Source organism: Mesorhizobium sp. M6A.T.Cr.TU.014.01.1.1 (assembly GCF_004022765.1).
Taxonomy (GTDB): domain Bacteria; phylum Pseudomonadota; class Alphaproteobacteria; order Rhizobiales; family Rhizobiaceae; genus Mesorhizobium; species Mesorhizobium mediterraneum.
Genome location: NZ_RZPG01000009.1, coordinates 98,342 through 209,011 on the forward strand (window position 1 = coordinate 98,342; position 110,670 = coordinate 209,011).

The 110,670-nt window shown below is 63.0% G+C and carries 121 protein-coding genes, 1 tRNA gene and 2 pseudogenes (1 of these 124 running past the window's edge); 95 read left to right on the forward strand and 29 right to left on the reverse strand.

Translation table 11 applies throughout. The features are described from left to right. The first annotated feature begins 58 nt into the window (after positions 1-58). The gene (locus EN885_RS12350; RefSeq protein ID WP_128243072.1) at positions 59-1,489 is read left to right on the forward strand and encodes a LuxR C-terminal-related transcriptional regulator; all 1,431 of its coding nucleotides are present in this window, start codon (positions 59-61) and stop codon (positions 1,487-1,489) included. A 340-nt stretch (positions 1,490-1,829) separates the two neighbouring features. Continuing rightward, complete coding sequence (locus EN885_RS12355; protein ID WP_128243071.1) at positions 1,830-3,269, forward strand: LuxR C-terminal-related transcriptional regulator; 1,440 nt, start codon at positions 1,830-1,832, stop codon at positions 3,267-3,269. A 4-nt stretch (positions 3,270-3,273) separates the two neighbouring features. Here EN885_RS12355 and EN885_RS12360 read toward each other — a convergent pair whose 3' ends face one another. Together EN885_RS12360 and EN885_RS12365 are read right to left on the reverse strand one after the other, a co-directional pair. Continuing rightward, positions 3,274-4,281, reverse strand: coding sequence for an aldo/keto reductase (locus EN885_RS12360; protein ID WP_128243070.1), 1,008 nt, complete (start codon positions 4,279-4,281; stop codon positions 3,274-3,276). 125 nt (positions 4,282-4,406) lie between these two features. Beyond that, a complete protein-coding gene (locus tag EN885_RS12365) occupies positions 4,407-5,372 on the reverse strand; it encodes a LysR family transcriptional regulator (protein WP_127293622.1) in 966 nt (321 codons plus the stop codon). A gap of 136 nt (positions 5,373-5,508) precedes the next feature. Here EN885_RS12365 and EN885_RS12370 point away from each other — a divergent pair, with 136 nt between their 5' ends. From EN885_RS12370 to EN885_RS12450, 17 genes are all read left to right on the forward strand, one after another. Further along, positions 5,509-6,942, forward strand: coding sequence for an amidase (locus EN885_RS12370; protein ID WP_128243069.1), 1,434 nt, complete (start codon positions 5,509-5,511; stop codon positions 6,940-6,942). A 55-nt stretch (positions 6,943-6,997) separates the two neighbouring features. After that, complete coding sequence (locus EN885_RS12375) at positions 6,998-8,293, forward strand: ABC transporter substrate-binding protein (protein WP_126105706.1); 1,296 nt, start codon at positions 6,998-7,000, stop codon at positions 8,291-8,293. A 90-nt stretch (positions 8,294-8,383) separates the two neighbouring features. After that, positions 8,384-9,202, forward strand: a complete 819-nt coding sequence (locus tag EN885_RS12380; protein WP_128243068.1) for an ABC transporter ATP-binding protein — start codon at positions 8,384-8,386, stop codon at positions 9,200-9,202. Beyond that, on the forward strand, positions 9,199-9,927 hold the full coding sequence (locus EN885_RS12385) for an ABC transporter ATP-binding protein (protein ID WP_095482747.1): 729 nt from the start codon (positions 9,199-9,201) through the stop codon (positions 9,925-9,927). The genes EN885_RS12380 and EN885_RS12385 overlap by 4 nt, the downstream gene beginning before the upstream one ends. Positions 9,928-9,931: 4 nt before the next feature. Further along, positions 9,932-10,819: a branched-chain amino acid ABC transporter permease gene (locus tag EN885_RS12390; RefSeq protein ID WP_128243067.1), complete on the forward strand. Its 888-nt coding sequence runs from the start codon at positions 9,932-9,934 to the stop codon at positions 10,817-10,819. Positions 10,820-10,826: 7 nt separating this feature from the next. After that, positions 10,827-11,909 (forward strand): branched-chain amino acid ABC transporter permease, encoded by a 1,083-nt coding sequence (locus EN885_RS12395; RefSeq protein WP_128243066.1) that lies wholly within the window; start codon positions 10,827-10,829, stop codon positions 11,907-11,909. 10 nt (positions 11,910-11,919) lie between these two features. After that, entirely contained in the window at positions 11,920-13,503 is a 1,584-nt protein-coding gene (locus tag EN885_RS12400) for a GMC family oxidoreductase N-terminal domain-containing protein (protein ID WP_128243065.1), read from the forward strand. 10 nt (positions 13,504-13,513) lie between these two features. After that, positions 13,514-14,614 (forward strand): class II histone deacetylase, encoded by a 1,101-nt coding sequence (locus EN885_RS12405; protein WP_128243064.1) that lies wholly within the window; start codon positions 13,514-13,516, stop codon positions 14,612-14,614. A 200-nt stretch (positions 14,615-14,814) separates the two neighbouring features. Continuing rightward, positions 14,815-15,039, forward strand: a complete 225-nt coding sequence (locus EN885_RS12410) for a hypothetical protein (protein ID WP_126105712.1) — start codon at positions 14,815-14,817, stop codon at positions 15,037-15,039. Positions 15,040-15,148: 109 nt separating this feature from the next. After that, the gene (gene ligD / locus EN885_RS12415; RefSeq protein ID WP_128243063.1) at positions 15,149-17,629 is read left to right on the forward strand and encodes a DNA ligase D; all 2,481 of its coding nucleotides are present in this window, start codon (positions 15,149-15,151) and stop codon (positions 17,627-17,629) included. Between the two features lie 88 nt (positions 17,630-17,717). Next, positions 17,718-18,623 carry a Ku protein gene (locus tag EN885_RS12420; RefSeq protein WP_128243062.1) on the forward strand — a complete coding sequence of 302 codons (906 nt, stop codon included), beginning with the start codon at positions 17,718-17,720 and terminating at the stop codon, positions 18,621-18,623. Next, entirely contained in the window at positions 18,620-19,714 is a 1,095-nt protein-coding gene (locus EN885_RS12425) for a tetratricopeptide repeat protein (RefSeq protein WP_128243061.1), read from the forward strand. Before EN885_RS12420 ends, EN885_RS12425 begins: the two co-directional genes overlap by 4 nt. Positions 19,715-19,897: 183 nt before the next feature. Then, positions 19,898-20,542: an alpha/beta fold hydrolase gene (locus EN885_RS12430; protein ID WP_128243060.1), complete on the forward strand. Its 645-nt coding sequence runs from the start codon at positions 19,898-19,900 to the stop codon at positions 20,540-20,542. Between the two features lie 9 nt (positions 20,543-20,551). Beyond that, positions 20,552-21,322: an exodeoxyribonuclease III gene (locus EN885_RS12435; protein WP_128243059.1), complete on the forward strand. Its 771-nt coding sequence runs from the start codon at positions 20,552-20,554 to the stop codon at positions 21,320-21,322. Between the two features lie 117 nt (positions 21,323-21,439). Continuing rightward, on the forward strand, positions 21,440-22,912 hold the full coding sequence (locus EN885_RS12440) for a WD40 repeat domain-containing protein (RefSeq protein WP_128335182.1): 1,473 nt from the start codon (positions 21,440-21,442) through the stop codon (positions 22,910-22,912). Continuing rightward, positions 22,909-24,267 (forward strand): tetratricopeptide repeat protein, encoded by a 1,359-nt coding sequence (locus EN885_RS12445; RefSeq protein WP_128243058.1) that lies wholly within the window; start codon positions 22,909-22,911, stop codon positions 24,265-24,267. The genes EN885_RS12440 and EN885_RS12445 overlap by 4 nt, the downstream gene beginning before the upstream one ends. 53 nt (positions 24,268-24,320) lie before the next feature. Beyond that, positions 24,321-26,333 (forward strand): amidase, encoded by a 2,013-nt coding sequence (locus tag EN885_RS12450; RefSeq protein WP_128243057.1) that lies wholly within the window; start codon positions 24,321-24,323, stop codon positions 26,331-26,333. Between the two features lie 64 nt (positions 26,334-26,397). Here the strand turns inward: EN885_RS12450 and EN885_RS12455 are convergent, their stop codons facing one another. Continuing rightward, the gene (locus EN885_RS12455; RefSeq protein WP_128243056.1) at positions 26,398-26,727 is read right to left on the reverse strand and encodes a hypothetical protein; all 330 of its coding nucleotides are present in this window, start codon (positions 26,725-26,727) and stop codon (positions 26,398-26,400) included. 220 nt (positions 26,728-26,947) lie between these two features. On the opposite strand from EN885_RS12455, the gene EN885_RS12460 reads away from it, so the two are divergent. Further along, positions 26,948-28,570, forward strand: a complete 1,623-nt coding sequence (locus EN885_RS12460; protein ID WP_128243139.1) for an ABC-F family ATP-binding cassette domain-containing protein — start codon at positions 26,948-26,950, stop codon at positions 28,568-28,570. 69 nt (positions 28,571-28,639) lie between these two features. Here the strand turns inward: EN885_RS12460 and EN885_RS12465 are convergent, their stop codons facing one another. After that, positions 28,640-29,071, reverse strand: coding sequence for a methyltransferase domain-containing protein (locus EN885_RS12465; RefSeq protein WP_095482732.1), 432 nt, complete (start codon positions 29,069-29,071; stop codon positions 28,640-28,642). A gap of 585 nt (positions 29,072-29,656) precedes the next feature. Here EN885_RS12465 and EN885_RS12470 point away from each other — a divergent pair. The 7 genes and pseudogenes from EN885_RS12470 to EN885_RS12500 all read left to right on the forward strand — a co-directional run bounded on the left by EN885_RS12470 (position 29,657) and on the right by EN885_RS12500 (position 34,768). Then, the gene (locus EN885_RS12470; RefSeq protein WP_128243055.1) at positions 29,657-30,961 is read left to right on the forward strand and encodes a mechanosensitive ion channel domain-containing protein; all 1,305 of its coding nucleotides are present in this window, start codon (positions 29,657-29,659) and stop codon (positions 30,959-30,961) included. A 161-nt stretch (positions 30,962-31,122) separates the two neighbouring features. After that, on the forward strand, positions 31,123-32,229 hold the full coding sequence (locus tag EN885_RS12475; protein ID WP_128243138.1) for a KamA family radical SAM protein: 1,107 nt from the start codon (positions 31,123-31,125) through the stop codon (positions 32,227-32,229). 158 nt (positions 32,230-32,387) lie between these two features. Continuing rightward, on the forward strand, positions 32,388-33,038 hold the full coding sequence (locus tag EN885_RS12480; protein ID WP_128243054.1) for a BA14K family protein: 651 nt from the start codon (positions 32,388-32,390) through the stop codon (positions 33,036-33,038). A 122-nt stretch (positions 33,039-33,160) separates the two neighbouring features. Beyond that, entirely contained in the window at positions 33,161-33,490 is a 330-nt protein-coding gene (locus tag EN885_RS12485) for a DUF2934 domain-containing protein (protein ID WP_128243053.1), read from the forward strand. After that, positions 33,487-33,642 (forward strand): hypothetical protein, encoded by a 156-nt coding sequence (locus EN885_RS12490; RefSeq protein ID WP_128243052.1) that lies wholly within the window; start codon positions 33,487-33,489, stop codon positions 33,640-33,642. Before EN885_RS12485 ends, EN885_RS12490 begins: the two co-directional genes overlap by 4 nt. Before the next feature lie 285 nt (positions 33,643-33,927). Further along, positions 33,928-34,029 (forward strand): annotated as a pseudogene (locus tag EN885_RS34205) (BA14K family protein); the annotation flags it as partial. 280 nt (positions 34,030-34,309) lie between these two features. Beyond that, positions 34,310-34,768 (forward strand): mobile mystery protein A, encoded by a 459-nt coding sequence (locus EN885_RS12500; RefSeq protein ID WP_095482728.1) that lies wholly within the window; start codon positions 34,310-34,312, stop codon positions 34,766-34,768. A gap of 197 nt (positions 34,769-34,965) precedes the next feature. On the opposite strand, the gene EN885_RS12505 is transcribed toward EN885_RS12500, so the two are convergent. Beyond that, positions 34,966-35,637 carry a Crp/Fnr family transcriptional regulator gene (locus EN885_RS12505; protein ID WP_095482857.1) on the reverse strand — a complete coding sequence of 224 codons (672 nt, stop codon included), beginning with the start codon at positions 35,635-35,637 and terminating at the stop codon, positions 34,966-34,968. A gap of 223 nt (positions 35,638-35,860) precedes the next feature. Here EN885_RS12505 and EN885_RS33570 point away from each other — a divergent pair, with 223 nt between their 5' ends. Both EN885_RS33570 and EN885_RS12510 read left to right on the forward strand, forming a co-directional pair. Continuing rightward, positions 35,861-36,022: a hypothetical protein gene (locus EN885_RS33570; protein WP_164897831.1), complete on the forward strand. Its 162-nt coding sequence runs from the start codon at positions 35,861-35,863 to the stop codon at positions 36,020-36,022. Between the two features lie 232 nt (positions 36,023-36,254). Beyond that, the gene (locus EN885_RS12510) at positions 36,255-36,551 is read left to right on the forward strand and encodes a hypothetical protein (protein WP_128243051.1); all 297 of its coding nucleotides are present in this window, start codon (positions 36,255-36,257) and stop codon (positions 36,549-36,551) included. An 819-nt stretch (positions 36,552-37,370) separates the two neighbouring features. Here the strand turns inward: EN885_RS12510 and EN885_RS12520 are convergent. Further along, on the reverse strand, positions 37,371-37,550 hold the full coding sequence (locus tag EN885_RS12520) for a hypothetical protein (RefSeq protein ID WP_095482725.1): 180 nt from the start codon (positions 37,548-37,550) through the stop codon (positions 37,371-37,373). On the opposite strand from EN885_RS12520, the gene EN885_RS12525 reads away from it, so the two are divergent. Further along, positions 37,549-37,947 carry a hypothetical protein gene (locus tag EN885_RS12525; RefSeq protein ID WP_128243050.1) on the forward strand — a complete coding sequence of 133 codons (399 nt, stop codon included), beginning with the start codon at positions 37,549-37,551 and terminating at the stop codon, positions 37,945-37,947. The two genes, EN885_RS12520 and EN885_RS12525, sit on opposite strands and share 2 nt — an antisense overlap. A 3-nt stretch (positions 37,948-37,950) precedes the next feature. Further along, the gene (locus EN885_RS12530) at positions 37,951-38,211 is read left to right on the forward strand and encodes a hypothetical protein (protein WP_127293582.1); all 261 of its coding nucleotides are present in this window, start codon (positions 37,951-37,953) and stop codon (positions 38,209-38,211) included. Here the strand turns inward: EN885_RS12530 and EN885_RS12535 are convergent. Continuing rightward, positions 38,208-38,921 carry an SOS response-associated peptidase gene (locus EN885_RS12535; protein ID WP_127293580.1) on the reverse strand — a complete coding sequence of 238 codons (714 nt, stop codon included), beginning with the start codon at positions 38,919-38,921 and terminating at the stop codon, positions 38,208-38,210. The two genes, EN885_RS12530 and EN885_RS12535, sit on opposite strands and share 4 nt — an antisense overlap. Before the next feature lie 272 nt (positions 38,922-39,193). Between EN885_RS12535 and EN885_RS12540 the strand changes: the two genes are divergently transcribed. From EN885_RS12540 to EN885_RS12565, 5 genes are all read left to right on the forward strand, one after another. Next, the gene (locus tag EN885_RS12540) at positions 39,194-39,631 is read left to right on the forward strand and encodes a hypothetical protein (protein ID WP_127293578.1); all 438 of its coding nucleotides are present in this window, start codon (positions 39,194-39,196) and stop codon (positions 39,629-39,631) included. A 170-nt stretch (positions 39,632-39,801) separates the two neighbouring features. After that, on the forward strand, positions 39,802-40,566 hold the full coding sequence (gene minC, locus EN885_RS12545) for a septum site-determining protein MinC (protein WP_128243049.1): 765 nt from the start codon (positions 39,802-39,804) through the stop codon (positions 40,564-40,566). Between the two features lie 115 nt (positions 40,567-40,681). Beyond that, positions 40,682-41,497, forward strand: a complete 816-nt coding sequence (gene minD / locus EN885_RS12550) for a septum site-determining protein MinD (protein WP_095482856.1) — start codon at positions 40,682-40,684, stop codon at positions 41,495-41,497. Continuing rightward, on the forward strand, positions 41,494-41,766 hold the full coding sequence (gene minE / locus EN885_RS12555; RefSeq protein WP_095482719.1) for a cell division topological specificity factor MinE: 273 nt from the start codon (positions 41,494-41,496) through the stop codon (positions 41,764-41,766). Before minD ends, minE begins: the two co-directional genes overlap by 4 nt. Positions 41,767-42,107: 341 nt before the next feature. Then, on the forward strand, positions 42,108-42,989 hold the full coding sequence (locus tag EN885_RS12565; RefSeq protein WP_128243048.1) for a DMT family transporter: 882 nt from the start codon (positions 42,108-42,110) through the stop codon (positions 42,987-42,989). Between the two features lie 31 nt (positions 42,990-43,020). Here the strand turns inward: EN885_RS12565 and EN885_RS12570 are convergent, their stop codons facing one another. After that, the gene (locus EN885_RS12570) at positions 43,021-43,761 is read right to left on the reverse strand and encodes a sulfotransferase family protein (RefSeq protein WP_128243047.1); all 741 of its coding nucleotides are present in this window, start codon (positions 43,759-43,761) and stop codon (positions 43,021-43,023) included. Between the two features lie 304 nt (positions 43,762-44,065). On the opposite strand from EN885_RS12570, the gene EN885_RS12575 reads away from it, so the two are divergent. Then, positions 44,066-44,257 (forward strand): hypothetical protein, encoded by a 192-nt coding sequence (locus EN885_RS12575; protein WP_095482717.1) that lies wholly within the window; start codon positions 44,066-44,068, stop codon positions 44,255-44,257. A 308-nt stretch (positions 44,258-44,565) separates the two neighbouring features. Here the strand turns inward: EN885_RS12575 and yghU are convergent, their stop codons facing one another. Then, positions 44,566-45,432 (reverse strand): glutathione-dependent disulfide-bond oxidoreductase, encoded by an 867-nt coding sequence (yghU, locus tag EN885_RS12580; protein WP_128243046.1) that lies wholly within the window; start codon positions 45,430-45,432, stop codon positions 44,566-44,568. Between the two features lie 279 nt (positions 45,433-45,711). Between yghU and EN885_RS12585 the strand changes: the two genes are divergently transcribed. Together EN885_RS12585 and EN885_RS12590 are read left to right on the forward strand one after the other, a co-directional pair. Next, complete coding sequence (locus tag EN885_RS12585; RefSeq protein WP_127204758.1) at positions 45,712-46,614, forward strand: S1C family serine protease; 903 nt, start codon at positions 45,712-45,714, stop codon at positions 46,612-46,614. A gap of 22 nt (positions 46,615-46,636) precedes the next feature. Then, entirely contained in the window at positions 46,637-47,578 is a 942-nt protein-coding gene (locus EN885_RS12590) for a LysR family transcriptional regulator (protein ID WP_128243045.1), read from the forward strand. Here EN885_RS12590 and EN885_RS12595 read toward each other — a convergent pair. The 3 genes from EN885_RS12595 to EN885_RS12610 form a co-directional block, all read right to left on the reverse strand. After that, positions 47,529-48,260 (reverse strand): SDR family oxidoreductase, encoded by a 732-nt coding sequence (locus EN885_RS12595; protein WP_128243044.1) that lies wholly within the window; start codon positions 48,258-48,260, stop codon positions 47,529-47,531. The two genes, EN885_RS12590 and EN885_RS12595, sit on opposite strands and share 50 nt — an antisense overlap. Positions 48,261-48,370: 110 nt before the next feature. After that, the gene (locus tag EN885_RS12600; protein ID WP_128243043.1) at positions 48,371-48,982 is read right to left on the reverse strand and encodes a hypothetical protein; all 612 of its coding nucleotides are present in this window, start codon (positions 48,980-48,982) and stop codon (positions 48,371-48,373) included. A gap of 362 nt (positions 48,983-49,344) precedes the next feature. After that, the gene (locus EN885_RS12610) at positions 49,345-50,250 is read right to left on the reverse strand and encodes a LysR family transcriptional regulator (protein WP_128243041.1); all 906 of its coding nucleotides are present in this window, start codon (positions 50,248-50,250) and stop codon (positions 49,345-49,347) included. Positions 50,251-50,350: 100 nt separating this feature from the next. Here EN885_RS12610 and EN885_RS12615 point away from each other — a divergent pair, with 100 nt between their 5' ends. From EN885_RS12615 to EN885_RS12635, 5 genes are all read left to right on the forward strand, one after another. Next, the gene (locus EN885_RS12615; protein WP_128243040.1) at positions 50,351-51,091 is read left to right on the forward strand and encodes an SDR family oxidoreductase; all 741 of its coding nucleotides are present in this window, start codon (positions 50,351-50,353) and stop codon (positions 51,089-51,091) included. A gap of 33 nt (positions 51,092-51,124) precedes the next feature. Next, entirely contained in the window at positions 51,125-51,322 is a 198-nt protein-coding gene (locus tag EN885_RS12620) for a 4-oxalocrotonate tautomerase family protein (RefSeq protein WP_126105741.1), read from the forward strand. Between the two features lie 304 nt (positions 51,323-51,626). Further along, the gene (locus EN885_RS12625) at positions 51,627-52,226 is read left to right on the forward strand and encodes a YdeI/OmpD-associated family protein (RefSeq protein WP_128243039.1); all 600 of its coding nucleotides are present in this window, start codon (positions 51,627-51,629) and stop codon (positions 52,224-52,226) included. 265 nt (positions 52,227-52,491) lie between these two features. Beyond that, positions 52,492-53,697 (forward strand): NAD-dependent formate dehydrogenase, encoded by a 1,206-nt coding sequence (locus tag EN885_RS12630; RefSeq protein WP_164759188.1) that lies wholly within the window; start codon positions 52,492-52,494, stop codon positions 53,695-53,697. Between the two features lie 242 nt (positions 53,698-53,939). Then, positions 53,940-56,036 (forward strand): EAL domain-containing protein, encoded by a 2,097-nt coding sequence (locus tag EN885_RS12635; RefSeq protein WP_128243038.1) that lies wholly within the window; start codon positions 53,940-53,942, stop codon positions 56,034-56,036. Between the two features lie 143 nt (positions 56,037-56,179). On the opposite strand, the gene EN885_RS12640 is transcribed toward EN885_RS12635, so the two are convergent. From EN885_RS12640 to EN885_RS12660, 4 genes are all read right to left on the reverse strand, one after another. Beyond that, positions 56,180-56,365, reverse strand: coding sequence for a hypothetical protein (locus EN885_RS12640; protein ID WP_127205330.1), 186 nt, complete (start codon positions 56,363-56,365; stop codon positions 56,180-56,182). 431 nt (positions 56,366-56,796) lie between these two features. Beyond that, positions 56,797-57,006, reverse strand: a complete 210-nt coding sequence (locus tag EN885_RS12650) for a hypothetical protein (protein ID WP_128243037.1) — start codon at positions 57,004-57,006, stop codon at positions 56,797-56,799. 156 nt (positions 57,007-57,162) lie between these two features. Continuing rightward, positions 57,163-57,345 carry a DUF3606 domain-containing protein gene (locus EN885_RS12655; protein WP_095482704.1) on the reverse strand — a complete coding sequence of 61 codons (183 nt, stop codon included), beginning with the start codon at positions 57,343-57,345 and terminating at the stop codon, positions 57,163-57,165. Positions 57,346-57,512: 167 nt separating this feature from the next. After that, positions 57,513-57,586 (reverse strand) — tRNA-Gln (locus tag EN885_RS12660). 126 nt (positions 57,587-57,712) lie between these two features. Here EN885_RS12660 and EN885_RS12665 point away from each other — a divergent pair. Then, positions 57,713-58,099, forward strand: a complete 387-nt coding sequence (locus EN885_RS12665) for an ester cyclase (protein ID WP_128243036.1) — start codon at positions 57,713-57,715, stop codon at positions 58,097-58,099. A gap of 64 nt (positions 58,100-58,163) precedes the next feature. Here EN885_RS12665 and EN885_RS12670 read toward each other — a convergent pair whose 3' ends face one another. Both EN885_RS12670 and EN885_RS12675 read right to left on the reverse strand, forming a co-directional pair. Next, entirely contained in the window at positions 58,164-58,679 is a 516-nt protein-coding gene (locus tag EN885_RS12670; protein WP_127293361.1) for a hypothetical protein, read from the reverse strand. 596 nt (positions 58,680-59,275) lie between these two features. Further along, complete coding sequence (locus tag EN885_RS12675) at positions 59,276-59,746, reverse strand: Lrp/AsnC family transcriptional regulator (protein WP_095482700.1); 471 nt, start codon at positions 59,744-59,746, stop codon at positions 59,276-59,278. A 160-nt stretch (positions 59,747-59,906) separates the two neighbouring features. On the opposite strand from EN885_RS12675, the gene EN885_RS12680 reads away from it, so the two are divergent. Beyond that, positions 59,907-60,653: a tryptophan 2,3-dioxygenase family protein gene (locus EN885_RS12680; RefSeq protein ID WP_095482699.1), complete on the forward strand. Its 747-nt coding sequence runs from the start codon at positions 59,907-59,909 to the stop codon at positions 60,651-60,653. Between the two features lie 327 nt (positions 60,654-60,980). Continuing rightward, positions 60,981-61,415, forward strand: a complete 435-nt coding sequence (locus tag EN885_RS12685; RefSeq protein WP_128243035.1) for a DoxX family protein — start codon at positions 60,981-60,983, stop codon at positions 61,413-61,415. Positions 61,416-61,460: 45 nt separating this feature from the next. Here the strand turns inward: EN885_RS12685 and EN885_RS12690 are convergent, their stop codons facing one another. Next, a complete protein-coding gene (locus EN885_RS12690; RefSeq protein WP_128243034.1) occupies positions 61,461-61,766 on the reverse strand; it encodes a hypothetical protein in 306 nt (101 codons plus the stop codon). A gap of 400 nt (positions 61,767-62,166) precedes the next feature. Between EN885_RS12690 and EN885_RS12695 the strand changes: the two genes are divergently transcribed. The 8 genes and pseudogenes from EN885_RS12695 (at position 62,167) to EN885_RS12735 (ending at position 68,651) form a co-directional block, all read left to right on the forward strand. Next, positions 62,167-62,565 (forward strand): hypothetical protein, encoded by a 399-nt coding sequence (locus tag EN885_RS12695; protein WP_128243033.1) that lies wholly within the window; start codon positions 62,167-62,169, stop codon positions 62,563-62,565. A 3-nt stretch (positions 62,566-62,568) separates the two neighbouring features. Beyond that, positions 62,569-63,009, forward strand: coding sequence for a hypothetical protein (locus tag EN885_RS34210; protein WP_245465620.1), 441 nt, complete (start codon positions 62,569-62,571; stop codon positions 63,007-63,009). Continuing rightward, a pseudogene (locus EN885_RS12705) lies at positions 62,927-63,607 on the forward strand (terminase family protein); the annotation flags it as partial. The gene EN885_RS34210 and the pseudogene EN885_RS12705, both read left to right, overlap by 83 nt. Positions 63,608-63,794: 187 nt before the next feature. Continuing rightward, on the forward strand, positions 63,795-64,694 hold the full coding sequence (locus tag EN885_RS12715; RefSeq protein ID WP_281032976.1) for a terminase family protein: 900 nt from the start codon (positions 63,795-63,797) through the stop codon (positions 64,692-64,694). A 542-nt stretch (positions 64,695-65,236) separates the two neighbouring features. After that, entirely contained in the window at positions 65,237-67,393 is a 2,157-nt protein-coding gene (locus EN885_RS34215; protein ID WP_245493071.1) for a hypothetical protein, read from the forward strand. Between the two features lie 61 nt (positions 67,394-67,454). After that, positions 67,455-67,652: a hypothetical protein gene (locus EN885_RS12725; protein ID WP_127205320.1), complete on the forward strand. Its 198-nt coding sequence runs from the start codon at positions 67,455-67,457 to the stop codon at positions 67,650-67,652. Between the two features lie 33 nt (positions 67,653-67,685). Further along, a complete protein-coding gene (locus EN885_RS12730; protein ID WP_128243032.1) occupies positions 67,686-67,883 on the forward strand; it encodes a hypothetical protein in 198 nt (65 codons plus the stop codon). A 198-nt stretch (positions 67,884-68,081) separates the two neighbouring features. Next, the gene (locus tag EN885_RS12735) at positions 68,082-68,651 is read left to right on the forward strand and encodes a hypothetical protein (RefSeq protein WP_128243031.1); all 570 of its coding nucleotides are present in this window, start codon (positions 68,082-68,084) and stop codon (positions 68,649-68,651) included. 339 nt (positions 68,652-68,990) lie between these two features. On the opposite strand, the gene EN885_RS12740 is transcribed toward EN885_RS12735, so the two are convergent. Then, entirely contained in the window at positions 68,991-69,605 is a 615-nt protein-coding gene (locus EN885_RS12740; RefSeq protein WP_128243030.1) for a methyltransferase domain-containing protein, read from the reverse strand. A gap of 108 nt (positions 69,606-69,713) precedes the next feature. On the opposite strand from EN885_RS12740, the gene EN885_RS12745 reads away from it, so the two are divergent. Continuing rightward, a complete protein-coding gene (locus EN885_RS12745) occupies positions 69,714-71,474 on the forward strand; it encodes a portal protein (RefSeq protein ID WP_128243029.1) in 1,761 nt (586 codons plus the stop codon). Then, complete coding sequence (locus EN885_RS12750) at positions 71,471-71,794, forward strand: hypothetical protein (protein ID WP_126105759.1); 324 nt, start codon at positions 71,471-71,473, stop codon at positions 71,792-71,794. The genes EN885_RS12745 and EN885_RS12750 overlap by 4 nt, the downstream gene beginning before the upstream one ends. Positions 71,795-71,994: 200 nt before the next feature. Here EN885_RS12750 and EN885_RS12755 read toward each other — a convergent pair whose 3' ends face one another. Continuing rightward, positions 71,995-72,312, reverse strand: coding sequence for a YMGG-like glycine zipper-containing protein (locus tag EN885_RS12755; RefSeq protein ID WP_128243028.1), 318 nt, complete (start codon positions 72,310-72,312; stop codon positions 71,995-71,997). A 285-nt stretch (positions 72,313-72,597) separates the two neighbouring features. Between EN885_RS12755 and EN885_RS12760 the strand changes: the two genes are divergently transcribed. From EN885_RS12760 to EN885_RS12835, 16 genes are all read left to right on the forward strand, one after another. Then, a complete protein-coding gene (locus EN885_RS12760; RefSeq protein ID WP_128243027.1) occupies positions 72,598-73,170 on the forward strand; it encodes a hypothetical protein in 573 nt (190 codons plus the stop codon). A gap of 210 nt (positions 73,171-73,380) precedes the next feature. Beyond that, the gene (locus EN885_RS12765) at positions 73,381-74,292 is read left to right on the forward strand and encodes a hypothetical protein (RefSeq protein ID WP_128243026.1); all 912 of its coding nucleotides are present in this window, start codon (positions 73,381-73,383) and stop codon (positions 74,290-74,292) included. A gap of 87 nt (positions 74,293-74,379) precedes the next feature. Continuing rightward, complete coding sequence (locus EN885_RS12770) at positions 74,380-75,369, forward strand: Coat protein (protein WP_128243025.1); 990 nt, start codon at positions 74,380-74,382, stop codon at positions 75,367-75,369. Between the two features lie 213 nt (positions 75,370-75,582). Beyond that, a complete protein-coding gene (locus EN885_RS12775) occupies positions 75,583-75,834 on the forward strand; it encodes a hypothetical protein (RefSeq protein WP_127205307.1) in 252 nt (83 codons plus the stop codon). Positions 75,835-76,132: 298 nt separating this feature from the next. Continuing rightward, the gene (locus tag EN885_RS12780; RefSeq protein WP_127205306.1) at positions 76,133-76,732 is read left to right on the forward strand and encodes a hypothetical protein; all 600 of its coding nucleotides are present in this window, start codon (positions 76,133-76,135) and stop codon (positions 76,730-76,732) included. Beyond that, positions 76,732-79,197: a hypothetical protein gene (locus EN885_RS12785; RefSeq protein WP_128335183.1), complete on the forward strand. Its 2,466-nt coding sequence runs from the start codon at positions 76,732-76,734 to the stop codon at positions 79,195-79,197. Before EN885_RS12780 ends, EN885_RS12785 begins: the two co-directional genes overlap by 1 nt. Before the next feature lie 265 nt (positions 79,198-79,462). After that, a complete protein-coding gene (locus EN885_RS12790; RefSeq protein ID WP_245461488.1) occupies positions 79,463-80,050 on the forward strand; it encodes a hypothetical protein in 588 nt (195 codons plus the stop codon). 2 nt (positions 80,051-80,052) lie between these two features. Then, positions 80,053-80,574 carry a hypothetical protein gene (locus tag EN885_RS12795; protein ID WP_128243930.1) on the forward strand — a complete coding sequence of 174 codons (522 nt, stop codon included), beginning with the start codon at positions 80,053-80,055 and terminating at the stop codon, positions 80,572-80,574. Beyond that, entirely contained in the window at positions 80,575-83,187 is a 2,613-nt protein-coding gene (locus EN885_RS34220; protein ID WP_245493072.1) for a hypothetical protein, read from the forward strand. Between the two features lie 89 nt (positions 83,188-83,276). Then, on the forward strand, positions 83,277-83,804 hold the full coding sequence (locus EN885_RS12805) for a T6SS immunity protein Tdi1 domain-containing protein (RefSeq protein ID WP_245467931.1): 528 nt from the start codon (positions 83,277-83,279) through the stop codon (positions 83,802-83,804). 148 nt (positions 83,805-83,952) lie between these two features. Next, complete coding sequence (locus tag EN885_RS12810) at positions 83,953-84,591, forward strand: hypothetical protein (RefSeq protein ID WP_206532300.1); 639 nt, start codon at positions 83,953-83,955, stop codon at positions 84,589-84,591. Positions 84,592-84,624: 33 nt separating this feature from the next. Then, positions 84,625-84,975, forward strand: a complete 351-nt coding sequence (locus tag EN885_RS12815) for a VanZ family protein (RefSeq protein ID WP_095482679.1) — start codon at positions 84,625-84,627, stop codon at positions 84,973-84,975. 158 nt (positions 84,976-85,133) lie between these two features. Then, on the forward strand, positions 85,134-85,805 hold the full coding sequence (locus tag EN885_RS12820; RefSeq protein ID WP_128243932.1) for a hypothetical protein: 672 nt from the start codon (positions 85,134-85,136) through the stop codon (positions 85,803-85,805). 58 nt (positions 85,806-85,863) lie between these two features. Continuing rightward, positions 85,864-88,323 carry an SGNH/GDSL hydrolase family protein gene (locus EN885_RS12825; protein WP_128335185.1) on the forward strand — a complete coding sequence of 820 codons (2,460 nt, stop codon included), beginning with the start codon at positions 85,864-85,866 and terminating at the stop codon, positions 88,321-88,323. A 3-nt stretch (positions 88,324-88,326) separates the two neighbouring features. After that, positions 88,327-88,509, forward strand: a complete 183-nt coding sequence (locus EN885_RS12830; protein ID WP_127206647.1) for a hypothetical protein — start codon at positions 88,327-88,329, stop codon at positions 88,507-88,509. Positions 88,510-88,581: 72 nt separating this feature from the next. Beyond that, positions 88,582-89,295, forward strand: a complete 714-nt coding sequence (locus tag EN885_RS12835) for a class I SAM-dependent methyltransferase (RefSeq protein WP_127206648.1) — start codon at positions 88,582-88,584, stop codon at positions 89,293-89,295. Here the strand turns inward: EN885_RS12835 and EN885_RS34670 are convergent. From EN885_RS34670 to EN885_RS12850, 4 genes are all read right to left on the reverse strand, one after another. After that, entirely contained in the window at positions 89,284-89,835 is a 552-nt protein-coding gene (locus EN885_RS34670) for an acyltransferase (RefSeq protein WP_128243933.1), read from the reverse strand. The two genes, EN885_RS12835 and EN885_RS34670, sit on opposite strands and share 12 nt — an antisense overlap. Positions 89,836-90,351: 516 nt before the next feature. After that, positions 90,352-90,522 carry a hypothetical protein gene (locus tag EN885_RS33575; RefSeq protein WP_164897643.1) on the reverse strand — a complete coding sequence of 57 codons (171 nt, stop codon included), beginning with the start codon at positions 90,520-90,522 and terminating at the stop codon, positions 90,352-90,354. A 149-nt stretch (positions 90,523-90,671) separates the two neighbouring features. After that, positions 90,672-90,866, reverse strand: a complete 195-nt coding sequence (locus EN885_RS12845) for a hypothetical protein (RefSeq protein WP_128243934.1) — start codon at positions 90,864-90,866, stop codon at positions 90,672-90,674. A 422-nt stretch (positions 90,867-91,288) separates the two neighbouring features. After that, positions 91,289-91,474, reverse strand: a complete 186-nt coding sequence (locus EN885_RS12850; protein ID WP_128243935.1) for a hypothetical protein — start codon at positions 91,472-91,474, stop codon at positions 91,289-91,291. 80 nt (positions 91,475-91,554) lie between these two features. On the opposite strand from EN885_RS12850, the gene EN885_RS12855 reads away from it, so the two are divergent. The 6 genes from EN885_RS12855 to EN885_RS12880 all read left to right on the forward strand — a co-directional run bounded on the left by EN885_RS12855 (position 91,555) and on the right by EN885_RS12880 (position 93,763). Then, complete coding sequence (locus EN885_RS12855; protein ID WP_128243936.1) at positions 91,555-92,361, forward strand: N-acetylmuramidase family protein; 807 nt, start codon at positions 91,555-91,557, stop codon at positions 92,359-92,361. Next, on the forward strand, positions 92,358-92,576 hold the full coding sequence (locus EN885_RS12860; protein WP_095482672.1) for a hypothetical protein: 219 nt from the start codon (positions 92,358-92,360) through the stop codon (positions 92,574-92,576). The genes EN885_RS12855 and EN885_RS12860 overlap by 4 nt, the downstream gene beginning before the upstream one ends. Before the next feature lies 1 nt (position 92,577). Then, positions 92,578-92,844 carry a hypothetical protein gene (locus EN885_RS12865; protein WP_128243937.1) on the forward strand — a complete coding sequence of 89 codons (267 nt, stop codon included), beginning with the start codon at positions 92,578-92,580 and terminating at the stop codon, positions 92,842-92,844. Next, on the forward strand, positions 92,829-93,026 hold the full coding sequence (locus EN885_RS12870; protein ID WP_126105781.1) for a hypothetical protein: 198 nt from the start codon (positions 92,829-92,831) through the stop codon (positions 93,024-93,026). The genes EN885_RS12865 and EN885_RS12870 overlap by 16 nt, the downstream gene beginning before the upstream one ends. After that, positions 93,023-93,349, forward strand: a complete 327-nt coding sequence (locus EN885_RS12875) for a hypothetical protein (RefSeq protein ID WP_245329720.1) — start codon at positions 93,023-93,025, stop codon at positions 93,347-93,349. Before EN885_RS12870 ends, EN885_RS12875 begins: the two co-directional genes overlap by 4 nt. A gap of 120 nt (positions 93,350-93,469) precedes the next feature. Beyond that, on the forward strand, positions 93,470-93,763 hold the full coding sequence (locus EN885_RS12880) for a hypothetical protein (RefSeq protein WP_095482670.1): 294 nt from the start codon (positions 93,470-93,472) through the stop codon (positions 93,761-93,763). A 56-nt stretch (positions 93,764-93,819) separates the two neighbouring features. Here the strand turns inward: EN885_RS12880 and EN885_RS33580 are convergent, their stop codons facing one another. After that, complete coding sequence (locus tag EN885_RS33580) at positions 93,820-93,966, reverse strand: hypothetical protein (protein WP_164897832.1); 147 nt, start codon at positions 93,964-93,966, stop codon at positions 93,820-93,822. Between the two features lie 265 nt (positions 93,967-94,231). Between EN885_RS33580 and EN885_RS12885 the strand changes: the two genes are divergently transcribed. The 4 genes from EN885_RS12885 to EN885_RS12900 all read left to right on the forward strand — a co-directional run bounded on the left by EN885_RS12885 (position 94,232) and on the right by EN885_RS12900 (position 95,824). Further along, positions 94,232-94,546 carry a hypothetical protein gene (locus EN885_RS12885; protein WP_095482668.1) on the forward strand — a complete coding sequence of 105 codons (315 nt, stop codon included), beginning with the start codon at positions 94,232-94,234 and terminating at the stop codon, positions 94,544-94,546. A 324-nt stretch (positions 94,547-94,870) separates the two neighbouring features. Continuing rightward, entirely contained in the window at positions 94,871-95,176 is a 306-nt protein-coding gene (locus EN885_RS12890; RefSeq protein ID WP_128243938.1) for a DUF1236 domain-containing protein, read from the forward strand. Positions 95,177-95,276: 100 nt separating this feature from the next. Beyond that, a complete protein-coding gene (locus EN885_RS12895) occupies positions 95,277-95,483 on the forward strand; it encodes a hypothetical protein (protein WP_095482666.1) in 207 nt (68 codons plus the stop codon). 80 nt (positions 95,484-95,563) lie between these two features. Next, positions 95,564-95,824 (forward strand): DUF2934 domain-containing protein, encoded by a 261-nt coding sequence (locus EN885_RS12900; RefSeq protein ID WP_126105782.1) that lies wholly within the window; start codon positions 95,564-95,566, stop codon positions 95,822-95,824. An 80-nt stretch (positions 95,825-95,904) separates the two neighbouring features. Here EN885_RS12900 and EN885_RS12905 read toward each other — a convergent pair whose 3' ends face one another. Further along, positions 95,905-96,234 carry a hypothetical protein gene (locus EN885_RS12905; protein ID WP_128243939.1) on the reverse strand — a complete coding sequence of 110 codons (330 nt, stop codon included), beginning with the start codon at positions 96,232-96,234 and terminating at the stop codon, positions 95,905-95,907. Between the two features lie 251 nt (positions 96,235-96,485). Between EN885_RS12905 and EN885_RS12910 the strand changes: the two genes are divergently transcribed. The 9 genes from EN885_RS12910 to EN885_RS12950 all read left to right on the forward strand — a co-directional run bounded on the left by EN885_RS12910 (position 96,486) and on the right by EN885_RS12950 (position 104,850). Next, the gene (locus EN885_RS12910) at positions 96,486-97,211 is read left to right on the forward strand and encodes a GntR family transcriptional regulator (RefSeq protein ID WP_128243940.1); all 726 of its coding nucleotides are present in this window, start codon (positions 96,486-96,488) and stop codon (positions 97,209-97,211) included. Positions 97,212-97,213: 2 nt separating this feature from the next. Further along, complete coding sequence (locus tag EN885_RS12915) at positions 97,214-98,248, forward strand: ADP-ribosylglycohydrolase family protein (protein ID WP_164547167.1); 1,035 nt, start codon at positions 97,214-97,216, stop codon at positions 98,246-98,248. Positions 98,249-98,265: 17 nt separating this feature from the next. Next, entirely contained in the window at positions 98,266-99,234 is a 969-nt protein-coding gene (locus EN885_RS12920; protein WP_126107421.1) for a PfkB family carbohydrate kinase, read from the forward strand. 55 nt (positions 99,235-99,289) lie between these two features. Continuing rightward, positions 99,290-100,351: an ABC transporter substrate-binding protein gene (locus tag EN885_RS12925; RefSeq protein ID WP_128243941.1), complete on the forward strand. Its 1,062-nt coding sequence runs from the start codon at positions 99,290-99,292 to the stop codon at positions 100,349-100,351. Between the two features lie 27 nt (positions 100,352-100,378). Beyond that, positions 100,379-101,248 (forward strand): ABC transporter permease, encoded by an 870-nt coding sequence (locus EN885_RS12930; protein ID WP_128243942.1) that lies wholly within the window; start codon positions 100,379-100,381, stop codon positions 101,246-101,248. Further along, positions 101,248-102,036 carry an ABC transporter permease gene (locus tag EN885_RS12935; protein WP_128243943.1) on the forward strand — a complete coding sequence of 263 codons (789 nt, stop codon included), beginning with the start codon at positions 101,248-101,250 and terminating at the stop codon, positions 102,034-102,036. The genes EN885_RS12930 and EN885_RS12935 overlap by 1 nt, the downstream gene beginning before the upstream one ends. Continuing rightward, the gene (locus EN885_RS12940) at positions 102,036-103,100 is read left to right on the forward strand and encodes an ABC transporter ATP-binding protein (RefSeq protein ID WP_127293418.1); all 1,065 of its coding nucleotides are present in this window, start codon (positions 102,036-102,038) and stop codon (positions 103,098-103,100) included. The genes EN885_RS12935 and EN885_RS12940 overlap by 1 nt, the downstream gene beginning before the upstream one ends. 66 nt (positions 103,101-103,166) lie before the next feature. Next, a complete protein-coding gene (locus tag EN885_RS12945) occupies positions 103,167-104,420 on the forward strand; it encodes an aconitase X (protein ID WP_127205014.1) in 1,254 nt (417 codons plus the stop codon). Beyond that, positions 104,413-104,850 (forward strand): DUF126 domain-containing protein, encoded by a 438-nt coding sequence (locus EN885_RS12950; protein ID WP_128243944.1) that lies wholly within the window; start codon positions 104,413-104,415, stop codon positions 104,848-104,850. The genes EN885_RS12945 and EN885_RS12950 overlap by 8 nt, the downstream gene beginning before the upstream one ends. Here the strand turns inward: EN885_RS12950 and EN885_RS12955 are convergent. Beyond that, positions 104,847-105,932, reverse strand: a complete 1,086-nt coding sequence (locus EN885_RS12955) for a siderophore-interacting protein (protein ID WP_128243945.1) — start codon at positions 105,930-105,932, stop codon at positions 104,847-104,849. The genes EN885_RS12950 and EN885_RS12955 overlap by 4 nt on opposite strands. A gap of 2 nt (positions 105,933-105,934) precedes the next feature. Further along, on the reverse strand, positions 105,935-108,064 hold the full coding sequence (locus EN885_RS12960) for a TonB-dependent hemoglobin/transferrin/lactoferrin family receptor (RefSeq protein WP_128243946.1): 2,130 nt from the start codon (positions 108,062-108,064) through the stop codon (positions 105,935-105,937). A 183-nt stretch (positions 108,065-108,247) separates the two neighbouring features. On the opposite strand from EN885_RS12960, the gene EN885_RS12965 reads away from it, so the two are divergent. The 3 genes from EN885_RS12965 to EN885_RS12975 form a co-directional block, all read left to right on the forward strand. Continuing rightward, positions 108,248-109,198 carry an ABC transporter substrate-binding protein gene (locus tag EN885_RS12965; RefSeq protein ID WP_128243947.1) on the forward strand — a complete coding sequence of 317 codons (951 nt, stop codon included), beginning with the start codon at positions 108,248-108,250 and terminating at the stop codon, positions 109,196-109,198. Between the two features lie 318 nt (positions 109,199-109,516). Beyond that, entirely contained in the window at positions 109,517-110,104 is a 588-nt protein-coding gene (locus EN885_RS12970; protein ID WP_128243948.1) for a thioredoxin family protein, read from the forward strand. 55 nt (positions 110,105-110,159) lie between these two features. Next, positions 110,160-110,670: the 5' portion of an FAD-binding protein gene (locus tag EN885_RS12975; protein ID WP_128243949.1), read on the forward strand. It continues 1,124 nt past the right edge of the window; only the first 511 of its 1,635 coding nucleotides appear in the window; the start codon lies at positions 110,160-110,162; its stop codon lies off the right edge, out of view.

Sequence of the window (110,670 nt, forward strand, 5' to 3'; positions counted from 1 at the left end):
CAGATGCAGTATTCGACCTCCTGCATTTGTAGTATTCTGTCCTGGGGCGGTTTCCATCATGACGGTCAATGACGCTTCGAAAGCGCAGACGCTCGATGCCTTGTCGGGCCGCGAGCGCGCGGTCGCGGAAAAATTCGCAGCCGGCATGACCTATCGCGAAATCGGCAAAGCTCTTTTTATTGCCCCGACCACTGTTCGCACCCACCTTGCGGCCATCTACGAAAAACTTGGCGTGCGCACCAAGATCGGGCTCGCGGTGTATTTTGCCGGCGCTTCCGGCGCTAGCAACGGCTCGGGCCAGCACGTCGAGATCGGCCATCAAAGCGGAAAACCGCGGCTGGCGGTGATGCCGGTTAAGGGTCAGTTCGGCAAAACAAAGACCGGCGCGGATGCATTGACGCGCGCGTTGACCGCAGAGCTCGGCCGCTTCTCCCAGATCGGAATCGTCGCAGCGGCCACAATGTTCGCGCTCGCGAAGCGGCATCTCACTGTCAAGGAAATCGGCAGGACCACGGGAGCCAACTATGTCCTGGAAGTCGCGGTCCATCGCCAGGACAAGGCCACGCACGCCTTCGCGCATCTCGTGGACGCCCAGGAGGAAGTTGAGGTCTGGAGCGCAAGATACGATCTCGCCCAGCCGTCATCGCATGACGAATTGACAGGCGTGATCAGCGGAAACCTGTTCCAGGTGTTAATGAAGCACGCGGCAGGCCCGTCCGCCCTCGAGGAAGCAGTTCAGCGCCACAAGCTCTATCTGAAGGCATTTTACCACGTCGAACGGCCGACGGCGAAAGGCATGGGCGTAGCGCGGCGCCTCTGTGAAAGGCTCCTCGCTGGCGAGCCAGACCATGCCTTGATAAGAGAGACCCTTGCCTGGGTCGATTTCCACTCCTGCTTCAACGGATGGTCCAGTGAACCCATCCAGGCCTTTCGCCGGGCTGGTGATGAGGCGCGGGCCGGACTTCGTTACGATGACCGGGAAGCATGTCTGCACAGTGCTCTCGGATTGGCCGAGACTTATCTCGGAAACTTGCAGACAGGCCTTGGTTGCCTGCGGCGGGCCATCGCACTCAATCCGAACGATGCAGAGTGCCGTACCTGGCTGGGAATCGGGCTGACTTACGCCGGAGATCTCGAAGGCGCACAGGCAGCTTTCGCGCGGGCCAACCTTCTCAGTCCGGATTATCATCCGATCTTTCTGTTCAGGGGCGATGCCGAATACGCCGCGGGGAACTATGACGCCGCGACTACCTCGTTTGATCGATTTCTGATGGTCCTGCCTGAATACCACTGGGCACGGCTCCTGCGGGCTGCATCATACGTCGGGATAGGCGATCTCAAGTCTGCCCGGAAAGACGTGTCGTTCGTCTCGCGCGAGTCGCCCACGTTGACCGGCAAGCATGTCGATCAATTGCAGCAGGCGCGCGGTCCGGAGTTCAGGAATAAACTGTTGTCACGCCTCAGCGCCGCAGGACTGCCGTGGAAGTGACTCATCGAGAATGACATTTGCCGCATAAGGTCCGGTTCCGGGTCAACTTGCGGCCATGGCGGGCTCCAACCAGAAATCACCGCGACCGATGGAGGCTCGGCTCGTATCGATCTGGGATTATTTAGACCACCTCGCGACCCAAGTTCCGGGCCGCATTTATGCAACTTTGACCCTTATTGATCAGCGATCCTGCCCCAGGACATCCATTTCGAAACGGAACAATGCGCCGCATCCACGCCGTTCAGCGATCAGATCGCCGATCTCGGAACCTGCCCTTTCATTCAGATGCAGTATTCGACCTCCTGCATTTGTAGTATTCTGTCCTGGGGCGGTTTCCATCATGACGGTCAATGACGCTTCGAAAGCGCAGACGCTCGATGCTTTGTCGGGCCGCGAGCGCGCGGTCGCGGAAAAATTCGCAGCCGGCATGACCTATCGCGAAATCGGCAATGCACTTTTCATTGCCCCGACCACTGTTCGCACCCACCTTGCGGCCATCTACGAAAAACTTGGGGTGCGCACCAAGATCGGGCTTGCGGCGCATTTTGCCGGCGCTTCCGGCGCTCGGCCGGACGGGCTATCACTCCCGTCGGACGCTCCGCCAGTGCTCGCCATATTCCCGATCGAATGCCTCAATTCCGAAGAGCGTTGGCGCCGCTTTGCCGACGGCCTGTCGTCGGACATCACCATCGACCTGGCACGTTACGCGGGCTTGCCTGTCATCGCCTTCCACACGATGAAATCGCTGGGCAGCAAGCCGGCCGATTTCGCGGCGGACGGCAAGGCGCTCGGCGTCACCTATTTCGTATCGGGCCAGTTGCGCGCCGACGACCAGAGGATTCGCTTGACGATAGAGCTTGCCGATGCACGCAGCGGCGTCAGCCTGTGGAGGGAGCGCTACGACCGCCCGGTCGAGGACATTTTCGCGCTGCAGGATAGCCTGACCGAAAGCATCATCAATGTGTTCGCCGGCAGTTACGGAACGCTTGCCACCGTCGGCCGCAATGCGGTTCGCCGCAAGCCGCCGGCCAGCTTGCGGGCCTATGACTGTTATCTGCTTGGCGTCGAACAGCACACCACGTTCAGCCGCGCCGGCAATGCCGAGGCGATCCGCCTGTTTTCACGCGCGCTGGAGCTTGACCCTACTTTCGCCAACTGCTGGGCCGAGCTCGCCTATGCCTATTCGGTCGAGGCCTGCAACGGCTTTGGCGACGACGTGCTGACGTCGATCGAGAACTGGCGGACGGCGGCCGAAAACGCCTTGCGCCTCGACCCGACGGACAGCTGCGCTCACGCATGCCTTGGCAATGTCAGGGCATGCCTTGGCGATCTCGAAGGAGCGGAGCGCGCGCACCGGCGCGCTCTCGAATACGGCTCCAACCACGCCGGCATACTGCCGCTGCTGGCGGGCAGCAAGGCGCTTGTCGTCGGCGATCCGGCCGAGGCGATCCCGCTCATCGAGCGTGCCATGCGTCTCAATCCACTGGCCCCGCCCTGGTATTTCGGCATGCAAGGTCGCATCCTGTTCGTCGCCGGCAGGCACGACGAAGCCATCGCGGCGCTCCGCAGGAGTTCGCCGGAGTCGCCGGACGTGCTGATGTTCCTGGCGCTTTCACATGCGGCCATGGGCGAGGCCAGCGAGACGGCGCGCGCCGCGGCCCGCTTGAGAGCCGAATTTCCAGGCTTTTCGGTCGAACGCTTCATCGCAGGCTATCCCGTGATCAACCGGGACGCGTTGCTTGCTATCCGCCACGCTGCCGGACTGGCGAAGCTGCCGTAGACCCCTACCGGTCGATCGTCACCATGACGCGTTCGTTGTAGCGCTCACCCGAGACCTTGCCCGGCGCCAGCGCGTCGTCGAGCGCCTGCATTGCGGCGGCGTCGAGCTTGATCGCTGCGGCGGCGACGTTCTCCTCGAGGTACTTTCTGCGCTTGGTGCCGGGGATCGGCACGATGTCCAGCCCGAAGTCGCTACCCTTGTGCAGCAGCCAGGTCAGCGCGATCTGGCCCGGCTTGACGCCCTTGGCCGCCGCTATGTCGCGGACAATCCCGGCCGCCTGCACATTGGCGTCGTAGTTGGCGCCTTGGTAGCGCGGGTCGCCACGGCGGAAGTCGCCTTCCGGATAGTCCTCGGCGCGCTTGACGTCGCCGGTGAGAAAGCCGCGGCCAAGCGGCGCGAACGGCACCAGGCCGATGCCGAGTTCACTGAGCAGCGGGATGATCTCCGGTTCCAGATTGCGTTCCCACAGCGAATATTCGCTCTGCACAGCCGACACCGGATGCACGGCATGTGCGCGGCGGATGTTGGCGGCGCCGGCCTCCGACAGGCCGAAGTAACGCACCTTGCCTTCAGCGATCAGTTTGCCAACAGCACCCGCCACATCCTCGATCGGCACCGCCGGGTCGACGCGGTGCTGGTAGAGCAGGTCGATATGGTCGGTGGCGAGCCGGCTGAGCGAGCCTTCCACCGCCTCTCGGATATGCTCGGGCCGGCTGTCGCGGTCGGTGCCGATTTGCTTGCCGTTTTCGATACGGAAGCCGAATTTGGTGGCGATCGTCACCTCGTCGCGCCGGCCCTTCAGGGCGCGGCCGAGCAATGCCTCATTGGTGTGCGGGCCATAGACTTCCGCCGTATCGAGGAAGGTGCAGCCGAGCTCGATGGCGCGATGCAGTGTGGCGATCGATTCCGCCTCGTCGGCCGGGCCGTAGGACTGGCTCATGCCCATGCAGCCGAGGCCGATCACCGATACCTGCAGCCCCTGGCTGCCCAGCTTGCGTGTGCTCAAGGTCATGGAAGAGATCTCCGGAAAAGCGTCAGGTTCGTGTGCGTCAGGACGATATAGAGCGTTCGCTTAGTTTCCACAGTCGCCCGGCTGAGGGCCAAGCGCACGATCGCGTGAGCCGAAGAGGATCACCGTCAGCCTTTCCTGGCAACCAGCAGCAAAGGCTCACGCTCCGGCGTCGTCACCGAAAAGCCGGACGGGCCGACCGTGTCGAAGAAGCGGTGGAATATCTCGATGAAGACCCGCACGAAGAGCGGCTTTGCCGAACCGTACATGTCGGCGACGATCAGTGTCGGTGGCGGCAATTCGTCGAAGATCGGTTTTCGAACGATCTCGTCGCCATCGGCGGTGGCCCGGCCGATCGGCCGCATGTTGAGGATGGCCATGCCGAAGCCCGAGGCGACCGCCGAGCGGACCGTCTCGTAGGAGCGCGTGCGAAAGCGCACCTCCGGTCGTTTGGCCAGCACGTCAAACAAGGTCAGGAGATAGGTTGCGGTGTGCGGCAGATCGAGCAGGACCAGCGGCCGCTCCGCCAGTTCCGCCAGCCAGATGCCGTCGCGCACGGCGAGGGGATCATCGGCATTGAGCACGGCGTGCGCCGGCACCTTGCAGATGCGGGTGACGCTGTCGATGCCGATCGGCCCGATGTCGTAGAGAATGGCCAGGTCGATCTGGCCGGCGACAAGCCGTTCCTGAAGCTGGACCTGGTCGGCCTCGACCAGGTCGATCTCGACATCGCCGACGCTATCGAGATAGCCGCGCAGCATTTCCGGCATGAATAGCGCGCCGAACGGCTCGAAACAACCGATGCGCAGGACTTTCGGCACGCGGCCGCTGAGATCGCCGATCGACCGGTTGAACTCGGTTTCCGCCGCCAGCATGACGCGGGCTGCTGCGACGAAGCGTTGGCCTGCCGGCGTGATGGAGACGCCGCGCGCCGGCCGCCTGTCGAAAATACGCGCCCCCATCTCGGCCTCGGCCAAGGTGATCGCCGCCAGGATGGAGGATTGCGAGATGTAGAGCGACTTGGAGGCCGCCAGCACGCTGCCGAGACGGGCGACCTCGCAGACATAGCGCAATTGCCGGACGGTCAGGTTCATAGAAAATCCAATTGTTGCATTTAATAGCGCATGTTACTCGCAATAATACATTTTGTGGAAATGCAGAAACCCGCCAGACTGCCTCTGCTGACAAGGCTGCCGAAAGAGTGGCCATGGAACGAGGGGTTCGAACTGCATGCCGAATGGGATATCTCCCATTGCCGACGCCGATGATCTGTGCCGCCTGAGCGCCGCGGAGCTTAACGCTGCCTATCGCGCTGGATCGCTATCGCCCGTCGAGGTGACGATGGCGGCGCTTGCTCGCGCCGAAGCGATCAATCCGCTTTTCAACGCCTTCACCATGATCGACCGCAAGGCTGCGATCAAGGCCGCCGGCGCCTCCGAAAAACGCTGGCGGGCAGGCGAGCCGCTGTCCGCCGCCGACGGCATACCCACGACGCTCAAAGACATCGTCTGGGTCGAGGGCTGGAGCGTTCGCTATGGCAGCAGGACCACGCCGGCTGCGCCTTGCGACAGGGATGCGCCCGCCGTTGCCCTGCTGCGCCGAGCGGGCGCTGTCTTCATTGGACAGACGACGACGCCCGAATTCGGCTGGAAGGCGATCACCGACAGCGGGCTTTGCGGCATCACGCGCAATCCCTGGAATGCCGAAAAGACGCCCGGCGGTTCTTCCGGCGGCGCGGCGGTGGCGGCCGCCACCGGAGCCGGCGTCTTCCACCTCGGCACCGATGGCGGCGGATCGATCCGTATCCCGGCCTCCTTCACCGGCATCGCCGGACTGAAGCCGACCTTCGGCCGCGTGCCGGCCTATCCGTCGAGCGCGTTTGGAACCGTCGCCCATATCGGGCCGATGGCGCGGACCGCGCAGGATCTTTCCGTCATGACGCAGGCGATGTCCGGTCGCGATCTCAGCGACTGGCAGCAAGGCGCGGGAACGCTGGCGCCGCTTGGCCGGATCGAGGCGACGCTGCAAGGAGCCCGGGTCGGCTACTGGTCGAAGCCGCTATCCGGCGTGCTGGATGAAGAGATTGCCGCCGCCGTGTCCCACGCGCTGACGTATTTCAGCGCGTTTGGCGCGACGGTCGAACCCATTGATCTCCCCGGCGGCGATCTGCTCGATCTTTTCCAATACCACTGGTTCACCGGTGCCGCTGCGCGTCTGGCGCTGATCCCTGAGAACGAACGGGCAGGGATCGATCCGGGCTTCCTGGAGATCGCACGGGCCGGGGCGGCGTTCGACGCCAAGGCACTGGTCGCCGCACAGTTACAGCGCGGCGAATTCGGCGCCGCCATGGATCGGCTGCTCGACACCTATGACTTCATCGTTTCGCCGGGAGCATCGATCCCGGCCTTCGACGTCGGGCTTGAAGTTCCCTCGGGCAGCGGCCTGTCGCGCTGGACCGAATGGGCAGCATTCAGCTATCCAATCAATCTCAGCCAGCAACCGGCCTGCGTCATCCCTTGCGGCATGACGGCGGCGGGCCTGCCGGTCGGCTTCCAGATCGTCGGTGCGCGTGGCGACGATGCCCAAGTGCTTTCCGCGGCGGCCGACCTGGAAGCCGCCTTTCGGCCCCTGACGCAAGCGTTTCGCCTGAAGGATTTCGCCTAATCTATTTCGCATAAAGAACAGACCGTAACCGACGACAAAAAAGGGGAATTTTGCCATGATCAACAGACGTGCAATGCTGCAAGGGGTGGTCGGCGCGGGAGCTGGCGCTGCTCTTCTTGCCGACATGAACAATGCGGCGATCGCCCAGGACGCTACCCCCATTCCGGTCGGCTCGGCCCTGCCGATGTCCGGCATCGCCGCCGCCGACGGTATCGAGTTCAAGAACGGCCTCGACCTCGCCGCCGAGGAGATCAATGCGGCGGGCGGCATTCTCGGCCGGCCTGTCGAGATCCACATCGAAGACACCAAGGAAATGGGCGCCGATCTGGTCAGCCAGTCGATGCAGCGCCTGATCGATCGTTTCACCGCCCCGGTCATCATCAACGGCTACAATCTCGGCACCAACATGATCGAGATGGACGTCGCCGCCGACAATGACGTCATCATGATGCACTACAACACGCTGATTTCGCACAATGAGAAGTTCAAGACCGACCCGGCCCGCTACTACAGTTCCTTCCAGGGCGATCCGCCGGAATTCTGGTATGGTCCCGGCTGCCTGAATTTTCTCAAGACGCTAGCCGCGGACGGCAAATGGAAGGCGCCGAACAAGAAGATCGCCATCATCCCGTCGGCCAATGAATATTCGATCGTCATCGCCAATGCGATCCGCGACAAGGCCGCCGAATATGGATTCGAGGTTAGCCTGTTCGAGACGGTTCCGTTCCCGACCAACCAGTGGGGTCCGACACTGGCGAAGCTCCGGCAGGATCCGCCGGCGGCGATCCTGGTCACGCATTTCCTGCCGCAGGACCTGGCGCAGTTCATGGTCCAGTTCCTCGCCGAGCCGATCAACAGTCTGATCTATATGCAGTACGGGCCGTCGCTGCCCGCGTTCCGCGAGATCGGCGGCGAAGCGGTCAACGGCGTCGTCTATTCGACGGTGATCGGCTGCCTGCCGGACGATTTCTCCAAATCGTTCCGCGAGAGTTACCGGGCGAAATTTGGTCCGAACTCGGCTTACATCACCGGATCGCAGACCTATGACGGCCTATGGATGTGGGCGCTTGCGGCGGCAATCGCCGGCGGTCCGGGCGAGCCGTTCAACAAGGAGCAGACCACCAAGGTGGCCAATGCCATGAAACGCTTGGTCTATCGCGGGGTCAACGGCACCTACCGGGCCGATCCGGCGGGTCAGTCGGCGTTCTGCTACCCGACGCAGGTGGCGGATCCGTCGCTCGGCATGCCGCACCAGTTCCTGCAGCATCAGGATTACAAGACCGATCCGAAACTGATCGCGCCGGTGCTCTATGCAACGGACAGCTTCATCCTGCCGCCATGGATCAAATGAACCGGAACGTAGAAATGAAACGAACGAAACCGGCGGGCCATGGCGCCCGACCGGTTGCCATCAGGTAAACAACAGTGCCAGGCAAACGAGATGACTGAGGCCGCGGGCCCGATGCTGGTTTGTGACGGCGTCGTCAAACGGTTTGGCTCGCTGGCCGCCGTCGACGGCGTGTCGATGGTGGTCAATCCGGGCGAGATCGTCGGCATTGGCGGGCCGAACGGCGCCGGCAAGACGACTTTTTTTGATGTCGTGACCGGGATCACGCCGGCCAGCGCCGGCCGCGTGCATTTCGGCGACGCCGACATTTCAACTTTGGGAGCCGACCGCATCTGCCAGCTCGGCATGGCCCGGACCTTCCAGCTCAATGCCGCCTTCGATAGCTTGACGGTTCGCGAAAACATCGAGATCGCCGCCTATTTCGGCCGCCAGCGGCGCAGGCTGGCCGGCTTCCGCCTCGGCGAGGATGTCCGGCAGGCAACAATGGAGGCGCTGGATTTCGTCGGACTTGCGGGCAAGGCTGAAGAGACCGTGGCGCGGCTGCCGGTGCTCGACCGCAAGCTCCTGATGATCGCCGGTGCCATCGCCACCAAGCCGAAGATGCTGTTCCTCGACGAGCCGGTCGGCGGGCTCAACGTCGCCGAGATCGACCAGATCATGGCGATGGTGCTGAAATTGCGCGATCAGGGACTGACTATCGTGCTGATCGAGCATGTCATGCGCTTTCTCCTGGCGCTGTCCAGCCGCGTCATCATCATGCACCACGGCAAGGTGATCTTCGAGGGCAGGCCGGACAAGGTGGCCGAGGACCAGACCGTCGTCGAAACCTATCTGGGACAAGGCACGCAGAAGCGGCTGAAGAAATTCTTCGACGACCGGGCCGCAACGAGCCCGGTCGAGGGAGCGCAATGACGAGCGCAGCCGCCAAACCGCCCGTCCTGCAGCTCGACGCCATCGTCTCCGGCTATGACGGCCTTGAGGTGCTCAAGGGCATTTCGCTGACCGTCCGTGCCGGAGAATTCGTCACCGTCGTCGGCCCGAACGGCCATGGCAAATCGACGCTTCTCAAGACGATCTCCGGCCTCGTGCCGCTACGCGGCGGGCAGATCAGCATCGACGGCCAGCGCCTGTCCGGAAAGCCACACGAAACGGCGATGCTGGGCGTCGCCCACGTGCCGCAGGGCGACATGCTGTTTGCGCAGATGAGCGTGCTCGAAAACCTGCTGATGGGCGCCTATCTGGCGCCCGACAAGGCCGAGATCAAGCGCCGGCTGGACGAGGTCTACACGCTTTTGCCGAAGCTCGCCGACCGCCGCGACCAGGTCGCCTCGAGCCTGTCCGGCGGCGAACGGCGCATGGCCGGCATCGGCCGCGGCCTGATGATGGGCGGGCGCATCCTGCTGATCGACGAGCCGTCGCTCGGGCTGGCGCCGCTGATCATCGACCAGGTTTACGGCGTCATTGCCGAACTGAGCAAAGCCGGCCGGACGATCCTCCTCGTCGAGGAGAACCCGGCGCGGGTCGAGGACCTCGCCGACCGCCTGCATCTGCTCGACGACGGCGCTATCGTCTGGTCGGGCAAGCCCGCCGAACTGATGGCGCGAGACGAGCTCCTCGCAACCTACCTTGGAGGCTGACGCCATGACCGACGTTCTCATGGCCATTCTTGTCGCCGGCTTCACGTCCGGCGCGCTCTATGCCCTGGCGACGGTCGGGCTGTCGCTGGTCTGGGGCTCGATGGGCATGCTCAACATGGCCCATGCGGCGATGCTGACGCTTGGCGGCTATGTCGCCTTCACGGTGATCACCTCGCTCGGCCTGCCGATCGCTATCGGCTTTGCCGGCGCCATCCTTGTGGGGGCCGCGGCCGGTGCGATCCTTTATTTTGCGATCGTGCGCAATCTGTTGAAGAACGACAAGTCGACGTTCGAAGCCAACGTCATGATCGCCACGGTCGGCATCGGCATTGCGCTGGAGAATGCGATCCTGCTGACCTATGGTGGACAGCCGCTGAAGCAGCCGGTCTCGATCGCCGGCGCCTTTCGCCTCGGGCCGCTGACGCTGCCCTGGCAGAACCTTTTGATCATCGCGGTCGTCGTCGTCATGATGGTGGTGGTCTCGCTGGCGCTCGGCCGCACGCGGATGGGTCGTGCAATCCGGGCGACGGCGCAGAACCGCGATGCGGCCCAGCTCATGGGCGTCGCCGTCAACCGCGTCTATCTGCAGGTGCTGATGCTGTCCGGCGCGCTCGCCGGCATCTGCGGCGTCATGGTCTCGTCGATGACGCAATTGTCACCGCCGCTCGGCAACGATCCGATGCTGAAAGCCTTCATCATGTGCGTCGTCGCCGGCCTCGGCAATCTGCCGGGCGCGGTCGCCGCCGCGCTTGGCCTGGCGCTGCTCGAATCCTTCGTCCAGTACGCGCTTGGCGCCCGCTGGGGCTTTCCGTCGCTGCTGTTCGTGGTCATTGCCGTGCTGATCTGGCGGCCGTCCGGCCTCTTCGGCCGCGCCGAAATCCGGCGCATGTGAGGGCATCATGACAGACACCAGATCCATGTCGCGCATGTCCCGCTCAGCCAGGACCGATCTTGCCATCAGCCTGGTGCTGATCGCTGCGGCGGTTGCGCTGCCCTTCATGATCGACAGCCGCTACATCCTCGGCCAGATCGTGCTGGCGCTGTTTTATGCAACGATCGCATCGCAGTGGAATCTTTTGTTCGGCTTCTCCGGCATCTTCTCGCTGGCCCAAATGGCGATCTTTGCCTTCGGCGGCTACGCGACCGCGATGCTCTGCTTCTATTTCGGCTGGAACGTCTGGGCGGCCCTTGTGCCCGGCGCGCTCGGCGCCGTGCTGTTCTCGCTCGTCGTTGGCCTGGCCTGCCTGCGGCTGACTGGCGTCTATGTGGCGCTGCTGACCCTAGCGATTGCCCAGACGATGTATCTGCTGATCGTCACCGACACCGAGTGCTTCGTCATGGTTGGCTCGGTCTGCCGCCAGTTCACCGGCGGCGCCGTCGGCTTTGCCCGGTTCGGCGATCTTGGCACCAGGGCCTTGCTGAGAGCGCAGTGGCTGGTCGGCAACTATGCGATCATCGCGGTGCTGTTCGGCATCACCATGGTCTTCACTTACGCGATCGTCAAAAGCCCGATCGGGCTTGCCTTCCGGGCGCTCAAGGACAATCCGGGCTATGCGGTGGCGCGTGGCGTCAACCGGTTCCAGGCGCAGCTTCTCGTCTTCGGGATTTCTGCCTTCTTCACCGGGCTTGCCGGCGGTTTCTATGCCGCGCATTTCCAGGCGATCGGCCCCGGCGTGCTGTCGATGTCGCAGCTGATGTTCATCATCGCCATCGTCGTGGTCGGCGGTGTCGGCACGTTCTGGGGACCGCTTGTCGGCACCGTGGTGCTGGTCCTGGCCGACGAGCTGATGCGCGAGAGCGGCGAGTTCCGCACGCTCGGCCTCGGCCTGATCATCGCCCTGTCGGTGGTGCTGATGCCGAAGGGGCTGGTCGGCCGCTTTGGCGATCTGGTCCGCTGGCTGACGCGCAAGCGCAGCGGCCCAACGAACAGCAAGCCAGTAGTGAGCAACATTCTGCAAAGCCCGGCTGCGGCCGGAAAATGAGAGACCGACGATGTTCGACACGATCATAGTGGGTGCCGGCTCGGCCGGCTGCGTGCTGGCAAACCGGCTCAGCGCCGATCCTGGCCGCAAGGTGCTACTGCTGGAGGCGGGACGCGAAGCGCCGCTCGCCTCGGACGTGCCGTCGGACTGGCCGACCATGTTCAACACCGCCGTCGATTGGGGCTATTACACAGAGGCGCAGGTCGGCTGCCGCGGCAGGCGGGTGTTCTGGCCGCGCGGCAAGATGATCGGCGGTTCCGGCGCGCTGAACGCGATGATCTATATTCGCGGCCTGCCGTCCGACTATGATGGCTGGGCCGCCATGGGCTGCCCCGGCTGGGCCTGGAAAGACGTGCTGCCGGTGTTCAAGGCCAGCGAAAGCAATGCCGAGCTTGGCAATGATCCGCTGCACGGCGCCAACGGGCCGCTGCATATCGGCAATGTCGGGCATGTCGATCCCAACGAGCTCGCCTGGATCGAGGCCTGCAAGGCCGCCGGCTACCAGCACAATCGCGATTTCAACGGCGTCGAGCAGGAAGGCGTCGGCCTCTTCCAGTTCACCATCAAGGACGGCGAACGCTGGGGCACAGGCAAAGCCTATCTGCGCCCGGCGCGGCAACGTCCCAACCTCACGGTGAAAACCGGGGTGCTGGCGACGGGCCTGATCGTCGAGAAGGGCCGGGCCAAAGGCATCCGCTATCTGGTCAACGGCGTGCCGGAGACTGCTTTTGCCGACAGCGAGGTGGTGCTGTCGTCGGGCTCGATCGGCAGCTGCCAGCTGATGCTGCTTTCCGGCATCGGCCCGGCCGACGAACTCAGGAGCGTCGGCGTCGATCCCGTCCACGATCTGCCGGGCGTCGGCAAGGATCTGCAGGACCATATCAACATTCCGATCACCTTCTACACCAAGGACAAGATCGGCGTCGGCGCCTGGACCGACGAGACGCTGCAGCGCGATTTTGCGGAGTGGCAGACATCGCGCAGCGGCCCGCGCTCCTCACCCTGGGTGGCGGCCGGCGGCTTCGTCAGGAGCCGACCGGATGTCGAACCGGACCTGCAGCTTTATGGCGCCATCAGCCCGCATCGCGACTATGTGCGGTTCCTGTCGTCGAAGCCCGGCATCACGCTGCACACCACGCTGCAGCGGCCTGACAGCCGCGGCGAGATCCGCCTGCGCTCGGCCAATCCCATCGAATATCCGGCGATCGACCCGCGTTACTTCGCCAGCGACGAGGACGGCTCGGATATCGCCACGCTGGTAGAGGGCATTCGCATCAGCCGCCGGATCGCGGCGCAGTCGCCACTCAAAGAAATGCTGGTCGGGGAAATCACGCCAAGCGCCGAATGCGAAAGCGATGCCGAGATCGCTGAGTACATTCGCGGCCACTGCACGACGCTCTATCACCCGACCAGCACCTGCCGGATGGGCACCGATAAAATGGCTGTCGTCGACCCAGCGTCGATGAAGGTGCACGGGCTGGACGGGCTTTGCATCGCCGACGCTTCGGTCTTTCCAAAAATGGTCTCGGGCAACACCAACGCGCCGACGATCATGATCGCCGAACGCGCCGCATCGATGATCCTGGCAGGGTAGGAGGCCATACATGGCGACGGGTTGGAATTTCCACGAACTCTATCTCTGGCACGAGACCGGCAATGCCGCGCTGTTCTTTCAGCCGAGCCTGACCATCGAGCCGGGCGAGCATGCCGAGAATGCCGCGACCAAACGCCGGTTCCGCAACCTGATGGAGGTTTCAGGCCTCACTGAAAAGCTGTCGAAGATCGCCTCGGTCGCGGTGAGCGAGGATGATCTGGCGCTGTTCCACGATCGCGACTACATCCGCCGCGTCAAGACGCTCAGCGACGAGCGCGGCGGCGATGCGAGCTATCTTACCCCTTTTGGCCATGGCAGCTATGAGATCGCCTGCCTGGCGGCCGGCGGCACCGCTGCGGTGATGGATGCGGTGCTGAGCGGCGATATCAACAATGGCTACGCGCTGGCGCGGCCGCCCGGTCATCATGCCGAACGCGCGCAAGGCCTGGGCTTTTGCCTGTTCGGCAATGTTCCGGTCGCTATCCTGAAGAACCGGGCCAAACATGGCTTCGAGCGGGTCGCCACCGTCGACTGGGACGTCCATCACGGCAACGGCACCCAGTCGGCCTTCTACGCGGATCCGTCCGTGCTGACGATCTCGATCCACCAGGAGGGGCTTTATCCGCCCGATAGCGGCTTCCACAAGGAACGCGGCGAGGGCAGGGGCGAGGGCTACAACATCAACGTGCCGCTGCCGGCCGGATGCGGCCACGGCGCCTACATGTCGGTATTCGAACGCATCGTGCTGCCGGCGCTCACTCGTTACAAGCCTGACTTGATCGTCGTGCCATCGGGCTTCGATGCATCGGCGGCCGATCCGCTGGGGCGCATGATGCTGCATAGCGGCAGCTACCGCGAGATGACGCGGCTGCTGATGCAGGCGGCGGACGATCTCTGCGGCGGGCGGCTGATGATGTCACATGAAGGCGGTTATTCGGCCGCCTACGTGCCCTATTGCGGGCTGGCGGTGATGGAGCAATTATCGGGCATCAGGACTGAAATAGACGACCCGTTCCTGCCGGTCTTCGAAGCCTATGCGGGCCAGCACCTGCAGCCGCACCAGGCGGCCGCCATCGCCAGGGCGGAGGAATTGGTGGGCGGCATCGGATAGTGGATGTGAGTAGTTCCGGGAGCGCTCATCGCCCCGGCGCAGCTTGCCCAATGTCATGCGGCGGCGGCTTCGAAAGCTGACTCTCCCCGGCTGGCTGAGTGAAAAAGGTGGCCTGATCATCCCAAATTGACACGACAGCCGGTCTCGGCCATCCTTATGCTCGCCGCGTTTTCCTGCGGCAGCGTGTGTGTGAGCGAGTTATGGCCAGTTCCGTCACCAGCCAGAAATCCAAGCGCGCCGCGGTGCGCAAGGCGCTCGACCGTCACAAGGTCTATATCACCGCACAGAGCTTCTCCGCCGGCGCCTACAAAGCGCGTGTCCTCGTCGACGGCGAGGCCTACTGGGTCGACGAATTCCGGCTGAGCCAGCTCCAGCAGGGTCTGTCGCCGGCCGAGCTCGAATTGACGCCGGCCGCCGACGATTGAGCTGTGTGAGGCACGACATCGGCCCGCCGCATGCTGACAAAATGATTCAAGCGATGTGGGTCAAGTCCTTGTTTTTGCGCAGCCGACGCATCCCGCCTGGCATGCGGACATGACCCCAAAACTCAAGGCCTATCGCGCCAAGCGCGAATTCACGAAGACGCCGGAGCCCGTTGGCGGGCTGGTTGCCGGAGAAGGCAACCGCTTCGTCGTGCACAAGCATCACGCCACCGCCGACCACTATGATTTGCGTTTGCAAGTCGGCGATGTGCTGAAGAGCTGGGCGGTGCCTCGCGGCCCGTCGCTCAATCCCGCCGACAAGCGGTTGGCGGTCGAGACCGAGGACCATCCGCTCGAATATATCGACTTCGAAGGCGTCATTCCCGCGGGCGAATATGGCGGCGGGCCGATGATCGTCTGGGACACCGGCGTCTGGGCGCCGATGGAGGATGTCGAAAAGAGTTTGCGCACCGGTTCCTTCAAGTTCCGACTGGCCGGCGAGAAACTGAATGGCGGTTGGATGCTGGCGCGGCTGAAACCGAAGCCCGGCGAGGATGAGGGCAAAAAGAACTGGCTGCTGTTCAAGGAGCGCGATCTCGCCGCCGACGCCAAGCTCGACATACTGGAAGCCCGGCCGGAAAGCGTCAAATCGGGACGGCGCATCGAGGAGCTGGTGGCAACGCCGAAGCCTGCCGCAAGGCCTGTGAAACCGGTCGTGCTGAAGCCCGGCGCTTTGCCGGGCGCCGTCAAGGCGCCGGCGCCCGCCCGCATCGAGCCACAGCTGGCGACGCAGGTTCCGAAGCCTCCGGGCAGTGAACACCCCGCGGAAAAAACGCGCGAAGTCTGGCTGCACGAGATCAAGTTCGACGGCTACCGCACCATGGCGCATCTGGCTAAGGGTGAGGTGCGGCTGATCACCCGCGCCGGCATCGATTGGACCAAGCGCTATGGCGACCTGCCGCATGCCTTCGCCAGGCTGCCCTGTCGCGAGGCTGTTATCGACGGTGAGATCGTCGTGCTCGACGCCAAGGGCATCAGCCGCTTTGCCCTTTTGCAGGACGCGCTGGCCGAAGGCGCCGGCAACAAGCTGCACTTCTATGCCTTCGACCTGTTGTATCTCGACGGCTGGGACCTGAGAAAAGCGCCGCTCGGCCGGCGCAAGGCGTTGCTGTCGCAATTGCTGTCCGGCTTGGGCGCCAATTCCGCCATCCAGTTCAGCGATCACGTCGAAGGCGACGGGCAGGGGCTCTATGACCAGGCCTCCGAACTGGGGCTGGAAGGCGTCGTCTCGAAACGCGCCACGGCAACCTACCAGAGCGGCCGCACCAAGACCTGGACCAAGACCAAGGCGCTCAAGTCCGACGACTTCGTCATCGCCGGCTACACCACCTCCGACGCGGCCGAGGGGCTGGCGGCGCTAGGCATGGCCGAATTCGAGGACGGCGAATTGCATTATCGCGGCAAGGTCGGCACCGGCTTCGATGCCGCGACAGCAGGCGAATTGTTGGCCCGGCTGGAGCCGCTGCGCGCCGGCGCGTCGGCGCCCGAAGGGGTTCCGCGCGAGATCATGCGCGAGATGAACTGGGTGCGGCCGCTGCTCTCGGCCCGCATCCACTATGCCAACCGCACAGCAGACAATGCGCTGCGCCACGGCGTGTTCCGCGGGCTCAGGGATGTCGGCCTGTCGACGCCGGTTTCGGCCAAGCGCAAGCGGCTGATCGCTGAGGCCGACCTCGCCACGATCTGGGTGACCAACCCGACGCGGCGGCTGTTCGGCAAGACCGGACCGACCAAGCTCGATATTGCCGTCTACTACGCGCTGGTCGGCGACTTCATGCTGCCGCATATTCTCGGCCGCCCGGTGTCGCTGGTGCGCTGCCCGACCGGCAAGCCGCAGGACTGTTTCTTCCAGCGCCATGCCTTCACCGGCATGCCGCCTTCGGTCGTCACATTCGAGGCGACCAATTCCGAGGGCGAGACCAAGTCCTATCTGTCGGTCGAGGGCGCCAAGGGCTATCTGGCGCTGGCGCAGTTCGGCGTCGTCGAGTTCCATACCTGGGGCACCCACCGCACGCGGCTCGACAAGCCCGACCTGATCGTTTTCGACCTCGACCCCGGCGAGGGCATCGCCTGGCGCGAGGTGGTCGAGGCGGCAGTGCATATCAAGGGCGAGCTGGAGGCGATGGGGCTGGTGCCGTTCGCCAAAACCTCGGGCGGCAAGGGCATCCACATATCAGTGCCGGTGACGCAGAAACAGAACTGGAAGAAGCTACACCAGGCGACCAGCGCCATTTCTTCGGCGGTGGCCGCCTCCGCGCCCGACACGTTCACCACCACCATGGGCAAGGACAACCGCAAGCGGCGCATCTTCATCGACTACCACCGCAATGCGCGCGGCCACACCTCGGCGGCACCTTACTCGCTGCGCGCCCGCACAAACCTGCCGGCCTCGACGCCAGTGAGCTGGTCCGATCTGGAATCCATCGACGCTCCGGAAGATTTGAATTATTCTTCGCTGCCGGGCCTTCTGGCCACCTCCGGCGATCCCTGGGCCGACATGGAAGATTTCGCTAGGGATTTGCCGGTATTGTAGGTGGGATGTAGGTTTTGCGCAGCGCTGTTCGTCCTTTGGACGAAGCGCTGCAAAAGTTCGACAGTGCACGGCCGCGTAGGAGAGTTTCATGGCGCCCAGGGCAAGTTGGAAAGGTTACCTCAAGCTCAGCCTCGTCAGCTGTCCGGTCCGGCTCTATCCGGCGACGAGCGCGAGCGAGCGCATCAGCTTCAACCAGTTGCACAAGAAGACCCACAACCGCATCAACATGAAGCCGGTCGATCCCGAGCTCGGGCTGGTCGAGCGCTCGGACCTCGTCAAGGGCTACGAGTACGAGGACAAGCAGTACATCATCATCGATGATACCGACCTCGACGCGGTGCGCATCGAATCCAATCATACGATGAACATCGAGGCCTTTGTCGACGAGGGCGAGGTCGACGTGATCTATCAGGACGCGCCCTATTATCTGGCACCCGATGGCGCGATGGCCGAGGAAACCTTCGCTGTGCTGCGCGAGGCCATGCGCCAATCCGGCAAGCTGGCGATCGCCCGCCTTGTGCTGTCCAGCCGCGAGCGCGTGGTGACGATCGGCGCGCGCGAGAACGGCATGTTCGTCTGCACCTTGAGGAATCCGAACGAAGTGCGCGGCACGGCTGAATATTTCGGCAACATCCCGGCCGGCAAGCCCGACCCGGAGATGCTGCAGCTCGCCGAAGCGCTGATCAAGCAGAAGGAAACCACCTTCGATCCGAAGAACTATGAGGATCGCTACGAGATCGCGCTGATGGCGATGATCCGCGAGAAGCTCAAGGGCCACAAGCCGATCATTGCGGCCGCCCCCGAGCGCGGCAATGTCATCAACCTGATGGATGCGCTGAAGGCCAGCCTGTCGCAATCGGCCAAGCCGCCGGCCAAGAGCAAGAGCAAGGCCGATGAAGGGGCGAAACCGGCGGCTAAGGGCAAGGCCGCCGCGGCCAAGGAAAACCCGCTCAAGGCCAACCTTCTCAAAGCAGTCGGCAAGAGCAAGGCGTGACGGCTCTCGCCGGCACCGTCTTCGGCAGCATCGGCGCGCTGGCGGCGTTTCCGCTTCGGCTTGCGGCGCGCGAGGTCGAGCGCCAGCAAGGCCAGTTGCGACGCGGCGTCAACAGGCGCACCAGCCATGTGGTGTTCGGACGCATTTATCTCGCCAAGGCCGGGGATGCCGAGATCGAGCGCCGCGTCGCGGCCGAGCGCGCGACCGGCCGTAAGCTGATCAGCGAGAACGGCTTTTTGCGCCTGCTCGGGCTGATGAAGGCGCCGGAGGCCTCGGCCCTGTCGCGGCAGTCGCTTCTCGACCAGTCACGGCTGGCCGCATCCGACCTTGACCTGTTGTCGCTTTTCGACGCCTTCGAGCATGATGGCGAACCCTATTCGTTTCGCGACCTGATCCTCGCCCGCAAATATGCCGGGCTGGTTGCTGGCGGCGCTTCGTGGGGGGCGATCGCGCGCTCCGTGCACCGCTCCGGCCCGGTCGCCTCGCTCACCGCCAAGTCACTCAATGTCGGCTCGCAGCATGGGCGCGCAGACGCGATCTATCTCGAGGGCGGCCAGAGTGAACTGGACGGCCAGCTGCTGTTCGATCTGGGGTCGCCGGATGACGACACGCTGGAAGAATTGTTCGCCGACGCCGAAGCCGCGGAAGAGGCTGAACACCACGAGCAGGCGGCGGCACTCTACCAGCGCTGCCTAGCCATCGACCCGAGCGATGCGATTGCCGCCTTCAACCGCGCCAACTGCCTGCGCGCCGTTGGACGCGCAGCCGAGGCGGCGCATGACTATGCCCGCGCCATCAAATGTGACCCCGGCTTTGTCGAGGCCTGGTTCAATCTGGCCGGGCTGATGACCGAGCAGGGCCGCGACGCCTCGGCGCGGCGGCATCTGCAAAAGGCGATCGCGCTCGATGCCAATTATGCCGATGCGGTGTTCAATCTGGCACGGCTGGAGTTCGACGCCGGCAACCTTGCCGAGGCACGGCGGAACTGGTCGCGCTACCTCGAGCTCGACGCGGATTCCGAATGGGCGCGCATGGCGGCCAAGGGGATACAGTTCGTGGATTTGCAGCTGGCGCAGAAATCGGCGGGGTGAGGCGATGGCGCTCCCTTCTCCCCTTGTGGGAGAAGGTGGATCGGCGCATTGGCGCCGAGACGGATGAGGGGTGCTGGAAGAAATGAGACGTTGGTATTCCGTCCAACACCCCTCATCCGACCGAGCTTCGCTCGGCCACCTTCTTCCACAAGGGGAGAAGGGGTCGTCAACGTTGGAGTTCCAATGACCACCTTCCTCTTCGACGGCCCCGACACCGCCCCCACCACCATCCTGCTCGCCCATGGCGCCGGGGCGCCGATGGATTCGGCCTCGATGACCGCAACGGCAAAAGCGCTGGCCGAGGCCGGCTTCCGCGTCGCGCGCTTTGAATTCCACTACATGGCGGCCCGCCGCTACGGCCACCGCAAGCCGCCGCCGCGCGCCGAGACGGTGAACCCGGAATACATCAAGGCGATCGCCGACCTCAGGGCGAAGGGCGTGAAGGGGCCGCTCATCATCGGCGGCAAGTCGATGGGCGGACGCGTCGCCTCGATGATCGCCGACGAAACGTTCGCCGAAGGCAAGATCGCCGGGCTGCTCTGCCTGGGCTACCCTTTCCATCCGCCGGCCAAGCCGACGCAGTTGCGGACAAAACATCTCGCAGGGCTGAAGACGCCAACACTAATCTGCCAAGGCACACGCGACGAGTTCGGAACGCCGGACGAGGTCGCGACCTACGATCTTTCCGACCGCATCGAGATGCTCTGGCTGGAAGACGGAGACCACGACCTCAAGCCGCGCAAGAGCATCTCCGGCTTCTCCACCGCCGATCATTTGAAGACACTCGCTGATGCGGTGAAGGCGTGGGCCGAGCGCATCGTGCGCTGAAGCAGGCCGATGAAGATCGCCACCTTCAACATCAACAACATCAACAGCCGGCTGCAAAACCTGCTGGCCTGGTTGACTGTCGCCAAGCCTGATGTCGTCTGCCTGCAGGAGCTCAAGGCGAGGGACATGCAGTTTCCGCGCACAGCACTCGCCGCGGCCGGCTATGGCGCGGTGTGGGTGGGGCAGCCGACCTGGAACGGCGTCGCCATACTCGCGCGGGGTTCAGAACCCATTCTGACCCGCGAGGTGCTGCCCGGCGACGAGAGCGACCAGCAGGCCCGCTACATCGAGGCGGCGGTCAACGGCATCGTCGTCGCCTGCCTCTATGCGCCAAACGGCAACCCGCAGCCCGGTCCGAAATTCCAGTACAAGCTCGCCTGGCACGAGCGCCTGAACGCGCATGCGGCGGAATTGTTCGACACCGGGCTGCCGGTGGTGCTGGCCGGCGACTACAACATCGTGCCCGAGCCGCGCGACATCTACCCGACCCGCTCCTATGACGATAACGCGCTGGTGCAGCCGGAAAGCCGCGCCGCCTTCGCGGTGCTGCTAGACCAGGGCTGGACCGACGCGCTGCGCAAGAAGCACCCGAATGAGACGCTCTACACATTCTGGGATTATCGCCGCAACCGCTGGCCGCGCGACGCCGGCCTGCGCCTCGACCACATCCTGCTGTCGAAGAAGCTGGCGCGTCGGCTGACCGGGGCAGAGATCGACCGCGACGTGCGCGGCGAGACCGGCGCCAGCGACCACGCGCCGGTGTGGGTGGAGTTGCGGTGAGGGGGGAGAGCCAATCTCCCTGTGGGGGAGATTGGCTACTATCAGAAGGACATCGACAAGCCCGGCGCTGACCGGCATCATTGCGGGCGAAGCGGATAGCGGCCCGAGGGGAGCCCGATGAACAGGTTTGTCGACAGGCTGCTTGCGGTGCTGCTGCTGGCGATCGGCTTGCTCTGTTTCACACGTGTGTATTTCGCGCTGGGCGGCGAGGGCGCCGGCGAAGGCTTCGCGTCCGTGCGCCTGGCTTTGGTCGGGGCGGCGGGCGTTTGCTCAGGCCTTGCAGCCCTGCTGTTCTGGGCCGGCCTGTTGCCGGGCCGATCGACGCAAGATCCGAAGGTGCCGCTGTTCGGCAGGGGTGCCGAAACGCAACCCGCCGGACGATCACGCCTGCGGAAGATCTTCGTCGTCATTCCGTTCCTTGCCGTACTCGCTTTGGTGGCCGACCAACTCGGCCCCTGGTTGCGACAGCCACAGGACGCCGGCAAAAGCCTGACCGCCGAGCAACCCGCGCCGAGCACGCCGAAGGGCGAAGACGTCGCCAGCGCGGAACCGGTACAGCCGCCGGCTCCTGCCTCGCCATCCGAGGTCGCGCTTGCCCCACCCGCCTCACCGCCGGAGGCTGCTCCAGCCCCGCCACCGCAGACTGTTGCGCCGCTGCCCCAGGCTCCGCCGCCGCAGCCGACGCAGGCGGATGGCCACCGCGAGCCCGTCGTCTGGCTGGCAGTTGCGCCTGACGGGCACTCGATCCTGAGCGCCAGCACCGACCGCACGATCAAGCTCTGGGATATCGACGGCAAGCGCCTGATCCGCACTCTCGGCGTCCACAAGGACATGGCGCGGACAGCGCTTTTCCTGCCCGATGGGGCGCGGGCGCTGACGGCCGGCGACGATGGCGAGATCGTGCTGCGCCAGCTCTCCGATGGCGCTGTGCTGCACGTATTCTCGTCAGGCCAGAACGGTGGCGTCAACAAGCTCGCGATTAGTCCCGACGGCAAACGTGCGGTCAGCGGGCACGACATCGGCAGGGTCATCGTCTGGGATATCGAGAAAGGCTCGGTGCTGCATGTGATGCCGGGGCACAACTGGTCGATCAGCGGGATCGCCGTCTCGCCGGACGGCACACGCGCGATCAGCGGCAGTATCGACGGCACGCTGAAGCTATGGGACATCGACACGGGCAAGCAGCTGCGCAGCTGGCATGGGCACGAGCGCGGCCCTTATGGCGTGGTGTTCATGGCCGACGGCCGCCATGTGATCACCGGCAGCGGCGACTATACGATCAAGCTTTGGGATCTCGACGTCGGTCGCGAAGTCCGCCGCCTCGATGGTCATTCGGGTACGGTCTATGCGCTGGCGCTGTCGACCGACGGCAAGCGGCTGCTCTCCGGCTCGCTCGACGGCACGGCACGGCTGTGGGACGTGGAAACGGGCAACGAGACCGCCCTGTTCGACAGCCGGTCTGGCCCGGTCTACGCGGTGGCGTTCGCCGCCGACGGCACGGTGCTGACCGGCGGCTACGACCGCACCATCCGGGACTGGCCGGCAGGCGGCGGTGAGGCCGTGGTGCTTTTCGCCGGTGCGCCGGATTGAACAGATTCTCGCGGCTCGGATATTTCCAGAAGAAGCAACTTACGCTAATGGTGCCGGTGTCGGCAAATGGATTGGCACGCGTGAACAGTGACGACTGGCCGCTTGAGGCGAACACAACTGTGTCCAGCTTGCCCGCGCCGCGTCGCCGAAGAATTTTTCCCTTCGTCCTACTCTTGTTGGTTGCCTTCGTGCTGTTTTGGCCTGCGCGAAATTACTATGTCCAGTGGTCGGCCGCGCACAAAGGACAGGCGGCACTCCTCGCCAAGGACTACACAGAGGCATTCCGCCAGTGGAAGATAGTGGCCGACGCCGGCAACCCCGATGCGCAGAACAATATTGGTTTGATGTATTGGTTAGGCCAGGGCGTTGCTCGGAATGACGTGCTGGCAGTGAACTTGTGGCGCAAGACCGCAGAGGCAGGAAACCCAAATGGTGCGTCCGGCCTCAGCCAAGCTTATTATTATGGCAGAGGTGTCGGGAAGGACGATCAGTTGGCCTTAATGTGGGCGCGGAAGGCTGCGGATAAGGGGCACGCAAATGGTCAATACATCCTTGGCGGTTTCTATTCAGAAGGCCAGGCGGTGGCGAAGGACGACCGCCGAGCGTTCGAATGGTGGATGAAAGCCGCGGCCAGCGGCCTCGCCGATGCACAATATGCCGTTGGAAGTGCATATGCGTTGGGAAAGGGCGTGGGCAAGGATGACGCACAGGCATTTGCCTGGTTCAGCAAGGCAGGCAATCAAGGTTATCCCATCGCTCAATACGCTGTTGGCCAGACCTATTCACTTGGTTTGGGTGTGCCACAAGATCATGTTCAGGCTGCCGTCTGGTGGCGCAAAGCGTCCGAACAGGCCAACGCCCAGGCGCAGGCCGCGCTTGGCTATGCATATTCAATAGGCAACGGTGTTACCCAAAGCGATGCGGACGCGGCGTCTTGGTGGCTCAAGGCGGCCAACCAGGGAGACGTCAGTTCGCAACTGAACCTGGGGGTTGCCTACTCGAAAGGCGCTGGTGTTAGCCAAAGCAAGGCGGATGCGGTTTGGTGGTGGCTCAAGGCCGCAAAGCAGGGAGATGTCCAGGCTCAGCTCCACGTGGCATACGCCTACGCCAATGGTGAAGGCATTGCCAGAGACGACAAATCAGCGGAATCCTGGTGGCTGGCTGCCGCGAAAATGGGAAATGTCGATGCAGAAGCCAGCCTTGGGATGCTGTACTATCGCGGTATCGATGGACAACCGAACTACAAAGAAGCCGCCAAGTGGTTGCTCAAGGCTTCTTCCCATGGCCATCCTGCTGTCCAGATTTATCTGGATATGATGAAGGAGGATGGTCTGTTGGACACCAAGACACTGTAGGTGAAGATCATATTTGAAACTGTTGCGGACAACAGACGTTTGGCTTTCCCGAAGTGACCGATCTCCACATCGTCGAGGCCTCGATCGAACAGTTGCGGCGGGCGCTGGAGGCCGGCACCGTCACCAGCGTCGAGCTGGTCGGCGCCTGCCTGCGCAGAATTGCGCGTTACGACCGGCATGGGATCACTCTCAATGCCGTTCCCGTGCTCAATCCTAAGATGTTTGAAGAGGCGGCCGCATCTGACCGGCGCCGCCGGAACGGCGCGACGCTTGGTCCGCTGGACGGCATCCCCTACACCGCCAAGGACAGCTACAAAGTGTCCGGCCTGACGGTCGCCGCCGGCTCGCCGGCCTTCGAGCATCTCACGGCCAACGAGGACGCCTTCACCATCGCACAGCTGCGGGCCGGCGGCGCGGTGCTGATCGGGCTCACCAACATGCCGCCGATGGCCAATGGCGGCATGCAGCGCGGCGTCTACGGCCGGGCGGAAAGCCCCTACAACGCCGATTACCTGACCGCCGCCTTCGCGTCCGGCTCATCGAACGGTTCCGGAACCGCGACCGCCGCCAGCTTCGCCGCCTTCGGGCTTGGCGAGGAGACATGGTCGTCCGGCCGGGCGCCGGCGTCGAACAACGCGCTGGTCGCCTACACGCCGTCGCGTGGCGTCATTTCCGTGCGTGGCAACTGGCCGCTGGTGCCGACGATGGACGTGGTGGTGCCGCATACGCGCAGCGTTGCCGATATGCTCGAACTGCTCGACGTGATCGTCGCCGACGACCCGAACACCAGGGGCGATTTCTGGCGTGCGCAGCCCTGGGTGGCATTGCCGAAGAGCTCGGCCGTGCGGCCGCCGCGCTACGCCGGACTCGAGCCGGACGGGGCGCTGCAAGGCATGCGGCTCGGCGTTCCTCGCATGTATATCGGCCGCGACACGGAGGTTGACGTTCCGATCCAGACCCGCGCGTCGGTGCTCAAGCTGTGGGAGCAGGCGGCAGCGGATTTGCGACGGCTCGGCGCGGATGTGGTCGAGGTCGATTTTCCCGTCGTCTCCAACTACGAGCGCGACCGGCCGGGCACAAAAAACATGGTCGATCGTGGGCTGGTTCAGGAAGAATTCGCCGAGCGCGAGATATGGGACCTATGCATTTCGGCTTGGGACGATTTCCTGCGCGCCAATGCGGACCCTGCCATCCCCGATCTCGCCTCGGTCGACGGCGCAAAAATCTTTCCTCAGCCGCCGGGCACGCTGCCGGACCGCTATGACGACAGTTTCGATCTGGCGGAATATGTCGAGCGGGCCATGCGCGGCGTCACGCCGTTCCAGGCCATTCCCGAGTTAGAGCGCGGCCTAAAAGGCCTCGAGGCGACGCGGCGGATCGATTTCGAGGACTGGCTCGACGCGCAGGGGCTCGATGCGGTGGTGTTTCCCGCCGTCGCCGATGTCGGGCCGGCCGACGCGGATGTCAACGAGGCGTCCGCGGCACTTGCGTGGCGCAACGGGGCCTGGGTCGCCAACGGCAATCTTGTGCCGCGCCACCTGGGTATTCCGACCGTCACCGTGCCGATGGGCACGATGGCCGATATCGGCATGCCGGTCGGCCTCACCTTCGCCGGGAAGGCTTATGAGGACACGAAACTGCTTCGGCTGGCTGGCGACTTCGAGCACGCTGGCCAGCGCCGCACCCGGCCGCCGCGCACGCCGGAATTGGCCGACGATGTCTTTGCCGCCCGGCATGGCGACATCACGACCAATGATGTGCCGCTGACCATCACGCTTGCCGCCGAGGCGCGGCATGCGGGTGGCCAGGACGAGATAACAATCACGCTTGATGTGCATGGCGAGGCCGGAGCCGAGACCAGCGTGAAAATCCATGTCAACGGCGAGCCTGTCGCCATGCAGCGGACCGGCGCGCGCTTCACCGGGCGTGCGGTCGTACCGGCTGCCACGCACCAGACGATCCACAGCGTCTGGCGCGGCTCGTACGGCTCAATCGTCACCGCCGTCGTGCGTCTTGAGGACGGACGCGTCGCCGGCGCCTATGCGGTGACGGGAGGGATTGGGTAACATCGCGCTTCGGCTGGTGCCACGGCATCCAGCGCAGCGTCTGCGGCCAGTCTTTCAATCCGCGTCAATCCGGCTTGCAGGGGTCGGCCTTGGCCGCAGCGGTCTTGTCGCCTTCCTGCTGCGCCTCGGCATCCTGCTGCGAAGTGGCTAGGTTTTTATCCCCACCGCCTTCCTGGTTGGCAAGCGGCATGGTGTTGGCATCCTTGCTGGCCGGGCCGCCCTCGACCCTGTTACCGGCATTCGCGTCAGTTTCGAGGGGCGCACGCGTTGCGTCTTTTGCGATGCCTGATTGAGCTTCGATCGATGCGGTCGTCTCATGGCAAGTGGCGCTTGCCGTGCCGGCGGTCAGGCCGATCATAGAGGTGGCGAGCAAAATAGCGGTTAGCGTCTTCATCTCTCATCCTCCTTTCGGTTTGAGCCTATCTTTCTAAACTGCCGGCGGTATCCAAGGTTCCGCTAATTCAGTTCGAACTCGATCTGAACGCTCAGCGGATCGTTCCGGCATCTATCTGGCCGGCATCTATCTGGCGACGTATTCCCCTTGATTTGCGGGCTTCCGCAGGCGCGGCCTATCGCGTATTGGCGCGGGAGATCCCTTGAGCGCGCGTGGAAGCATGATTCGACTGGAAAGCATCAGCAAACAGAACGGAAGGCAGATCGTCTTCGTCGAAGCCTCTGCCTCCCTGCAGAAGGGCGAGAAGGTCGGGCTGGTCGGCCCCAACGGCGCCGGCAAGACGACGCTGTTTCGCATGATCAACGGTGAGGAGCAGCCCGACGAGGGCCAAGTCTCGGTCGATCGTGGTGTCACTATCGGCTATTTCAGCCAGGATGTCGGCGACATGGAAGGCCGTAGCGCTGTCGCCGAAGTGATGGACGGCGCCGGGCCTGTGAGCGAAGTGGCGGCCGAGATGCGTGAGCTCGAAGCCGCCATGGGCGACCCGGAGCGATCAGGTGAAATGGACGCCATCATCGCCCGCTATGGCGACCTGCAGGCGCGCTTCGAGGAGCTCGACGGCTACGCGCTGGATGGCCGCGCCCGCGAGGTGCTGGATGGCCTCGGCTTCAGCCAGGAGATGATGGACGGTGACGTCGGAAAACTTTCCGGCGGCTGGAAGATGCGCGTGGCGCTGGCCAGGATCCTGCTGATGCGGCCCGACGCCATGCTACTCGACGAGCCGAGCAACCATCTCGACCTGGAAAGCCTGATCTGGCTGGAGCAGTTTTTGAAAGGTTACGACGGCGCGCTGCTGATGACCTCGCACGACCGCGAGTTCATGAACCGCATCGTCAACAAGGTGGTGGAGATCGATGGCGGCTCGCTGACCGCTTACTCCGGCAATTACGAATTCTACCAGCAGCAGCGGGCGATCGCCGACCGGCAGCAGCAGGCGCAGTTCGAGCGCCAGCAGGCGATGCTGGCCAAGGAGATCGCCTTCATCGAGCGTTTCAAGGCGCGCGCTTCGCATGCCGCCCAGGTGCAGAGCCGGGTGAAGAAGCTGGAGAAGATCGACCGCGTCGAGCCGCCCAAGCGCCGCCAGAAGGTGTCGTTCGATTTCCAGCCGGCGCCGCGCTGCGGCGAGGACGTGGTGACGTTGAAGAACATCCACAAAAGCTATGGCAGTCGCTCGATCTATGAGGGGCTGGATTTCCAGGTGCGCCGCCGCGAGCGCTGGTGCGTGATGGGCATCAATGGCGCCGGCAAGTCGACGCTCTTGAAGCTGGTGGCCGGCGCTTCCGAGCCAGACAATGGCACGGTGGCGCGCGGGCCCAGCGTCAAGATGGGCTATTTCGCCCAGCACGCCATGGAAGTGCTGGAGGGCGAGCGCACTGTGTTCCAGACGCTGGAGGACGCGTTTCCGCAGGCCGGCCAGGCGCCGCTCAGGGCGCTTGCCGGCTGCTTCGGCTTTTCCGGCGACGAGATCGAGAAGAAATGCCGGGTGCTGTCGGGCGGCGAGAAGGCGCGGCTGGTGATGGCCTTGATGCTGTTCGACCCGCCCAACCTTCTGGTGCTGGACGAGCCAACCAACCACCTCGACATCGCCACCAAGGAGATGCTGATCACGGCGCTGTCGCAGTATGAGGGCACGATGCTGTTCGTCTCGCACGACCGCCATTTCCTCGCCGCGCTGTCGAACCGGGTGCTGGAGCTGACGCCCGACGGCATTCATACCTATGGCGGCGGCTATACGGAGTATGTCGAGAGGACAGGGCAGGAAGCGCCGGGGCTGAGGAGCTGAGGCGCAGGCCCGACGCTGCCGCTCACCGTCACTCAAACCCTCGATTCCGGAGAGAAAGCCACCGGCTGCTCAGCCGCGTATCACAATTTCGCGCAGCGGATCGCCGCCGTCGATGAACAGCCGGCCTTGCGCCGTCAACGCGGCCTCAAGCCGTTGCAGGGCGATTTTTCCTGCCTCGGGATGACGCCCGTCCAGTGCGCCGACGCGCACCGCAACGGCAATGTCGAAGGGCTTCTCGTCCGCCTCTAGGTTGAAGTCCTCGATAGCGACCTGACGAAGGCTCAGCCGGCCCGCTGCAATCTCGGCGCGCGAGGCGGCCCTGGCCTGCGCGATGGCCTTGGCCGAGCGGTCGATCGCCAGCACGTGGCCGTCGCCAATCCGGCGTGCGATCTCGCGCGCCGCAGCACCCGGTCCGCAGCCGATCTCGAGCACCCGCATGCCCTGCCGCAAAGGCAGCGCATCGACGATCGCCAAAAGCCTTGGCGACAAGTCGTTCGCCATTCCTCTTCTCCAGCCTTTCCCTGAGCCGAGATTAGCGACCATGGCTGGCGACGGGAAGGCCGACACCTGAGGGGACATCGTCGATGTGTTCACCGCCGGTGGGCGAGGCCCCTTGATCGATATCGAAAAGGCCGACGATCGGTCGACTTTCTCAACTGCCGCGACAGGAACAGTGGGGGGCACTTAAAGCAGGGCTTCCCGGACCAAGCCCGGAGCGGCCCGGCGTCGTTGGCCTGAGGGGGGGACTGGCGCCGAGCCTAACCGGTTGGGGGGTAGATGACCGGCCAATTTAGATACATACGCTCAAGCTAATGTAAGCGCAAGCTAATGTTATGAGTTAGCGATTTCCAGCGGTTGTTTCTGATCGGCCGTGCGCTCGAACCGGGTGCTGAACTGACGCCCGGGACATCCACACCTATGACAGCCCCTGTCCCGAACGCTTTGGCAGGAGCTGCCGGACTTGCAGGACTGATGCGCAGAGCGGAGGCGCTGGAGGCGTCTTGGTGGTCGGCTTGACCATTCAGGAGGCCGGCGACATTGTGGATGGCGAGTTGCTGTTCGCCAGTCCATAACGGTCGTGTGGGAATGGATTTTCGCAACGCCATCGATGAATCGCTGGCCTGGGCCAGCCGATGGTTCGACTACGCCGTCACGCCGTGGTTCTTCTATCAGGCTGCCATCATCGTCGTGCTCTTCCTCGTCGCGAAGCTTGCGGCGCAGCGCATCGAACCGCTCGTGGAGAACCGGGCACGCCAGATAAAGGGCCATCCCGGACTGTTGAGGGTCGTGGTTGCCCTGTTGCGGCGCACCGACTGGATCCTGTTCACGGTCTTCCTGCTTGCCGCGCTCTTTCTCATGCGCGCCGTCACCTGGCCAAGCCGGAGCCATTTCATCACTATCGCGCTCTCGCTTTCCCTCGCGTGGCTGTTCGCGTCGGTGCTGTCGCGCATCATCCGCAACCGCTTTGTCGCGCGGGCTCTCGCCTGGCTGACCTGGATCTATGCGGCCCTTGTCATCCTCGGCATCGATGACGAGGCCGCGGCTTTCCTGGACAGCCTCGCAATACCGTTGGGCGCGGTTCGCCTTTCGGCGCTCATCGTGCTGAAAGCGGCGCTGCTGCTGATCGCCACGGTTTGGCTGGCGGTGATCGTCGGCAAGTATATCGATGAGCGCGTCCGCATCTCCGAAGAGCTGACACCCTCGATCCGCGTCCTCGTCGGCAAGGTCGCAAAGATCGGCCTTGTGCTGGTGGCAGGTGCCGTCGCCCTGTCTTCCGTCGGTCTCGACCTGACGGCTCTGACGATATTCTCCGGTGCCGTCGGCGTCGGCCTGGCTTTCGGGCTGCAAAAGGTCGTTTCAAATTTCGTCTCCGGCATGATCATCCTTCTCGACAAGTCGATCAAACCGGGCGACACCATTTCGCTCGAAGGCACCTTTGGCTGGGTACGCGAATTGCGGGCGCGATTTGTCTCGGTGGTGACGCGCGACGGCCGCGAATACCTGATCCCGAACGAAGACTTCATCACCCAAAGGGTCATCAACTGGTCGTTCAGCGATAACCTTGTGCGGCTCGACGTCAATTTCGGGGTCTCTTACGATGCCGACCCGCATAAGGTCAGTGAACTGGCGATAGCGGCCGCCACGAGCGTCGGCCGGGTCGAAGCGGGCCGGCGGCCGGTCTGCTGGCTCACGGACTTCGGCGACTCCTCGCTCAATTTCGTCCTGCGCTTCTGGATCCACGATCCTCAGCAAGGCCTGACCAACGTGCGCGGAAGGGTGCTGCTGGCGCTGTGGGACACCTTTAGGGAAAACGGCATAGACATCCCCTATCCGCATCGCGAGATCATCATGAAGCCGGACGGGCGCGTTGGGACATCACGCGGGCGCTGATGGGGCAGGGTGCAGCAGGGTCGCGGCGCCGAAGCTGAGAGCGGCCTTTTCGTCCGTGCCATCGCAACGCCGCTTATTCCCTTCAAGCCTCGGCTCCAATGCTGTATCCAGCCCCGAATTCAAGGAGCCCCTCGATGACCTCACATCTCGCCGACGCCAGCATGGTTGTCGATGCAGCCGGCATGCCGGCCGATGACGACGCCGCGTGGCAGGACGATGTTCGCGCGGGCGTGCGGCATGTGCGCGATCTGGATTCGCTGCCACTGTCGCCAGCCGAGCGCGCGGCGGCCCAAGCCGCGGCCACGCGCCACAAGGTACGCATCCCAAAAGCCTATCTCGACCTGATCGACTGGAGCGACCCCGCCGATCCCATCCGGGCGCAGGTCATCCCGTCGCCCGAAGAACTGGCCGAGCAGGAAGGCGAGCTCGACGATCCGATCGCCGACCATGCCTTCAGTCCGGTGCCGAGATTGACGCATCGCCATGCCGACCGGGTTCTTTTGTTCCCGACCTATCAATGCGCGGTCTATTGCCGGTTCTGCTTTCGTAAGGAATCGCTGACGTCGATCGGCCGTGGTTATACGCGCGAGGCGCTGGAGCCGGCCTTCGCCTATATCGAGGCCCATCCCGAAATCCGCGAGGTGATCCTGACCGGCGGCGACCCGCTGTCGCTGCCGGACAAGGCGCTGGCCGAAATTCACGCCCGCATCGAGGCGGTTCCGCATGTGCGGCTCTTACGCATCCACACGCGCGTGCCCGTCGCTCTGCCCTCGCGTGTCACACCAGGGCTGGTTCGCTCTCTGCAGGGCCGGCTGATGGTCACGGTCGTCACCCATTTCAACCACGCGCGTGAAATCACTGATGCCGCCGAGCAGGCCTGCCGCACGTTGCGGCAGGCTGGCTTCGTGCTGCTCAACCAGAGCGTTCTGCTGAAAGGCGTCAATGACACGGTCGAGGTGCTGGAGGAGCTGTGCCGCGAGCTGATGTATCGCCTCGGCGTCAAACCCTATTACCTGCACCACGGCGATCTCGCGCGCGGCATGGCGCATCGGCGCACGACGATCGCCGAGGGCCAGGCGCTGGCCAGCGCCTTGCGCGCGCGCCTGTCGGGCATCTGCAACCCCGTCTATGTGCTGGACCTGCCGGATGGCGGAGGCAAGGTGCCGCTTGGCCCGTCCTATGTCGAGGCGCAGGACGGTGAGAGCTGGCGGATTCGCGGGCAGGATGGGGAGGTGAGGGCGTACATGGAGATTGTCGGCGATCTTTGAAAGCTTGGGTTCCTCGCCCCGTAAAGCGGGGAGAGGTGTCTCGGCGAAGCCGAGACGGAGAGGGTTTCCCCTGAGCGCGGAAGCTCCTGCCGTTGCGCCTGGTTGGAACCGGATCCAATGCCCTCGCATTTTAGAGATGAGGGGCAAAGGAGCGCAGGGTGAAAGCTCTATCGGCGGTACTTGGTGGCTTCGTACTGACGCTTGCGGTTTTCGCCAGCGGGTTGGCCTTCGCTGTCTGGATTCTTGCCGCCGAGCCGGTGCGGCAAGCCGCCCCGACCTCGAGCGTCGCCGAACTGTGGCCGAAGGAACCGCGGAAGGTAGACCCTGCTTCGCAGCGTCTTGAGCGTCTTCCCGCCCGCCCAGTTGATCACAGCTCGAAACCTGCCGATGCCGCGGCTTCGGCGCCCATCGTTACCGGCTCTATCCAGCCGCAAACGGACGAGCAGCAGACGGGCGAACAGCAGGCGGTGCCTGCCGGCCATGCAGAATGGTGCGCAAGCCGCTACCGCTCCTACAGGCCAAGCGACGACCACTACACGTCCTACAGCGGAGAGCAGCGCCCCTGCATCTCGCCCTATCTCGATGCGGGCGCTGCCGACCGCACCGCACAGCCTCCCGACGATGGCGCCAGCTATGTCGAAGCGAGCGACACGTTGCCAATGGATGGTTACGTTCCGTCGCAGGAAGCCGGCGCCGCCTGGCTTCCGCCCGACCACGTGCAATATTGCTTCAGCCGCTATCGCTCCTATCGGCCGGAAGACAACAGCTATCAGCCTTACTCCGGCGGCCCGCGCAGGCAGTGCGAGTAGGCAGGGCGGGCTGGCGGCCGCAGTGCATGGCGCCTTGTGCGACCCCACCCAACGATCACGCAGATTTCTTGGATCGTTCGGGTTGGCGCGGCGTTCATCCGATACCCAAAGGAGGAATCAACATGGGCGACGACCGGGAAGACAAGATTCGTGAGCGCGCATACCAGATCTGGGAACGTGAAGGCCGCATCCATGGCGATCCCGAGCGGCACTGGCACCGGGCCGAGGCCGAGATCGACAGGGAGGCAGCCCTGCCGCTGACGGCAGGCGATGCTCTGCCGGAAACCCGCGAGGTCGCGAGTTCCGACGTCTTGACGGTGGAGGCCCTGGCGATACGCACCGGCATATCGGGCGAACAGGCGCAGGAGCTGATCGACAGGCTGGGCAACGACCGAGCGGCGATCGAGCAAGCCGCGCGCAACCTCAAGGGGAAGCAGCAGCTCGGGGAGTGACAGGGATCAGAAAACTCAAAGACGGAAAATACCGCCTCTATTCGCGCAAGAAGGACGAAAAGACCGGCAAGCGCCGCAATCTCGGTACCTTCGATACCCGCGAGGCCGCCGAGAAGCACGAACGCGAGGTGCAGTATTTCAAGAGGCATTGAGGCGGTGGCCGGTGCCCGCCCGCCAGTCGCGCGGCATGCCGGGCGGAACCTGAATCCAGCCCGCAACAAGCCGTCGCGAAGCCATTGCCGCTCCCACAGGCCAAGGGACGACCACTACACGTCCTACAGCGGAGAGCAGCGCCCCTGCATCTCGCCCTATCTCGATGCGGGCGCTGCGCCGACCGCGCCGCACAGCCTCCCGACGATGGCGCCAGCTATGTCGAGGCGAGCGACACGCTGCCAATGGATGGCTACGTTCCGTCGCAGGAAGCCGGCGCCGCCTGGCTTCCGCCCGATCACGTGCAATATTTCTTCAGCCGCTACCGCTCCTATCGCCCGGAAGACAACAGCTATCAGCCCTATTCAGGCGGCCCGCGGAGGCAGTGCGAGTGTGAGCGGCGCCTCGCGCGTCTTCAAACACGTGCTGGACCTTCCGGAAGGCGGAGGGAAGGTGCCGCTCCGGTCCGTCCCATGTCGAGATGCAGGAGGAGAGCTGGCGCTTTCGGGGTTTGATGGTCGGGCATATACGGAGATTGTTGGGGATTTCTTGAAAGCCTGGGTTCCTCGGCTCTGAGCAGTGTCAATATAAGTATTGACAGATCGATCGGGCCTCTCTGTATATATATACATTGACGATTTGATTATTGCGTCAATATACGAGTTTGCAATGAGCGTTAAACAGGCTGTTCGGGAGCAGTACCAGGCGACGGTGAATCTCGCCCAGGGCGGCAATATTCATATACCCCCGGAAGGTTGGATCCGTACGGTGCGCAAGGCGCTCGGCATGTCTGGCGCGCAGCTTGCGCGGCGGATGGGGGTGACGCGCGCCCGCATCGCGCAGGCGGAACGGGCCGAGCTCAATGGCGGCATCACGCTGAAGTCCATGCAGGCCACCGCCGAAGCCATGGGCTGCCGCTTCGTCTATGCCTTCGAGCCACCCGATGACATCGAGAACGTCGTCATCGCGCAGGCTCGAAAAAAGGCGAGGGCGATCGTCGGCGTGGCAGGCAGGCACATGGCAATGGAGGACCAGACCGTGTCGGACCGCCGGACGGAGCGGGAAGTATCGCGCCTCATGCGCGAGCTTATGTACGAAATGCCGCTCGATTTCTGGCAGGACAAGTGACATTAGGCATGGCGGTCAAGCTCGGCAGCTTCGAGGCTCGGATTGTCAGAAACGGACCTTTAGGCTCCTTGGCGAAGCGGACTCTTGAACGCAGGACCCAGGCACGATTCCGCGTTGCAGCCTTCCGCATGCCGTAATCACTTGCGGCCGAGGAGTATGAAACGTGCGGTGCCCCCCCGCCGCAGCGACAGCCTTCGCTATTCCTTCTTGTCGACCAGCGCCCGTAGTGCCGAGACGTCATGCAGCAATAACCTGCTGCCGCGCTTTTCGATCAGGCCTCTCTTGGCGAGGTCGCTCATTTCGCGCGAGACCGCTTCCCTGTGCGTGCTCATCGTTGCCGCCAGCTCGGAATGCGTCGGTGCCGGGCTTATGGACACCTCGCCGTCCACGAGTGCGGCTTTCTCCGCCCGATGCAGGAGCTCGACGATCAGCCGTTTTCGCACGACCAGAGTGCTGTATTCGAATACCCGCTCGGTCATGCGCCGGAGCTGGGCAGACAGATGCTCAAGCAGCACCCAGGCAAAAGTCGGGTGGGTCATCACGATATCCCGGAATGCTGTGCCGGACAGCCGTGCAGCGCGGGTTGCCTCCAGTGCGACTACGCTGGCAGAGCGTGCAATCCCGTCAATGCCTCCGAGCTCCCCGAAAATGTCACCCGGTTCGACATCGCGATACGCTATCTCCCTGCCGTCCGCTGAAACCAGTGTCACGCGAGCCCGTCCTTCGAGCAGGAAGAAGACATCGCGACCAGTGTCGCCGTGGGAAATGATTAGCTCGTTGTGTCGATAGCTGCGCTCGTGCCACCGTTTGGTCAGCGCGGCGAGGTCGGCATCGCAAAGTCTTGAGATGAAGGCCAGAGAGCCTGTCACAACGGTCTCTTGTTCAATCAAGTGTACTTCACCTTACTCCCTATCCAAGGAAATTTGATGGCCGCAGGCCCCGCTTTCCGGGATGCAAACTGGGAGCGGATTTCGCCAATGTTTTCCCGGTGTGGGAATTCCCACAGCCGAGCCTGGTTCGACTGTCATATCCTTGTTGCAACGTCAGGCCCGCCGGCTCGTGTGCAAGCCGGCGAAGGGAAAGGGAACAGTCATGAAACTCTTGGCTCCCGTCACAAAATTTGCTGCGGGGTTTCGCAAATTCGTCGCGCCGCGCTACCGCCCGGAGCTTTATTACATGCGTGGCCCGGGGCCAGCCACCGCGCGCCGTATGGGCACGCCGCGGCAAAACCAATCCATCGACCACTACGCCTAACTTGCCTCGCGGACGGCTGACGCTCTCGCCCGGAGTGCCGTTCGCGCCGTTCCGTACCGGTCAATTCATATCAATGAAGGGGACGATCTGATCATGGTTATAATTCATGCTGCCGCCATTGGTCCATTTCGCAGGTGGTTACGCCTCCGCGCCGAGCGAAAAGCTCTCTTGTCGGCAACGGACCAGTTGAGCCGTTTACCCGATGACGTTCTTGGCGACATCCGCATCTCACGTGACGAAATCATGTGCGCATTGCGAAGCCGCGCATGCGGAGGCAGGCGCGGCCGGCACGACGATCGAGCGCACTAGGATCGCTTCGGCCTCGATCCCGAAACGGTTGGCCGCCGGCAGTGGCTACGCCTCGGCCGAGATCCCCTTTGGCTGGTCCACGCGCGATCGAGCCTTACATCGCGGCTTCGACAAGCAGCGGCGCGCGGACGGGACCTTCGAACGGCACTACACCTGCGACCCCAAGGACGCTCGGCACCGTGCTGATCGCAATCAGTCCGGCTTCATTGTCGGCTTCTGACGCTCAGGACCTCGCGTTCGCTCACGCTGACATGCCAATCAAACAGCTGAATGACGTCTATTTGGATTGCGAACGGGGAGGCCGCCGGTGCGCTGGGGACGGAAGACGTGATGTACTGTTCGATGCGCGAGTTCCGACTAGGCGCGCGATAGCAGTTTGCGCATAATCAACGATGCATGGCCTTCTGTACCGTGCGACGCGGTCCTGCGATCGACCACTTCGAACCATGTTTGCGGTAAAAGGCCATTGCCCGGTCGTTTCCCTCGAGCACTTCGAGTGCGATGCTGGGGATGCCGGAATGGGCGGCATGACGTCGCCGGCTTCATTCATCTTAGCCATCGCGTAGCCGGCAATCGAGCCGTCTGGCCGTTCTGCCACGAACGACATTTTGTTGGTGTCTGTCAGTTCCGCCGCAATCCGCTGCAGCGTGTGATCTTCATCCGAAATCCGGGCCGCGGTCTCGGCACCCATGATTGGCGAGTACGTCCTGCGCCAAGACTCTCCAATGAGCCGCGATACCGACGGCACGTCCTGCTCAGTCATGGCTCTGATTTGCGTCATCGATAACGTCCCCTGCCGGTCAATTATAGCGTTGCCGGACGGGCCGCTCAAATTCGGAGCGGCGGCCTACCGCCGCTTCATCGCATGGGGGTCACGCCGTTCCCTTGCACCTACCATCAGGCATGGTCCGCAGGTCGACTCCTACCGATGAGCTAACGTCCGCTCTGGAGAAGCACCGCGAATGTCTGAACATGGCGCTAAGCCGACCTTCGAACGGCACGATTGAACACGCGCCCTGCTACCGTCATCTCTGAGCGCTTAACGCGTCGCCCGGCGCGCTCCCTCCATCGCATCAAGCCGTTCCTGCAGATGCCCATTCAGCACGATCATCTCCTTGAGCGCCTTCACCGCATCGCCCTTGTGCTGGGCGATGAACTTGTCGGCGATGGCCTGAAGGGCGGCCGCCTGGCGGCTGTCCAGCGTCACGATGTGGTCCATGGCGATGCCTCCAACAGTTTCTGTTCAAATTGAACAAAACGGGAACAAAAATGTCAAGGGCGAATTGACTCCGCGAGGAATGCCTTCCTATTTGTCAGTAGGTGGGGCGGTTGCTCACAAATTCAGGAGAGCCGCGATGGGTAGACGAAAAAGCCGGTTTGACAGGCTGTCGACGAGGGATGCGGAGGCGATCATCAGGGACGCCCTGAGCCTGCGCAAGACGGTGCTTTCGTCGCAATTGAATCTGAAGGCACATGGCGAGCTGTATTGGCAGCTTTGCGGGCTTGTCGAAAAATTGCATGAGGTGATGGCCAGCCTAGCGGAGAAGGAGCCCGATTTCCGGATGCCGAATCTTGGGCTGCTCCCGCTTCCCGAGGATTACCTGACTCGGAAATGAGCCATGGCCGGGCCGATGGACAGCGTTGGACGTGCCGCGAAGGCCAACATGCTGCTGATCGTGGAGTGCGGCCACTGCTACCATGTCGGGCGCTTCAGGGCGAACGATGTCGCGCAGGTGGTGGGCTGGAACAAGCCGCTGGAGACCATCAAGTTCAAGTGCAAACGATGCAGCCGGAAGGATACTACAGTGCGCACCCAGTTCATCGACCAGGACCATCCGCCGAAGGGCTACATCTGGACGTTGCAGAAGTTCAAGCTTTAGAACAGCGACCCCTGCACCGGCGCCTGTGGCGCCTGCGGCGGAAACTTGATCTGCGTCGCCGGCTTCTCGACGATCACCAGCGCGTCGTCCGGTGCCGTGCGCTGCAGGTGCCTGGCCTCCGACCATGGCGCGGTCAGCCAAGTCTCGGTTTCCTCCTGCGTGGTCAGGATCACCGGCATCGCTTTCTCGTGGATCGGCGCGATCAGGGCGTTTGGCTTGGTGGTCAGAAAACCGTAGAGCTCGAAGTCGCCGGGGCCGTCCTTGACCTTGCGCACGCCTTGCCAACGCGTCCACAGGCCGGCGAAGAAGAACAGCGGCCGCTCCTCGGTCAGCGCGAACCAGTAGTTCCTCTGGATACCGGTATCCGGGTCCTTGTCGCCCGGCGTCGGGCTCGGTTCGGCGAAGCTGGTGAGCGGCACCACGCAGCGGTTCTCGACGCCGAGATATTGCTGCCAGTGGCCGTATTGCGGGTTGCGGATGTTGGTGGTGCCGTAGTCGGCCTTGCCCTTCACCCGCTCAATCGGCGTCGGCATGCCCCACAGCAGGTTGGCCAGCTCGCGCGTCCCGTCCGGCGCGTTGCGCACCACCGGGCCGGGCTGGTTGGGGTAGATGTCGATGGAAGGTTCGAGATTGCCAAGAATGTCGCGCAGGGCGCGGGTCCACTGGCGGATCGCCTCCTGGCTGGTGGTGATGTTGTAGAGGTTGCACATGTCGAACCCTCTGGGATGTCCAGGCATCTTGTGGGAAAGGGCAGGGAATTTCCAGCGCTGTCGCGCGGCTGCTGACACGCTACCCCAGCCACCACGACAGCGCCGCGATCACCGCCGCCACACCGGCGATCGACCGCGCCGGAAGAAGACTACCGTGCGCAGCGGCGAACCACGGGCTCCGCTCACGCAACGCACGCCGATTCCGCGCGTTCTACCCATTAGGAGGAGCATGGCGACGGCCGGTCTCATGCGCTCACAGTTGGAGGCAAACCATGATGTCAAAGTTCAAAGAAGCCCTTGAGCGCGGGAAGGAAGCCCGTGAGCAAGAGGAGAAGGTCCGCAGCGAGAAGGCCGAGGTGGTGGACTTCGGCGCACAAGCCAGGGCCTGGCTAAACGACGTCGTGGTTGCGTCGTTGCAAGCGGCCCAAGCCGACGTGACGGGCGAGGTGACTGTCGACATAGACACCGCGCCAAGCCACCAAGCCAAAGCGTCAACACCGTCTATTCGGTTCCAAGTCTACAGGAAGCGGGGCATGGAGGAGGAGGTAATCAGAAGGACGTTCACGGTCGACGTTCATCTGAGTGGGGAAGTCTCAGTCTCTTCGCCCGGGATCGTGGCGAGAGAGGTGGGAAACATAGGGGATAGGTCTGACGAGCGGTTCTCTAGCTTGCTAGCGGAACTGATCGAGGAGGCAGCGAAGGACACTTAGCCAGCAAGGTGTCGAGGAAAGGGCAGGCAATTTCCAGCGCTGTCCGCAAGGCTGCTGACACCGCCAAGTCTGTCAGTAACAGCTTTCCAGATGCCGCAAACACCCCCTCCGTTAACCTTTCGTTAACCATGGCTGGCTAGCGTTTACCTATCAGTAAGGAATCGCTGTCCGTGACCTTCGCCGCCCCCGTCGAGACCAAATCCATTCGCTTTCGCGCCCGCTCGTTCGTCGCCTTCACGCTGACGCCGGAGGCGCCGCTTTCGGAATGGCTGGAAAGCCTCGATCGTTGGATCGGCAACTCGCCGGGTTACTTTGCAGGCCGGCCGGTGGTGCTCAATCTCAACACGTTGAAGCCGGAGGTCGGACAGATCGCAGCGCTGGTTGCTAAGCTGGGCCTGCGCGGCATCCGCATCTACGCCATCGAGCTCGACGGCAACACCGCACTTGAGGCCAATCTGCCGCCCGTGCTGATCGGCGCCAAGGAGGCCACCGCCGGGCTGCTCATGCAGGCCGACAGCAAGGGCAGGCCGGAAGAGACGGGCAAGGCGGAAGAGGCCGGCAGGGCGGAACAGGGCAAGCAGCCAGAAGACAGGCAGCCGGAAGCGCCGGCCACGCTGATGGTGAAGACGCCGATCCGCTCGGGCCAGTCGGTCTTTCATGCGCATGGCGATGTCATCGTGCTGGGCTCCGTCGCCTCCGGGTCCGAGATCGTCGCCGCCGGCTCCATCCATGTCTACGGCACGCTGCGCGGGCGGGCCTCGGCCGGTGTGCTCGGCCATTCGGCGGCGCGCATCTTCTGCCGAAAAAACGAGGCCGAGCTGCTGTCAGTCGACGGCTGGTATTGCACCGCCGAGGAGATGGAGCCGTCCTTGCGCGGAAAAGCGGTCCAGGCCTTTCTCGAAAAAGACACGCTGCGCATCGCGCCTTTCAGCTAATGCATGCCGACCAAAGGAACGCAGCGGCTTTAGGAAACATTTACGAAAACAATGACTTAAGCGCATCGCATAAATCAGACGCTTAACAATACCAACAACAATAATGGAGGCATATATGGGCAAGGTAGTGGTGGTCACCTCAGGCAAAGGGGGCGTCGGCAAGACGACCTCGACGGCCGCCCTTGGTGCCGCGGTCGCGAGAACCGGCAAGAAGGTGGCCCTGGTCGACTTCGACGTCGGTCTGAGGAATCTCGACCTGATCATGGGCGCCGAGCGGCGGGTCGTGTTCGACCTGGTCAACGTCATCCAGGGAACGGCCAAGCTCTCGCAGGCGCTGATCCGCGACAAGCGGGTCGAGACGCTGTTCCTGCTGCCGGCCTCGCAGACGCGCGACAAGGATGCGCTGACCGAGGAGGGCGTCGGCGAGGTGATCGACAAGCTGCGCTCGGTGTTCGACTATGTCTTCTGCGACAGCCCGGCCGGCATCGAGCGCGGCGCGCAGCTTGCCATGCGCTTTGCCGACGAGGCGGTCATCGTCACCAACCCGGAAGTCAGCTCGGTGCGCGATTCCGATCGCATCATCGGCCTGCTCGATGCGAGAACCGTGAAGGCCGAGCGGGGCGAGCAGATCGCCAAGCATGTGCTGGTGACGCGGTATGATGCCGCCCGCGCGGCGCGCGGCGAAATGCTCTCGATCGACGACGTTCTGGAGATCCTGTCGACGCCGCTCCTGGGCATCATTCCCGAGAGCCAGGACGTGCTCAGGGCTTCCAACCTCGGTTCGCCGGTCACGCTCAGCGATCCCACCAATTCCGCCGCCCGCGCCTATATCGAGGCGGCCAAACGGCTCGAAGGCGAGGAGCTGCCGGTCGTCGTGCCGTTCGAGCGCAAGGGCTTTCTCGACCGGCTTTTTGGAAGGAGGGCAGCATGAACCTGTTGGACCTTTTCAAGCGGCGCGGCAGCGCGCCGGTGGCGCGCGAGCGGCTGCAGGTGCTGCTCGCCTATGAGCGCCGCAGCCGCAGCCAGCCCGATCTCGTCTCCATCTTGCGCGAGGAGATCATGGCCGTCATCGCCAGGCATGTGCAGATCGACCAGGATTATCTGCAGGTCTCGATGGAGCGCGGCGAGACGATGTCGACGCTGGATATCGACATCCAGATTCCCAACAAGAGCGCAAGGCCATTGGCGATGTCGGCCTGAACGGCAGTGTTGCGCCTGTAGTAATTTTTGACGCCGGCGGGACAGTACCCCCCTCTGTCCTGCCGGACATCTCCCCCTCAAGGGGGGAGATCAGCAGCCTCAGCGCTCCGCTCACCTCTGCAACGCTTGAGATTGGCGAAAGCGGCTGAGCGCGCAATCTCCCCCCTTGAGGGGGAGATGTCCGGTAGGACAGAGGGGGGCGCTGTCCCGCCAGCGTCTATCAGAGTCTTTGCTTGCCCCACCCAACCACCCCTCGCTGCCTCACGACAGGCAAGCCCATTGGTCCTATCTCCGCCGCATGCCGTCGCGCATAGCCCGGCGGCAGGGGAGGACCAACCACCGTGACGTCGATGCCGGTTATCAAACCTGTTTCTGCACCCCTGCCCATCGCAGCGCTGCTCGGCGCCATGGTGTCGATCCAGATCGGCGCGGCATTCGCCAAGGGCCTGTTTCCGCTGGTCGGCGCGCAGGGCACGACGGCGCTGCGGCTGGTCGTCGGCGCGCTGATGTTGGCGGCGGTGCTGCGGCCCTGGCGGGTGCGGCCGTCCAAAGCCGTCTGGCCGTGGCTGATCGCCTATGGGGTGACGCTCGCCGCGCTCAATCTTTTGTTCTATGCGGCGCTCAAGACGATCCCGCTCGGCATCGCGGTGGCGCTCGAATTTACCGGCCCGCTTCTGGTCGCGACGCTATCGTCGCGGCGCGGCAGCGACTTCGCCTGGGTGGCGCTTGCCGTCGCCGGCATCGTGCTGCTGTCGCCCCTCGTCCATTCGCGCCAGGCGCTCGATCCGACCGGCGTGATGCTGGCGCTGGCGGCCGGCGGCTTCTGGGCACTCTACATCGTGTTCGCGCAGAAGGCGGGCGCGGAACTCGGCGGCCAGACCACGGCTTACGGCTTGGCAATCGCCGCGGTGCTTGCGCTGCCGTTCGGCGTGGCCGAGGCGGGGCCGGCGCTGGTCGCGCCGTCGATCCTGGCCGGCGCCCTGCTGGTCGGGCTGTTCTCCAGCGCGCTGCCGTTCTGGCTGGAGATGGTGGCGCTGACCAGGATGTCGGCCAGGCTCTACGGCACGCTGACCTGCCTGGAGCCGGCGCTGGGCGCGTTGGCGGGGTTCCTGTTCCTGCACGAGATCCTGACCGGGCTGCAGTGCCTGGGGGTAGCCGCTGTCATAGCCGCGGCCTTCGGCGCCACCATGACGAACAAGCCGCCGGTGCCTTCGCCCGAATAGGGTTCGCTGGCGGCGCCTTGGCTGACGCCGGCTACCCCAGCCACCACCAAAGCCCAGCCAGCACCGCCACGCCGCCCGCGATCGACAGCCCGAGCATCATGTACGATCCCTTGATGACGTCGCGGATGACCTTCTTGACGCTTTCGCGGTCATTGAGGTTCGGGAACGGCTCCCGCGGCTCCGCCACGCCGAGAAAGCGGCACAGCGGCCCCCAGCCTTCGGTCACCGTGAACACCAGAAGTTTTTCCGGCGACACTGCGGTCTTCACCTCCTCGGTGTAAGCGTTGTAGCGCGCGATTGCCCGCTCGCGGTCGTCCATCACGCCGGCCAGCACGCGACCCCAGATCAGCTTGCGCGACATGTCGCCGAATTTCCGGCCGAACGGCGTCAGCCACTCCAAAATCTTGAACTGCCAGAGATTTTCGGTGAAGTAGATCGTATCGATCGTGCTGTCGTACCAGCCTTCGGCGCCGCGCGGGTGAAGCGTCAGCAGCACCTTGGCATCGGGATAGGCGGCCAGCAATTCTCGCCACACGCAGCAGCCGGGATTGTCGACCGTCGCCTTGTAGTTGGCAAACGCACGGTCCCAGTCGTGCGGCGTGCCGGGCTTGCTGTTCGCCACCTTGCGCCAGAAGTCGAGGTGGCCCTTGTTGGTCTTATTGAGGATCACTTCCTGCATGTGATAGCAGGGAAAGCCGAGCCTGTTCAGCGCGGCAAAGGTCGACCATGTGCCCGTGCGTCCGAATCCCGCGCCGATTACCTTGAGCGCCATGTTCCCCATCCCTCCCATGGACTGATATTCTTATTTTATGTCAGTCCGTAGGGCCTACGTTGCGCCCGGAGTGTCCGGCGCGCAACAAATTTCCATCATGTCCTCCCGTTACAGGTCGTCTCTTTTTGAATGGACCAGCGATAGCCAAGGTAGAGCCTCAACCAAAGATTGCGTTAAATATGTGCACACTTCTGTTCCATTTGCCACTTGCGCAACCATTGAAAGGGTGAAAACGTTGGTCTGGGGTAAATGGGCAAGGGGGGTCGTCGCGGCTGTTGCAAGCCCGGGACGGCCTTGAAAAGCAATGAATTTTCCACAGTTCCTGGTGGGGATGACCACCGCGTCACTCGTCGTGGCGCTCTCGACTTTTTTGGCAACCGGTTCAATCTGGAAGGCGCTGGGCTGGACAGTCCTGACCCTGATCGTTTTGCAGGTTGGATATTTTGTGTTCGTCGTCCGGCTGATCTATAGAACCGGGCGAAAGACACACAGGTGATCCGCGACCCGTGAGTGCTGGAAATCCGGCTGAATATCTATATGCTTAGATCATGATGTTCCCGAAATAGACATTATGGTCTAAGCCTTTTGAAAGCGGACTTGTTCGGTTCTGGGAATGTGCATTGGACGTTCCGTTACTTTAGTCAACCAATATATATTTCCGAATACATATGCCTGGGATTGGGCAGCGCGGAAGCCTGCCTGCGGCTTGTGCAATCCTGATCCGCCGTCGAGACGTGGCGGGTTGAAGCTGCCGATCTCCCCCGGGGAGATCGGCGCGTCATCCGCTCAGCTCCGTCGCTCTGCTCACTCCGCCGCCAGCTTGTCCTGCGTGTTGGTGTCGAAATCGCTGGCGTCGTGGCGCTCGTGCAGCTGCATCGCCGGCTCGCCGAAGGCGCGGTTGACCATGCGGCCGCGCTGCACAGCCGGCCGCGCGTCGATCGCGTTGGCCCAGCGCTGCACGTGTCTGTATTCCGCGACCGACAGGAACTCGCCGGCGTCATTGTACATGCGGCCCTTGGCCAGCCCGCCATACCAGGGCCACACGGCTATATCGGCAATCGTGTAGTCATCGCCGCCGAGATATTCGCTTTCAGCGAGGCGCCGGTCGAGCACGTCCATCTGGCGCTTGGTCTCCATGGCGAAGCGGTCGATGGCATATTCGATCTTTTCCGGCGCATAGGCGTAGAAATGGCCGAAGCCGCCGCCGAGATAGGGCGCCGAGCCCATCTGCCAGAACAGCCATGACAGGGTTTCGGCGCGCGCCGGCTGCTCGGTCGGCAGGAATTCGCCGAATTTTTCGGCCAGATGCACCAGGATCGAACCGGATTCGAAGACGCGGATCGGCTTTGGTCCGCTGCGGTCCATCAGCGCCGGGATCTTGGAGTTGGGGTTGACCTCGACGAAGCCGCTGCCGAACTGATCACCGTCATTGATCCTGATCAGCCAGGCATCATATTCGGCGCCTTTGTGGCCGAGCGCCAAGAGTTCCTCCAGCATGATCGTCACCTTGACGCCGTTCGGCGTCGCCAGCGAATAGAGCTGCAGCGGATGCTTGCCGATCGGCAGTTCCTTGTCATGCGTCGGCCCCGCTATCGGCCGATTGATGCTGGCGAAGGCGCCGCCATTTTCCTTGTTCCAGGTCCATACTTTCGGCGGTGTGTATTGGTTCATCGGGAGGCCTTTGTTGGGAGCGGGGAGGGTCTTGGGGAGGATCAGCTTGCGCAATGAGAAAGGGAGCGAGGATGGGCAGATTCATCCGCACATAGATAAAGGTAGTGCTGGCAGCAGGAAGTTCAACTTGTGTTGAACTATTGTCGGTTCCGGGTGCCGGCCCACGTTCTCCCCCTTGGGAAGGGATCACGGATGCCCTTGCGCCTCGTCACGTGCGCCATACCTATAGAGGATATCGGGCCTTTGGCGGCCGCCATGAATATTGCCGGGATTGAGAGCATGACCATCGATACGATTTTGCGGTCCATCGTGGCGGTGCGCGCCTCGATCCCCGACGACGCCTTCACCGCGAATGCGCTGGGCACGAGCCGGGAGGGCAGCGGCGTGGTGATACGCGAGGACGGTCTGGTGCTCACCATCGGCTATCTCATCACCGAGGCGGAAGAGGTCTGGCTGACCGACCATAACGGGCGCGTGGTTCCCGCGCACGCGCTCGCCTACGACCAGGAATCGGGCTTCGGCCTGGTGCAGGCGCTGGCCCCGCTCGGCCTGCCCGCGGTGGCTTTCGGCGACGCGGCCAAGGCGATGGCCGGCGATCCCGTGGTGCTCGCCGACGGCATCGGCCAGTCGGTCAGCGCGCACATCATCACCAAGCAGGAATTCGCCGGCTATTGGGAATATCTTCTGGACGAGGCGATCTTCACCGCGCCCGCCCATCCGTCATGGGGAGGTGCGGCACTCATCGGGCAGGACGGCAGGCTGCTCGGCATCGGTTCGCTGCGCCTGCAGATGAGCCGCGCCGGCGAGATCGCCGATATCAACATGGTGGTGCCGATCGACCTTCTGCCGCCCATTCTCGACGATCTCCTGACACGCGGCCAAGTCTCCAAGCCACCGCGCCCCTGGCTCGGCGCCTTCTCCGCCGAAAGCAATGGCGAGGTGGTGGTGATGAGCGTCGCCGAAGGCAGCCCGGCCGCCGAAGCCGGCCTGCGCCAAGGCGACATCATCTCGGATGTGCGCGACGGCGAAGTCGACGGGCTCGCCGATTTCTACCGCAAGCTATGGCAGAATCCGGCGGGCGCGGAGATCCCGCTGCGGGTGGTGCGCGACGGCCGCGAAACCTGGCTGCGCGTCAAGTCGGCCGACCGCAACAGCTTTCTCAAGAAACCGCAGCTGCAGTGAAGCAGTCGATACGGGTCACCTGATGCATCCAAGGCTGCTCAAGACGTTCCTCGCGGTTGCGCGGTGCCGAAACATCACGCGCGCCGCGGAGGAGATCCACCTCGCGCAATCGAGCGTGAGCGATCAGATCCAGACGCTTGAAGCCGAGCTTGGCACGGCCCTGTTCACGCGGTCGAAGCAGGGCCTGCAGCTGACGCCGGCGGGCGTCACGCTGAAATCCTATGCCGTGGACATTCTGATGCTGATCGAACAGGCACGGGCGGCCGTGGACGTGACCGCCGGACACGCCGCCGGATCGGTGACGATCGGCGCGCTGGAGACGATCGCCTCGGCGAAGCTGGCGCAATGGCTCCCGGATTTCCAGGCCGCCCATCCCGACGTCGATCTTCGGCTGAAGGTCGCGGGCAGCGGTGATCTCGTGCGCAAGCTGGAAGATGGCGAGATCGACGTCGCCTTCTGCTTCGACAGGGACGGTTTCGAGAAGGTCGACGAACGCCTCGCCAGACGGACGCTATCGGCGGAACCATTGATCCTTGTCGTTCCTCCTGAGGAGGCAGCGATGAGAGGCGATCTGACGGCGCTCGGCAAAATGAGCTTCGTCGTCACCGAAGCTGGATGCATCTATCGGCACCTGTTCGACAAGGCTTTTGCCGAGGCAGGCCTTGCATCGCCGAGGCTTGCCGCCGAAGTCGGCAGCATCGGCACGATCGCGCGCCTGGTGGCGGCTGGGGCCGGCCTTGGTCTGGTGCCGCGCCTGGCCGTGGTCGAGGCGCTCGATCGTGGCGAGGTCATCGAAATGCCCTGGCCGGGCCCGGTCCGCACGGCGTCGATTGCCATGATCTGGCGCCGCAGGCGGGTGCAGCCGCCAGCCTTGAAACTGCTGCTGGCGGCCGCGGGCGACAATTTCGCGCCGGCTATACCAGCCGATGCCCGCCCTCGACATGCAGTGTCGTCCCTGTCGTGAAAGCGTTGCCCATCAAGAAGCAAATAGCGTCGGCGATGTCGTCGGGTTGTCCGACCCGTCCAACCGGCAGCCTTTCTGCCATCGCGTTCAGCGTGTCGTCCTTCTTGTCACCGGCAACGAAGGTCCAGATCGGCGTGTCGACCCAGCCCGGCGAGACCGCGTTGACGCGGATGGGCGCCAGCTCGATGGCGAGCGCCCGCACGAGCCCCTCCAGCGCCGCATTGACCGCGGCGACGACCGAGCCCCGCGCCGCCGGCCGATAGGCCGCGATGCCTGATGTGAAGGTGATCGAGCCCGTGGCCGAAAGCATGGGCGCGCCATGTTTGGCCAGCAGCAGCGGCCCATAGAATTTGCTTTCCACCACCCTCTGCGCCTCCTTCAGCTCGAGCGCAGGCAACAGCTCATAGGCGCCTTCGATATCGGCTGCTGTGCTGACGATATGGTCGAGCCGGCCGATCCGCCTGAACAAAGCGGCGACCTGATCCTCCCGGGTGATGTCGACCGCGACCGTGTCCAGCGCGGCGGGGTTGCCCAGTTGCTCGCGGGCGCGCTTCAGCCTGTCCTCGTTGCGCCCGGCAATTATGACCTCGGCGCCAGCCTCGAGACACTGCCTTGCCAGCGCCAGACCCATCCCCGAACTGCCGCCGACGACCAGAACTTTCCTGTTTGCCATATCCGCCATCCTTCGCTTCCACAGACGATCACTTGGTCAGGGAAGTCGCAGGTCTGGGCTCGAAGCGGAAACGGAAGAAAACGATAGTGCTATCGGAAAATCCGATGGTGCGGCGTGCCTCACTCGCCGCAGGCGCTGAAGCCTATTCCGGGGCTCCACTCCGAAAAGGCAATGACCTTGCCTTCCACCGCCACGGTCTTCTGCATTGTGGTGCCATCGGGCTGCATCTTGCTGCTTTTGCCGTTGCCGGTCAAAACATTGTAGACGCAGTCGCTTGCGACGTTGTCCTCAAGATAGTCGTGATAGTCATAGGCAAAGCCGGCGACGATGAAGGCATCATTGCGGTAGGCGAGCGTCAGCGTCGTGTTGGTCCGTTTGCTGCCGACCGGCATTGCCGGCAGGTATAGTTTGATCGAGCCGTTCGGCAGTGCGGTCAGATCCGGCTCGGTGTCGGAAGCCCCGTAGCCCGGCCGGTCGTAACCGTTCCACTCCCCGTAGATCTGCTCGCGCACGATACCGGCAGGTTTGAGAAAATTGGCCTCGCGGTCCCTAAGGAAGAAATACATGTCCATCGGGTCGCCGGGCTTGGTCTCGACGATCATCACCAGATCGACGGCGCCGTCGCCGTTCCAGTCGCCGGTCAGCGCGGTGATGATCTTCTGGGTTTCGATCGGTTCCGCCAGGGCCATGGTCGGCAGCAACAGCATCAGGCCGAACAGCATCGCTCGCATGGCAACATATCCCCCAATTGAAGCCCGCCGTTTCCAGAGCCGGGCCATGGCCGGTTCTGGACACAAGATTACTACATCACGATGGGAAGAACCGCCATGGGCGCCGAGGGACGCGTGATGCGTGGGGAGACGGGCGTCAGCGACGTCGGCGGGACAGCGCTCCCCTCTGTGCTGCCGGACATCTCCCCCACAAGGAGGGAGATTGGCTGTCACTTCGGCTTTCGCCAATCACCAGCGCTGGAAGGCGGGCGGGACGGTGAGGCTGCCAATCTCCCCCCAAAGTGGGGGAGATGTCCGGCAGGACAGAGGGGGCGCGAAGGAACGCGGCCCCTGCGCAAAAGTAGCCGGCGGCCCCCGGCTCGTCACACCCGGCCCGATTTCCCATCCTCGCCAAAAATCCCGATCACCCAGTCGATAAACACCCGCACGCGCGGCGCAAGCTGGCGGTTTTGCGGATACAGCGCCGACAGCGGCGTCGGCGACGGCGGATAGTCCGGCAGCACCTCGACCAGCGTGCCGCGCGCGAAATCGCCGGCGAAGCGGTAGTGCGGCGCCTGCACAAGGCCGAAGCCGAGGCGGGCGAGCTCCGCCATCGTGTCGGAGCCGTTGACCGTCACCCGGCTCGGCAGCGTGATGGTGCGCAGCTCGCCCGCAACCGTGAATTCAAGCGGCATCACCTCGCCGGTCCGCGACGAGCGGAAGCCGACCATCGCATGGCCGCCGAGATCGTCGGGCGTGGCCGGCACGCTGTGCCTCTCCAGGTAGGCCGGACTGGCGCAGGTGACTTCGCGCAGCGTCGCCACCCTTCGCACGATCATGCCGCTGTCGGCCTGTTCGCCGGAGCGCAGCACGCAGTCGACGCCTTCGCGCACCAGGTCGACCAGCCGGTCGCCGTCGCCGATATGCAGGTCGATCCGGGGATAACGATCGAGGAATTCGGCGAGCCGCGGCAGGATGAAGTGGCGGGCCATGAAGCCGTGCACGTCGATCCTGAGCAACCCTTGCGGCTGCGCCGCCCGGAAGCCGGCCTCGGCATCCTCCACATCGGACAGGATGGCGAGGCAGCGCTGGTAATAGGCCTGGCCGTCGAGGGTAGGGGTGACGTGGCGCGTGGTGCGCTCGAGCAGCCTGACGCCCAGCCGCGCCTCCAGGGCCTTGATCGCCTCGGTGGCGGTCGATCGAGACAGGCCGAGATCGGCGGCCGCCGCGGTGAAGCTGCCGCGTTCGATCACGCGGGTGAGAAGGCGCATCCGGTCGAGACTGTCCATCGCCATTGTTCGCCATATCCGAATGGTGTTGGCAAGATCCGAGCGATTATCCCTGCGAGTTTGTCACCTACCTTCAGTCCACAAGAATTGGAGATCTGACATGGCTATGCAGGATGGAAGGGCGGCGCTGGTGACCGGCGCCTCGAAGGGAATTGGCGCTGAAATGGCCAGAAGGCTGGCGCGCGACGGCTTTTCGGTCGTCGTCAATTACGCCAGAGGCGCTGAAGCCGCCGAAAGCGTGGTGCGCGAGATCGCGGCTGAAGGCGGTACGGCGATCGCCGTCCAGGCCGATGTCGGCGTTCCCGTGGGCGTGACGCGTTTGTTCGACGCAGCCGAGCAGGCCTTCGGCGGGCTCGACGTGCTGGTCAACAATGCCGGCATCATGAAGCTTTCGCCGATCGCGCAGATGGACGACGCGGATTTCGACCGACAGATCGCGGTGAACCTCGGCGGTGTGTTCCGCGGTATGCGCGAGGGTGCAAGACGGCTCCGCGACGGCGGCCGCATCGTCAGCTTCTCGTCCAGCGTCGTCGGGCTCTACCAGCCGAGCTACGGCGTCTACGCCGCGACCAAGGCCGGCGTCGAGGCGATGACGCATGTGCTGGCCAAGGAGCTTGGGCCGCGCGGCATCACCGTCAATGTCGTGGCGCCGGGGCCGGTGGCGACCGAGCTGTTCCTCGACGGCAAGTCCGAGGCGCTGGTCGAGACAATCACCAAGCTGATTCCGCTCGGGCGGCTCGGCCAGCCCGCCGACATCGCCGGCGTCGTGTCGTTCCTCGCCGGTCCGGACGGCGGCTGGGTCAACGGCCAGGTGCTGCGCGCCAATGGCGGCACAGTCTGATTTTTTCCGCAACAACCACAGGGAATTGACATCATGCCGTTTGCAAACTTCAAGGTGCCGGAGCGCGCTCTGTCCGCCGGGCAGAAGGAGGACCTCGTCCACAAGACCACAGCTCTTTTCGTCGAGATGTTCGGCGAAGGCGTGCGCCCCTACACGATGGTGCTGATCGAGGAGGTCGCCGATGGCGGCTACGGCCGCGCCGACGAGGTGTTCACGATTCCCGGGGATTAGGGGCGGCATCTTGAGCCGTCGGTGACGCTGCCGATCTCCCCCCTTGTGGGGGAGATGCCCGGCAGGGCAGAGGGGGGCGCGACGGATCGCCAGCGTCTCGTTTCCTGAATTAACATGGGGCAGTTGCAAAGGGTTGAAGGTCGGCGGGACAGCGCCCCCCTCTATCCTGCCGGACATCTCCCCCACAAGGGGGGAGATGGCAGCTTCGCTGTCTCGCCAGCCTTGCAACGGTGGCTCCGTTGCTGCTTCATCAGATGAAGGCAAGGAGGAAACCGATGACCACCGCAAAAAGGCGGACCCTCTGATGGCGCCGGTCAAGGTCGATCCCGCCAAGGTGCACGAATTCAGCGATGCCGCCAGCTTTTATGCCTGGCTCGGCAAGCACCACGACACCGAGACAGAAGTCTGGATCAGGATCCACAAGGTCGGTTCGGGGCTGCCTTCGATCACGCCGAAGGAGGCCATCGATGTCGTTCTGTGCTGGGGCTGGATCGATGCCGTGCGCAAGGGGCTCGACGACAAGAGCTATTTGCAACGCTACACGCCGCGCGGCAGGAAGAGCACCTGGAGCCAGATCAACGTCGACAACGTCGCCCGGCTGATCGAGGAGGGGCGGATGACCGAGCATGGGCTGAGGCAGGTCGAGGCGGCGAAGGCCGACGGGCGCTGGGCGCGCGCCTATGGAAGCGGCAAGGACATGAAAATCCCCGACGACCTCCAGGCGGCAATCGATGCCGAGCCCAAGGCCAAGGCGATGCTGGCAACGCTCAGCGCACAGAACCGTTTCGCGCTCGCCTTCCGCATCCACAACATGAAGACCGAAGCCGGGCGCAAGAAGAAGATCGCGGCGTTTGTCGAAATGCTGAAGCGCGGTGAGACGATCTACCCGCAAGGGAAGAAATGAGGGTTTGTGGCCGGCCGTCACGGCAGTCGCTGCGGATCGTCATCGGGCGTACGCTCAAGTCCGACGATGGACGCGGCACTGTTGCCTGCCGCTGGCCTTGAAACCACGTCAGGCTCCTCCATCTAGTTCGCAATAGCGCGCAACTTTCCGAGGAAGCGCCAGGAGTTGCTGGCCTCCGACAAACCAGAGTGGCCGCCCGCTGGTTTTTGGCGGGCAGCCTTAACAATCGAGCGTCTTCCTCGTTGTCGGACGAAGGGAGATCAAAATGGCAAAGGTCGTTTGCGTCCTCTATGACGATCCCGTCGACGGTTATCCGTCAAACTATGCGCGGGATGGGCTGCCGAAGCTCGACCGCTATCCCGGCGGCCAGACGCTTCCCACGCCGAAGGCCATCGACTTCGAACCGGGCGTCCTGCTCGGCAGCGTGTCGGGCGAGCTCGGCCTGAGGCCATTTCTCGAAAGCGCCGGGCACAGCCTGGTCGTGACCTCGGACAAGGACGGTTCCGACAGCGTGTTCGAACGCGAGCTCGGTGATGCCGAAATCGTCATCTCGCAGCCATTCTGGCCGGCGTATCTGACCAAAGAGCGAATAGCCAAGGCAAACCAGCTGAAGCTTGCGATCACCGCCGGCATCGGATCAGACCATGTCGATCTGCAGGCCGCGATGGACCGCGGCATCACCGTCGCCGAGGTGACCTACTGCAACTCGATCAGCGTGTCCGAGCATGTGGTGATGATGATCCTGGCGCTGGTGCGAAACTATATCCCGTCCTACCAGTGGGTCATCAAGGGCGGCTGGAACATCGCCGACTGTGTGGCGCGCTCCTACGATGTCGAGGGGATGCAGATCGGAACCGTCGGCGCCGGCCGGATCGGCAGCGCGGTGCTGCGCCGGCTGCGGCCGTTCGACGTCAAGCTGCACTACACCGACCGCCACCGCCTGCCCGAGGCGGTCGAGAAGGACCTTGGCGTCACCTTCCACCCGGACGCCGCAGCCATGGTCGGCATCTGCGACGTGGTGACGATCAATGCTCCCCTGCATCCGGAGACGGAGAACCTGTTTGATGAGGCGATGATCGCCAGGATGAAACGCGGCGCCTATCTGGTGAACACCGCGCGCGGCAAGATCTGCAATCGCGACGCCGTCGCCCGTGCGCTGGAGAGCGGCCAGCTCGCGGGCTATGCCGGCGATGTCTGGTTCCCGCAGCCGGCCCCCAAGGACCATCCGTGGCGATCGATGCCGCATCACGGCATGACGCCGCATATTTCGGGATCGTCGCTCTCGGCCCAGGCGCGCTATGCCGCGGGCACGCGCGAAATCCTGGAATGCTGGTTCGAAAGCCGGCCGATCCGCGAGGACTACCTGATCGTCGATGGCGGCAAGCTGGCCGGTGCCGGGGCGCATTCCTATAGCGCGGGCGACGCCACAAGCGGTTCGGAAGAGGCGGCGCGCTTCAAGGCCAAGGTGTGAGCCAACAGGGCCTGATCCAGGCGGGATCAGGTCTCCGCAGGGGTCGAATGCGGCAGTTCGCGGGTATCGTGTAGGCGATGGGCCGGATGGCCTTCGCACCCCTCGTGCATCGACCGGCGGGCCAAAGAAACTGCCAGCCGTGATGTCTCCGATAGGCCCCTACGCCCGCTCTTTGCACAGTAACGGTTTCTTCTCTGATTTCGCTGCACATTGGCCGCGACGGAGCGGGCGAAGTCCAGGGCATGGCCGACAGGAAGAATCGCAACGGAGAGTTCTGGGAGCTGGCGCTCGAACGCGCGCATCTTGGCGTCTGGGACTGGGATCTCGCGAGCGGCGACTGTTTCTACTCGGCAATGTGGTCGCAGATGCTTGGCTATGGCGAGGGTGAGCTTGCCAAGACAAGCGATCTCTGGCTGCAGCTGACGCATCCCGACGATCGCGAGCGGGCGGTGGCCAGCGGCGAACGCCACATTGCCGGCCTGACCGATTCCATCGAGACCGAACTCAGGCTGAAGCACAAATCCGGTCATTGGGTATGGGTGCTCGATCGTGGCGGGGTGGTCGAACGCGATGCCGAAGGCCGGCCGGTCCGGCTGATGGGCGTCCAGACCGACATCACCAAGCAGAAGCAAGCGGAAGCAGAGCTTGAACAGGTGAATGTGCGCTTTCGGCTGGCATTGGCCGCCAGCGGCACCGGCATCTGGCATCACGACCTCGCCGCACGCAAAAGCTACTGGGACGAGCGCACTAGGGAAATTTTCGGGCTTGTCGCCGACACCGACGAGGTGTCGAGCGACCTCTGGCACAGCTATCTGCATCCGGACGACAGGGACTACGCCGAGCGGGCGCATACGGTGCCGCTGCAAACCCAGAAGGTCGTTGCCGTGCAATACCGCATCATCAAGCGGGACGGCGAGGTCCGACATATCGAATCGCTGATACGGTTCATCGCCGACGCTCAATCGTCGGGTCAGATCCTGGGCACGGTGCGCGACATCACCGAGGCCAAGCAACGCGAGCAGGAGCTTGCCCACGCGGCCGATCACGACGCGCTGACCGGCCTTTTGAACCGCGCCGCATTCGACCGGCTGCTGGCCCAGCATATCGCAACGGCGCGCCCGCTCGCGGTCTTCTACGTCGATCTCGACTACTTCAAGGCCTTGAACGACTTCGCCGGCCACGCCGCCGGCGACCTCGCGCTGAAGAGCGTCGCCGAGGGCATTCTGGGCTGCCTGCCGCCGTCGGTGCATGCCGCGCGCCTCGGCGGCGACGAGTTCGCGCTGCTGGTGCCTGATTGCGACGCAGCCCAAGCCGAGCGTATCGCCGGCGCCGTTCTCGCTGCGATTCGCGACGCCGATCTCGGCTCGACGGCGACGTCGCGCAAGCTCGCGGCCAGCATCGGCATCGCCTTTGTCGCCGACGCGAATACCGCGGTGGCCGACGCGCTCGCCTGCGCCGACGACGCCTGCTATGCGGCCAAAGCTGCCGGGCGCAATCGCTTCGCGGTGTTCTCCCCTGAGACAACATCCGGTTCCGGCGGCCTCAACGCGGCACGGCTGGCGGCCGACACCGTCGATGCCATGGAAGATGGAAGGCTGAAACTGTTCGGCCAGGAAATCCATCGGCTCGGAAAGCCCTGGGAAGAGAGCCGCCATGTCGAGGTCCTGGCACGGCTCGCCGGACGCAACGGGCGGCTGATCCCGCCGGGCGAGTTCATCCCGGCGGCGGAGCGGTTCGGCATCGCGTCGCGGCTCGACCGCTGGATCATCAGGACGGCGCTCTCGCTTCATGGTCCGGCGCTGAAGTCGGGGGCGCTGACGCTCGGCTTCAACCTGTCGGCGCAGACGCTGAGCGACCCGCAGCTTTGGGATTTCGTCGACGCCGTCATCGATGAGACCGGGGCGCCGCATTCCGGCATCGGCTTCGAGATCACGGAAACGGCCGCGGTCACCAATTTCACTGCCGCTGAACAGTTCGTCCGCAAGGCGCGCGAGCGGCGCTGCCGCGTCAGCCTCGACGATTTCGGGGCGGGCATGAGCTCGTTCGAATATCTCCGGCGCTTTCCCGTCGATGCGATCAAGATCGACGGGTCCTTCATCGAGCATATTGCGGAGAGCCGCTTCGACCGCGAAATCGTCTCGGCCATTTCGGGGATCGCCAAAAGCCTCGGCTGCTCCGTGGTGGCGGAGAAGATCGAAGAGCAGGACGCGCTCGACATCCTCAGGGATATGGGCGTTGCCTTCGGCCAGGGATTTCTGCTGCACCGGCCGGAGCCGCTGCAAGCGATCGTGGCACGAGCGAGCGCACAAGCGGCTTTGCCGGTGGGACGGCAAGCGTAGGACTCTATCCAGGGCTGATGAGTCGAGCCGGTGGGACGGAACGCGGCCTCCGCTCAATGCTGCGCGTGTTCGTCGTGCCGCTTGAGGGGGCGGCTGCGCCTCCCTGGCCGATGCCTTACCACCCACTGCGCCGCCTCGTGGGGCTAATTCTTCCGCTTGGCGGTGGACGGCATCGTCGTGCTCACCCAGTCCTGGGCCTCGCGCATGATCTTCAGCGCTTCATCCCGCGTCAGGCCGCACTTGCGGGCAAAATAGGTCGCCTCATAGGCTTCCGCCGAAGAGACCGCGGAAATGCTGGACGGTTCCAGTTTTGACTTCTTCTTGGCCATGCCGGCTCGCCGACTGTGAATCGATTAGTCAGCTAATATAGCACCTTTGTTTGTCAAGGCAAAATCCCGGTCCCGCGGGTGAATGGCGAGCGGGCAGGGTGCGTGACATCTGCCTGCCGTGCCAATACGCCATCCGCAGCCAAAGGCAGCGTTTCACGGGGAAGAGAGATTTATCCAGCAGCCGCTCGGGCCCGGCGCCGGTCGGCCTTCTCATCATCTGAAAGGTGGTAAGGCTGGATAAGCACTTCCGCTGGAATGTGCCAATTCTTGTGGATCTGGTGCACCATATCCATCGTCAGCAAGCGCTTCCTGTTCAAGATTTCCGAGGCCCGCGAAGCCGAGCCGATGACTTCGGCAAGGGCCACCTGCTTCTACAGATCGATGGATTCAGTTCGGAGCGCCAGCCGTCTCAGCGCTGTGCGGCGCAAACATCAGGACGCGCGGCTCTGCCGGGCATAGATGGCGTCTGTCTCGGAGGCTGTCTCGTTCAAGAGGCGGCAAAGCGAAGCGGCCTCGTCGTGACGCAGGCCGATCAGCGCAAGCGCCGAAAACTGGGCCGGCAGATCGAGCCTGGCGTCCCACACCATCCATCGGCCGTTTGGCTCCATGACACATTCAAAGCGCAATGCACGGTCCGACATCCGACCTCCCAACGATTCCCCGTTGGGTGGTATCGCGTCAAAGTAAACGAGTTATTGAAACCTGGCGTTGAATCCGGTCGATAGCGCCGGCAGGCCGGAAACAAGCGGCATGGTCAAGCCGCGGTGATGATCCAGGTCGACGCCGCCGGGTGCAGATCAGGCATTGCGGCTCGCCATATGCGCATCGAGCTTCTTCCTCGAAGGCCCGTACCGTTTGATGATCGTCGCGGCCTCGCTCGGCGGTATGCCGTATTTCTTGGCAAAGGCGGCGACTTCGTAAGGCTGCTCGCTGGAAGCCAGCTTGCGATCCTGCTTGGTCTTGGATTTGTCGTCGGCCATGTCGTCCTCCGTCACATGTGGTCTTTATAGGGCTCCTTGGTCCGACCGACCATCCTTGTCCGTTGGGAAAAGGACGGCACGCCGGCCTCGTCCTGGCATTGTTGGCGCGTTGCAGCGATCTGATCGGATCAAGACTGATCGGCTGCCCGGCACGGGCGGTCCGATGCTGGTTCCCGCTCATGGGCTCGAACCACGATTCACGCCTTCAAAGGGCGCTGTCCTACCATTAGACGAAGCGGGAATAGAGGAAGTGGACGCTGTCTAGCACTTTCTCATCCGCGCATGAAGCCGCTTCATGCAGTCATCTGCTTGAGCATGTGAGACACTGCCTTTTCAGCAGAGCCTTGTAGAGATAGGAGCAATCGCCGTGATTAAAACCGACCTCCGCGACGTCTACCGAGACTACATTGCCTGCCTGAATAAGCAGGACTGGCCGAAGCTGGGACAGTTCGTCGATGATGAGGTGATCCACAACGGCCGGCGGCTCGGCTTGTCAGGCTATCGCGAAATGCTGGAGAGAGACTTTGATGAAATTCCGGACCTTTATTTCAATGTCCAGATGCTGATTTCCGAACCGCCTTATATAGCGAGCCGACTAGGCTTCGACTGTACGCCGAAAGGAACGTTCCTTGGTCTCCTTTTAGGCGGGAGGAAAGTTTCCTTCGCCGAGAACGTGATCTACGAATTTCGCGACGAAAAGATCGTTCAAGTATGGTCTGTCATAGACAAGACGGCCATCGAAGCTCAGCTTTAGCGCGAGATTATCGCGTGTATAGTCTCAAGGCAGTCTTAACCTTGCTGGATTAATGGCCCTGAGCCTAGACGCGGGTTATCGCGAACAGCCACGCCAAAAGTTCCAGCAACAATAGAAACAGGGCAAGCTGTAGCGACATGCGCAGGCGTTGAATGATCCGCCAATTGTTGGCCATGTCGGTTTTAATGCGGAGCGCAAGCGCGCGGTGCATCACATCCATGGATACGGAAGGGTTTTGATCGACAAAGTCCTGGAGCAACTTCTCTGGATCGAAGCGGAACGTATAGGCGTAGTAGGGCCACAACATGATGACGACCAGCAGCCCGATCAGAAAAAGCAGCGCCAGCGCCAGCCAGTCCCACGGCCCGAGCCCATCCAAGAGAGCTCTGCCGCCGAGGAGAGAACTCACGAACGCGGTTGCAAAGATCAGATTGCCAGCGCGCGTATTGAGGCTCTCCACCACGTTCTGCTGGTGTTGGAGCCCACGCACCGCCTCCGCATAAACAAAGGCCAGACGAGGGTCAGGTGCCGCAGCGGGCTGGGAATGGCTTTCTCCCGCTGATGAAGGATGCTCGGGCATGAGTGCCGTCCCGCGTTCCGATATGAACAACGATATGAACAATGGCAGCTGCCTGTCTACCGCCTATCAAGTCTACCGGGTGTCAAGTCTATCGCCTGTCAGGACCGCCGGCCTTGACGCCTGAACACTCTGCCCCAGATTACCCGGCGGAGTTTCAGATATGCGATACGACTGGCAGGGGCCGCCCAGATTCCTGGAACGGCATTTCGGCATTGTTATTGCAATTGGCCTGGTCGCAGGGCTGTCGGTCCTGGCCGCGCTGGGCTACACGCCTTAAAGCCTCGGATTCGGCGCCCAAATCCCTAATGTAAGCGAAAAGTAACGGTGCGACGCAACCAGACGGGCGCCGCGTGCATTTCAATGCATGACGACGATGTTTCGCCCCGATATCCCGGCAAAATGCTGCGCATATTGCGGCGGGCGCGACCATGGCTACGAGGACTGCCCGAAGCGGAAAGCTGACGCCGAACAGCAGAAGGAGCCGGACGTCGATCCAGCCCAAAGCCCGGCACCGAGGATAGACAAGCCCGACAAAACCGCAGCCTGAACCATCCAAAACCATCCAATCGAATTAAACCCCAGCCTCTGTCGAGCGTCTATCGCTTCTGCGTATGCCCAACGGCATTGGCGAAAGAAATGCCACCCTTGATCTCGCGCATGGCCATCGAGGTGATCGTCCGCCGCACGCCGGGCAGGCGGCTGAGCTCGACGCGCAGCATCCTGTCCAGCGCCATCATGTCGACCGTCACGATCTGCAGGAGATAGTCGGCTTCGCCTGTCGTGGCGTGGCAGCGCCGGATCAGCGGATGTGCCTGGACTGCGGCCTCGAAGGCTTCGGAAAGCTCGAAATCAATCGACACCTGAATGAAGGCTTCTATGCCGAAGCCGAGCTTGGCCGGGTCGATCCGCGTCGAGTAACCGCGGATGATGCCGGCGTCCTCCAGCGCCTTGACCCGCTTCCAGCACGGCGTCTTGCTTAAGCCGACCTCGTCGGCAAGCGCCGCGAAGGAGATTCGCGCGTCGCGTTCCAGTGCCGCGACGATCTTCCGGTCGAGGGCATCCAGCACAAATCGTTCTCCAAAATCGCTTCATTAACGGACGTTCGTCCTTCATTTCCTGCATTTGGATAACAAAAAGGAACAATGTTCAAGCCAAAAGCGCTTATCCTTCAAGCTCGGACCGAACAGATGCCCTGAGCCCTATGGGCCGGGCAAAGGAGCAGCTGCCATGCACAAGCCGGACTACTATGCCCGCATCGAAGCGCCTGAAATGCGCGATTACGGCGTCTACCTCAGGTGCGACAAGCTTCTCGCCTGCCAGAAGCCGCTGGCCGAGATGGTCAATGCCGACGAGCTGCAGTTCCAGATCGTGCACCAGGTCGAGGAGCTGTGGATGAAGCTCATCACCTACACGCTGGTCGATGTCGTCGACTTCCTCGAGCAGCAGAACACGCATCGCATCGTCACGCTGATGGGGCGCGTGCATCGGCTGATGCGCATGATGACGGCGCAGCTCGACCTGCTCGAAACCATGTCGCCCAAGGAATACCAAGAGATTCGGCTGCAGCTCGGCAATGGCAGCGGCCAGGAATCACCGGGCTTCAAGCTCCTGCTGCGCATGCCGCCGGACCTGTGGCGGGCCTTCAAGGCGTCCTATCTCGATGGTCGCGGGCTGTCGGTCGAGGATGTCTACGATGCGAGATACGATCACGGCGACAGCTATGTCGTCGCCGAAGCGCTGATCGAATTCGACGAGCTGTTCCAAAAGTTCCGCGCCAACCATCTCTACCTCATCCACCGCTCGATCGGGCTGGGCGCGAAATCGCTTAAGGGCCGGCCGGTCGAACTGCTTGAGGCCGGCGCCCGCCACCGCTTCTTCCCGGAGCTGTGGGACATACGCTGCGACATGACCGACCGCTGGGGCAGCCAGTATGGGACTGTGCGGGACTCGATCAGCCACCACGCGGCCGAGTAGGGGCAGGTGCAGAAACCTTTTGATTTCGGCGGGACAGCGCCCCCCTCTGCCCTGCCGGGCATCTCCCCCGCTTGGGGGGAGGTTGGCTGTCACTACGGCATTCACCAATCGCCAACCTCGGGGGGGCGAGCACGGCGCTGAAGCTGCCAATCTCCCCACTCGTGGCGCGAAGGAACGCGGCGATGCCCAAAGTCATGGCATGGAACCCAGTCCTGCAATGCGACCCGCTTGCCTCTCTCCCCTGCAAAGCTATTTGAATCCTGATGTCGGGATCGTCGCACTCCGTCCGTCCTTGGGGCGAAACCCGTCGCAACCCCGGAGGACATCATGTCGTTGGAAGCCGCTCAATCACCCGTTCAATCACCGTGGCAAACCGCGGCAATCCTCGTTGGCCGGCTGATCTTCGCGGCCGTCTTCCTCATGGCGGTGATTTTCAAATTCACCGACATGGGCGGCACCGCGGGCTACATCGCCGCTGCCGGATTTCCGTTCCCGCTGTTTCTGGCCTGGTGCGCGGCCCTGCTCGAAGTCGTCCTCGTTCTGTGCTTCCTGACCGGAGCCTTCTTCTCCTGGGCCGCACTTGTCGCGGGCGCCTACGTGCTGTTCCTCGGCTTTGCCTTCCACGGGCCATCGCACTGGGCCGGCAACCAAGCCGAGTTCGGCTTCTTCGTCGACCATTTCACCTTCCTGGCCGGGCTGCTGTTTGCTGCCGTCCATGGGCCGGGCCGCGTGCTGGCACTGAAGCTTGGGTCTGCGAGCTGATCGCGAACCTTCGGTCGATCTGCCATCTTTGATGTGGGGAGGGCGTCACATCTGGTCGTTGTAGGGTTCCTTCATCTGGCCGACCATGCGCGCCAGTTTCGAGAACGACGGCATGTCCGTCTCCGGCTGACATTGGTTGGCCAGTTCCAGCAGCCGGATCGGGAAATTGACGGCATCGCGGCTCGACGCCGACATGCCTTCGGACCGCTCCTCGCTGGTCTCGCTGGCTTCAGCCTTGCGCAAGGCAATGTCTATCTCCTCGACTGTGAGCACGCCTTTGCGGACAAGAACCTGATTGATCGATGCGACGGCCATCAGCAGACCTTCGAGTTGCAGATTGGCGACATTCATGGCTTTGCTCCCATTGGCTAAAGCTCCAAACGCGCGAATGCCGGTTCCGATCCAGCATGGCGGTACGGGGATCGAGCGCTTCGAGACATTCGTGCGCGAGAGTCGCTCGATGCAGGAATTTTTTCCTTGAATCGACCGCTCCACCATTGACTTCGTGCCGGCAGTTATGCTATTGATTTGGGCATGGTGCTGATTTGCGCCAACGACCCGCCGCCCAGGCGGGTTTTTTGTTTTAAGTCCCTTTCGAACGTTCGCTGCCTGTTGCCGATATCAAATGTCGGCAGGACAGAGGGGGCGCGAAGGAACGCAACGCGTGTGATCGTCGGTGTCGCCTACTGGCCTTTGTCAAAGTGTCTCGATCCTCCCGCAACGCACACCACGTCTGTCAGGTTCACACCCCATGTCCAACCGTTACGCCACCATCATCGCCGACGATGACGGCCGCGAGGTCGTTAGCGCCATTGGCCAGTTCGAGGGCGCCGCACCTGTGCGCCACGGCCAATTCGAGCCGGTTGCGGCCGGTGTACGGATCGGCATGGTCAGGGGCGGTCCCGTCGATGCGGCCGGTGGCTTTGGCTTTCCCTTGGCGGGCGTCAGCGACAATGCCGTGAGTGTCGTCAGGGCGGCGCTCAAAGCCCAGACAGGCTCCGGCAAGGCGAAGCCCGAAGCGGCAAGCCGGCCGCGGAAACCAAAGGCAAAGCGCGCCGGCAAGCGGGCGAAGTCCCGCAAGCGACCCACGCCGGCAGTCAAGAAAGCGGCGAAGCCCGAGATCGCGGCGCTCGCCGGGGCTGCGGGGTAGGGCATGGCCGAGGATACTTTCGACGACGAACCGTCTGGCGTGACGGAACCCAGGTCCTCCAGCCGGTCAAAGCGGACGAAAAAGACGCTGGCCGATGGTTTTCTGGAAGCGATCCGTGCCGATTTCCGGGCGCATGGCGCCGGCGTCATCGCCGAGGTTCGCACCGAAAAGCCCGACCAGTATCTAAAGATCGTGCTGTCGGTGCTGCCCAAGGATCTGCATCTCAACATCAACAGTCTGGAAGCATTGAGCGATGACGAAATCAGGCAGCGCATCCGCGGCCTCGAAGCCGTCCTCCGGCCATTTCTCGCAAAACCGGGCCTCGCAAAACCGGGCCTTGCAAAGCCTGGCCTCGCCAAGCCTGGTCACGCAAAGCCGGGCCTCGACGGCAAAGACCGAGTATCTGAGCCTGCTGAGGGAATTGGACCGCAGACGCCGCGCTAATCAGCTTGCCGCGTACCGGCCCTATCCAAAACAGGCCGAGTTCCATGCAGCGGGCGCGACCAGCCGCGAGCGGCTGTTCATGGCCGGCAACCAGCTCGGCAAGACAAGGGCCGGCGGCGCCGAATGGGCGATGCACCTCACCGGCCGTTATCCCGAGTGGTGGCAAGGCAAGGTTTTCGACACGCCGGTGCGGTTTTGGGCGGCCGGCGTCACCGCCGAGGGCACGCGCGACAACCCGCAACGCATCCTGATCGGCCCGCCGCAGCAGCCGGCCGCGTGGGGCACCGGCATGATCCCGGCCGACGCCATTGTCAGCACCATCATGGGGCGCGGCGCGCCGCATGGGCTCGACAGCGTCGTGGTCCGCCATGGCGGTGGCGGCGATGTCCAGGCCGATGAATCGGTGCTGTCGTTCAAGAGTTTTGAGAAGGGCCGCGAGAAGTGGCAGGGCGAAACACTGCACGGCGTCTGGTTCGACGAGGAGCCGCCGCTCGACATCTATTCCGAAGGCCTGACCCGCACCAACGCGACGGGCGGCATCACCATCGTCACCTTCACGCCGCTGCTCGGCATGTCGGAGGTGGTGTTGTTGTTTTTGTCGGCGGAGGAAGTGGAGGGAATGGGGCGGTGAGGTGGTTTTAGGGAAGGAAGCATTCGCTTCCGCTCACCCGTTGCGTTCCTGCGCGCCCCCCTCTGTCCTGCCGGACATCTCCCCCACGAGGGGGGAGATTGGCAGTTTCCGCGTCCCGCTTGCCTGCAACCGTTGGAGATTGGCGAAAACCAGGGTGACATCCGATCTCCCCCCAAGTGGGGGAGATGTCCGGCAGGACAGAGGGGGGCGCTGTCCCGCCAGCGCGAAAAAGATCTCGCCCAAACAACACCATACGTCCGACGACTGCCAAAACGATTCAAGCCGGAAAGCCGCACAAATGACCCGCCACGTCACCTTCATGACCATCGACGATGCCGAGCATTACACGCCGCAGCAACGCGCCGAGATCATATCAGCCTATCCAGCTCATGAGCGCGAGGCGCGGGCCAAGGGCATTCCGGTGCTGGGCTCCGGCCGTATCTTTCCGGTGGCGGAAGAACTGATCGTCTGCGAGCCGTTCCGGCTGCCGCGTTATTGGCCGCGGCTCGGCGCGCTGGATTTCGGCTGGGACCATCCCTCGGCCGCTGTCGAGCTCGCCTGGGATACGGAGGCCGATGTCGTCTATGTCTCGAAAGCCTGCCGCGCGTCGCAGCAGACGCCCGCCATGCAGGCGCTGACGCTCAAACCCTGGGGCGAATGGCTGCCTTGGGCCTGGCCGCGCGACGGCCGCCGCGAGACGCTGGAAGGGGCGGGCGTTGCGCTGGCCAAACAATATGCCGCGCACGGGCTGAACATGCTTTCCAGCCATGCGCAGTTCGCCGACGGCTCCGTCTCGGTCGAAGCCGGGCTGATGGAAATGCTCGACCGCATGCAATCCGGCCGCTTCAAGGTGTTCTCGACGCTTTTGCCCTGGTTCGAGGAGTTTCGGCTCTATCACCGCAAGGACGGGCAAGTGGTGAAGCTACGCGACGATTTGATGGCGGCGACCCGCTACGGCGTGATGATGCTGAGGGAAGCGGTGGTCGACCCGGCGGAGTTCAGGACGTTGCGGAAAAGCGGTAAGATTTCCGACCCGCTGGAAGATTATCGGTGATCTTCTCCAACACATCCTCTTCTAACACGTCAACAAGTCCCCCAAAGCAGGGGGGCCGTTAGCATACGTGCTCGTGAATGTGCTGATTAACTAGCGGTTTAATTAATGTGTAAAGTTTGAAATAACTTTCATCTAGATTGGCGTGCCGCCCCACTCTAGACCCACCCGACTTCGACCGGGGGTGCGTTTGTCTGGAGCGTCGACGGCTGATGGTTGGTGCGCCATATCGCGCTGGGCTCCTGGTCGCCGACGGCATGGGGTTCCGCCTGTCTCCCCGGTGCTGGCCGCACCGATATCCATGATGACGCAAAACTCCGAAACCTGTGAGGCGGGGCGGACGACGCTGCATTGTTTCGACGGAATTCACGGGGCTTCTGGCGGCGGGGATCCGCAACGCCGGCAACTCCGCCGTCTCTCCAATAATCGTCGATCCGACAAAGCCCGCGAATGCGGCGGCCGGCATGCAATGCGATCAGCCATGCCGTGATCTCCCGCAGAGCGACCCCCTTTTGTTCAGAGCCAGTTGGGCAGGAAACAATTAGATGGCGACCATACCTCTCCAACTGGCGCAGCGCCGGCTCGATACCGGCAACGTGGTGCGATATCCGCAGGGATCGCCAATCGGCGGCGCCATGCAAGACCTGGGCGGCGAGCTTTCGGCCGTCTCCGAGCGCTTTCAACAGCGCAAAGAGCAGCAGGAGGCGTTCGACGCCGAAATTGCCCGCCGCAAGATGATGGACCAGATCGCCCAAGCCGAGGCCGATGTGGCGGGCAATGCAGCGCCCGATGGTGCCGGCCTGCATGACGCCATGTACGGCCAAGTCGATCCGCGCAGCAGCCAAGTGGTGAAGCCCGGCCTGTTCGACACGCTGTTCGACGATGCCCTGCCGAAAATACCCGAAAGCCAACGTGCCAATTTCGCCAGGCAAAAGGAGACAATCCGCGCGATGGGTTCCGAGCGCATGGCGGCGCGGCAGCAGGCGCGCCGCGACGAGTACGAGCAGGACCAGTGGACCAAGGTCGAGAATATCTCCACCAACTCCATCGCACGGAGCGACCCTAACGATACCGCGAACTTCGAGGCGATCCGACAGCACGGCCTCGACCTGATCGCCAAGATCGGCAACCCGGTTGCCAGGCAAGCGGCGGAAGTTGCCTGGCGGAGCAACACGGCCAAGGCGTTGATGCTGGCGACGATCGGCCTGGACCCGAAACGCGCCGCCGAAATGCTCGGTGCGACACAAGCCGGCGATCGGACCAAGGACGATACCGCCGCGGTTGGTGGCGAGCCGAGGCAAGACACTGCAAGCCCATCGGGCTCGAAGGGCGACCGCGTCGGACAGCTAACCCCGGAAGAGCGAACAGCGCAGGCGTTTCAAGACGACATTGCGCCCGAAGACCGGCCGGCCTTGGTCCGGCTGGCCCTCGCCGTCGATGCGGCACGACAGGTAGATACACGCGCCAATATCAGTCTTGCCGAACAGAATGCACCTGAAGCCATCAAGGATACCGGAGCCTATGACGGTCCGCTTCCCACTCCCGAGCAGTTCGTCAATGTTCATGGCGCGACGGAAGGCGACAGGCGCTTTCAGCTATTCAACCGGGCGGTCAATGTCAGCCGTCAATTCCACGACATGCGTGATGTGCCCAACAACGCAATAGACGCTATGGTCAACGACGCCAACACTAAGGCGGCCAGCGCAACGCCGGAGGAGGGCAAAGCGCGACACGACGCCATCGCCGCGGCCGCCGATCTGACGTTCAAAGCAAGGCAAGGCGATCCGGGCGGATATGTTCGCAGGGCTTTCGCGAAGCTCGATGCTGCCTGGAACAATCTGTCGAAGCTGGAAGACTATCAAGTGGCAATCGTCGGCTCCATCGCAGCCCAGCAGCAGATGGACTTTAAGACCATACAACCGCTGCCGAATTCCGTGGCGGAACGGGTTGTCGACACGCTCCGAGATCAGAATCGACCTCCACAGGACCAGGACGCGGTTTTGCGCAATGTGCTCATCGCGACGCCTCGTGAGCAACGCCGGGCAGTGCTCGATCATTTGCTTCGAACCAGCGTATCCAAGGTTGCCGACAATACGGCCGACAGGTCGCTTCGGGCGGCAGTGGTTGATCCCATGGGTCTGCTCGACCTCGCCAATACTCCCTTGGGAGATGGCCACTCGGAACAGCATTGGGAATCCGACCACCCGATAAGCCATGATCAGGATGGCGACCAGGCCCTAAGCTGGTCCGATTGGTTCAACAGGAAGATTCCTACCTATGGCATTTACGGCGGGCCTGGCTGGACTGGCGGTACTCGGGGTGGTGGTTTTGACCTACCACCTTTTGATATTCAGGACGGATTCTATAAGCAACATGACGGGGACTATCGCGACGCGAAAACGCCGGGCGATGTAATCGCGGCCGATAGGAAACTTGTAGCGTCTTTGAAAACATACCTCGACAATGAGGATTACATGAAAGATCCGGCCTTAAAGACCGACGAAGAGCGCAACGAGGCGTCAACATATGCTTCGCGCGCAATGAAACTTTTCCAAGGTAAAATTGCTGGAGAGATGGCGCTCCATATACCGAGCGCCATAGAGATCTCGGCTCGCGATGATGCGCAAAGGGCTTACGATGACGCACAATCAGCCGTTGGACAGGCGCAATTTGGAAGTAGGATGTCATTTGGCAATTGGTAACGATCTGGATAAGCTCAGCACCCATCGTCATATATTGTGATAATTTTTTAGGGGATAACCGATGGAATTTTATATTTTCGGGTCTGTCTCATTTGTATTGGCAATAATATTGGCAGTGTTTGGTGTTATATCAAAAAGTATCGATTCCAATCGGCGTGTTTCTGTTATTTTTGTTGCGGCAATTATCAGCGTTCCAGGATATATAGTTATTTGGGATTTTGCTTTCTATAAAGAGATTTGGTTTTTTTGGTGGGGTTAAGCTGTGTGTTCCCGATTCCGCAGGAGACAATAGATGTCATTATTTTTTTGGGGATTTGTGAGCCTTGTGTTGGCGATATACTTGGCAGTAAAAGGCGTCAGGTCCAAATCATTGACGCCGCTTCAGCGCGCTTTTGTCCTTTTTGGAGCTGCAGCACTTAGCATTCCCGGATTTTTTACTATTTATTTTTTATTCGTAGTTGCCATTCTGATGCATGACAGCCCATTCTGATTTTCAACGCCTTTAAGTAAAGGCGGTGCGCCGTCTGTGGTCGGTGATATCTGAATTATGCAAATCCCAAGGTTTCGGATGAGAGTAATCTTGTCTGGATATATAAGCTTGACGGCCCAAAGCTTGGACAGCATTGGCACGGCACAGTGCACGAGCTTCGGAAATTTCGCCCTCGCACCGGGATGACGAAGGATACGCATGACGCTCCGTATCATCCCCGCAACCTTGCGCGATCTCTCCTACATCGCCGCCAATCTGCGCCTCGAGGACCGGGCCGAGATCGACTGCCAGCTCGACCATTGGTCGCCGGCGCTGCTGGCGCTCACCGCACTGCAGGGTTTTGCTTATGTCGCCGAGCTCGGTGGCAATCCGGAAGCCGGTTTTGGCGCCGCCGAGCAGCGCGGCGGCTTATGGATCGCCTGGAGCTGGGGCACGCGCCGCATGAAGCGCTGCGTGCCTGGGATTACTGAGTTCTTTCACGCCGTGCTCGGGCCGCAGGTCGCTGCGCGCGGCGCCTGGCGGGTCGAGGCGCGGGCGCTGGCCGCCAATGAATTGGCGCTGCGCTGGCTTGCCCGGCTGGGCGCCACTGAACGTTGTCGTCTGCCGGGCTACGGCCGCAACGGCGAAACCTTCATCCTCTATGACTGGACAAGAGAAAGCTGGAACGATGTGCCTTTTTCAAAAGCCGCCGGCGCTGAAGCCGCTGCCACCAACACCGACCATTGCCGACAAGGACGTGGAGGCGCGCGAGGCAGCGCTCCGGGCTGAGCTCGAGCAGCGCCAGGGAACGCTGAGCACTGTCAAGACCGATCTGTCGCCCGGTGATCTCACCGGCCAGCGCCGCGTGCTTCTGGGGGTGTGAAATGGGCGCGATGAAACGGGTGTTCAGGAGCCGGGGCGACTGGCCCTGGTGGTATTGGCGGCGTCTGGCAAGGTTGGTGAAGCGGCGAGGATAATCTCTCCCCTTGAGGGGGAGATGTCGCCGAAGGCGACAGAGGGGGTCGTCGCGCGTAAAGCGCCAACCTCCACTGCCGCAAGAGAGGAAGCCGCGTCTGGTCGTGCCGACCCCCTCTGGCCTGCCGGCCATCTCCCCCTCAAGGGGGGAGATTACGCCTTTTTCGCGAACGCCCAGACCATCAGCGGGTATTCCTCGTCGTTGCTCAAATCGCGCCATAGGCCGTAGGCGCGCACTGGGCCGCCGATATGGGCTTTGGCGCAAGCTTTGTTGCCCCAGCCGAACACTTCTATGTCGGCTTCGGCGAAACCGCCTTCGACCATCACCTGCTTCAGGCCGGCGGGGGTCCAGCGGTTGTAGTCGTGCGGCCTGGCATGCACTCTGAACAGGAACGGTGTCGCTACCATCGCCCAGCCGCCCGGTCTGGTCATGGCATGGATATTCTGTGCCGCGGCGAGCGGGCGTTGCACATGCTCCAGCACCTGGTCGGCAATGACGACGGAATATTGCCGGTCGGTGCGGTCCTTGCAGATGTCGAAATCGGGGAAATCGACCGAGGTATAGTTGGAGCACATCGTCTTCCAATAGCGGTTCCAGCCGGGCGAAATCTCGATCACGTCAGATGATTTGCGGCCGTCCGCCTCAAGAAACGCGGTGAACGCCTCGATCTGCCTGATGCGCAGCCAGTTGCGGGAATCGTAGCCGATAAGCCGCTTTGCAACCTGCTTGCTTCGCCTCGTCAGGGCACCGGGTAGGCTCTCCGTCATTGTCACATCGACCTCCTTAAAGGCCCGCCGCGCCTCCCTTGAACATCGCAAAAGCGGACAAAATTCGACCGCGCTAAAATAAGCTGAGATCACCGAAGAAAGATTGCCATGACGAGCGATTCCCGTGCCCACGATATCCTGTCGCGACAGGCCGAACTGGAGAGCGAGCGCAGCCAGTATGAGGCTGTCTGGGAGGCGGTGTCGGAATTCTGCGATCCCGATGCCCCCGACATCTGGAGCGGCCGCCGGCGGTCCGGACCGGCCTCGCAGGCCGAACGGCAGGAGCGGCGCGGTGCCCGTGTCTACGCCAACACGATCAACTCGGCCGCCAACCGGCTGGCCGCCGGGCTGGAAAGCCTGATCATTCCGCAGTCGGAAAAATGGCACGGGCTGTCGACCGCCGCCATGAATGACGAGGAGAGCGACGAGGAAAAGGAATGGGCGGAAGCGCTTCGCGATTTCCTGTTCTCGCTGCGCTATTCCGCCAATTCGAATTTCGTGCCGGCAACACAGGCCTGCCTGCGCAATGTCGTGCGCTACGGTCCGGCCTATCTCTATGCCGAGGAGGGTTTTGGCGGCACGCTGATCCGCTATGCCTCGATCCCGGTGGTCGAAGGTTTTCTCTCGCGCAACCGCTGGGGTCAGGTCGATATTTTCCACCGCCGCTATGAGCGCACCGCGCGGCAAGCGGCGCAGCTGCTCGGCTATGAGAAGCTGCCGGCACGGATCAAGATGCTGGTCGACGACCCGGCCAAATGCGAGACGAAGATTTCGCTGATCCAGTGCATCCAACCGCGCGACGAGCGCAAGATGTACCGGCTCAGCGGCTCCTACCAGTATCTCGACACGGCATTCGCTTCCTATCACGTCATCGAGGACGAGGAGGTCATCGTCAGGGAAAGCGGTTTCCGCTCCTTCCCGGTGTCGTGCTTCAACTGGCGCCGCTACGAGGGCGACCCCTATGGCATCTCGCCGACCATCGAGGCGCTGACGACGGTGCGCGAGGAAAACGCCGTGCGCCGGTCGGGCCTCAGGGCGCTGCAGCAGATCACCGATCCGGCGACCGCCTCGAAGGCGCGGCTCGACTATGTGCCGGTGCTTAATCCCGGCGAGAATTATCCCGGCTTGATCGACGACCAGGGAAGGCCGCTGATCGCGCCGATCGCCACCGGCCAGAACCCGACCTATGCGTTCAATTATGCCGACAGCCGGGCCGAGGAGATCCGCGACATGATGTTCGTCAACCTGTTCCAGACGCTGGTGCAGAACCCGCAGATGACGGCGACCGAAGCCTTGATCAGGCAGGAAGAGAAGGGCGCGCTGCTCGGCCCGTCCGGCTCGATCATCCAGGCGGGTTTTGCCTCCAACCTCGACCGCGAGCTGGGCATCCTCGAGGACAAAGGATTGTATGAGGAAGACAGCCGCTTCCTGCCGCCGGCGAGCCTGGCCGGCAAGGCGGTGCGACCGACCTTCACCGGGCCGCTCGACGTCCTGCGCCGCTCGGCCGAGGCGCGCGACACCATCCAGGTGGTCACCACGGCCATGCAGATGGCGCAGTTCGATCCCGGCGTCATGGACAATATCGACGGCGACGAGGCGCTGAAGATCGTGCAGGGCGCCGGCCGCAGCCCGCAACGCATCTTTCGCCGCCAGGACGAGGTCGCCGGTATCCGCGACGCCAGAGCCAAGGCTCAACAAGCCCAGGCTGGTATGGCGGCGATCGCCACTGCCGGCAAAGTGGCCAAGGATGGGGTGCCGGCGGCGATTCAGGCGCGCGACAGCGGCCTGCTCGATGGTTTGCAAGGCATGCTGCAGGGTGGTCAGCCTGACACGTCGGGCGGCCCGGCTGCGCCGGGTGCCGGCGCATGAGCCGGAAACGTTTTGCCCATTCCGGGCAGGCCGGCGGTCCGGCGAAAGCGCGTGATGCGCTGACCAAGGCCTATCTCAGGGTTTTCTCCGGGCAAGACGGCGAGATGGTGCTGGCCGATCTCGCGGCGACGACGGGCTATTACCGCCGCCCGTCCTATGGCGAATGGATGGCCCGGACCAGGACACCGAATGGCTTCGAACTGCACAGCGCGCTGAGCAACGCGCGCGCCGAAGTGGTGCAGCACATTATGGGGTTCCTGACGCTGGATGAGGCGCAGCTGGCGGCGCTGGAGAAGGCGGCGAGGCTGGAAAGCAAGTGATCCCTTCTCCCCTTGTGGGAGAAGGTGGATCGGCGCTTTAGCGCCGAGACGGATGAGGGGTGTTGGAAGAAATGAGAGGCTGGCTACCGAGTCACCGATCTGGACGAGGTGTGCGCCAAGCTAGAACCCCCCTCATCCGGCCGCTTCGCGGCCACCTTCTCCCACAAGGGGAGAAGGGAAGACCAGCGCCGGCGCTACGCTCAATAATTGCCGTCGTAGTAGCGGTCGTCGCAAGGTGCGGTGTAGATGCGGCCGCTGTTGCGGTCCTGATAGCGGCAAAGTTGTTCGCCGCGCCGCTGCGGCGTGGTCGCGCTGCCCACCACCGCACCGAGCAGGGCGCCGCTGGCTGCGCCGATGACGGTGCTCTTGGTATTGCCGCCGATGGCCTGACCGACGAGCGCGCCGCCGGCGCCGCCGATCAGCGCGCCGGTTCCGGCTCTCTGCTGGCCTTCGGTCTGCGCACACCCTGCCAGCACGGCAGTCAGAAGCGCGGCGACAATGGCTTTCTGCATGGTCATTTGGAGTCCTCCTTTAAAGCCTTGGGTCAATGCCTTGCCAAGTGGGGTCGCATTGCGGCGGAACAGGGGCACCATGCCTCACGAAATAAGACATGGTTTCTTTCGTCTTGACGGTCCAGGCCTCCGGCTCGGAAAGATCATGGTCAAACAAAAAGATCATAAAGATCATGGTTTAACAAGACGATAGAGCTGGGCCCTATCGAAATGAATCAAGCTTCGGCCGTGACGAACCCGCCTGCGGCGGGTCCAGCCGATCCCCCAAATCCCCCAAGAATGGAGAATGCCATGACCCGAGGTCTTTCCCGGACGCTTTCCCGTGCCGCGGCCCGTGAGGCCGGCTTTGCCCCGCCCAAGGCCGGGCTTGCCGCCAGGACGAGCGGGCAGGGCGGCGCATACCGCACCGTTTTTTCGTTCAACGACATGCAAGTGCCGGTCACCGATGCGCTTGCCTATGCCAGCCAGAAGCTTTTTGATTTTCTCGACGGCAAGGTGCGCATCAAGGGCGGCACCGCCAGGCTGCAATTCGCCGTATTGACCACCCGCACCTCGACCATCAACGACAATGCGGCACTCACCTGGTCGCTCGGGTCGGCGGCGGCGTCGAGCGCTGCTCTCGCAGGCACCATGGTCAACGTTCTGGCCGCGACCGGTCGCGCGCTGGACGGCGCCGGTGCTGCACTATCGACCGCGTCGGTCGCCGACGTGGCCGCAGCAGCGACGCTGGGTGGGACCGCGACGCCGGTCGACCTCTACCTCAACCTGGCGTTCGCCACCGGCACCGACATCGACGCCGATGGCACGCTCGCCATCACCGGCACGATCACGCTGCTGTGGGAGAACTGGGGCGATAACGCGTAGCGTTAATCTCCCCCTTGAGGGGGAGATGTCGCCGAAGGCGACAGAGGGGGTCGGTGCGACCGGGCGCGACCTCAGCGACAGATGGAGGTTGGCGCTCCACGCGATGGTACCCCCTCTGGCCTGCCGGCCATCTCCCCCTCGAGGGGGGAGATACTGGGCTCCGCCGCCAGCTCCTATCATCGGCCTTTAACCTCACAAAAGGAACATCTCATGACAGATCTGGCAGACGCCGGGTCCGTGGCTGCGCAGACGCAGCCGGCGGGCAACCTTGCATGGCCACCGGCCAACGGGGACAACAGGTCCGCCCCGCCGGCTGGCAAGAGTTGGTTTGACGGTCTTTCCGAAGGCAACCGCAAGCTCGCTGAAACCAAGGGTTGGACCAAGCCTGAAAGCCTCGATCGGGTTTTCACATCCTATGCGGAGCTGGAACGGCAACAGGGTGAGAGCCTGCGCGTTCCCGCTGCGGATGCACCTGGGGAAGACTGGGACAGGTTCCATGCCCGGCTTCCCCTGGCGATGCGTCCGCTGACATCGCCTGACAAGGTCGAGTACAGGCGTCCCGACGGGCTTCCCGAAGACTTCGCCTATTCGGATGAGCTCGCCAACGCCTCCAAGGCCTGGGCGGTCGAAGCCGGCGCTACCCCAAAGGTCGCGCAGGCCTATCACGACCGCTTCGTCGGCTACATGGCCGAGCAGGCCAAGGTGCAGCAGATCGCCCTTGCCCGTTCGGTCGAAGCCACTCACGACGACTTGGTCCGGGATTGGGGACCGACCGACAGCGATGGCTTCCGCCAAAGACTGGAGGTCGCCAACCGGGCAATGAAGAAGCTCGGCCTGGTCGATGCCTATAAGGCGAAGGGCATCCTTCTGCCGGACGGGGCGTTGACCGATCCGCAGATCGCCAAGGCGTTCCACGCCATCGGCGAGGCGATGTTTAGAGAAGACACGATCGACGGCGGCGCGGCTTTGAGTGGAGGCAACCCCTTCAAGCGCAACGCCGCCGGCGAACGCAACCTGACTGATATCTCAGCCCTCGTCAAAAGCGATCCCGCCCGCGCCCGGCGGCTGGCACGCGAGGCCGGCGAAAACCCCGATCTGTGGATGCCCAACAACCCCCTCTAAAGCTGGACCGTGATCTCCAGCGAAAACCGGTTCCCACTTTTCGGGATCATAGTCTAGCCGCCCCACCAAACCTGAAGGAAGACAAAAATGGCAGACGCCTACACCCGTATCGCGGACGCGATCGTTCCGTCCGTTTATGCACAATACTCGTTCGAGGAGCATGTCCAGTCGCTCGAGATCTACCAGGCCGGAATCCTGTTTTCCGACCCGGCCATCGCCTCGAAGCTTTCCATGGGCGGGCGTTCCGTCGACATGCCCGGCTGGAAGGATCTCGGCAACGATCCATCCGAGCCGGTCAGTGACGATCCGGCCGATTCGATCGAGATGAAGAAGATCGGCGCGCGCCGCGAGGTCGCTGCCCGCAATGTCCGCGCCCAGGCGTGGGGCATTCCGGACCTGACCTCGATCCTTGCCGGCGACGACCCGCAGAAGCTGATCGTGCGCCGCCAAACCGACTACTGGCAGCGTGCCAACAAGCTGACTCTGCTCGGCATCCTGAAAGGCGTGCTGGCCGACAACATCGCCAATGATGCGGGCGACCTCGTCCGCGTCACCGGTGCTTCCATCGTCGACACCGACATCATCGAGGCCGCCTATCTGATGGGCGACCGCGCCGATAAATTCAAGACGATCTGGATGCATTCGAAGCAGATGAAGGCGCTGAAGCTCGCCGACCTGATCGACTATGTGCCGCCCTCCGAGCAGGGCGGGCCGCTGATCCCGTACTACATGGGCTTGCGGGCCGTCGTCGACGACGACATCCCGGTCGCGGCGGGCGTCTACACTGCCTTCATGTTCAAGGACAAGGCGATCCTGTGGAACGAGCTGCCGGTCAACACCGAGGGCGGGCCGCTGGAGTTCGACCGCAAGCCGCGCCAGGGCCATGGCGGCGGCGTCACCGAAATGGTCGGCCGCCGGCACTTCGTCCCGCACGTTCCGGGCACGCGCTTCCTCGACGCCTCCTCGGCCGGCGAATTCCCCACTGACGCCGAGCTTGCGCTGGCGGCGAACTGGGACCGTACTGCGTCGAGCGTCAAGAACATGACGTTCATCGCGCTGAAGACGACCGAGGCGTGATCGGACCGGAAGGGCGGGAGCATCAGACCTCCCGCCCCTTCCGGACGCCAGGTCGGCCAATGTGGCGAATTCCAGATTCACGCGCTGCGCTGCTCCAGAGTGAAACAAGTCTTGGGGCTCGCAACATATTCATGTTGCACTTTAATTAATCGCCGTCACCAAACGGTTACACAAAAGGGCGATGCTGCCTTGTCTTGGCAAAGGAGGGTAACCATGAACATGACATATAAGGCAGTTCAGGAAGTGCTCCGAAAAGCGGGCATTGTCATAAGCAAAAAGGGGGAAGTTCACCGTATAAACTTCTTCAGCGGTCTGGAAAACACCGCCTACTACACGACAAGTCTTCAAGATGCCCTGGACAAGGGTTTGGCGATGGGAAGAGGTGCAGGAAAGCTGCAAGCAAGCGCCTTTGCCAAGTCAGCCGAAGCAGGGCGGCGGATCTCGACGAGCGCACGCCTCGGCTGATGCCGCAGGAATTCAGGCCGCAAGTCATCGCCGCGTTGTGCGGCGACATCGTGAAACTGCAATAGCGACAATATCATCGTCTTTTCCTTGCTCGAACGAGCACAAGGGACTGAAAACACATCCCACGCCACCCGTTTCCTGACGGGTGGTTGGTATCGTGACGGGTTCCACGCACAAGACGTGCGAACGTTTTGCTCAAGCCAAAAATCACCAAACGCCCAGCCGCTACGAAGCGGCTCTTTGCCGTGGGGCCGCCATGCCCTGCTTTTCCCGATCCATACTCACGGAGGCCTAAACCATGGCCATCACCCCGCTCGACATCGCCAACATGGCGCTTGGCGTCCTCGACGAGGCGCCGATCGACAGCCTTGACCAGGATGTGAAAGCCGCGCGCTTGCTCAACCTGCATTTCGACCTGACCCGCGAAGCCGAGCTGACGAAACACGCCTGGGTCTTCGCCATCCTGGCGGCCACGGTCGCTGGCGCCGACACTGGTAGCGGCGCGGGCACGCTGAACTTTGCCTATGAATTGCCCATGGACTGCCTGCGCCCGTTGCCGCTGACCCACAATGGCGAGCCGGACGGCATGCCGATCTCGTGGCGCCAGGAAACCGGGCTGATCTATTGCGACCAGTCCGGGCCGCGCCTCATCCGCTACGTCGCCAACCTCACCGACCCGAACGACTGGGACGCGCTGTTCACGGAAGTGCTGGTGAGCGCACTTGCGGTCAAGATCGCGCATCCGCTGACTCACAAGGCGGGCCTGATCGACATCGCCCGCGGTGCCTATGACCGGGCGCTGGACGCGGCGTTCCACACCAACGCCATCCAGCGAGGCGGCAGGCTGTCGACGTCGTCCTGGGCGATCCAGCGCGGCGACAACCGGTTTGTGCGCTGATGACGACGCTCTATCCGGTCCAGGACACATTCGTTCGTGGCGAGATCAGTCCGCGATTGCATGCGCGCGCCTCGCTCGATCTTTATCGGGCAGCGCTTTCCAAATGCGAGAATTTCGTCACCTTGCCGCATGGCGGCATCAGGAAGCGCGGCGGCACCATCTTCGTCGGCGAGGTAAAGAACGCGGCCAAGACAACGCGCGGCATCCCGTTCATCTTCTCCTCCGAGCAGGCCTACTGCCTGGAGTTCGGCGATTTCTATATCCGCGTCTATGCTTATGGCGCCCGCGTCGGCACGGTCGAGATCGCTTCGCCCTATGCGGAAGCCGACCTCTTCGATCTCGCCTATGTGCAGTCTGCCGACCAGATGTGGATCAGCCACAAGGACTATTCACCGAAGGTGCTGACGCGCACCGCGCATCAGACATGGACGCTGGAGGATTTCGAATTCCTCGATGGTCCCTATGACGACATCAACGAGACCGGCACGACGCTGACACCAGCCGAGACCGGTCATCTGACGCCGGCCATGACTGGCAATACGACGCCAGGTGGAACGGTCTCGAATGCGGGCGGCGATCCCGACGCCTACCAGATGTTCGACCGCGACAGGGTCCAGAACATACTGATCGCCGGCGACTCGATCGGTTATATCCGCTACCGCAACGCGGCCGCCGCGCAGCGCATCGTCGATGCCTACTGGATCACCGCGGCCAGCAAGGCGACGACCAATTTCGACTTCTTCACGGACTGGGAAATCCAGGGTTCCAACGATGGAGCGAACTGGGTCACCCTCGACACCAGGACGGCGGAGACTGGTTGGTCGAACAGCGAGACAAGGTTCTACGAATTCACCAATTCGACAGCCTATGAATACCACCAGATCGTCTTCAGCGGCGGCGGCGGCGACGACGCAACGCACACACGCTGCGCCGAAATCGCCTTCCACATCAAGGCTTCGGACCAGACGCCATTCAACCTCACTGCTTCCTCGATCGTCGGCATCAATGGCGACGCCGGCTTCCAGTCAAGCGATGTCGGCCGCGCCATCCGGCTGCTGGGTTCGGACGGTCGCTGGCGCTGGGCCAGGATCACCAGCCGCACCAGCCCCACCGTCGTCAAGATCGTGCTCCACAACCATGCTCTGCCGAACCTGAGCCCGATCACCCGCTGGCGGCTCGGCACCTTCGTGCCGGGCAAATATGTCGAGACCGGCTCGCTCTACGAGGAACGGCTGGCCTTCAGCCGCAGATTCTCGGTCTATGCCTCGGCGACCGGCGACTTCGATAATTTTGCGCTCGGCGAAAAGGACGACGCCGCACTGGAATTCGTGCAGGCCGGCGGCGGCCAGGCCAACGACATCGTCTGGATCGCCGATTCCGACGGCGCGCTTTTGATCGGCACATCAGGCGGCATCCGGGCGCTGTCGGGCTCCGGCATCGACGAGGCGCTGACCCCGTCGTCGTTCAAGAATCGCAATTCGCGCACCTTCGGCTGCGCCCGCATCCGCCCGGTCGCTGCCGGGCAGTCGTTCCTCTATGTCACCCGCAGCCGCAAATCGATCGCCGAGCTGGTGCAGACCTCGGTCAGCAAATTCACCTCCGACGATATCGGCCAGGTCTCCGAGCATATTCCCAAGCAAGGCGTCGTCGAGCTGGCGTTCCAGACCGACCCCGATCCGGTGCTGTGGTTCCCGCTCGAAAATGGCGAGCTCGGCGGCTACACGCACCAGCCGTCGCAGGATGTGCGCGGCATGCACCGGCATCGTCTCGGTGGCGCCTTTACTGGTTCGGAATGGGGGATCGTTGAAAGTGCGGTTGTGACGCCAGGCCAGAACGGCGCCGACGATGTCTGGCTGTTCGTCAAGCGCAGCATCGGCGGCGTGACGAAGCGCACCATCGAGATCATGACGGCGCCGTTCGAATATGGCGGCCTCGACGACGCCTTTCAGGTCGATTGCGGCCTGACCTATTCGGGGGCCGCCGTCAATGCCGTCTCCGGGCTCGATCATCTCGACGGCGAGAGCGTCGACGTGCTGGCCGGCGGCAAGATCTATAAGGGCCTGCCCGTAGCTGCCGGCCAGGTGACGCTGCCGGGCGGCGCCGTGGCCAGCAAATGGCAGGTCGGGCTCGGCTACCAGTCCGAGGCCAACACGTTGGAACTCGATGTCGGCGGGCGCGACGGCTCCATTGTCGGCCGCCGCAAGAAGATCGCCAAGGTGATGCTTTCGCTACTCGAGACCGACACGTCGGGGCTCGAAGTGCAGTCCTTCCTGCGCGGCCGCTGGGAGAAGGTGCGCATGCCAAGCATTGTCGCGCCAGACGGCAAGGCGAGCCTGTTCACCGGCAATGTCGAGGTGCCGATCGACGACAGCTGGGAAGGGCAGGGCAGAGTGAAGATCCGCCACGTCAACCCGACGCCCTGCACCATTCGGGCGTTCACGCCGGTGTTCGATGCCGAGCCTTAGGAACTGCTGATCTCCCCCCTTGAGGGGGAGATGTCGCCGAAGGCGACAGAGGGGGTCGGCGCGTCCTGACGCGACTCCCATAACGGACGTAAGAGGCTGACGCTTCACGCGAGACAACCCCCTCTGGCCTGCCGGCCATCTCCCCCTCGAGGGGGGAGATAACCATCCCGCCCCCAAAAAGGACCCTCCTCCCGTGACCCTATTCCCCCATGCCAAAGATCTTGGCAGGGCGCGGACGGCTGCCGATTTCGCTGCCGTCATCGCCTTGCTCGACACCGACCTCAACAATGCTGCCGCCCGCAAACAGGAGCTGGAACGGGCCGAGGATCGCGCGATCTTCGGCGACGGCGACCTGGGCGAGGTGCGCGCCGCGCTCACCGACTGCAATGCGGCAATCGCGCTGCTGGAGAAAACCGTCGAGGCGGCGAACAAGCGCCGCGTCGAAGCCGCCGAAAGGGAAGCGCGGGCCGACATCGTCGCCCTGGGCGACGAGATCAAGTCCAAGGCCGCTTCGCTCGGCGAGCGCTGGCGCACCGTCCACCGGCTGATCGAGCAACTGCGCCAGGAACTGTTCGAGGCCGACGCGCTCGTCCGCGCGATCGCCACTGCCAACGGCCTGTTCAACGCCGCCGGCGTTGCCGACCTCAAAATCAATCTGACCACCACCCGGCGCGCTGCCATGGCCGGACCGCACGCGGCCGTGCCTGCCCGTCTCAGTCGGCCAGCGGTTCAGGCCGACAGGCTGCTTCTGTCCTTCCTCAGCCCCGGCGGCGCGCTCGACCCGCGCCCGGCGCTCGGCGCGCCGGTCGAAGGTGTCAAAAGCAAATTCATTCCCGCCAGCGAACGAGGCTGACCATGTGCACACTTGCCCTTATCGGCACGGCTCTTTCGGTGGGCGGCGCGCTGGTCGAAGGCCAGCAGTCGAGGCAGATGGCCGACTACCAGGCCAAGGCCTATGAGCAGCAGGCGCAGGCCGAGGCTCAAAGCGCGGCCTTCGAACAGGGCCAGGAGCGTCACAAGCAGGACCTCTTGCTGTCGCAGGCGCGCGCCCAGGCGGGTGCCTCGGGCGTCGGCATCGCAGGCTCGCCGACTGAGGTGCTGGCCGCCAATGCAAGGCAGGGCCAGCTCGACATCAAGGCGATCCAATACGGCTCGCAGCTGCGCCAGAACAATCTGGCCGCGCAGGCCGCCATCTCGCGCTTTTCCGGCAAACAGGCGGTGACCGCCTCGATCTTCAAGGCCGGCGGCAATCTCGTCGATGGCCTCTCCAAAATCCAGGACCCGAGCGAGGGTTCGACCCCGACAGCATCGGCGCCGAACCGGGCCGTGATCTTTGGCAGTTCGGCACTCAACGATCCGTGGGCGGGGATGCGATAAATGGCGACCATTCCCCTCCAGCTCGCCCAGCGCCGGCTCGATACCGGCAACGTGGTTTCCTATCCCGGCGGCTCGCCGCTCGGCGCCGCCATGCAAGGCTTTGGCGACGAGCTCTCGGCCGTCGCCGAGCGGTATCGGCAGCAGAAAGAGCAGCAGGAAGCGTTCGATGCCGAGATCGTCCGCCGGCAGTTCGACGGGCAGATCGCGCAGGCCGAGAATGACGCGACCCAGAACGCGCCGGCAGACGGCAGCGGCCTGCATGACAGCATGTATGGCCAGGTCGATCCACGCACTGGCCAGGTGGTCAAGCCAGGCCTGTTTGACACGCTGTTCGACGGCATCCTGCCGAAAATACCCGAGAGTCAGCGCGCGAATTTTATCAAGCAGAAGGAAATCCTGCGCGCGGCCGGTTCGGCGCGCATCGCGGCGAAACAGGTTCAGCGCCGCCAGGACTATGAGCAAACCGAGCTCAGCACGGTGCTGGAAACCAACGCTACCGCCATCGCGCAGAGCGACCCGGACGATACCATCACATTCGAAGCGGCCCGGCAGGACGGGCTCAACCTGATCGACAAGATGGGGCTCGACCCGCAGATCAGGCAGCAGATCGTGAAAGACTGGTTCAGCACCACGGCAAAGGCCCGGTTCCAGGCGTTGATTGCCAAGGATCCCACGCGGGCCCTCGAAATGTTCGGCGTGGTGCAGCCAGCGAATTCCTCTGGCAGCGACATCACCCAAGTCGCCGGTGCCGCCAATGCATCGAGCGGTAGCTCCAGCGCGGTGGCTCTGAAGGGCGACGGGACTGGCACCGCACCCATCGACGCCATCACCTACCTGGCGCCCGGCGAAGTTGAAGCGCTACGCAATCAGGCCAACACGGCGAATGCCGCGCAACTCGTCGATGCCCGCGCCGAGGTGCAACTCGCAGAGCAGAATGCCCCGGCCGTCATCGCCACCACGGGCAAATATCCCGAGAAGAAGCCGACCGAGCAGGATTTCGTCAACATTTACGGTGCCGAAGAGGGCATCAGGCATTTCCAGAAATTCAACATTACGGCTGGCATTGCCGGTGCGGTCTTCGACATGCGCTCGGCGCCGAACCAAGCAATACATGCTGAGCTTCGGGATTTTGAACCCGGCCCAAACGGTTCGCCAGAAGAGCGCGAGCAATACGAGATAAAGGCCGGCGCCGCGCAATTGGCACTGGGTGCCAGACGCGCCGACCCCGTCGGCTATATCAGCCAACTATTCCAAGACAAGGCTCCCGACTGGAGGAAGGTCTCAACTCCGGACGACTACAAGACTGCCGTAACCTGGGCCGTCGCTGCCCAACAAGAGATGGGCTTCGACGGGATGCTGCCGCTGCCCTGGGCCGCAGCTGACCAACAGGCCGCGAAATATATCGACCAAAGCGTGCCGTTCGAAACGCGTCTTGCCGAGTTGAGTTCGATTGTCCTGGCGGTTCGTGACCCGGATGCACGCAAGGCGATGGCCGAACAGATTTCCTTGGCGGCGGAAGCCCAATGGCGAGCCAAGGCTGCCCAAGATCCGAACGTCACGTCAGAGTTGTTGGAAGCCCAGGTTGCGGTGCTCAAGAATGGGCTGGCGTGGATCGGGGAACATCCGGCGCAGGCTCAGTACAGCACCATGCCGTGGCTACAGCAATTCGGCTTGGCGTTCTCGGATGTCGGTCGCCTCACGGCTAAGGGCGCGGCCGCCGGAGGTGCGGATGCGATCTCCGCCAAGCTGGACTCCGCTTTGTCGGGTGGGAATTACGAGGACCTTCTCAAAAATGAGCGGGCCGAGACCGAGGACGCCGAGGACCGGGCCGGCTCGGCCGGTTGGGCAGCCGAGGCCTTCGGCGCCGGCTTGAGCGGATATGGCCTGGTAAAGGGCGCAATCGGTTTGCTAGGCCGGGCAGGCATCGGCGCGGCGGCGGAGACCGGCTTGACCGGCATTGCCGCCCGAACCGGCGTAGGGGGCGTGGCGGGTGGCGCTTATGGCGGGGCATACGCCTTCAACACAGGCGAGAACGTTCCGTGGGGGATTGCCAACGGCGCGCTTTGGGGCGCTGGCGGCAATCTCCTTGCCGAGGGGCTCGGTGCAATTGGCAGCCAGGTGGTGGCAAGGCTCACCGGTCGGCCCGCCGATGTTGATCCTGCCGCAAGCCCGGAACCTACAAATTCTCTGGTTTCGGAGGCTGTTCCAGAGCCGCTCACAATGGAGGGCGAGGGCGTCGCCGGCGGCGGCAGCCACATCGCCGTTGGTGATGACTTGCGCATGCGCTACATGCGAAAATGGAATGATGCGCAACGAGAAGCAGCAAGCCTCAAAGCCCAGCGGCTGACTGATCGTGAGACCTCTGTAAACCATCACTCGGTTCGGGATTCGAAACCGGCTCGCCGCAGGTATATTGAGGCTGGCAACGAGGTCGCGCCTAACGAGGACGTCGATCATATAGTTGATTTGCAATTAAATGGGCAAGAAACACTATCTAACTTTAGCGGCCTAGATCTGAGCGTGAATCGGAGTTTTGGCGCCCAGATAAAGAACCAAATCAAGAATCTCCCTCACGGGACGAGAATCAACAAAGTGACGATTGGAGATCGCTAGTGTTTGAGAGGTTCATTCGAAACTTTCCAATAGACGGCAGGTTACCGACCGACAGTGGCAATTTCCCGTTGGATTCGAAAATCCACGGATTGAGCGAGTTGCTCTCCAGTTTCGGCGGTGCTTCGTTCAAGCATGGTCTGTACCGCATCATTCGTGCGTCAGAGGTGGCGGATTGGAATGAACGTGTCTGCCTGGGTTTCCCTAAATTCACTGGGCGGATCACCTGCTTTGGTTACGATTGGCAGGGGACCGCATTCGCGACCGATACGTGGCGGCTAGAGCAGGGGGAACCAGGTGTCGTGATGTTCGAACCGGGCACGGGACAGGCCCTTCAGATACCTGCCAATATCCGGACCTTCCACGAAGTCGAACTTATGGAGGACGAAGAGGCAGCGCTGGCCGCCAACATGTACGCAGATTGGCGGGGCGCGGGCGGCGCCGAGCCTGCGTATAACCAATGCATAGGCTATAAAGAACCACTATTTCTGAACGGCAAGGACGAAATCGAAAATCTGGAACTATCGGACTTGGAGATCTATTGGCACTTCATGGGCCAACTGATAGTTCAAGTTAAAGACCTGCCACCGGGAACACCCGTTCGTATCAACCTTAGATAACGACAAGGTCCGGGTGGCAGATGACCACCGAGTTGTTTGAGATGTTGCCCCGAAAATTCTGTGGGCTCTAAGGTGCAATCTTGTTCGGGCGTCCATTGCATTGACCGTAGCTGAACCTTTGCAACGTTGGGAAATCCTAGGAAATAACATGAACACTGCCATCCCAGACCTAAGCAGCGTCACCCGCCTGCCGTCGACCGACAAAAGCACAGGCGATGAAGAGCTTGATGCTGCACGTCGGGAAGCCCGGAAATATCTTGAATTCTATGATTGGGTTTCAGCCATCAAAGGTGAATACTTCGGATACGGCGCCGATGGCATAATCTACATTTTTTTGTTCGAGATCGTGCCCGGCAGACCCGATGTGGCTCAGTGGATATGGGTGATCGTTGGCGATGTGCCTCCAACATATATACCTTGTGACGACGCCAAGAATCCCTATGAGGCGCTGGACGGATATATCGGCGCCATGGAAGAATGGGTTGAGGCCGCGCGGCAGGGGAAGTCGGTGGCGAAGTTGATCCCTGTCAATGTGCCGGCGAATCCCGCTACGCTGAAATGTTGGGCAGCCGTCTCAAATTCCTCGACGAAAAGGTTCTGCCGGAACTTCGAGAGTGATGTACTGGGCTCGCCGACAAGCGCGGCCAATCGTGCGCGCACCGGCCGGTGGTCTGATTATGGTCATGATGGTAGCCTATGGCGTGCCGCAGGTTCGGATGTTGCGCGAGCTGGTAGTTCCCTGTCGGGACCATGTCAGGCGAGCCAGACTTTTCAGATGAAGGACTGACCTATCTTGTTACGCGTAGACTCTTTTCCGATCATGGCAAGGATCGTTTTTCTGGTCACGTTGACCGGCGTTCTCCTGCTTGCTCTTCTGCCGGTGCGGTTCCTGCCGGATCTCGGCATGGCGGTCACGTTTCATGACGACAAGCTCAACCACGCCATCGCCTTCGTCGTGCTGGCGGCCTTGGGAAGCCTCGGCTGGCCGGAACACAAGACAAGGCTGATTGTTCTCCTCGCTTTGACCGGCGCGGCGATCGAGGTTCTTCAGGGCGCGCAACTGATAGGGCGCGATATGGATGTGCTCGACTGGGTTGCCGACTGCGCCGGCATGGCGTGCGGGCTGACAATCGCAGGCTGGACAAAGAGGCGCGTTGGCGGATTGACATAGGCCGCAGCGGACACCCCGGCTAGGCCAGCTGCGTTTCTTCCGCGCCCCAAGGGCCGGAACCTTCCCCCGATACGCCATGGACCGCACGTCCCGTGGGCGAAATCTCAGAACACTTTCCAGCCTCGCTTTCGCGGGGCTTTTTTCATGGAGCAAGCCTGATGGCCCGACCTGCAACTGCCGCCGTTCGACTTCTGACCGGCGAACGCGAACCCGTGCGTCTAGCGACCACGGTCAATGTCATCCTCCAGGGTTTGCAGACCATCGACGGCGTGCCGGCGGCGGTCGGCGACCGGGTGCTGGTCAAGGATCAGGCCGACCCGACGCAGAACGGCATCTACACGGTGAGCGAAGGCGAATGGTTCCGTGCCGCCGACGCCCGTACCGCCCGCACCCTGCAGAAGGGAACGACGGTTCACACGCAGGTCGGGTCAGCCAATTCCGACCGGGTGTTTCAGTTTACGGCCGACGCGCCGGTCGTGGGCACCGACGCCATCGCCATTATCCCGTTTGTGCCGCCCGACGTTTCGGACGTTGTCGATGAGGTCGAAGCGCTGCGCGATGAAACGCAGGTGCTGAAGGATGCCACTGAGGCCAGTGCCGGCCAGGCAGCCGCCAGCGCGTCCACCTCCGCCGCCGATGCCGGACAAACCGCCGCCAATGCCGGACAAACCGCCGCCGATGTCGTCACTACCGCGGCCAATCTGGCCAGCGCCCAGGCGGCGCGCGACGCATCTTTGTATGGCAAGGGTATCTTTCCGACGATCGCGGCGGCGATCGGCCTTGGCGTCGTCGGCAGCGGTGCGGATCGCGGCGGGCTCCGGCGGCACTGATGGTGCCTTCGACCTGGCGTTTACCGGCGGTGCCGGTTCGGGTGCCGTCGGGCGGTTCGTGGTCGCCGGCGGCGCCCTGACGCAGATCCTGGTCACAGCGCCGGGCTTCTACACAGTGGCGCCGAGCTTCAATTTCGCGGCATCGGCGGGGTTGGCAGGCGCAAGTGCGGCGGCGGTCCTGGGCCGGAATGTCGGCGTTGGCGAATATTTCTGGACGCCAGTCACGGCGACGGAGCTCGGACTTTACCAAGTGGCGGCAGGGCCGGTTGCGACCGAGACTGGCTTGGTGTCGACGCCGGCCGATATCGCCGCCCTGATCGGGTCGCAAAAGGCCGGTCCCGTCGCCATTACCGGTGCGGGAACGGCCGTCAGCAACCCAAGCGTTTACTTTTGGCCGCTCTCTCTGAAGACCGTTGACCAGTATCTGACGGCTCTAGAGACTGGCATGGGGACGGTCGGCATTTTGAACGTGGTCATAGCCCATGTTGAAGGTGACGGCACGCTTACGAAGGTCTCCGAGCAAGAGGTCATTGTCGCGACCGGCGTTTCAACTCTCAGCGGGCTTTCAATCTTGAAGCCGGCCGGCAGTGTTGTAGGCGTCCAGTGGATTTCCGGCACCTGGTATTATACGCCGGGGACAATTCCGAATGGCGAAAGCGAGTGGTTCACGGCCGCTGTCCCGACAGTGAGTACGGAAAAATCGGTCGGTTTCACCAATGGCCCACAATGGAAAGCTACATTTGCGGGCGAAGTTTCCGCCAAGGCACGGACGGCCTATGCTTCGATTTCCGGACTCGAAGAGACGGTGGGTGCAGAGCAGGTGATTGGTTGGCCGGCCTTGGTCAACACCGGGACGAATACGCCGGCAAATTACAGCGTCGTTTTCCAAACTCCGGCAGAAGCCGATGGCTACATCACCGAGGTCGACGTTGGCGCAAGCGGACCCGGAACTGCCAACATTCACGTAATCCAGTACAATGGCGACCCGACCGTCGACGTGATCAGCACCCATCAGATCACGCTGGCCAATGGTATGAGCAAAATCCCTCTCAGCATCCCGATTGCAGCGGGGCAGTATCCGGCGATCAGCGGCGGCGGTTACAAGTTTCAAAACAGCGTCAATCCGCAGGGCATCCCCGTATGGATCAGGGCCGGCGCGCTGTCGAACGGCGCGACGGTGGCCTCATCCACCCAGCACCGCTATGAGGTGGCTTTCACGATCAAGACTGGGCTTATTGCCGACGTCTCACGGGCTCTGACCGGCGGAGGGGAGAACACGGGGCTGGCTCTGCTGGCGGACGCCGACCCAAATGGTGTCGTTGATGCGACAGCAATTTTTGCCGCCGCTGCGGCCGCGCATCCATATCCCTATGTGCCGCCCGGCAGTTTCGCCTTGACGGCCATGCCTGCGTCCGGAAACGGGTTCAATGGACCGGGCAAGCCTATAGTGAACGGCGAGAGGTTCTTCATTTCGCCTAAGCCATCACTTTACAACCTCTATGACGGCTTCCGCACTAAGATGGCGGAGCATATCGCTAACAATGATGTGCTCTGCCTGATCGCCGATAGCATTGGTCATTGGGCGCTGGCCAGCAACGGCCCGGCGCACTGGTTCAATCTCGTTACCCGCTTCGCCAACCTCGGCATCGCGGCCGATGAACCGGGGATGACGGCGCTCCGGCCAAGCTCCACGTACACCCCGGATTTCTATGGCGTTACGACCAGCGGAATCGTCTCGACGGGAACGCGTGGGCCGCTCGGCGAAAGCATCATCCTTGCGGATGGCGCGTCCCTGGCGTTCACAGGAGCTTATGAACAGGTCGACGTCCACTACACCCAGGACGCCGGTCAAGGTTCGCTCGCCTTCGCCTTTAACGGCGACGCAGCCTACAAGATTGTGAACGCTGCCGGCGCCCTGGCGCTCGATCAATATTCCGGCCCGTCCCTGACAGGGCAGGCTGCGAGCGGGAATTATACGCTCACGGCCGTAGGCGGACCTGTGGAGATCACGGGGGTTATCCGGCTCGGCATCAAGGCGGCCGGCTCGCGCCCGCGCCTGCGCACGTTGCGCGCCGCGCACGGAAGTTATACCTTCGCGTCCTTCAACGCGCCGCGCCTTGCCTCGACCATCGCTCAATGCGGCTATGCTGGCGGCAAGATTGTGCCTGTCCTCGCCCTGGGCATCAACGATAGTTTCGGCACGCCGCCGGCTACGATTTCGGCTAACATCACTTCGATCATCAACACTTTGGAAGCGGCCTCGGCGCCCCGCATCGTTGTCATGCCGCCGACGCGGCCATCATCTTCGTGGAACGGCAGCTATACGGGTGGCCGAACCTACGATGCAGCGCTTGGCGCGATTCGCCAAACCTACCGGTCGCGAAATGTGCTGACGATCCCGATCGACGGGTTCGATTACATCAATTCAGGAGTCTATCAAGAGGGCCTGCACTACAACGATGCCGGCCACTACGGCAACGCGCTGCGCTTCGTCGAATACGTCGCGGAGAGGGGATAGCCGATGCCACTCGCAATTCGACGCAAGGGTAAAGTGATCGCGACGCTCGAAGAAGGTGAGGAATGGGTGATCGTCGGCAAGAAAATTCTGATTACCAAGCCCAGTGACCCGACTCATTGTCGAGAAATCACAATGCCTAAGGACGATGCCGAAGGTCTCGTCGAAATGTGGCTTGGTGGCTCCTAGTCCGTACTGGACGCGGTTCGCGCGCTATGGCACGGTCGGGTTGGCGGGGGCGATCCTTAGGAGGATTTGTCGATGGCGGACGCCGGCAGCATTATAGCGATCTATGATGATTACTACGCAGATGGCAAAGTAGCTGCGAAACGCGAAATTGCTTCGCAGCAGTCAGTCGGTCATATCGAAGCGATCCTCCAGGGGAAGACCTTCGAAAAGATCCTTGATATTGGGGCCGGTGAAGGAGCTGTGCTGGACAAACTCAACAAGCGAAATCTGGCAAAGACACTCGGAGCGGTCGAGATTTCGACCTCGGGTATTGAGGCCATCAAGGCACGGAAAATCCCTAGTCTGAAGAGCCTCGATGTTTTTGACGGCTACCACATTCCGCACTCCGACAAGTCGTTCGATCTGGGGTTGGCGATCCACGTCGTCGAGCACGTCGAACACGAACGTTTGTTCTTGGCAGAGGCGGCGAGGGTCTGCAAAAAGCTCTATATCGAGGTCCCACTGGAGCATACGCGAAGGCTAGACCGCGCCATCCGCATGTCGGGGCCGTATGGGCATATCAACTTCTATACCACCCTATCATTCGAAAACCTGCTCAAGACCTCCGGACTGGCGGTCGAGCGGCTTAAAGTCTTTCCTCATGATCTCGCCTATGAGCAACACTTGGCAGGTCGTACAAAAGGATGGCTGAAGTACAAGGTGCGGACAGAGTTCCTGAAAATTGCGCCTAAAGCCGCAATGCGCAGTGTCGCTTACATGGCCGGAGCTCTGTGCTCAAGCCACTGATCGAGCCACTGGGTCGCCGATTTGCCTGGCAGGGTTGCCGCCAACCATGGTGAAGGGCGCCACATCTTTTGTTACTACCGATCCGGCGCCGACGACTGCGCCCTTGCCGATCGTCACACCTTTCAGAATAACGGTGTTGAAGCCAATAAAGACGTTGTCTTCAATTCTCACCGGCGCGATGGTGATGTTCGACCAGTCCTTCTTTCCCTGATGCCAGTCGGCGACATCGGCCTTCCGATTCTGCCATCTTGTCGCATGCGAGTTGTGATCTACGACCGTGGTGCCCCAGCTTATGATCACGTCATTACCGATTTCGATGCGCTCGGCCGCGACGAGGTGGCTCTTGCCGATGTAGCTGCGCTGGCCGACGGTGATCTTTGCGTCGGGCCGGTCAAAGGAAAAAGCGCAGTGGAGGATACATTCCTCGCCGATCGCATGATGGCCACGCCGTGCGGTGCGAATGCTTTGGATACTCATCTTCGCGCCGGCGCCGGCGTTGATGCCAGCTAGGCGATACACGAACCGTGGAACGAACGGCATCTCAGTTTCGCCCGAAACGCGATTTCGGCAACCTTTCGGCGATAAGCTGCGATCCCGCGAAGAATCGGAAATGGGCCGAAAAGCGCTTGAGGCTTTGTGCTACCGGCTGGTCAGTACGCATCACTATCATTAGGCTGCCCACGTTTCTGCCGCTATTTGCGGCAAGCGGCGGCGCTTTGCAAGCGCGATAGTCCCGCGTTCACGCTCTAATACGTTTGGCTTAACAGTGTCTCTGATTGGAGAGCCTGCGCAGTTGGCGTTCGCCATTCGCACGGACTTGCATATCGATCGCGACTCTGATCGAGACGCCCTTCAAAATTGCCGAAGAGAATTCTCTCGCTCCGAAGAACAGCCCCCTGCGTAGTCGCCAGGCGCAAAAATCCAACGGAACGTTCTGGAAAGAACGTAGCGGGTGACGCCGGATCGGCTGGGCTATACCGGATGAGTGGTCCGGTAACTTTATCAACGGCGCCGAGGCCGTAGCGGCGCTAAATACGCAGGCGAATGGCGCAACAGCTATTGATGGTTGTCTTGCGGCTTATTGTGAGGCTGGCTGTTCGACCACCAGACGAAATACAGCGAACCTATCTTCATGACCGGCACGCGACGCTCGCGTTCGCGCACCCGCAATTCGCGATAGACTTTCATCTTCAGGGTGCCGCCCGGCAATTTGATACGCACTGCCATCGGTTCAACTCCCGCCGTGCAACGCAACGATGATGTGCAATGCAGCAATTAGAGAACTTCCCCCAGGGAAGAGTCAACAGCCGATAGGCGAGTTTTTTGACTAATTCCGGAAGGATTTGAGCGCAGGCGCCCGATGACGGTCCAAGGCGTCAACGCATTGCCTGTGGCCGGTCAGGATCGTCCGGTGCACCCGGCTGGTCGTTCAAAGGACGCTGGCGGCTCGACCACCAGGTAAAATACAGCGAACCCATCTTCAGAACCGGCACGCGGCGGGCGCGCTCGCGCAATTCCCGATACACCTTCAGCTTCAAGGTGCCGCCCGGCAACTTGATACGAACCGCCATCAGCCCAACCCCATTGTGCAGCGCAGCAATTAAAGAGCTTCCGCAGCGGAAGAGTCAACAGCCGGTCATTGACTATTTCTGGGGCTATTTCTGGAACTGGTTCCAGAAGGGTTCGGGTCGCAGGCTCGGATTATCGTTTTGGCGGGCGCCCGGACCGCGACATGCTGCTCGGCCACCAGACGATGAAGTACTTTCCGACCTGCCAGACCGGGACTTCGCGCTTCTGCTCGCGGCGACGAAGCTCGTCCCTTTTCTTGATCTTCAACGTCCCGCCCGGAAGCCTGATCCTTATTGTCACGTGCCCTCCCGCACCCTGTGTCCCCACGAAGCACGAACGGTTGATGGGAGCAGTTTCATCCCGGCTAAGCAATTTCGGTTGAGGTGGCAAGACGGATCGAGCTGTTCTCAGATGGTCGACACCGTCACTTGAAGAACTCCGCCATGCCCCGGATGGCCAGGAACGCATAGAGGATTGGCCCCGCGACCACCCCCCAATAGAGGCAGAAGATCGCTGCCAAAGCCACAAGCAACGGCTTGTCGCGGCCGACCGCGCATAGCTCGGCCTTCACCGTCCGGCGCGCTGCGGCCGTTCCGTCATCTTGCGACATGGGCCCATCCTCCCCTTTGGGCTCATCTCACACAATCGCTTGCAAACATCAACCTGCCCGCGAGGGCGGAAAGGAAACCCATGGACACCACGTTCAAGGGCGCCGCCAGGCGCCTCACCGATCTCGATCTGCCGAGGCTTGGCGCCAGGATCGGCGTCGGCGAGGATGAGATCCATGCCTTCCTCGATGTCGAGACCAGCGGGCATGGCTTCGACGCCCAGGGCCGGCCGATCATCCTGTTCGAGCCGCATGTCTTTTTTCGCAACCTGTCGGGGACGGCGCGGGCACAAGCTGTCGCGGCTGGCCTTGCCTATGTCAGGTGGGGCGAAAAGCCTTATCCCCGGGACAGCTATCCGCGCCTGAAAGCCGCCTGCGCGATCGACGAGACGGCGGCGCTCAGATCGGCGTCATGGGGCCTCGGCCAGGTTCTCGGCGAGAATTTCGAGGCGGCCGGCTTCCTCACCGTGCAGGCCATGGTCGAAGCCATGATGGAGGACGAGGCGCTGCAGCTGGCGGCGGCGGTCAATTTCATCGCCGCGAACCGGCTCGACGACAAATTGCGCAAGCATGATTGGGCCGGCTTTGCCAAGGGCTACAACGGCGCGTCCTACAGGAAGAACGCCTATGACACCCGGCTTGCCGACGCGTTCCGCAAATGGTCTGGGATCAAGGACACGCCGTGGCCGCCCGCTGCCCCAGCGCAGCCTCCAGCGCCTGTCCCGATCCCACAGGCTCCACAACCGGAAGGTCCCACGCCTTCGGCTCCGAAGGCAGAGCCGGGCAAGGCTGGAGTCCGGCCCTGGGCCGTAGTCGTGGCCTCCTTGGTCGCCGCAATCCTTCCCTTGTTTCGAAAGGTCCCCTCTTTGTTTCGAAAGGCAAAACCATGAAGTGGTTCAATACGAATGCCGCACACAATCTGATCAATGTGCTGATCCTGCTGCTCACCAGCTTGGTCGGCTTCGACTGGACGATGTTCGGCATCGACGCCGCCCTGGCGCTCAAGATCGCCGGGGTGCTGACCCTGCTCAAGATCCTGATGAATGTCGTCCCCGACGGCGTCGCCGGCCTCGTCAAAAAGCAACCCGCCGTGGAGGGCAATTGAGATGTGGGTGCTTTCCATGCTGAGCGCGCTCGCCGGCAACAACGCGATCATGGCGATCTTCGCCGCGCTGGTCGGCGGCGTCGGGCTCTATGTCGCCGGAGGCGTCAGCCAGGCCAAGAAGGATGCGGCCAGGCGAGCGGCGGAAGAGCTCGCCGCCGCGCAGGATCGCCTCGAAATGGGCCGCGAGGCGACCGATGCCGAACGCGCGGCGCGCGACCTGCCGGACGAAGCGGCACGGCGGGAGGCGATGCGATGGGCAAAGCACTGATCCTCTGCCTGTTGCTCGCCGGATGCACAACGCCGGTTTCGCCGGCGCGTCAGGTCTGGTGCGAACACAACCAGCAGCGCCGTCCGTCGGTGGCGGTCGTCGCAGCCATGACGCGACCCGAACTCGACGAGGTGAATGCCTACAACGGGAAGGGCGCCAGATGGTGCGGGTGGAAGCCATGATACAGGAGCTTCTCGATGCTCTCGGCATCAAGGCGCCGGTGGTGGTCGCCGGCCTTTCCGGCGGCATCTTGCGAGCCTTGTCACGCCACCGCTACAAGGTTCGCGAGATGGTGGCGTCGCCGATCTGCGGCGCGCTGGCGGCGGCCTACCTGACATTGCCAGTGGTGCACTACTTCCGCGCCACCGGCCTGCCGATTCCGTCGCCTGACGACGACACCACGACGCTGGCCGCGGCGTTCCTCATCGGCGTCTCGGCGATGTGGATCTCGGACATCGTCTTCGAGGTGGTGGTGAGGCGGTTCAAGCCGGGGAAGGAGGAGTGATTGCGCCTGTCTTATTGCGCCGCGGTAAACAGTCTCCCGCGGGAGATACCGCTCGGGGTGAAGATTGCGGAACCACGGGCGAAGGTGCGCGTTAGGCACGACCCTTGTGAGGATGTACCCATGCCAGCTCGCCCAATCGTCTCGACAGCCGCAGCGATCCTGCTCGCCGCCACAAGCATGGCTTACGCCCGGCCGGATGCGCGCACCATGACATGCGAACAGACGCAACTTCTGATCCAGAGCCGGCGTGCAGTCGTCCTGACCACCGGCCGCAACACCTATGATCGATATGTCCGCCAATTCGGCAATGAATGCGACTGGCCCGAAGTGCCTGTCACCTCCTATATCCGGACGCGTGACGGTCAATGTCGTGTCCATCGATGCGAGGAACCGGTCTTCGATTTCCCGGACTGAGAAGCAGCCGGCGCTCGATCCAAGGTTTTTCGTGTGAAGCCGCGGGACCGGATGCCCTAGAAGCCGAAGAATTGCCGGCCGACCAGATACCCCAGCGCGACGACCGCCAGGGGAAACAAGGCCGGCGCCAGCCGGCTGAGCACGGAGTTCCTTGCCGGGTCCTTTGGGGCGTTCCTGACGGCGTTTCCGAGGTTCTTGGTCATGATCTCGCTATAGTAGCAATCGCTGATTAACGATTCCTCAACATGCCGCGCCCGCCCCGGAAACGGGGCGGTTTTTTTGCGTCTTCAACGGATGTCATCCGCATTGCCGCTCAAAACTATCGTGTCGGTCGAATAGCAACGGAGCTCATGAATTTGCGGGCGTTTCCTGAACCAGCATGGGGCTGGGCGCGTTGCCGCATGCGGGAACCAATCGCCGCCCACTGCTTTGGCTAGGAGATGGTCCTTCGCAGGATAGGAGTTCGATATGAAACCTTTCGCACTCTTGCCGAGCATGTTGATGCTGGGCGCACTGGCGTTGGCGGCGCCGGTTGCCGCCCAGACGGATAACCAGACACCCGACCAGGCGCCCGCCGGCCCTTGCCAGGCCGAACCGCAGAACGGCCAGCAGCAGAAGCCGCCGGCCATCAACAACAGCCTGACTGAGATGCTTGATCCCTGCAACGGCGTGCTGCAGCCGCCGCCGACGGGCGATCAGGGCATGGCCGCACCGCCGCCGGACGAAGGCAGGACGCCGGTGATCAAGCCCGGCGAGGTGCCGGCGCAGCCGCCGAAACAATAGGCCGCGCTCGCCGTCTCGCGGCGGTTCGCAGGCTTTTTCGCTTGCGGCCCGGAACATTAGTTCTTGCTAATTGTTCTTGTCGAAGCAGTCGATATCACCCCCCTCCGGTATCGCTGCTGATCGGGAGATCCGATCGGCCCGCGTGCCTGCGGACAGGAACGCGGGCCACTGCGATTTCTCGCAGCAACGCATCAAGGCGGCGCCAATGCGGCGATCGATTAGCGGCCGCTCACGGAACAAGAAGGTTGCGTGGGCGTTTTGCAATCTGGGCTTGCCGTTCCTGACTGTGGAAGGCGGAGTCCGCAAACCAGACAGGAGAAGACGATGAAAATCCACCTTGTTCCTGCCGCCGCCGGGCTGGTTCTGCTCGCCGGTGTCGGCGTGGCCACCGCAGACCAGGTGATTATCACGCCCGAGCAGCAGACAGTCGTCCGCGAATACGTGCAGAGGCACCCGCTGGCGTCGATCAGCCTTCTGGGAGTGGAGCTCAATGTCGGTTCCACCTTGCCCGACACGGTTGAGCTTCATCCGATCGACGTTCCCGACGTGGAATACAGATACGTGGTCGTCGACGATCGCACCGTGCTGGTCGATCCCGGCACCCGCAGGATCGTGCAGGTCATCGACTGACCTTCACCCGCCGCTCTCTCGGGAAGACGCAAGAGGGAGCGGCGGCTCGCCGGCAGGCAGCCGGCTGTTGATCGTCTTGTCGCGGGAAGGAGCCATTTCCATGCTGCCGCATGTCGAGTCTTCCAATGTCAATGTGGCCGCATCTGTCGACAAATTGCTTGCTGAACGGGGCACTGCCCTGTTGTCGATGAAGGAGTTGATTGCAGCGGTGCGTGAGCGAACTGGAACGGAACGCTCGGACGCGGATCTGGCGGGGCTGATCACCAAGAAGGCAGCACTCCTCGGTGTCGCGGTTCTATCCGACTAGGGCTGAAGCCGCTCAAGACGCCGATCGAAATTTCAGCTAAAACAGTTGTCGCTCACGGATTCGAGCCGATGGAGGCAACAGTGACGGACGACAGGCAAGAACGCATTCGTCAGCGGGCCCACGCGATCTGGGAACAAGCCGGCCGGCCCGACGGTGCGCATCAGCAGCACTGGGACCAGGCCACAGCCGAGATCGACGGTGAGGACAGCAAGCCGAAAGCGAAGGCGGCTCGGCCGAAGGGGCCGGCGGCGGCCAAGCCCAAGGATAGCACGGCCAAGGATAGCAAGCCCAAGGGCACTAAGCCAAAGGCTGCCCGGCCGCGCAAGGCTTCAGCGAGCTAGAACATATAGCGCTTCGGCCGCGAGACGAAGCTCTGTCCGTGCCGCGGCCGAAAAGCGTGAGTTCCCGAAATCGATCTCGGTTACTTGCCGCAGTGATTGTCGTTGACGGTCGGTGAAACCGTGCCGGGAGCCTTGTTCGTTGCATCGGGCATCGCGCCCTGCGGGCCTATAGGGCAGTTCCGATCGGCATTGGAATTCAAGCCGTCAGGGCCCGCAATAATGCTACCAGTAATCCCGGGATCGACAGTATTCGGTTCGGCCAGGTTCGGATCAATCGGGGCCGGGTCGGTGACGACGCTTCTGTCGCTGCCGGTACCCATGTCAGCGTCCGGGTCGCTGGCATTCTGGGCCATCGCAGAGGTCGCCAGACCAGCGGCGAGTAGGGACGCTGCGAGAATTTTCGTAAGCATAGTTTGTCTCCATTTGTCTCCATTTTTCGATTGTCGCCGCATTTGCGACTATAGAAAAAACCGCTCGAGGGTGGTGAAGGTTCCCATAAAATTCCGGCTCACGACGAACCGTTCGTGCTCAGCAGGGCGATCTTGCCCGGCATGGGGGGACGCCGGGGAACTCAACAAGCGTGCTGGGCTATGAACCGTTGACATGACTACTACGCCACGATATTGAACAGGACTATACAGGTTCACTGAACAGGTATTCCATGGCGCGTCGCACGACTCTGTCATCTCCCGGAACGGGCAAGCCCGAACGGATCGCCACCGTCCTCGAGCACGAGATCCGCTCCGGCGTGCTCGGTTTCGGCGACCGCCTGCAGAGCGAGAACGAACTCGTTCAGCGCTTCTCCGTCAGCCGCAACACCATCCGCAAAGGTCTTGAGGAGTTGTCGAGCCGTGGGCTGATCACCACCAAGGTCGGCATCGGCTCGTTCGTCACCTTCGACGGCATGCCGGTCGACGACGCCGTTGGCTGGTCGCGCGCGCTGGCCAATGCCGGCGCCAATGCCGAGACGCGCACGCTCAGGCTCGAAGTCATGCAGGATGCCGAGCTCGCCGCCAGGCTGGGCGTCGAAAGCCCGTTCTTCATCGCCGTCGACCGGGTGCGCTCCAACGCCGATGACGGCCACGCCATCTCGATCGAACGCAGCCGCCTGCCGCTGTCACCCGAACTGGAGGACGTGCCGTTGCGCGGCCTGCGCGAAGGCTCGCTGCACCAGACACTGCGCGGGGCGGGGCTTGTCCCCGACCATGGCGAGGAATGGGTCGATATCGAGATGCTGAGCGCCGAGGACGCGGCCATTCTCGACTGCGCGCCCGGCGCGCCGTTCCTGCGCACGCGGCGGTTGACGCGCGCCGCCGATGGCCGCGCCATCGAATATGTCACCAGCCTGCTCAATCCGGCGCATTTCGCCCTTCACCTGGAGTTCTGAGCATGGACGCCGCCGAGGCGATCGACCGAGCGATGGGGGCGCTTATCGGCGGTGCGCTGGGCGATGCGCTCGGCATGCCGACGCAGCTGCTGTCGCCGGCCCGCATCGCCGAGCTCTACGGCAATGTCGAGGATTTCGTTGCGCCCGTCGTCGACCATCCGGTATCGAAAGGCTTGGTCGCCGGCACTGTCACCGACGACACCGAACAGGCGCTGCTGCTCGGCCGTATCCTGGTTGTTTCAGGCGATAGCTTCGACCATACGCGCTGGGTCAACGCACTGCTCGACTGGGAGCGCGACGTGAAGGCGCGCGGCAGCTACGATCTGCTCGGACCTTCGACCAAGCGCGCCATCGATGCCATCAATGACGGCGTGCCGGCTGAGGAGGCCGGAAGCGGCGGTGACACCAATGGCGCGGCCATGCGCATCGCGCCGGTCGGCATCATGATGCCAGCCGAGCCGCTCGACGCGCTGGTCGCCAAGGTCGCCGAAACCTGCCGCGCCACGCACAACACCTCGATCGCCATCGCCTCGGCCGCTGCCGTCGCCGCCGCTGTCAGTTGCGGCGTTGCCGGCGGCGGCTGGCGCGCAGCTTCGGACCGAGCTATCGCGGCGGCTAGGCGCGGCGCAGTGCTCGGACACTGGGTCACCGGCGGTGATATTGCCGCACGCATCGACTGGGGGAGGGACCTCGTCCGCGGCAAGGCTGTCGCTGACGGAATCCGGCTGATCGTCGATCTGGTCGGCACCGGCGTCGCCAGCCAGGAATCGGTTCCTGCGGCCTTCGCGGTGCTGGAAATCGCCGGCGGCGATCCCTGGCAGGCGGCCGTCATCAGCGCCAATCTCGGCGGCGACACCGACACGATCGGGGCCATCGCCGCCGGCATGGCGGGCGCCTGCGCCGGTTTTTCCCGATTGCCACAGGAAAACATCGCCCGGCTGAAAGGCCTCGATATTGCTCAGGTGCGCGCTCTTGCCGCCGACTTGGTCGCTATGCGGATGGCGAAAAGCAGCTCCGGCAAGGATGCGGCGGCATGAGCAGAGCTCAGCCTGACATGAGCGGCCGTCTCCTCCATGTCGGCAGCGCGGTGGTGGACTATGTCTACCGCATCGACGCCTTGCCGGCGCCCGGCACCGAAAAGACCGCATCGAGCTATGCCCAGGTCGCCGGCGGCGGCTTCAACATGATGGTCGCGGCCAGCCGCACCGGGATGAAGGTCGCCTTCGGCGGCCAGCTCGGCAGCGGGCCGAATGGCGATTTCCTGCGGGCCGCCTTCGCCGCCGAAGACATCGCAACGCTGACGCCACCATCGCCAGTGATGGATAGCGGCAATTGCGTCGCCATGATCAGCGGCGACGCCGAGCGCACCTTCGTGTCGTGGCCTGGCGCCGAGAGCATGCTCAATCTCGACATGATGGCGTCCGTCCGGGTTGCGCCGGGGGACTGGGTGTTCGCCTCCGGCTACACGCTGAGCTATCCCGGCAGCCGCGATGCGCTGGCCGACTGGATCGAGGCGCTGCCGGCGGAAATTCCCTTCGTCTTCGATCCGACGCCGGTCATATCAGACATTCCGCGCGCCATTCTCGATCGGGTGCTTGCGCGCACGAGCTGGCTGAGCTGCAACACCGCCGAAGCGGTCCAGATCGCCGGTGCCGGCGATGTCGAGGCCATTGCCGCCGGGCTTCTTTCTAATCATTGCCCGAGCGCCGACGGGGTCATCATCCGCGCCGGGGCAAAAGGCTGCTTCGTGCGGCTGGCAGACGGTAGCAGGCAGGCCGTGCCCAGCTTCAAGGTCGCCGCCGTCGACACCAATGGCGCCGGCGACACGCATATCGGCGCCTTCGTCAGCGCACTGTCGCGCGGCGTGCCACCCTTCGAGGCGGCAAGTTACGCCAATGCGGCGGCGGCGCTCTCGGTCACCCGCCATGGCGGGTCGTCCGCGCCGACCGACCAGGAGATCCAGACATTCCTCAGCCATGACGATCGAATGACGACCGTGCACGGCCGGGAGCAAGAGGCCTGACAGCCTAAAGACGTAACAAGCCCCGCCAACCGGGCAAACAATGAGAGGAACGAACATGCGCATGCCCAAACTGACTGCTTTCCTGACGGCGACTGCCGTCGTCACCTCCGTATTCACGCTGGCCGCCACTGCCGCCGAAGTGCATGTGCTCAACTGGAAGGGCTACGGGGCCGATGAGCCCTGGGCCATCGCGGCCTTCGAGAAGGCGACCGGCAACAAGGTCGTCAACGACTTCTTCAATTCCGAACAGGAAATGCTGACCAAGCTCAGGACCAATCCCGGCCTCTACGACGTCGTCATGATCAACGCCGCCTTCAACGACCAGGCCATGGCGGAAAAACTGATCCAGCCGATCGATGTTTCGAAGATCCCCAACTATGCCGACATCAGCCCGGACAAGGCAGGCTCGCCCATGCTCGCCCGCGACGGCAAGGTCTATGGCGTGCCATGGGTGTGGGGCTTGACCGCGCTCGCCATCAACGAAAAGGCCTTCGAGACGCCGCCGACCAGCATCACCGAAATGTGGAACGAGGCCCATAAGGGTCGCGTGGTCATCCGCGACGACGCTGTCGAAGCGGTCCAATTCGGCGCCATCGCCACCGGCCAGAACATCAACGACATCAAGGACATGGAAGCGGTCAAGGCGAAGCTGACCTCGCTGATGCCGCAGATCAAGACATTCTGGAGTTCTGAGAACGACTGGAACCAGATGGTCGCCTCCAACCAAATCGACATCGGCACCTATTGGAGCGGCTCGGCCGACCGCGCCAAGACGCATTTCAAGCTGCCGGTCGCGCTGGTCATCCCGCAGGAAGGCGCCGTCGCCTGGCTCGACGCCTTTTCCATACCGGTCGACTCCAAGAATGTCGCCGGCGCCGAGGCCTTCATCAACTACATGATCGACCCGTCCTTCTATGTCGAATGGGTCACCAAGGTTGGCGCGCCGGTGTCGGCCAACACCAAAGCGGTCGCGGCGCTTCCGGAAGATGCCTTCAACCGCAAGGTGATGGGGGATCCCGATGTGGCCAAGCGCATCCAGTTCCAGGCGCCGATCACCGATGCGCAGCGCGAAGCCTATCTGGCGCTATGGCAGGAACTGAAGGTGAATGTGAAGTAGCGGCCGGCTTTTCGGGGAGGAGGGCATATGGCTGGACAGGTCGCGAGCGGTTCGAGGAGCGGATTGCGATCGGCTTTGCCCCTGCTCCTGCCTGCCTATCTCTGGCTGACGGTGGCGATTTTCCTGCCGCTGTCGGCCATGGTCTTCTTTTCCTTCATGACCGAGCTGCCGCTGTCGGGCAAGGCGTGGGCGTTCACGCTGGAGAACTACACCACCTTCTTCTCGCAAGGGCTCTACTGGACGCTGCTGCTGGCCTCGCTCCGGCTCGGGCTCGAGGTGACGCTGTGGTGCGTCTTCATCGGCTATCCCGCGGCCTATGTGCTGGCCAAGGTGCTGAAGGGACGCAGCCGCGAGGCGATCTTCCTGCTTGTCATCCTGCCGTTCTGGTCGAACGGGCTGGTGCGCATCTTCTCATGGGCGATGGTGCTGCGCGAAGGCGGCATTCTCGACACCGCGCTCAACGCCGTGCTGCCGTTCAAGATCAACATCGACCTGATGTATTCCTATCCGGCGATCATCATCGGCCTGGTGCACTCCTACGTGCCCTACATGGTGCTGACCTGTTACCTCACGCTGCAGGCCATCGATGACTCGCTGATCGAGGCAGGGCGCTCGCTCGGCGCCTCGCGGCTGCAAATGCTGAGACGGGTGATCATCCCGCTGTCCATGCCGGGGCTGGTCGCCGGAGCGGCGCTGATCTTCGTGCCCGTCGTCGGCTCGTTCATGGAGCCGCGTATCCTAGGCGGGCGCACCGGCACCTTCTACGGCACGGTCATCGAGGACCAGTTCGTTGCCGTCTTCAACTGGCCGCTGGGTGCAGCACTCTCCTTCATCCTGTTGGCCGTCGTGCTGGTCATCCTGGCATTGGCGTCGCCGGTGCTGCGGAGGGCTGCGTGATGGCAACGACCCGTATCCTGGAATGGCTCGGCCGGCTCTACATCTGGGTGCTGCTCGCCTTCCTCTACCTCCCGATCATCATCATGGCGCTGATGTCGTTCAACGTCTCGCCCTTCTATCAACTGCCGTTCGAATGGACGAAAGAGTGGTACGCCTCGTTGTGGCAGAATGATCAGTTGATCTCGGCCACCTGGAACAGCCTCGAAATTGCGATCATCACCACCATCATCTGCGTCGTGCTCGGCTCGGCGGCGTCGCTAGCGCTTTTCCGCTACGAATTTCGCGGCAAGAAATTCCTGCAAGCGCTGCTGTTTCCGCCGATCGCCATTCCGTGGCTGATCACCGGCACGGCGATGCTGATCTTCTTCTTCGGCGTTGGTATCGGGCGGGGTCTGTTTGCAATCCTGCTCGGCCATGTGGCGCTGGCGCTGCCCTATGTGATCGTCGTCGTCTCGGCCCGGCTGCAGACGTTTGCGCCGGAACTCGAAGAGGCGGCGCGGTCGCTCGGCGCCAACCAATGGCAGGTAACTTCGCGCGTGACGCTGCCGTGGATCATGCCGGCGGTCATCGCCGGCGGGCTGTTCGCCTTCGCCGTGTCGTTCGACCAGTTCGTGGTGTCCTATTTCCTGTCGACGCCGGGCCAGACGACGCTGCCGGTCGAAATCTACGCCGCGATCCGCAAGGGTTTCACGCCCGAGATCAACGCGGTCTCGACGATCATCATCGTCGTCTCGATGGCGCTGATGCTGCTCACGGCACGGTTCTTCAAATTCGGCGGAGAAAAATAATGGCCGGCGTGCAGGTATCGAATTTGTCGCGCAGTTTCGGCGCGCACAAGGCGCTGGATGACGTCTCCATCGACTTCGCCGACGGTGGCTTCTATGCGCTGCTCGGGCCGTCGGGCAGCGGCAAGACCACGCTCTTGCGCCAGATCGCCGGCTTCGATTTTCCCGACTCCGGCCGCATCGCCATTGGCGGCGAGAGCGTCGAGCGGGTGCCGGTCGAGAAGCGGCGCATCGGCATGGTGTTCCAGAACTATGCGCTGTTTCCCAATATGAGCGTTGCCGACAATGTCGCCTTCGGCCTGTCGGTGCGTGGCGAGGCCAAGGCTATTATCGCCAGCGAGGTGCAGCGCGCGCTCGACCTGGTGCAGCTCGGCAAGCTCGGTGGCCGCCGGCCGCATCAGCTGTCCGGCGGCCAGCGCCAGCGGGTCGCGCTGGCCCGCGCCATCGTCACCAAGCCGCGTGTGCTTTTGCTCGACGAGCCGCTCGGCGCGCTCGATAAGGCGCTGCGGGTCGATATGCAGATAGAACTGAAGCGTATCCAGCGCGAGATCGGCATCACCACCATCTTCGTCACCCACGACCAGGAAGAAGCGCTGACGATGAGCGACCGCATCGGTATCCTGCGCGACGGCCGGCTGGTGCAGGAGGGGCCGCCGGAGGAGATCTACGACAGCCCGAAGAGCGAGTTCGCCGCCACCTTCCTCGGCGATGCCAATATCTTGCGCGGCGACAGCACCGGAACCGGTATCCGCTTGGTCGATGGCACCGCGATTGCCGCCGGGGCAGGCGCGACGCTTGCCGCCGGCGCCAAAGCTAGCTGCGCGGTGCGGCCCGAACGCATCCGCATTGCCACCGATTCCGGAACGTCTGATCCGAACGCCAATGTGCTCCGTGGCCAAATCTCCAAGCGCATCTTCGCCGGCAACAACAGCACCTATTTTGTCGATCGCGACGGGCAAACGCTCAAGGTCATCGTGCAGAACACAGGCATTGAAAGGTTGGCGGAAGGACAAGAGGTGGTGCTGCGCTGGTCGCCGGAGAGTACGGTGCTGATCGCCGCGAACTGATCTTGCCAGGCGGACCGCAATCAGTGAGAGCATGGTCGGGCACAATGCGGAAAAGCGAAATACCTGATGATGCTTGAGCTGAATGCGGGCGACCAGTCGATGCTGCAGGGCGAGCAGGGCCCGGCCGTGGCCGCCGCGATGAAGATCCTAGTCGCCTTTTCGAAGGCGGTCGGTGCGCGCGAGCTGTTAGACATTGCCGGTGCTCATATCGATGGCTGCCTGTATCACGGCCAGGCCAGCCTCGATTTCGTCGAAAGGCTGATCGAGGGCGGCGGCCACGTTCGGGTCCCGACGACGCTGAATGTCGGCTCGTTCGACCTCATCCATCCCGGACTGGTGAAGATGCCGCTGTCGCAAGAGGCGCCGGCACGCCGGCTGATGAAGGCGCATCTGGAGCTCGGCTGCCAGGCGACCTTCACCTGCGCGCCCTATCAGACGCGGTTCCGGCCAAGCTTTGGCGAGCAGATCGCCTGGGGTGAGTCCAACGCCATCGTCTTTGCCAATTCGGTAATCGGAGCGCGGACCAACCGCTATGGCGATTTCATCGATTTGTGCTGCGCGATGACCGGGCGCGCGCCGGCTTGGGGACTGCATCTGAGCGAAAACCGACGTGGCCGGGTTCTGTTCGAGTTGATCGGTTCTGACCTGGAACCGAGCGACAGCCTGTTCGTCGCCGTCGGGCTGATCATCGGGCAAGCGAGTGGCGATCGCATCCCGGTGATCTCGGGCCTGCCAAAACCACGCGATGAGGACCAGCTGAAGGCGCTAGGCGCAGCCGCCGCAACGACGGGCGCCGTGGCGCTGTTCCATGCGGCTGGCATCACGCCGGAAGCGAACACGCTCGAAGAAGCCCTTCATGGCCTGGCGCCGGAGGAGACGATCCGGATTTCTCGCGCCGACATCGACCAAGCCCTGGCCAAGCTGTCGAGCGTCCCCGACGGCGCGCCTTTGGCAGCCGTGTCTCTGGGCACGCCGCATTTCTCGCACGACGAATGGATGCGGCTATTGCCATTGTTGCGAAAGGTGGCGCCGGGCAGAGGCATTCCGATCTACGTCAACACCGGGCGCGCGACGTTGACGCGTTTGCACGATGAGGGGGCGCTGGACGGCACGGAGGCGTTCGGGCTTATTCCAGTCGCCGATACTTGCACCTATGTCACCGCGATCATCAAGCGGCTGGATGGCGTGGTGATGACCAATTCCGGCAAATGGGCGCATTACGCGCCCGGAAATATCGGCGTCTCAGTCGCCTTTGCTGAGATGGCGGATTGCATTCGTTCCGCCGCGGCCGGCCATGTCATACGGGTACGCAATGAGTGAACAGGAAAGTCGAGCCCTGAACAGGTTTGGCACCTTCCAGCTTGCCGGCGAAGCGCGAGGCTCGGCGCTGGTTCTGTCGCAAGCCCTCAGCTTCTGGGGCGGGATCGATGTCGAAACAGGCGAGATCATAGACCATTCGCATTCGGACCTGGGCGGCAACATCGCCGGCAAAATCCTCGTGATGCCGAGCGGGCGCGGCTCGTCGTCTTCGTCTTCGGTCCTGGCCGAGGCGATCCGCAGAGGCACGGCGCCGGCCGGCATCATCCTGGAGCGGCCGGACCCGATCCTTGCCGTCGGCGCCATTATCGCCGAATTCCTCTACGACATCAGCATGCCGCTGGTCGTCTGCGACATATTAGGCATTGTCTCCGGCGATAGGATCGCCATCGGCATCGGCGAGGATGCCCAGGCGATCGTCAACCTGACTTAGCCGGCCATCAGCCCGGCAGCACCGCGCCGCCAATAGGCTGCGGCCAAAGTCTGGTCGCGGCCGAACCCGAGCGTGTCGCGCCAGTATTCGCGAACGATTTTCGCCGCCGCCGCTTCCGCCGCGAACCAGCCGAATGCCGAATCGTGTTGTGGCCACGCCACCGCGCAGACGGCGTCAGCCAGCCGTCTGTCTTCGCCGGCTGGCACGCCATTTCTGGCCAGCCAATGCAGCTCGATGCCGGTGGCGTTGTCGATCTCCTGTCGCTCGCCATCGTCGGCGATCTCAACGAAAGCCACGCCCTTGGTCTCGGCGGGCAGCGTCTCCAACAGCCGCGCCAGCGCCGGCAGGCCGGTTTCGTCGGCACCCAGCACATACCATGATGCTGGCCGCACCGGACGGCCTACCGGCCCCATGATGCCGACCTTCATGCCGGGTGCCGCTTGCATGGCCCATGCGGCACCGACGCTTTCGCCCGGATGGACCAGGAAGTCGACATCGATGACGTCTTTGGCCACGTCGAGCGCACGGATCGTGTAAACGCGCGCCACCGGGCGCCTGTCGTCCGAAGGCCAGACCGGCAGACCATTGCCGCCGAGCATGGGCCAGAGCGGATCCGGCACCTCCCTGGTCGGGAACAGCATGCGGATATGCATGCCGCCGAATTTCGCGAAACGTTCCAGATCCTCGCCCGCAAAGCGGATGCGACGCATATGCGGGGTGAGGTCGCCAACTTGGGTGACGACCATCTCGCGGAACTGGGCGAGGCGGGTTTCCCCGGCGAGATCGCCGGTCCAGACGATCTCGGGATTCTCATCCTTGGCATAGACCTCGACCGCGGTGGCCAAAAGGTCCTTGAGCCGGGCCAGGCCGTCGCGGTCGGCTGCATTGGCCCGCATCACCAGTCGCTCCATGTCGAAGGAAGCGCCGCCGAAGGCGAAGCGAAAGTCGAGGCGCTGCCCCTCTTGCGAGGCATCGGCATTGAAGCTCTGCAGCCTTTCGGCGATGCGGTCGATGTAAAGCGGCAGGTTGCGTAGGTTCAAACGCGCTTCGCAGACCAGTCCGCTTGCCGATGCTTCGCTCACTCTCAACCTCCGATCCTGCCGGTCAGCGCCACCTTGAAAGTGCGGCCCTTGCCCTGTTCCGTCGCCGCCGACGTCGACCATGCGCTTTGCGGGTCGGTGTAGGCGGTGTCAAAGACGTTATCGACAGCGAAATCGAGCTTGGCGTGGTCGTTGATCCGCCAGTTGGCAAAGACGTTGACCAGATCGAAGCCGTCATCGACGACTGTCGGCTCGTTCGGCTGGGTGCGGTTGGTGCGCGTGATCTTGCCGACGCTGAGATATTGCGCGCCGACGGTGAGCTGGTCTTCGAGCATCCTGAAGCCGAGTGTTGCCGAGAAGCGGTCGAGCGGCGTGTTGCTCAGCGCCTGGCCGGAGTAAACGCCGCTGACGACCTTGGCGTCGATGAGGGCGCCGGCAAGGTTCACGAAACCCCAGCCATAGTCATAGACCGCCTCAGCCTCGATGCCTTTCAGCCGCGCGTCGCCGATATTGATCGCCGTGCGCGTTACGTCGGGGCGCAGGTCGACTTCGATGTAATCCTCGACATCGGTGTGGAAGACGTTGACCTTGGCACGAAACAGGTCGCCAGCGGCCAGTATGTCGTCATATTTCAAATTGACGCCGGCTTCCCAGTTCCTCGCCGTTTCGGGCTGAAGAAGCAAATTGGGCACGTAGGTGTCGCCAGAGCCGTGCGCACCGCCGCCGCGATAGACGTCCTGCAGGCCCGGTGCCCGGTAGCCTTCCGAATAGGTGCCGTAGAGCTGGAAGCCTTCGAGCGGCGTGACGCCTACGGTGAGGCGCGGCGACCAGCGGTCGCCCGACATTGAGGCTTCCTCCGGCGGCACGGTCTTTCTCTCACCGTCGAGCTGGTAGCCGTCATAGCGCACGGCGGCGATGAGCTGCAGCCAGTTATCATAGTCGCCCTGCCATTGCAGGAAGCCGCCATAGCCCTGTTGTTCGCCGGCGCCGAAATGCGCGGCCTCCGATGATGCTTCCAGATTGTAGTAGTCGAGCCCGTAGGTGAGCGTGTGGGCCATCTCCCAGGCGTCGAAACGCGAGGAGTTCTTCACGTTGAAGCCCGTCGTGGCGACGTCATAGTAGCGGAAGTTGCCGATCGCGGAAGTCGGCCAGACCTGTGTCTGCTCGGCGCGCGTGCGGTTGTGGTAGGCATTGGCACTGAAGTCGATCAGTTCGTTGTCGTCCGGCTTCCAGGTGTAGGCGGCCGTGTAGGTCTGATTGGTTGTGTCGGTGTCGTAACGGCTGAGCGTCGGCGAGGTCGAGCCGCTCGATCCGGTGATCTGGTCGCTGTAGCGCTGCAGGATGGCGCCAAGCTTCAGCTCGTGACCGTCGGCCGGCCGCAGCGTTGCCTTCATATAGCCACTGGTGATGCGCTCGCCGGTCCACGGCACAGTGTCGCCATTGCCGTCGGTGTAGCTGTCGCGGTCGCGATAGATGAGATTGCCGATGATGTCGGCGTCGTCGCTGAAGCGGTAGGCACCGGTGGTGCTGGTGGTGAAGCCGTCGCCATTGCTCTCATAACCGAGCTTCTCGCTCAGCGCCCAGCGTTCCTCCTGCTTGAGGAAATCGCCGGCATCCTTGGTTTCGAAGGAGACGACGCCGCCGATGCCGCCCGAGCCATAGGCATTCGAGACCGGGCCGCGAATGACTGTCGCATCCTTGATCAATTCGGGCTCGACATAGAACGAGCCCGAGCCGTGGCCGACGCGCCAGTAGTCCTGGCGGGCGCCGTCGAGCGTCACCACCACGCGGCCATACTGCTGCAGTCCGCGAATGTTTATGGCGGTCGCCGGATCGTCGCCGTTCATCGAGGCGGCAACGCCGGGGGTGGTGCGAAAGATGTCGGCGGCGGTGTCAGGCTGGATGCGCTCGAGCTCTTCCTGATCGACGGCACTGATTGCTGCCATCGAGTCGATGACAGCCGTCTTGATCATCGTCGCCGAAATGGTGATCAGGTCGAGCACGGTTGGCTCGTTCGCTTCAGTCTGCTGGGGGACCTTGACCGGCCTGTCGGCCTTGGCGGCGGCGCCTTGCTTCTGCTCCTCCTGCGCGGCGGCGGGCGGCGCGACACACAGGCCGAGCGCGAAGGCGAGCGCGGTGCTCGCCATCAAGGTCTTGTTGCTTGTCAGTCTCATAGCGATGCCGCCCCCGGGAAAAGCAAGATTGCTGGCGGCGGCCGTCGGCCCTGGCTGGCATGATGGAGAAGCCTCGACCGGCGGTCGGGCAGGGCTACTTATTGAAACATGATGACATTAGTCAACTTTAATTTTATAGGCCACGACCATCTTCCAGGATTCTTAACCACAGGAGCGAATGGCATGGTCGGCAGTGATAGCGGGTGCGGACAAGTGCGCTGGTTTCGATCGAGCAATATGGCGGTGCTGCTGCTGGCGCTTTCTGTTCTTGCGCCGTCTTGCGGGTTCAAAGCGCTGGCCGCCGAGACGGTCGTCGATGCATCAGGGCGGACAGTCGCGACCGGTCCGGCAACCAGGATCCTGACGCTCGGTTCCGACGTTACCGAAATCGTCGATGAGCTGGGCGCCGGCGAGCGGATCATCGCCGTCGATCGTGGCAGCAAATATCCCGCTGCCGTCGCGCAAAAGCCCAATGTCGGCTATCGGCGTCAGTTGTCCGTCGAAGGCTTGGTCGCGCTTCGCCCCGATCTGATCCTGGCGGCGCAGGACAGCGGGCCGCCGGAGGCGATCGAGGTGCTGAAGTCGCTGGCGATCCCCGTCGTCTTCGTGCCGGAAGACAACAGTCCACAAGGCATCGAGCGCAAGATTACCCTGATCGCCGCAGCGCTTCGCCTTGAGGACAAGGGCAGGGAGGTTTCAAGGCGCGTGCTCGATGCCTTCCGGGCGGCCGCCGATCTCACCGCAAAAATACCGGCCGAGCGCCGCAAGAAGGTGGTGTTCTTCCACGGCCTCGTGCGGCTCAGCGCGGCCGGCGCCGGCACGGCGGCCGATGCGATCATCCGTTATGCCGGCGGCATCAATCCGATGGCTGTCGTGAAGGGCTACAAGCCGGCGTCGGAGGAGAAGCTGATCGAGATGGCGCCCGATGTCATTTTGATGATGAGCGACGGCAAGGGCGGGCCGACCGCCGAGCAGGTGTTCGGCACACGCGCGCTGAGCGCCACCCCGGCGGCGGAGACAAAGGCGCTGATCGTATTGGACGGCGCCTATATGATCGGCTTCGGCCCGCGCACCGCCGACGCGATCCGCGATCTGGCGCAGGCGCTGTATCCGGAGGTCGCGGACGCGGATTGAGGAACGCCGCTAATTTGATGATGCCGGCCTGATCTGAGTCTCCACATGGCCGCTTAATCCAGTCGGACCTCTGATTCACTGCCACTTCTCGGCCGGCGCACTGTTTTCTCAGAGGCGCTTGCCGGCCGAACAAAGTTGCCGGGCCGGCACAAACATTGGCACGATATTCTAGTCCGCCCGCTTGACCGCGAACGGCCTCTCCAGCCTATAATTCTACTAAATTCATAGACTAAGATGAATTTAGACGCCGTGGCATTCGCGACCAAGCCTAACAAGGTGAGAATGCCGCAATGCCAGACGCCCAAAGGGAGAGCATCGATGCCGAAAACCAAATCCAATCCTATCGATCTCGGCACCAGTGCCGCCGATTTCCTGCTGCCGGATGCCAACGGCGCGCTGCATCGGCTCGCCGATTTCGACGCCAAGCCGGCGCTGCTCGTTGCCTTCATCTCCAACCGCTGCCCGTTCGTCGTGCTGATCCGCGAGGCTCTCGCGGCGTTCGCCAACGACTATGCCGGCAAGGGCCTGCAAGTGGTGGCGATCAACGCCAACGACCATGAGGCGCATCCCGAGGAGACGCTGGCCAGGATCGGTGAGGAGGCGGAAAAATTCGGCTACATCTTCCCCTATCTCAAGGACGCTTCGCAGCAGACGGCGAAAGCCTATGGCGCGGCTTGCACACCCGATTTCTTCCTGTTCGGCGCCGACCGGCGGCTGGCCTATCACGGCCAGTTCGACGATGCGCGGCCGGGCAATGGCAGGCCGGTGACGGGTGCCGATCTGCGCACCGCCGTCGACGCGGTGCTGAAGGGCGAAACGCCGGCCGCCGACCAGGTGCCGTCGATCGGCTGCAACATCAAGTGGAGCGCCGGCAACGAGCCGGTCTGGTTCTCCAGGGCGGCCTGAAAGCCCGACCTGCCGCCCCTCGGCCGGCCACCAATTCCCCTTTCCGTGAGTGATCATGCCGAAGACTGCCAAAGCCGTCCGATCCGCTCCCGAAAGGCTGCACCTCGCAGCCGATGTGCTGGTGCTGGGCGGTGGTCCGTCGGCCGCCTGGGCGGCGGTCGCCGCGGCTGAGAACGGTGCGACCGTGGTGTTGGCCGACAAGGGTTATCTCGGCACCAGCGGCGCCACGGCGCCGTCGAACACCGGCACCTGGTGCGTGCCGCCGGGCGACAACAGGCATGCGGTGGTCGAGCGGCGCTGGCAGCGCACCGGCGAACTCGCCGACCAGCGCTGGATGCTGCGCTGCGTCGACACCGCCTACCGCAACCTGCTGCAACTTTCTGAGTGGGGCTATCCGTTTCCGAGCGAGGATGACGGGCGGCTCTACATCGCCAATCTGCGCGGGCCGGACTATATGCGCTTCATGCGCCGCCGGGTGCTTCTGGCCGGCGTCACCGTGCTCGATCATCATCCGGCGCTCGAACTCCTGTCCGACGGCGATGCGATCGTCGGTGCGGCCGGGGTCG

What these genes read in the sequence shown, in the direction of transcription:
- EN885_RS12475 (WP_128243138.1), top strand. Translation starts at nt 31,123, where the DNA reads ATGGTTGTCGATGCAGCCGGCATGCCGGCCGATGACGACGCCGCGTGG.
- EN885_RS12615 (WP_128243040.1), top strand. Translation starts at nt 50,351, where the DNA reads ATGGCTATGCAGGATGGAAGGGCGGCGCTGGTGACCGGCGCCTCGAAG.
- EN885_RS12460 (WP_128243139.1), top strand. Translation starts at nt 26,948, where the DNA reads ATGATTCGACTGGAAAGCATCAGCAAACAGAACGGAAGGCAGATCGTC.
- EN885_RS34670 (WP_128243933.1), bottom strand. Translation starts at nt 89,835, where the DNA reads ATGCCGTTCGTTCCACGGTTCGTGTATCGCCTAGCTGGCATCAACGCC.
- EN885_RS12435 (WP_128243059.1), top strand. Translation starts at nt 20,552, where the DNA reads ATGAAGATCGCCACCTTCAACATCAACAACATCAACAGCCGGCTGCAA.
- EN885_RS12860 (WP_095482672.1), top strand. Translation starts at nt 92,358, where the DNA reads ATGAAGTGGTTCAATACGAATGCCGCACACAATCTGATCAATGTGCTG.
- EN885_RS12780 (WP_127205306.1), top strand. Translation starts at nt 76,133, where the DNA reads ATGGCCATCACCCCGCTCGACATCGCCAACATGGCGCTTGGCGTCCTC.
- EN885_RS12395 (WP_128243066.1), top strand. Translation starts at nt 10,827, where the DNA reads ATGACAGACACCAGATCCATGTCGCGCATGTCCCGCTCAGCCAGGACC.
- EN885_RS12620 (WP_126105741.1), top strand. Translation starts at nt 51,125, where the DNA reads ATGCCGTTTGCAAACTTCAAGGTGCCGGAGCGCGCTCTGTCCGCCGGG.
- EN885_RS12420 (WP_128243062.1), top strand. Translation starts at nt 17,718, where the DNA reads ATGGCGCCCAGGGCAAGTTGGAAAGGTTACCTCAAGCTCAGCCTCGTC.
- EN885_RS12500 (WP_095482728.1), top strand. Translation starts at nt 34,310, where the DNA reads ATGAGCGTTAAACAGGCTGTTCGGGAGCAGTACCAGGCGACGGTGAAT.
- EN885_RS12845 (WP_128243934.1), bottom strand. Translation starts at nt 90,866, where the DNA reads ATGGCGGTTCGTATCAAGTTGCCGGGCGGCACCTTGAAGCTGAAGGTG.
- EN885_RS12765 (WP_128243026.1), top strand. Translation starts at nt 73,381, where the DNA reads ATGACAGATCTGGCAGACGCCGGGTCCGTGGCTGCGCAGACGCAGCCG.
- EN885_RS12400 (WP_128243065.1), top strand. Translation starts at nt 11,920, where the DNA reads ATGTTCGACACGATCATAGTGGGTGCCGGCTCGGCCGGCTGCGTGCTG.
- EN885_RS12870 (WP_126105781.1), top strand. Translation starts at nt 92,829, where the DNA reads ATGGGCAAAGCACTGATCCTCTGCCTGTTGCTCGCCGGATGCACAACG.
- EN885_RS12915 (WP_164547167.1), top strand. Translation starts at nt 97,214, where the DNA reads ATGGACGCCGCCGAGGCGATCGACCGAGCGATGGGGGCGCTTATCGGC.
- EN885_RS12640 (WP_127205330.1), bottom strand. Translation starts at nt 56,365, where the DNA reads ATGGCCAAGAAGAAGTCAAAACTGGAACCGTCCAGCATTTCCGCGGTC.
- EN885_RS12465 (WP_095482732.1), bottom strand. Translation starts at nt 29,071, where the DNA reads ATGGCGAACGACTTGTCGCCAAGGCTTTTGGCGATCGTCGATGCGCTG.
- EN885_RS12925 (WP_128243941.1), top strand. Translation starts at nt 99,290, where the DNA reads ATGCGCATGCCCAAACTGACTGCTTTCCTGACGGCGACTGCCGTCGTC.
- EN885_RS12355 (WP_128243071.1), top strand. Translation starts at nt 1,830, where the DNA reads ATGACGGTCAATGACGCTTCGAAAGCGCAGACGCTCGATGCTTTGTCG.
- EN885_RS12725 (WP_127205320.1), top strand. Translation starts at nt 67,455, where the DNA reads ATGGAATTTTATATTTTCGGGTCTGTCTCATTTGTATTGGCAATAATA.
- EN885_RS12365 (WP_127293622.1), bottom strand. Translation starts at nt 5,372, where the DNA reads ATGAACCTGACCGTCCGGCAATTGCGCTATGTCTGCGAGGTCGCCCGT.
- EN885_RS12610 (WP_128243041.1), bottom strand. Translation starts at nt 50,250, where the DNA reads ATGGACAGTCTCGACCGGATGCGCCTTCTCACCCGCGTGATCGAACGC.
- EN885_RS12540 (WP_127293578.1), top strand. Translation starts at nt 39,194, where the DNA reads ATGATGTCAAAGTTCAAAGAAGCCCTTGAGCGCGGGAAGGAAGCCCGT.
- EN885_RS12785 (WP_128335183.1), top strand. Translation starts at nt 76,732, where the DNA reads ATGACGACGCTCTATCCGGTCCAGGACACATTCGTTCGTGGCGAGATC.
- EN885_RS12815 (WP_095482679.1), top strand. Translation starts at nt 84,625, where the DNA reads ATGGCAAGGATCGTTTTTCTGGTCACGTTGACCGGCGTTCTCCTGCTT.
- EN885_RS12440 (WP_128335182.1), top strand. Translation starts at nt 21,440, where the DNA reads ATGAACAGGTTTGTCGACAGGCTGCTTGCGGTGCTGCTGCTGGCGATC.
- EN885_RS34210 (WP_245465620.1), top strand. Translation starts at nt 62,569, where the DNA reads ATGGCCGAGGATACTTTCGACGACGAACCGTCTGGCGTGACGGAACCC.
- EN885_RS12730 (WP_128243032.1), top strand. Translation starts at nt 67,686, where the DNA reads ATGTCATTATTTTTTTGGGGATTTGTGAGCCTTGTGTTGGCGATATAC.
- EN885_RS33575 (WP_164897643.1), bottom strand. Translation starts at nt 90,522, where the DNA reads ATGGCAGTGCGTATCAAATTGCCGGGCGGCACCCTGAAGATGAAAGTC.
- EN885_RS12630 (WP_164759188.1), top strand. Translation starts at nt 52,492, where the DNA reads ATGGCAAAGGTCGTTTGCGTCCTCTATGACGATCCCGTCGACGGTTAT.
- EN885_RS12575 (WP_095482717.1), top strand. Translation starts at nt 44,066, where the DNA reads ATGAATTTTCCACAGTTCCTGGTGGGGATGACCACCGCGTCACTCGTC.
- EN885_RS12625 (WP_128243039.1), top strand. Translation starts at nt 51,627, where the DNA reads ATGGCGCCGGTCAAGGTCGATCCCGCCAAGGTGCACGAATTCAGCGAT.
- EN885_RS12755 (WP_128243028.1), bottom strand. Translation starts at nt 72,312, where the DNA reads ATGACCATGCAGAAAGCCATTGTCGCCGCGCTTCTGACTGCCGTGCTG.
- EN885_RS12795 (WP_128243930.1), top strand. Translation starts at nt 80,053, where the DNA reads ATGTGCACACTTGCCCTTATCGGCACGGCTCTTTCGGTGGGCGGCGCG.
- EN885_RS12880 (WP_095482670.1), top strand. Translation starts at nt 93,470, where the DNA reads ATGCCAGCTCGCCCAATCGTCTCGACAGCCGCAGCGATCCTGCTCGCC.
- EN885_RS12530 (WP_127293582.1), top strand. Translation starts at nt 37,951, where the DNA reads ATGGCCGGGCCGATGGACAGCGTTGGACGTGCCGCGAAGGCCAACATG.
- EN885_RS12945 (WP_127205014.1), top strand. Translation starts at nt 103,167, where the DNA reads ATGATGCTTGAGCTGAATGCGGGCGACCAGTCGATGCTGCAGGGCGAG.
- EN885_RS12680 (WP_095482699.1), top strand. Translation starts at nt 59,907, where the DNA reads ATGCACAAGCCGGACTACTATGCCCGCATCGAAGCGCCTGAAATGCGC.
- EN885_RS12600 (WP_128243043.1), bottom strand. Translation starts at nt 48,982, where the DNA reads ATGCGAGCGATGCTGTTCGGCCTGATGCTGTTGCTGCCGACCATGGCC.
- EN885_RS12520 (WP_095482725.1), bottom strand. Translation starts at nt 37,550, where the DNA reads ATGGACCACATCGTGACGCTGGACAGCCGCCAGGCGGCCGCCCTTCAG.
- EN885_RS12830 (WP_127206647.1), top strand. Translation starts at nt 88,327, where the DNA reads ATGCCACTCGCAATTCGACGCAAGGGTAAAGTGATCGCGACGCTCGAA.
- EN885_RS12895 (WP_095482666.1), top strand. Translation starts at nt 95,277, where the DNA reads ATGCTGCCGCATGTCGAGTCTTCCAATGTCAATGTGGCCGCATCTGTC.
- EN885_RS12960 (WP_128243946.1), bottom strand. Translation starts at nt 108,064, where the DNA reads ATGAGACTGACAAGCAACAAGACCTTGATGGCGAGCACCGCGCTCGCC.
- EN885_RS12935 (WP_128243943.1), top strand. Translation starts at nt 101,248, where the DNA reads ATGGCAACGACCCGTATCCTGGAATGGCTCGGCCGGCTCTACATCTGG.
- EN885_RS12950 (WP_128243944.1), top strand. Translation starts at nt 104,413, where the DNA reads ATGAGTGAACAGGAAAGTCGAGCCCTGAACAGGTTTGGCACCTTCCAG.
- EN885_RS12370 (WP_128243069.1), top strand. Translation starts at nt 5,509, where the DNA reads ATGCCGAATGGGATATCTCCCATTGCCGACGCCGATGATCTGTGCCGC.
- EN885_RS12595 (WP_128243044.1), bottom strand. Translation starts at nt 48,260, where the DNA reads ATGGCGGATATGGCAAACAGGAAAGTTCTGGTCGTCGGCGGCAGTTCG.
- EN885_RS12775 (WP_127205307.1), top strand. Translation starts at nt 75,583, where the DNA reads ATGAACATGACATATAAGGCAGTTCAGGAAGTGCTCCGAAAAGCGGGC.
- EN885_RS12535 (WP_127293580.1), bottom strand. Translation starts at nt 38,921, where the DNA reads ATGTGCAACCTCTACAACATCACCACCAGCCAGGAGGCGATCCGCCAG.
- EN885_RS12865 (WP_128243937.1), top strand. Translation starts at nt 92,578, where the DNA reads ATGTGGGTGCTTTCCATGCTGAGCGCGCTCGCCGGCAACAACGCGATC.
- EN885_RS12835 (WP_127206648.1), top strand. Translation starts at nt 88,582, where the DNA reads ATGGCGGACGCCGGCAGCATTATAGCGATCTATGATGATTACTACGCA.
- EN885_RS12570 (WP_128243047.1), bottom strand. Translation starts at nt 43,761, where the DNA reads ATGGCGCTCAAGGTAATCGGCGCGGGATTCGGACGCACGGGCACATGG.
- EN885_RS12380 (WP_128243068.1), top strand. Translation starts at nt 8,384, where the DNA reads ATGACTGAGGCCGCGGGCCCGATGCTGGTTTGTGACGGCGTCGTCAAA.
- EN885_RS34215 (WP_245493071.1), top strand. Translation starts at nt 65,237, where the DNA reads ATGGCGACCATACCTCTCCAACTGGCGCAGCGCCGGCTCGATACCGGC.
- EN885_RS12970 (WP_128243948.1), top strand. Translation starts at nt 109,517, where the DNA reads ATGCCGAAAACCAAATCCAATCCTATCGATCTCGGCACCAGTGCCGCC.
- EN885_RS12410 (WP_126105712.1), top strand. Translation starts at nt 14,815, where the DNA reads ATGGCCAGTTCCGTCACCAGCCAGAAATCCAAGCGCGCCGCGGTGCGC.
- EN885_RS12590 (WP_128243045.1), top strand. Translation starts at nt 46,637, where the DNA reads ATGCATCCAAGGCTGCTCAAGACGTTCCTCGCGGTTGCGCGGTGCCGA.
- EN885_RS33570 (WP_164897831.1), top strand. Translation starts at nt 35,861, where the DNA reads ATGAAACTCTTGGCTCCCGTCACAAAATTTGCTGCGGGGTTTCGCAAA.
- EN885_RS12745 (WP_128243029.1), top strand. Translation starts at nt 69,714, where the DNA reads ATGACGAGCGATTCCCGTGCCCACGATATCCTGTCGCGACAGGCCGAA.
- EN885_RS12965 (WP_128243947.1), top strand. Translation starts at nt 108,248, where the DNA reads ATGGTCGGCAGTGATAGCGGGTGCGGACAAGTGCGCTGGTTTCGATCG.
- minE (WP_095482719.1), top strand. Translation starts at nt 41,494, where the DNA reads ATGAACCTGTTGGACCTTTTCAAGCGGCGCGGCAGCGCGCCGGTGGCG.
- EN885_RS12655 (WP_095482704.1), bottom strand. Translation starts at nt 57,345, where the DNA reads ATGGCCGACGACAAATCCAAGACCAAGCAGGATCGCAAGCTGGCTTCC.
- EN885_RS12670 (WP_127293361.1), bottom strand. Translation starts at nt 58,679, where the DNA reads ATGCCCGAGCATCCTTCATCAGCGGGAGAAAGCCATTCCCAGCCCGCT.
- EN885_RS12940 (WP_127293418.1), top strand. Translation starts at nt 102,036, where the DNA reads ATGGCCGGCGTGCAGGTATCGAATTTGTCGCGCAGTTTCGGCGCGCAC.
- EN885_RS34220 (WP_245493072.1), top strand. Translation starts at nt 80,575, where the DNA reads ATGGCGACCATTCCCCTCCAGCTCGCCCAGCGCCGGCTCGATACCGGC.
- ligD (WP_128243063.1), top strand. Translation starts at nt 15,149, where the DNA reads ATGACCCCAAAACTCAAGGCCTATCGCGCCAAGCGCGAATTCACGAAG.
- EN885_RS12470 (WP_128243055.1), top strand. Translation starts at nt 29,657, where the DNA reads ATGGATTTTCGCAACGCCATCGATGAATCGCTGGCCTGGGCCAGCCGA.
- EN885_RS12760 (WP_128243027.1), top strand. Translation starts at nt 72,598, where the DNA reads ATGACCCGAGGTCTTTCCCGGACGCTTTCCCGTGCCGCGGCCCGTGAG.
- EN885_RS12375 (WP_126105706.1), top strand. Translation starts at nt 6,998, where the DNA reads ATGATCAACAGACGTGCAATGCTGCAAGGGGTGGTCGGCGCGGGAGCT.
- EN885_RS12690 (WP_128243034.1), bottom strand. Translation starts at nt 61,766, where the DNA reads ATGAATGTCGCCAATCTGCAACTCGAAGGTCTGCTGATGGCCGTCGCA.
- EN885_RS12695 (WP_128243033.1), top strand. Translation starts at nt 62,167, where the DNA reads ATGTCCAACCGTTACGCCACCATCATCGCCGACGATGACGGCCGCGAG.
- EN885_RS12360 (WP_128243070.1), bottom strand. Translation starts at nt 4,281, where the DNA reads ATGACCTTGAGCACACGCAAGCTGGGCAGCCAGGGGCTGCAGGTATCG.
- EN885_RS12855 (WP_128243936.1), top strand. Translation starts at nt 91,555, where the DNA reads ATGGACACCACGTTCAAGGGCGCCGCCAGGCGCCTCACCGATCTCGAT.
- EN885_RS12525 (WP_128243050.1), top strand. Translation starts at nt 37,549, where the DNA reads ATGGCGATGCCTCCAACAGTTTCTGTTCAAATTGAACAAAACGGGAAC.
- EN885_RS12875 (WP_245329720.1), top strand. Translation starts at nt 93,023, where the DNA reads ATGATACAGGAGCTTCTCGATGCTCTCGGCATCAAGGCGCCGGTGGTG.
- EN885_RS12635 (WP_128243038.1), top strand. Translation starts at nt 53,940, where the DNA reads ATGGCCGACAGGAAGAATCGCAACGGAGAGTTCTGGGAGCTGGCGCTC.
- minD (WP_095482856.1), top strand. Translation starts at nt 40,682, where the DNA reads ATGGGCAAGGTAGTGGTGGTCACCTCAGGCAAAGGGGGCGTCGGCAAG.
- EN885_RS12740 (WP_128243030.1), bottom strand. Translation starts at nt 69,605, where the DNA reads ATGACGGAGAGCCTACCCGGTGCCCTGACGAGGCGAAGCAAGCAGGTT.
- EN885_RS12770 (WP_128243025.1), top strand. Translation starts at nt 74,380, where the DNA reads ATGGCAGACGCCTACACCCGTATCGCGGACGCGATCGTTCCGTCCGTT.
- EN885_RS12485 (WP_128243053.1), top strand. Translation starts at nt 33,161, where the DNA reads ATGGGCGACGACCGGGAAGACAAGATTCGTGAGCGCGCATACCAGATC.
- EN885_RS12920 (WP_126107421.1), top strand. Translation starts at nt 98,266, where the DNA reads ATGAGCGGCCGTCTCCTCCATGTCGGCAGCGCGGTGGTGGACTATGTC.
- EN885_RS12890 (WP_128243938.1), top strand. Translation starts at nt 94,871, where the DNA reads ATGAAAATCCACCTTGTTCCTGCCGCCGCCGGGCTGGTTCTGCTCGCC.
- EN885_RS12905 (WP_128243939.1), bottom strand. Translation starts at nt 96,234, where the DNA reads ATGCTTACGAAAATTCTCGCAGCGTCCCTACTCGCCGCTGGTCTGGCG.
- EN885_RS12585 (WP_127204758.1), top strand. Translation starts at nt 45,712, where the DNA reads ATGACCATCGATACGATTTTGCGGTCCATCGTGGCGGTGCGCGCCTCG.
- EN885_RS12430 (WP_128243060.1), top strand. Translation starts at nt 19,898, where the DNA reads ATGACCACCTTCCTCTTCGACGGCCCCGACACCGCCCCCACCACCATC.
- EN885_RS12390 (WP_128243067.1), top strand. Translation starts at nt 9,932, where the DNA reads ATGACCGACGTTCTCATGGCCATTCTTGTCGCCGGCTTCACGTCCGGC.
- EN885_RS12910 (WP_128243940.1), top strand. Translation starts at nt 96,486, where the DNA reads ATGGCGCGTCGCACGACTCTGTCATCTCCCGGAACGGGCAAGCCCGAA.
- EN885_RS12650 (WP_128243037.1), bottom strand. Translation starts at nt 57,006, where the DNA reads ATGTCGGACCGTGCATTGCGCTTTGAATGTGTCATGGAGCCAAACGGC.
- EN885_RS33580 (WP_164897832.1), bottom strand. Translation starts at nt 93,966, where the DNA reads ATGACCAAGAACCTCGGAAACGCCGTCAGGAACGCCCCAAAGGACCCG.
- EN885_RS12385 (WP_095482747.1), top strand. Translation starts at nt 9,199, where the DNA reads ATGACGAGCGCAGCCGCCAAACCGCCCGTCCTGCAGCTCGACGCCATC.
- EN885_RS12350 (WP_128243072.1), top strand. Translation starts at nt 59, where the DNA reads ATGACGGTCAATGACGCTTCGAAAGCGCAGACGCTCGATGCCTTGTCG.
- yghU (WP_128243046.1), bottom strand. Translation starts at nt 45,432, where the DNA reads ATGAACCAATACACACCGCCGAAAGTATGGACCTGGAACAAGGAAAAT.
- EN885_RS12820 (WP_128243932.1), top strand. Translation starts at nt 85,134, where the DNA reads ATGGCCCGACCTGCAACTGCCGCCGTTCGACTTCTGACCGGCGAACGC.
- EN885_RS12850 (WP_128243935.1), bottom strand. Translation starts at nt 91,474, where the DNA reads ATGTCGCAAGATGACGGAACGGCCGCAGCGCGCCGGACGGTGAAGGCC.
- EN885_RS12405 (WP_128243064.1), top strand. Translation starts at nt 13,514, where the DNA reads ATGGCGACGGGTTGGAATTTCCACGAACTCTATCTCTGGCACGAGACC.
- EN885_RS12685 (WP_128243035.1), top strand. Translation starts at nt 60,981, where the DNA reads ATGTCGTTGGAAGCCGCTCAATCACCCGTTCAATCACCGTGGCAAACC.
- EN885_RS12455 (WP_128243056.1), bottom strand. Translation starts at nt 26,727, where the DNA reads ATGAAGACGCTAACCGCTATTTTGCTCGCCACCTCTATGATCGGCCTG.
- EN885_RS12810 (WP_206532300.1), top strand. Translation starts at nt 83,953, where the DNA reads ATGAACACTGCCATCCCAGACCTAAGCAGCGTCACCCGCCTGCCGTCG.
- EN885_RS12735 (WP_128243031.1), top strand. Translation starts at nt 68,082, where the DNA reads ATGACGCTCCGTATCATCCCCGCAACCTTGCGCGATCTCTCCTACATC.
- EN885_RS12930 (WP_128243942.1), top strand. Translation starts at nt 100,379, where the DNA reads ATGGCTGGACAGGTCGCGAGCGGTTCGAGGAGCGGATTGCGATCGGCT.
- EN885_RS12885 (WP_095482668.1), top strand. Translation starts at nt 94,232, where the DNA reads ATGAAACCTTTCGCACTCTTGCCGAGCATGTTGATGCTGGGCGCACTG.
- EN885_RS12750 (WP_126105759.1), top strand. Translation starts at nt 71,471, where the DNA reads ATGAGCCGGAAACGTTTTGCCCATTCCGGGCAGGCCGGCGGTCCGGCG.